This window comes from Pseudomonas sp. GNP012 (assembly GCF_054343835.1).
This window is the reverse complement of the sequence record NZ_JBTGUU010000001.1, coordinates 5607672-5720718: the sequence shown is the minus strand read 5'-3', so window position 1 is coordinate 5720718 and position 113047 is coordinate 5607672. Positions and strand designations below refer to the sequence as shown.

The following is a 113047-nucleotide window of genomic DNA, read 5'->3' as shown; positions in this document are numbered from 1 at the left end:
CGCAGCATGGACGTCGAGCTGATCCGTGATCTGCCCGCCGCCACCCTGTGGGTCGAGGCCGGGGAAACCCGCCTGCGCCAGGTGCTCGGCAACCTGCTGGCCAATGCCCTGGATGCCCTGACGGAAAAAGGCCCGCCACGCAAACTCTGGTTGAGTGCCCAATCCACGGCCGAAGGCGTCAACCTGTACATTCGCGACAACGGCCCGGGCTTTTGCATGGAGGCCCTTGGACGCGCCAGCGAGCCGTTCTACACCACCAAGACCCGAACCCAGGGCCTGGGCTTGGGGCTGGCGATTTGCGAAACGCTGATGCGCGCCTTCGGGGGTGAACTGTCGTTCGCCAACCACAAGGAAGGCGGCGCCCTGATTACCCTGAAGCTGCGCGCAGGCGCACCAGGCGTGAGCCTGCAACCGTCCGAGGACCGAAGTGCATGACCATCGACAACCGCATTCAGGTCGTGTTGATCGACGACGATCCCCACTTGCGCCAGGCCTTGAGCCAGACGCTGGATCTGGCCGGACTGAAGATCCTGCCGCTGGCCGAAGCCAAGGGCCTGGCCGGGCAACTGGAGCGCGACTGGCCGGGTGTGGTGGTCAGCGACATCCGCATGCCCGGCATGGACGGTCTGGAACTGCTGACCGAACTGCACGCCCAGGACCCTGAATTGCCGGTGCTGCTGATCACTGGCCACGGCGATGTGCCACTGGCGGTGCAGGCCATGCGCGCCGGGGCCTATGACTTTCTCGAGAAGCCGTTCGCCAGCGACGCCTTGCTCGACAGCGTGCGCCGCGCGCTGGCCCTGCGCCGGCTGGTGCTGGACAACCGCAGCCTGCGGTTGGCCTTGAGCGACCGCAACGAGCTGAGCGCCCGCCTGGTTGGCCATTCACCTTCGATGCTGCGCCTGCGCGAGCAGATCGGCGCCTTGGCGGCGACCAAGGCCGACGTGCTGATCCTCGGCGAAACCGGCGCCGGCAAAGAAGTCGTGGCCCGGGCGTTGCACGATCTATCAGGCCGGCGTAACGGTCCGTTCGTGGCGATCAATGCCGGTGCCCTGGCCGAATCAGTGGTCGAAAGCGAGCTGTTCGGCCACGAGCCCGGCGCCTTCACCGGCGCGCAGAAACGCCGCATCGGCAAGTTCGAATTCGCCAATGGCGGCACCTTGTTCCTCGATGAAATCGAAAGCATGAGCCTGGATGTGCAGGTCAAATTGCTGCGCTTGCTGCAGGAGCGCGTGGTCGAACGCCTGGGCGGCAATCAACAGATCCCCCTGGACATCCGCATCATCGCCGCGACCAAGGAAGACCTGCGCCAGGCAGCGGATCAAGGGCGCTTTCGTGCCGACTTGTATTACCGCCTGAACGTCGCGCCGCTGCGGATTCCCCCCTTGCGCGAACGGGGCGAAGACGCACTGATGCTGTTCCAGCATTTCGCCGACGAAGCCAGTGCCCGCCACGGCTTGCCGCCCCATGAACTGCAACCGGGACAACGTGCCTTGCTGCTGCGCCATACCTGGCCCGGCAACGTGCGCGAATTGCAAAATGCGGCCGAGCGTTTTGCCCTCGGGCTGGAACTGGCCCTCGACAACAGCACGCCGGAAGGCGGCGCTGGCCCTATGGCCGAAGTCGTCAGCGGTGGGTTGAGCGAGCAAGTGGAGAACTTCGAAAAAACCCTCATCGCCGCCGAACTGGCGCGCTCGCACAGCTCCGTGCGCAGCGTCGCCGAAGCCCTCGGCATTCCGCGCAAGACCCTGCACGACAAACTACGCAAGCACGGTTTGAGCTTCTCGGACAGTGGCGCTTCGGCCCACCCTGATGACCTCGACTGAGCTACCGTCCAATCATCCAATTCAAGCAAGAGGCCCCCTGAATGAGCCGCGACAGTCGACAACTGGAATCAGTCCTCCATCACGACATTCCCCTCACCCGGGACATGGGCCTCAGAGTGCTCGACTGGCATGACCAGCAACTGCGCCTGCACTTGCCGCTGGAAGCAAACGTCAACCACAAGAGCACCATGTTCGGCGGCAGCCTGTATTGCGGCGCGGTCCTGGCCGGTTGGGGCTGGCTGCATTTGCGCCTCAAGGAAGAAGGCATCACGGACGGGCACATCGTGATTCAGGAAGGGCAGATCAGCTATCCGCTGCCGGTGACGGGCGATGCCAACGCCATTTGCCAGGCGCCGGATCCGGTGATCTGGAAGAAATTTTTGACCACGTTCCAGCGGTACAGCCGAGCTCGGTTGACGCTGCATACACGGGTCGTCAATGAAGGCCGTGATGAGGATGCGGTGAGGTTTGTCGGGCAGTACGTGTTGCACCGCTAAATCGGGACCACCACAAAACCTGTGGGAGCGAGCTTGCTCGCGATGGGGTCGTCCAGGCCAACATTGTAGTTGCCTGACCCACCGCCATCGCGAGCAAGCTCGCTCCCACAAGGATTTTGCATCAGCGCGTGGGAACGATCTTATGCGCGTGCCAGTTCCAGCAGCTTCTCCCGCCAAGCCGCCTTCGCCGGCAACGCCAGAAAGAACGCATTCAACAGCGATTCCCGCGCCGGATAGCTGAACGGCTCACCGCTCAGCTCCAGCACCTCACCGCCCGCACCTTCCAGTACGCCTTGGGCGGCCGCCGTGTCCCACTGCGAAGTCGGTGCCAGACGCGGATAGCAATCCGCGGCCCCTTCAGCCAGCAAACAGAATTTCAGAGAACTGCCGATGTTGACCAGTTGCAGCTCGCCAAGACTGGCGCTCAACCCGGCCAGCAAACGTTCCTGCTCCGGGCTCGAATGGCGACGGCTGGCCACCACGGTGAACGACTCACCGGGCGCTAATGCATCACGCACCTTGATCGCCACTGGCGTACCACCTTTATCGCCACGCCACGCGCCGAGGCCGGCGCCACCGACATAAAAACGACCATTGGTCGGCATAGACACCACACCGAACACCACCCGACCGTTTTCGATCAGGGCGATGTTGACGGTGAACTCTTCGCTGCCGCTGATGAACTCCTTGGTGCCATCGAGCGGATCGACCAGCCACCAGCGCTGCCATCCGGCCCGCACACTTTGCGCAATGTTTGCGTCCTCTTCGGAGAGCACCGGGATGCCCGGATCCAGCGCCGTCAGCCCCGCCAGAATCAGGTGGTGCGCGGCCAGGTCAGCAGCGGTCACCGGCGAATCATCAGCCTTAGCCGTGACGGCCGTGCCTGTACGCCAGAACGGCAGGATCGCATCACCGGCCTGCAAAGCCAGCTCAATGACCGGAGCCATCAACGGATGCGGAAAATTCATGACTGGAACGCTCCGCGCTGAGTCAACAGGTCTCGGGCCAGGTACAGCGCCGCCAAGGCACGGCCTTCGGTAAATTGCGGGTTTTGCGCCAGCGCCGAGAGTTCACGCAGATTGACCTTGTCCACCCGCATCGGCTCGGGTTCGTCGCCTTCCAGGCGCGCTTCGTAGAGGTCGGTGGCCAGCACCACCTGAATCTTCTGGCTCATGTAACCGGGGGACAGCGACAGCTCGGTCAGGTGCTCCAGCTGTCGCGCGCCGAAGCCGGCCTCTTCCTTGAGCTCACGCTCGGCCGCCGCCAACACGTCTTCGCCCGGCTCGATCAAACCCTTGGGCAAAGACATTTCGTATTCATCGGTGCCGCCGCAATACTCCTCGACCAGCACCGCATGCTCGGCATCGAGCATCGCCACGATCATGACCGCGCCGTACCCGGCCCCTTTGCCAACCAGGCGCTCATACGTACGCTCCACGCCATTGGAAAAGCGCAGCTTCAGCTCCTCCACGCAGAACAATCGACTGGTGGCGACAATTTCGCGGGCGAGTATGGTGGGTTTCTGGCGCATGCAAAGCTCCTTGGCGTGAACGCGCTACTATAACGCGGCTTTCCCGTTTGTTTACGCCAGAAATCTTTCTACTGCCCGAGACGTTGCCATGCCTTCATTACCCTGGTCCGACATCGATACCGTTCTGCTGGACATGGACGGCACGTTGCTTGACCTGCATTTCGACAACCACTTCTGGATGGAGCACCTGCCCCAGCGTTACGCCGAATTGCACGGGGTCAGCCGGGCCATGGCCGAGATGGAATTGCAGCCGTTGTTCGAGCGCAATGCCGGCCAGCTGCAGTGGTACTGCCTGGACTTCTGGAGTGCCGAACTGAAGCTGTCGGTGCGCGACCTGAAACTGGAAACCGCGCATCTGATCGCCCTGCGCCCGGATGCCGACACCTTTCTGACGGCGATCAAACGGGCCGGCAAGCGCGTGGTGCTGATCACCAACGCCCATCGGGATGCGCTGTCGTTGAAGCTGGAAAAAATCGAACTGGCGCCCTACTTCGAGCGCCTGATCAGTTCCCATGACTACGGCTTCCCCAAGGAAAACCCGCAGTTCTGGAATGCGCTGCAAGCCGATATCGATTTCGAACCGGCGCGCAGCCTGTTCATCGACGACACCTTGCCGATCCTGCGCAGTGCGCGGGATTTTGGTGTGGCGCATTTGCTGGCCGTGCGTGAACCGGATAGTCGCAAGGGGCCGAAGGACACGGCGGAGTTTGCGGCGGTCGGGGATTATCGGGATTTGATTGCAGGACTTTGATACCGAGGCGCCTGCTTCGCGGGCAAGCCACGCTCCCACAGAATCTGAGCCGTTTCACAAAGAATGCGAACGACGCAGATCCTGTGGGAGCGTGGCTTGCCCGCGATGGCCATCACGCGGTTTGACGACTTACTCAGGAATCCGCAACGATTGCCCCGGGTAGATTTTGTCCGGGTGCGACAGCATCGGTTTGTTGGCTTCGAAAATCTTGTTGTACTTGTTGGCATCGCCGTACACGCGCTTGGAAATCGCGCTGAGGGTGTCGCCCTTCACGACGGTGACAAACACCGCGGCCTTCACCACCGGCCCGGTCACAGTGATCTGATCATCCACGCTGCCAACCCCGGCAATATTGCCCACGGCCAACAGAATTTTTTCCTTCTCTTCCTGGCTTGCCACTTCGCCGGTCACGGTCACTTTGTCACCATCGACCGTCGCCTGCACATTCGGGTTGCCCAGCCCGACCTTTTTGATGTGTTCCTTCAATTGCTCACTGGCATTGGCGTTGCCTGGCGTCAGCAAATCCAGCAGTTTTTCGCCTGCCTCCTTCACAAAGCTCAAAAGACTCATGGTGCACTCTCCTTGGGTTTGGGGTTCCAGACGCAAAAGCCTAGACCACGGCCGCCACTTGCGAATCCAACCCGACCAATGACCCCGCTTGCGATAGAATCCGCCCCTTCCCGCGCCCAGGAGCGAAGATGGACATCAAGCAGCTGAAATTCCTCATCGCGCTCGACGAAACCCGCCATTTCGGCCAGGCCGCCGCACGCTGCCACATCACCCAGCCGACCCTGTCCATGCGCCTGCGCAGCCTCGAAGAAGAACTCGACCTGCCGCTGGTCAATCGCGGCCAGCGCTTCGAAGGCTTCACCGCGCCGGGCGAGCGGGTGCTGGCTTGGGCGCGCACGGTGTTGGCGGCCTATGACGGCTTGTATGCCGAGGCCGCCGCCTGTCGCGGCAATCTGGTCGGCACGTTGCGCCTGGGCATGGTGCCGTTGTCGAGCTTCGATCCGCTGCCGCTGCTGCAACGCCTGCACGCCGAACACCCGAACCTGCGCTTCGAGCTTTCAGCCTTGAGTTCGGAGCAGATCCTCGAACAACTGGCGAACAATCGCCTGGATCTCGGTGTTTCCTATCTGGAACGCCTGGACGCCGAACATTTCGACTCACTGGCCTTCAGCGAAACCCGCATGGGCCTGCTCTACGACCAACGCTTCTTCACCTTTGGCGAGGCGCCGCTGAGCTGGGAATCGTTGATTGAGCTGCCACTGGGCATGCTCACCAGCGGCATGCACTTTCGCCAGTCCATCGACCATAACTTCCATAGCCGCGGCCTCACCCCACAACCCTTGCTGCAGACCGACGCCGTCCATCAACTGCTTCAAGCCGTGCACGGCGGCCTGTGTTGCGCCGTGATGCCCTTGGACGGTGGCCTCGAAGGGTTGACCGACCACTTGCGCCTGCAACCGATCGAGAACGCCCAGACCCTTGGCCGCCTGGGGCTGATCATGCGTCGCAGCGCGCCACGCTCGGCCCTGGCGGAAGCCTGTTTCGCGATTTATCAGCAATCACTGACGAGCGCTTGATCGACGGCATCTATCGGTAGATCAGTATTAGCGATTAGACGCGACAGTTTGCCGCGCCTAGTCTTAAAGCTGATCAATCCGTGGGTGATGCCATGAACACCAAGCGCCCTGCCTGCGCGGCGCCTGCCCTCGAAACGCCCGCGCCCGCCGCCAGCCAGACGTACAGCTACAGCAATTTCCGCCCCACCGAAACGGAAAGCGTCGAATCGGACAGCACCGCGCTGGCCGAGGAAGTCGCGTTGGCGATTGCCTATAACGGCATCAGCCAAGCGGTCATGCTGGTAACGCCAACGGATCTGGAGGACTTCATTGTCGGCTTCAGCCTGGGCAGCGGCATCATCCAGGACGCCTCGGACATCTACGACCTGCAACTGACTGGCTCGGGCTCGGCGCAATACGCGCAAGTGACCATCGCCAATCGCGCCTTCTGGAACCTCAAGCAGCAGCGTCGGCAACTGGCCGGCACCAGCGGTTGCGGGTTGTGCGGCGTGGAAGCGGTCGAGCAGGCGTTGCCTGACCTTCAGGTATTGCCCGGCGCCCCGCTGCCACCCGTTGAATGGCTCGATGGCCTGCGCCAGCGCATCGGCGCCTTCCAGCCTTTGGGCCAGCATTGCGGTGCGGTGCACGCAGCGGTGTTCATGAACGATCAGGGCCAGTTGCTGATGGGCCGCGAAGACATAGGCCGACACAACGCCCTCGACAAGCTGATCGGTGGCCTTGTCCGCCAGAACATCCCGACCGCCGGCGGGCTGGCGATTGTCACCAGCCGCTGCAGTCTCGAATTGATCCAGAAAGTCCTGCGCGCCGGCATCCAGACCCTGGTCAGCCTGTCGTCGCCCACGGGCCTTGCCGTGCAATGGGCTCGGCGCCACAACCTCAACCTCATCCATTTGCCACAGAAGAATGCGCCGCGGGTCTACAGCCCAACGTTGGAGAATCAAGCGTGAGTCAACACCGTCAAGCCGACCAGACCCCCGTCCCTCGCTACAAGCCCTACAAAGGTCCTGCCGGTGGCTGGGGCGCTCTGATCAGCGTGGCCCAGGCCTGGTTGACCAGCGACAACGCACTGAAAAACCTGCGCATCATGCTCAAGACCAACCAGAACGGTGGCTTCGACTGCCCGGGTTGCGCCTGGGGCGATTCTCCGGAAAAGGGCATGGTGATGTTCTGCGAGAACGGCGCCAAGGCGGTGAACTGGGAAGCGACCAAACGCCGTGTCGACGCCAAATTCTTCGCCAGACACAGCGTCACTTCATTGCTGGAGCAGAGCGACTACTGGCTCGAATACCAGGGTCGCCTGACCGAGCCGATGAGCTACGACGCCGAAACGGACCGCTATAAACCGATCAGTTGGGACGACGCCTTCGCGCTGATCGCCAAACACCTGAACGGTTTGTCGAGTCCGGACCAGGCCGAGTTCTACACCTCGGGCCGTGCCAGCAACGAAGCAGCTTATTTGTACCAGCTGTTCGTGCGCGCCTTCGGTACCAACAATTTCCCTGACTGCTCGAACATGTGCCACGAGGCCAGCGGTGTGGCACTGTCGCAAAGTGTCGGCGTCGGCAAAGGCACCGTGACGTTCGACGACTTCGAACACGCCGATGCGATTTTCGTCTGGGGCCAGAACCCCGGCACCAACCACCCACGCATGCTCGAACCGCTGCGTGAAGCGGTGAAACGCGGTGCGCAAGTGGTGTGCATCAACCCGCTCAAGGAACGCGGCCTGGAACGTTTCCAGCACCCGCAGCACGCGATCGAAATGCTCACCAACGGCGACAAGCCGACCAACACCGCGTTCTTCCGCCCGGCCCTCGGTGGCGACATGGCGATCATGCGCGGCATGGCGAAATTTCTCTTGCTGTGGGAGCGCGACGCACAGAAAACCGGCGCACCCGCGGTGTTCGACCATGACTTCCTCAATGAGCACAGCGCCAATGTGCTGGAGTACCTCGCGGCCATCGACGACACCCCGTGGGAGCAGATCGTCGAGCAGTCCGGCCTGACCCTGGTCGAGATCGAGCAAGCGGCGCGCATGTACGCCAAGGGCAAGAACGTCATCATGTGCTGGGCCATGGGTATCACCCAGCATCGCCATTCGGTGGCGACCATCCAGGAGATCGCCAACCTGATGCTGCTGCGCGGCAACGTTGGCCGCCCCGGTGCCGGCCTGTGCCCGGTGCGGGGTCACAGCAACGTGCAGGGCGACCGGACCATGGGCATCAACGAACGTCCGCCGGCAGCCTTTCTCGATGCCCTGGAGCGCCGCTTCCAGTTCAAGGTGCCACGCCACAACGGCCACAACGTGGTCGAGGCGATTCATGCCATGGCCGAAGGCCGGGCGAAAGTATTCATCGGCCTGGGCGGCAACTTCGCCCAGGCCACGCCGGACAGCCCGCGCACGTTCCAGGCGTTGCAAAACTGTGACCTGACCGTGCAGATCAGCACCAAGCTCAACCGCAGCCATTTGACCCACGGCAAGGACGCGTTGATCCTGCCGTGCCTGGGCCGCACCGACATCGATATCCAGAACGAAGGCCCGCAAGCGATAACCGTCGAAGACTCGTTCAGCATGGTCCACGCCTCCAATGGCCAGTTGCAGCCGCTGTCGAACCAGATGCGCTCGGAACCGGCGATCCTGGCCGGCATCGCTGCCGCGACCCTGGGCAGCCACCCGGTGGACTGGAACTGGCTGGTGGCCGACTACAGCCGCATCCGCGACCTGATCGCCGAGACCATTCCCGGTTTCACGGACTTCAACGAGAAGGTCAAGAATCCCGGCGGCTTCTACCTGGGCAACAGTGCCGGCGCACGCAAGTGGAATACCGCCTCGGGCCGGGCCAATTTCCGCCCCAACGCACTGCCTGAAGACCTGGTGCACGAACGCACCCGCGCCACCGGTTTACTGCCGGACCTGATCATGCAATCGATGCGCTCCCACGATCAGTACAACACCACGATCTACGGCTTGAATGACCGCTATCGCGGGGTGAAGGGACAACGCGACGTATTGTTCGTCAACGAGGCCGACATCATTCGCCTGGGTTTCAAACCGGGGCAGAAGGCTGACATCGTTTCGCTCTGGGACGATGGTGTCGAACGTCGGGTGAAAGGCTTCACCCTGCTGGCATTCGACATCCCGGCCGGGCAAGCGGCGGCGTACTACCCGGAAGTGAATCCGCTGGTGCCGCTGGAAAGCACCGGCGATGGCAGCCATACCCCGACATCGAAATTCGTGGCGATCCGGTTGGAAGCGGCGAGCGAGACCAGGTTGATCATGGCCAGGTCTGCGTAACGCTTCGCCTGAACCGGCCTCTTCGCGAGCAAGCCCGCTCCCACATTGAATCTCTGCCGTACATAAAATTTGTGTTCGCTGAAGATCCAATGTGGGAGCGGGCTTGCTCGCGAATGCGGTAGATCAAACAACAAACTTTCCGAATTCTGCACTTTCCTTTCGCCCACAAAAAAGGCCGTTTCCTCATGAAAACAGCCTTTGCGAAGTAGTAAAAGACCGGCAAAAAAACGTTAAGTTCCGCCCAAAAAACAGTAACTTGCAATATTGTATACAGGTCGTGTTATTCGTCGGATTTCGATTGTCACGCCCATTCCAGAGCCTCAGGATCGCGCCGTCATCCCCTTGAGGTTCCTCCATGAAGTTCTCCTCGATTCTCTTGTTGTCCCTTGGCCTGGTCAGCGGTATCGCGTCTGCTGGCGGCACCACCGAAGCCGGTGTAGGCGGCGCATTGGGCGGGGTTCTAGGCTCGGTCGTCGGTCAGTCGTTAGGCGGCAATACAGGTTCCACCATCGGCGCGGCCCTGGGTGGCGCAGGTGGTAGTGCCGTCGGCGCAAACAAACACAGCCGTGGCGAAGCAGCCATTGGCGGTGCGTTGGGTGCTGCGGGCGGTAACGTGGTCGGCCGCAGCGTGGGCGGCACCACTGGCAGCCTGATCGGCGCCGCAGCAGGCGGCGGCGCCGGTGGCGCGCTGGGTAACTACATGGGCAAAGAGTACGATAATGATGACGACGACGATCGTCGTTCGTATCGAGGCCATGGTGATCGTCGTTACTACCGTGACGGCCATCCGGGCCGCGGTCATGCCTACGGCCATCGCAAGCATCGCCACAAGCATTACCGCGACTAAGGCCTCGAGCGCCTCGCTGATCAGTACAACAAAAATCGCAGCCCAAGGGCTGCGATTTTTTTTGTCTTACTGAACCACCAGACGCTCCAGCGCCCCGCGTAACCCGGCAGGAATCGCCACGGGTTGATTCGACCCGCGATCGACAAACACATGCACGAAGCGCCCTGCCGCACAGGCTTCATCCTCGCCTTGCCTGAACACGGCCAGTTCGTACTGCACCGAACTGTTGCCCAACTTGCCCACGCGTAGACCGATCTCGATACGGTCCGGGAAAGCAATGGACGCAAAGTAATCACAGGAGGAGCTCACCACGAACCCCACCACCTCGCCGTCATGGATATCCAGGCCGCCGACCTCGATCAGGTAAGTGTTCACCGCCGTATCGAAGAAGCTGTAATAGGTGACGTTGTTGATGTGACCGTAGGCGTCGTTGTCGTGCCAGCGGGTGGTGATGGGCTGAAAATGCGGATAGTCGGTGCGTTGGGGCATCAGCGTTGCATCCTGGAATGGGTTTACCAAGTCTAAGGCGAAAAACGCGTTATCGTTCTTCGCGAGCAAGCCCGCTCCCACATTGGATATCGGTCGTACACACAATCTGTGCTCGCTGAAGATCAAATGTGGGAGCGGGCTTGCTCGCGAAGGCGCCCTTGCAGGCGCCACATCAATCACTGGTCAGCAAACCCCTTGCCTGCCGCCGCCAACTCCCCAATCAATCGAGCCGGCTGCCAGTGACCGCCCTGACGCGTCTCAAGGTCCATCAAGCGCCGATGGATATCCGCCAGCCCTTGCTGATCCGCCCAGGCCATCGGCCCGCCCTTGTCTGCCGGGAAACCGTAACCATTGAGGTAGACCAGATCGATATCCCGAGCCGATCCGGCAATGCCTTCCTGCAGGATCTTCGCGCCTTCGTTGACCAGTGCCAGCAAGCAGCGCTCGAGAATCTCCTCCGGGCCAATCTCGCGACGCTGGAACCCCAGTTCTTCACTGACTTGAAGCACCAGTGCATCGACCTGCGGATCGTGCTCGGCCTGCCGGCTGCCCGGTTCGTAATGGTAAAAACCGTTGCCACTCTTTTGGCCGAAACGTTCCATCTCGCACAGTCGATTGTCCACCTGAACCTCAGGCGCATCCTGCCCGACGCCGGACAGTTGCCGTGCTCGCCACTGCAGGTCGACGCCCACCACGTCGAACATGCGGAACGGCCCCATGGCGAAACCGAACCCTTGCAGCGCTGCATCCACCTGGTAGGGATAAGCCCCTTCCAGCAGCATTTTCCGCGCCTCAAGCACATAGGTATTGAGCATGCGGTTGCCGATGAAACCATCACAATTGCCCGCCACTACACTGACCTTGCCCATGCGCTGGCCGAGCGCCAGCGCCGCGTCGAGGACTGCCGGAGCAGTCTGCGCGCCACGGACGATTTCCAGCAGCTTCATGATGTGTGCCGGGCTGAAGAAATGCAGGCCCAGCACTTGCTGTGGTCGGCGTGTGACTGCCGCGATAGCGTCGATGTCCAGCGCCGAAGTATTGCTCGCCAGAATCGCCTCAGGTTTGAGCAAGCCATCGAGCTCACGGAAGATTTTCTGCTTGAGCTCAAGGTTTTCGTACACCGCTTCGATGACCAGGTCGACATCGCGGATGGCCACATAACCATCGGCCGCCGTTACGCGCGCGATACGGGCGTCGGCTTCTGCCTGATCAATGCGGCCCTGACGCACGCTGTGGGCATAGGTGTCCGCCACGGTTGCCATTGCCTGTTCCAGCATTTGCGGATTGTTGTCGACCCACTGCACGGCCACTCCGGCGTTGGCCAGGCACATGACAATGCCACGGCCCATGGTGCCCGCGCCGATGACGGCGGCGCGCTGAATATTCGACGGTGTCTGGCTCATGTTTTGTTCTCTTGTTGGCGATCCGAAGACAGCCACCACCATAGTCAGCCACTGCACATTTTTGAAATTTATTCCTGTGATGAGCAACATTCAGCGGATGGATATAGCCCTTTGAGTACACCGTAAATCCCTGTGGGAGCGAGCTTGCTCGCGATGGCGATTTGTCAGTCACCATCACTGTTGAATGTGCCGGCCTCATCGCGAGCAAGCTCGCTCCCACAAGGGTTGTGGTTCAGGCTGCCAGATACCGCTGGGCCCACCCGCGTACCTCGGCGTACGGATAATCTTCCAGCGCCGCAAATCCGGGAATCGTCCGTGCCTTGAGTTTTGTGAACAGCGGCACGCTGATCCCGCACAGAAACCGCGTCACGCGTTCAGCCGAAGGCACGTTGCCCGTGTGCTGCTCATGCCTGTGGATAAAGTCGCCACACAACGCCTCGAAATTTTTATCCACAAGCGCCGGCAATTCCGGTGGTGCCGGTAGCCGCGCGACTTGCCCATGACACACCGAGCAATGGCCGCATTGCTGCGGAGCATTGTGGTCGCCGAAATACTCGGCCAGGCGATAGCCCAGGCAACGGTCGGTAGCGAACAGATCCAGCATCGCGTGTATCCGCGCGATCTCGGTGTGTTCATGCCGAGTGAAATAACGGTGCAACTCTTCGCTCAACGCGGCGCTGTCGAACCCGCTTTGCAGCACGCTGTAGACCTCGGTCATCTGCTTGCTTTCGAGCTCCACCCAACCCCTCTCCTGGAAGTAGTCCAGCGCCTTCACTACTCGACTGCGCTCGGCCTGATGCTGCTCGTGCAACGCCTCGAAATTCACCGTGGCCCAGGTCCGGGCGCGACTGGAGGTCTGGATGATCGCAGCGACAAAATCCCTGCGCTCGCCTTCAAAACGCGCCAACAGTGCCTCGGGCTCCTCCAGATACTTGAAACGATACTCGGCGTAGTAGGCGTAACGCGGTGCGATCAACCCGCGCAGTTCGAGTTGCACCAGCAAGGTCTTGAGCGGCAATTGGCGAATATTGCTCTGATCCGCCAACGGCCCCAGCAGAAACTCCCACTGCCCCTCGGGTGCTGCGGCAAGCATCTCGTCCAGCACGCAACGAATGCCATCGAGCTCGGGGGTGTCGCCGTAGACGAAGTTCTCCAGCACGTTGAGGCTGTCGCGGTTGGCCAACACCAGGCAGTCCGACGGCTGCCCGTCACGCCCGGCGCGACCGATTTCCTGGCTGTAGTTTTCGATGGATTTGGGCAGGTCGAAATGCACCACATTGCGGATGTCACTTTTGTCGATGCCCATACCGAAAGCGATGGTGGCGACGATGCAATTGGACTGCCCGCCCATGAAGCGACACTGGATCGCTTCCCGTTGTTCATGAGGCAACCCGGCGTGATAGGCCTCGGCCTGAATGCCGTTGCGGTTCAGGTGTTCGGCGATGTGCTCGGCGGTTTTCTGCAAGGTGACATAGACGATGCTGGGCTGGTCCGCACGCTGGCTCATCCACTCGACGAGGCGTCTGCGCTTGTCCGCTCCACGAACCGGCTCCACCAGCAAATTGAGGTTCGGGCGATAAAAACCGGTGGTCACCACATCGTCGGCGGCGATGGCGAATTTCGCCTGCATGTCGGCGATGACCCTGGGCGTCGCCGTTGCGGTCAGCAGCAGCACCTGGGGGATATTGAACTGGCGTTGATAGTCGGGAAGCTTGAGGTAGTCCGGGCGAAAGTTGTGCCCCCATTCGGAGATGCAATGCGCCTCGTCCACCACCAGCAGCGAGATCGGTACTTGCTGCAGAAAATGCCGGAAGCGTTCGTTCTTCAGGCGTTCCACCGAGATCATCAGAATCTTCAGTTCGCCGGATTTTGCCCGAGCCATGACATCGCTGGCGTCATCGCGGCTCTGGGCCGAATCGATACTGCCCGCCGAGATGCCGTGGCGTTGCAGGAACGCCAGTTGATCCTGCATCAACGCCAGCAACGGCGAGACCACCAGCGTCAGGTGCGGCAGCAACAGCGCCGGCAATTGGTAGCAAAGGGATTTGCCGGAACCGGTGGGGAAAATCGCCGCCGCCGAACGCCCGGCCAGCACGGCACTGACGGCCGCCTCCTGACCGGGTCGAAACTGTGGATAACCGAAAACCTGTTCCAGGGTGTTGTGCATAAGCTGTCACTCCGTTGACCGCTGCGGAGTCAAAAGCCTAGCCGGCGATTGCAGCGAGTCGAGAAAAGGTCGGGGGCGAAAACGATACGGGATGATACAGCGTCCCAACCAACCGATCCCTGGCCATAGGTTGAAACACAGGAGGCACTTTGCCCACTGATCTCGGCCTTACATCAGCCGGTATGGTTTACCGCCATCAACTTCCGCCAGGTATCCATCATGCAGGAAGCCTGAGATAGCGGATCTTTATCAAGGAACAACCATGTCCCCACAACACTTTTTTCCGCTTGCCTGCACCCTCGCACTTCCCCTTCTTTTGAACGGATGCCTGACCGTCCCGGAGCAGCCTTCCCTGGACACGGCAGCATTTGAAACGCCGGAGTATCAGGCCCAAAAAGGTCTGGCGATTGTCAACGCATCAAGTCTTTATGCACGCGGCGGCACCGGCCAGGGTGTGGCTGTCGCGCTTATCGATTCGGGTCTGAACAGCAGCCTGTCGGAGTTTCGAGGAAGGCTGCGCGATCCGGGTTTTGACTATGTGGAGAATCAGGTCGGCACTTTTGATCGGGTCGGTCACGGCACCCAGATGGCCGGCATCCTCGCAGCCAACAAGGATGATCAGGGCATGCACGGCGTCGCGTTCAACGCACAGCTGATCCCCTATCGCTTCGGCGACGATAACGAACCCTTTTTCTTCGACGGTGAAATCGCTCAGTCCTGGCAAGCAGGTTTCGACAAGGGCGCGCGCATCCTTAACAACTCGTGGGCCAACGCCATTCCTGCGACCGAAATCAACGAGGCGCGTTACAAGCAAGTCATGCCGCAATCACTGGTGACCGCGCGCAAACTGGTTGAGGACGGCGCCGTATTTGTTTTCCCTACCGGCAATGAACTGAAACGAGAACCCTTGGCTGAACCCGGCTTGCCTGTCGCCATACCCGAACTGGAAAAAGGCTGGATCGCGGTGGTTGCGTTGAAAAACGACGGCAGCGCCATCAATGCCAAATCCAACTATTGTGGCGTGGCGGCAGCCTGGTGCATTGCTGTACCGGGTGGCGACTCCGGTGCAGGGCAAGGCCTGCTGACCACCAACAAGGATGGCACCTACACCCAGACGGCTGGCACCTCGCCTTCTGCCGCGCTGGTCAGCGGAGCATTGGCGGCACTGCAAAGTCGTTACCCCGAGCTCACTGCGCAGCAAGTGCGCGAGCATCTGCTGGCGACGGCGAACCGGACTGGCCTCTATGCCAACAGTGAAGCGTACGGTAGAGGCTTGATGGATCTGGAAGCAGCCTCGCGCCAAGCGCCAAAGGTCATGACCGAGTAAGTCTGTATGGGTCGTTCGGCAGCGTCGAGATAACCTCGCCAGTCTGAACCACCCACATGACTCAGACCCCTTGTGGAAGCGGGCTTGCTTGGGAAGAGGCCAGCACAGCCACTGTAAAACTCGAAACACCCGACATTGTCCGAGGCACCCTCTACCGAGATTTACTGCGAAGCGACTGAGAATGCTGTAGGCATTTTTACCTCTCGCCATTTCACGTTGAAAACCCAGCAACAACCTGTAGTCCCCTTCCTCCAAATATGACAAAACCCTTACAAAGCGTGTCGACCTCAGCCGTCTTGTCCCCCAACGCCATACCCTCCTATAGTTTCCTGCGCGGCTGAAAACAGTGTCTCGGCCTGCCGGGAACACTTGCCGATTTCGCAAAGGACGCACTCAATGAAAAACCGCGACTCACTGACAGCCCGCTACCACCCGCTAAAGACCCGCTACAGCGAAACCCCGGTGCTGGTCATCGATACCGAGGCCGACCCCTACGAGATCCTCGACGCCGCCCGACAACGCATCCGCGCCGCCAGCGACCTGCTCGAAACCCTTTATTGCACCTGCTTCAAACAGGCCGAAGCAAGCGACATCCCCAATATCGTCAGCGCCCTGTACCTGCTGACCCAGGACGGCAACGACCTGCTCGACATCGCCCGCCAGCGCTTGCCGAAACACGTTGCTTGCCCCACCACAACTCCCTGTGGGAGCGGGCTTGCTCGCGAAAAACGATAACGCGGTCCCGTTGAGGCCATATGAATGCAAGAAAATTCGCTGTGGATATCTCCGTCAGCAACGACCTATGAAAGCTTCGGCAAGGTCCTACAAAACAAGGCACCTTGTCGGCTATCGATGACCAGTCACTCAATCCTATAGTCCGGGCTGTCGCTGCCAAATCAGCGACTCGGGCTTGGTCACCCGAATTAGATCTACGTACTCACCCGTTGTATGCTGCCGACGCTTTTTTGTGTCTGCACGCTATATGGTGGCTGTGTTTGGGATGCCTTCGGGCATACCGGTTCTGTGCGTAGATCTCACCGGTTGACCAACCCGAACACAGTCGCCTCCCATCGTTTGGTCACGATGATGGCGGTCCTTTCTGACACATCTGAGATTGCACATCATGAATAAATGGAATCCGTTCACCAACGAACGCTATCTACCGCTCCAAACCAACCTCACCGATTCCCCGCCTCTGATCATCGACACAGAAGCCAACCCCCAAGACATCCTCGAAGCCGCCCTCCAACGCATCCGGGCGTCCAGCGAGCTGCTGCAAACCCTGCACTGCCAATGCTTCAAACACGGCGACCTCGAAGACATCCCGCACATCACCCACGCCCTCTACCTGCTGACCCAGGACGGCTGCGACCTGCTCAAAGTCGCCCAGCAACGAATGCTCAACTGGAAAGCCCCGGTCTGACGTTGCGTGAAGATCAGTCCCCATGTTCTGCATGGGAACGATCAAAACGACAAAATCTGATCCAACGGACAAAAAGCATGGAAAGCCGTCATCGAGCGCAGGAGATAACCATGAGCAAGTTTTTTAATGAGCTAATGGAAAGCGTGCAACAGATGAACGAGATCCTGCGGGATGAACGTCAGCCTTCCCCGCGACCTGAAACATTGAACCCTGGAACGATCAAGTCAGTCGCTCCTTCCTCTCGCGATCGGCAATCAATAAGATCCGCCCAAGCCCAACCGGACACCCCGCAATGAACCTCGCCCCCAACTTCCCGGACGACCACGCCATGCAACTGCTCATGCAGTTGCTGCACGAAGAACTCGGTCTGCCCGAACGCAAAACCATTAGCCTCAACACCTCGATCAACTTTGATTTGGGCTGCGATGGCGCTGATGCTCGGCACCTGATGGAAGTATTGGAAGAACAGTTCGCCATCGACTTCGTCGACTACGATGCCTATCGCTACTTCCAGCCTGAAGGTTTTGATGTGTTTCTCAAGCGACGGGCGAAGGGGCGTGGCGACAAGGTTCCACTGACTATCGAAATGCTTTACCAAGCGGTAAAAGCGCAACGTTGGGATACGCGAAAGCTGGAAGGGATCGGTTGAACGCGTAAGTGTCACTATTCTGGCCGTTTGAAGCCTATTCAGCTGGAATAATGGTAGCTGCGCCTCACATCCTCCGACTCGCACCCACAAAAAAGCCGCCCCGAAGGGCGGCTTTTTCGTTAGCTCAATCCAACACTTACAACTTTGGACCCGCAGCCTTGATCGCGTCGCTCACTTCGAACTTCTTGAAGTTCTCGATGAACAGGCCGGCCAGTGCTTTGGCGGCTTCGTCGTAGGATGGCTTGTCGGCCCAGGTGTTGCGTGGGTTCAGCAGGCCAGTCTCAACGCCCGGTACGGCCACTGGCACGTCGAGGTTGATGGTGTCCAGGTGCTCGGTCTCGGTGCCGATCAGCGCGCCGCTCTGGATCGCTGCGATCACGGCACGGGTGGTCGGGATGTTGAAGCGCTTGCCGACGCCGTAGCCACCACCGGTCCAGCCAGTGTTGACCAGATAGACCTTGGAGCCGAAGCCGCGGATGCGCTTGATCAGCAGCTCAGCGTATTCGCCAGCCGGACGCGGGAAGAACGGTGCGCCGAAGCAGGTGGAGAAGGTCGACTTGATGCCGCTGCCCGAACCCATTTCAGTCGAGCCCACCAGTGCGGTGTAGCCGGACAGGAAGTGGTAGGCCGCTTGCTCTTCATTGAGGATCGACACTGGAGGCAGTACGCCGGTCAGGTCGCAGGTCAGGAAGATCACAGCGTTCGGCTCGCCACCGAGGTTCTTCTCGGAGCGCTTGGCAACGTGCTCCAGCGGGTAGGCGGCGCGGCTGTTCTGGGTCAGGCTGACATCGGCGTAGTCGGCGTGCTTGGCATCGTCGATAACGACGTTTTCCAGTACCGCGCCGTGCTTGATGGCTTTCCAGATAACCGGCTCGTTCTTCTCGGACAGGTCGATGCACTTGGCATAGCAACCGCCTTCGATGTTGAACACCACGCCTTCGCCCCAGCCGTGTTCGTCGTCACCGATCAGGTAACGGCTTTCGTCGGCGGACAGGGTGGTCTTGCCGGTGCCCGACAGACCGAAGAACAGGGTCACATCGCCCTCTTCGCCGATGTTGGCGGCGCAGTGCATTGGCAGTACGTCGGCAGCCGGCAGCAGGAAGTTCTGCACCGAGAACATGGCTTTCTTCATCTCACCGGCGTAACGCATGCCGGCGATCAGCACTTTCTTCTGTGCGAAGTTGATGATCACGCAGCCGTCGGAGTTGGTGCCGTCACGCTCTGGCACGCATTCGAAGTTGGCAACGTTGAGGACCTGCCACTCGTCACGACCCGCCGGGTTGTACTGAGCCGGGTTGATGAACAGGCAACGGCCGAACAGGTTCTGCCAGGCAGTCTGGGTGGTCATTTTCACGGCCAGGTAGTGCTCGGAAGCCGCACCTACATGCACGTGGGAAACGAAATGCTCTTGCGCGTTGTTGAAAGCTTCAACACGGTCCCACAGGGCGTCGAACTTGTCGGCCGGGAACTTGCGGTTGATCGGGCCCCAGGCGATGGCGCCCGTGGTGCTCGGCTCATCAACGATGAAACGATCGACTGGCGAACGGCCGGTACGGTGACCGGTACGAACAACCAGTGCGCCGGTATCGGCAAGCTCGCCTTCACCGCGATTGAGGGCTTCTTTAACCAGATCATCAACACTCAGATCGGTGTACACGGCATTGTTGGCTTGCGTCATGAGGTTCCCCGTCGGCCAGTGGCCGAGTGCTCCAAACGTTTTTGTAGTAGAAAGTCGTGCACTACTACCGCGAAAAAAGTGGGCCGGATTATGCCAGAAAAGCCCAAAAAAAGTAGGCCCCTCCTGTCGTAACGGCGTTAATCCGGCGGTAGCCAGTGAATTTACCTGCGCTGAACCGTTTTAGTGACGGGTATCTGACGGCGTCTCGACACCCGCGCCGGCGAACAATTGGGTGACATCGGCGGCATCGAACAGGTAGCGCTGGTTACAGAATTGGCAATCGATTTCGATGTTGCCACCGTGTTCGACCACCAATTGCTGCGCATCTTCCACACCCAGACTGACCAGCGCATTGGCCGAACGTTCGCGCGAGCAGCTGCAGCGGAAGCGCAACTTCTGTACATCGAACAGGCGCACCTGCTCGTCGTGGTACAAGCGATGCAACACGGTTTCGTTGTCCAGGCCCAGCAGTTCATCGGCAGTCAGCGTGCCGCCCAGGGTGGTGAGGTGCTGCCAGCTGGCGGCGCGCTCGTCTTCGTCCTTCAACCGGTCGGCAGGCAGCTGTTGCAGCAGCAGGCCACGGGCGCGACGGCCGTCGGCGTACAGCCAGAAACGCGTGCCGACTTGCTGGGACATGACGAAATAGTTGGTGAAGCATTCCGACAGGGTGGCGCCATCGAGGTCGACGATGCCCTGGTAACGCTGGCCCTGAGTCGGGTCGATGGTCAATGCCAGCACGCCGTCCGGCATCAGGTCGACCAGGGTCGCGTCAGGTTTGATACGGTCTGCTTCGTAACGGGCCAGGCCACGGATCTCGCGCTCGCTGGAGCACTCGATCATCAGCAGCGGGATCGGGCCTTCGGAGCGGGCTTGCAGAATCAGCAAGCCATCGAACTTCATCGCGCCGACCAGCAACGATGCGGCCGCCATCAGCTCGCCGAGCAGTTGCGCGACCGGCTGCGGGTAGGCGTGTTTGGCCAGGACTTCGGCGTAGCTGAGCTCCAGCGAGACCAGCTCGCCACGGGTGTCGCTGTCATCGAAGATGAAGCGTTGGGTGAAGTCGTTATCCGGTAGGTCAGTCATAAGTCTGGGTATCTGAAGTGGTGACAAAAGTGATTACAGAATTCGAGGTCGCGCCTTGGCCATAGCGCCTTGCTGTCTGGTTATGGCTTACAGGCGGGCGATTGTGTGCGCTTTACGACGAATGGCACTGCCAATGGCTCATTTAGGGTAGGCGAGTTACCCCATATGGCTACGCGCAAGCACAATTACAAGTCTTTGCCTGTTTGAGTGATCGACGGACCCGGTCAATCATTCGTTGCTGCTGCCACGAAACTTGAACAGATCCCGTCGCTGTTTCTTGCTCGGCTTGCCCTCGGTGCTCACGCCCAGAGCGCCTGCCTTGCGCTCGGCGGCGGCGTTTTCGCGCTTGGCGATACTGGCTTCCGTTTCGGTGTACAGCATCTGTGCCTCCGGTGCACCACGGCGAACGATCGACAACGCCTGAACCACCACCGTGCGCTCCTCGAAACCGGTGCGGATCACAAACTCGTCACCGACCCGTGGCTCTTTACCCGGCTTGCAGCGTTCGCCCCGGCAGTGCACCTTGCCGCTTTCAATCGCCGCCTTGGCCAGCGCGCGGGTCTTGTAGAATCGTGCAGCCCACAACCATTTATCGAGGCGGACTTTGTCGTCCTCTTCGCTTTTTTGTGCCATGGAATTTCCTCATTCTGAAATATTGGTGAACTGTACTACCGTTTCTGACGTACCAAGAATTTCACCGGCTCGGATTACAATACCGACATTCCATAACCTCCTTGCGAGGCTGGAAATCCGGGCCGTAGATATCTGTCGCCTTTTAATCATTATTCTGCGTGAATACCGCGAATCCGGCCGCGTGCGGCCCGAGCGGTTTCTACCGGTTGAGCACTTTTGAAGACATTTGACCATTTGACCGTTGTCGGTCTGCGCGAGTGGGTGGCGCTCCCGGATTTGGGAGTCGCCGGCCTTCGGGCAAAAATCGACACCGGTGCCAGCACCTCAAGCCTCCACGCCACCGACATCGAGTTGTTCGAGCGCGATGGTGAGCAGTGGGTGCGATTTACCGCCCACCTGGGTTCCGTCGTACAACTTCGCCACCGACGCTGCGAAGCACCGCTGGTGACGATGAAAACCATTAAAAGCTCAAACGGTCACGCGCAGGTGCGATACGTGATCAGCACCACCCTGGCCCTCGGTGATCGGGTCTGGCGGGTCGAGTTCACGCTCGCCTGCCGCAAATCCATGCGTTATCGCCTGCTGCTCGGCTCCAAAGCCCTGATCCACGGCCAGTTGGTGGTCAATCCGGGCATCAAGTATGTACAAGACAAGCCGGTGTTCCCGGTATCTACCTCCTCCACAGGTGTTGCATGAAGATCGCTGTGCTGTCGCGGAACCCGCGTCTGTATTCCACCCGCCGCCTGGTTGAAGCCGGTACTGAACGCGGCCATGAAATGGTGGTGGTCGACACCCTGCGCGCCTACATGAACATCGCCAGCCACAAGCCGCAGATCCACTACCGCGGCAAGCCGCTGGAAGGTTTCGATGCGGTGATTCCACGGATCGGTGCGTCCGTGACCTTTTATGGCTGCGCCGTGCTGCGCCAGTTCGAAATGATGGGGGTGTTCCCGCTCAACGAATCGGTGGCCATTGCCCGCTCGCGGGACAAGCTGCGTTCGCTGCAATTGCTGTCCCGTCGCGGGATCGGCTTGCCGGTGACCGGCTTTGCCCACTCCCCCGATGACATTCCCGACCTGATCGAAATGGTCAACGGCGCGCCGCTGGTGATCAAGGTGCTGGAAGGCACCCAAGGCATCGGCGTGGTGCTGTGCGAAACCGCGACCGCCGCTGAATCGGTGATCGAGGCGTTCATGGGCCTCAAGCAGAACATCATGGTCCAGGAGTACATCAAGGAAGCCGGTGGTGCAGACATTCGCTGCTTCGTCGTCGGAGACAAGGTGATTGCGGCGATGAAGCGCCAGGCCAAACCCGGCGAGTTTCGCTCCAACCTGCATCGCGGCGGCAGCGCGAGCCTGATCAAGATCACGCCGGAAGAGCGCATGACGGCGTTGCGTGCAGCCAAGGTCATGGGGCTGGCGGTGGCGGGTGTGGACATCCTGCGCTCCAATCACGGGCCGCTGGTGATGGAAGTGAACTCGTCGCCGGGGCTGGAAGGGATCGAGACCACCACTGGCAAGAATGTGGCGGGGATCATCATTGAGCATCTGGAGAAGAATGGCGGGCCGAATATGACGCGGACCAAGGGTAAGGGTTAACCCTGTTTTTTGTGGCGGCTGGGAGGCCGCCTTCGCGGGCAAGTCGGATCGCCGCACCGCCGCTCCCACAGGGTTTTGGGTTGATAGCGATATTTCGGCTAGCCAAAATCACTGTGGGAGCGGCGGTGCGGCGATCCGACTTGCCCGCGAAGGGGCCATCAGCCCCACTGAAAAAATCAGGTTTTAAACCGCATCCCTCGGCAACATCAACCCCAACGGCAAGCGCACCCGCGCTTCCAGCCCACCACCGGTACGGTTGCGCAGTTCAACATTCCCGCCATGCATCGAAGCAATGCGCTTGACGATCGCCAGCCCCAACCCGGTGCCCTTCCCGCCCCGGGCACGATCACCACGGGTGAACGGGTTGAAGATTGCTTCCAGCTCCGACGGATCGATCCCGGCACCGCGGTCCATGACGCTCAGCACCACGTATGGTGCACTCACATCCCCAGACACATACGCCGCCACCTCCACACCGCTGCCGGCATGATGCAACGCATTGCCAATCAAGTTGTTCAGCAGTCGCTTCATCGACACACGACGCAACGGAAACGGCTGAATCGGCTCCAGGCGCAGCCGCACTTTCTCTTCATTCTGGTTATAGGGCGCCGCGACTTCGCGGACCAGGTCGCTCAGGTCAACCTCCTCCACCGACTCATCACGCCCGTCGCGAATGAACGCCAGGAACTGATCGAGAATCGCGTCCATGTCTTCGATATCGCGCACCATGTCGTCAGTCAGGTCGGTGCGATCGCCCATCAACTCCAGGGACAGACGCAAGCGGGTCAAGGGCGTGCGCAAATCATGGGAAACCCCGGCCAGCATCAGCTCACGCTCGCGACCGGCCTGCTCGACGTCTTCGGCCATCTGGTTGAAGGCGCGGTAAACCTCGGTCATCTCACTGGGCGTATCGCTGATTGGCAGGCGCACGCTGCGACCCTGACCGAGTTGCCGCGCGGCATACACCAGACGTTTCAAGGGCTGATTGAGTTGGCTGACGAAGATCCAGGCCGAAGCAGTGGAAAGCAGACCAATAGCAAGGAACCAGCCCAGTACATTCCAGATTTTCTGGCCGCGCAACGGATGGGGATACAGCGGTACTTTCAGCCAACCATCGCCCAGACTTGGCGCCCGAACCCACAGCGCCGGTGGCGAATGCATGCGCAGCCGGACTTCAGTGTCGGCACCCAGCTCCGCCTGCATCTGCCGCTGGTAGATCTCGCTGTAAGGCCAGTGTTGTTCGCCTTGGGGCACACCGGCACCCACCACCCGGATCAGGGTCGCGGCCTCGGCGATCTTGTCGCGGTTTTCTTCATCGGCAGCCCAATAGGCGCGCAACGTCAGGGCGACACCGTGGCTGTACTGGCGGTCCACCAGCACATCTTCGTTCATCAGCAGATAAACCAGGGTCAGCGCCTTGGAGAAGAGAACGACGATGAGCACCAGCCAAAGGGTGCGGGAGAAGAAGCTCTGGGGGAACCAAACGGGGGTTTTCATGGATAACCGTTAAACACTTGCAGGAAAGAGCGATGCTCGCATATTGCGGTTTGCGAGTCTGCGGACAGGATCGATTGATCCGGTGTCCGCATGACCCGCTCCTACACATCGCCAATCACTTGGTGGCGGTACCATCCGGAACAAACACATAACCCACGCCCCAGACAGTCTGGATGTAACGCGGTTTGGACGGATCGGGTTCGATCATCCGGCGCAGACGGGAAATCTGTACATCGATGGAACGCTCCAGGGCATCCCACTCGCGGCCACGGGCCAGGTTCATCAGTTTGTCGCGGGTCAGCGGCTGACGCGCGTTCATCACCAGGGCCTTGAGTACCGCGAACTCACCGGTGGTGAGCATATGCACTTCTTCGCCGCGCTTGAGCTCGCGGGTGGCCAGGGACAACTCGTAGTCACCGAAGGTCACGCTTTCGTCTTCGCTGCCCGGGGCACCTGGCACCGGAGCCGACTGGCGACGCAGTACCGCCTTGACGCGAGCCATCAGCTCATCCGGGTTGAACGGCTTGGCCAGGTAATCGTCGGCGCCCAGTTCCAGGCCCTTGATGCGGCTCAGCTCGTCGCCCTTGGCAGTGAGCATGATGATTGGAATCTGGTTGTTCGCGTTGCGCAGGCGGCGGCAGGCGGTCAGACCGTCTTCGCCGGGCAACATCAGGTCGAGGACGACCAGGTTGAACACTTCGCGTGCCAGCAGGCGATCCATTTGCTCGGTGTTCGGTACGGCGCGGGCGCGGTAGCCCTTGCTGACGAAAAAACGTTCCAGCAGGCTGCTCAGCCCCGGATCGTCGTCAACGATAAGAATTTTCTCGCCTTCAGCAGTTTGTGCAGTGCTGCTCATTGGATGCTCCTTTGATCTCGGCGCGCATTATGGCGTAGCTGCCGTTATACGCACCGTGTGCATTGTTAGCAGATTTTTCCTTTAGCGCCAGAAAACCGGCCATTGCACCGGCAACCCGTGATGCCCCCGAACGACAGAACGCTGGTTATAATGCGCGGCCTTTTGTGTCAGGCAACATCAGACAGGTACTACAGACAGACGCCACTTATTTTCATGGCGTCGGCAGTAATTGTTCGATTTCACGGGTCAACGGGATACCTTTTGATCCAGGTAGCGGCGCAGGCCAGGCCGCTCAACCAGACTCGCCGAGCCCTTATCCTTGAGCCTGCGAGCCTGCTTTCACAATTTGTCAGGTGGTTTTATGGACAGCATCAACAGCCGCATCGCCGAGGAACTCGGTGTACGCCCACAACAGGTCGAAGCGGCCGTCGCGCTACTCGATGAAGGCTCTACCGTTCCCTTCATCGCCCGTTACCGGAAAGAAGTGACCGGCAGCCTCGACGATACGCAATTGCGTCATCTGGAAGAGCGCCTGCGCTACCTGCGAGAACTCGACGAACGGCGCATCAGCATCCTTGCCAGCATCGAAGAGCAAGGCAAGCTGACCCCGCAACTTGAACGCGACATCAAGCTTGCCGACACCAAGACCCGTCTCGAAGACTTGTACCTGCCGTACAAGCAGAAGCGCCGCACCAAGGGCCAGATCGCCCTGGAAGCCGGCCTCGGCGAACTGGCCGACGGTTTGTTCAACGACCCGTCCCTGAGCCCGGAAACCGAAGCCGCACGTTTCATCGACGCTGAAAAAGGCGTGGCCGACGCGAAGGCAGCCCTCGAAGGCGCCAAGTACATCCTCATGGAGCGCTTCGCCGAAGACGCCGGCCTGCTGGACAAGCTGCGCAACTACCTCAAGCAGGAAGCCACCCTCAGTGCCCGCGTGATTGCCGGCAAGGAGGAGGAAGGCGCCAAGTTCCGCGACTACTTCGAGCACGACGAACCACTGAAAAGCATGCCGTCGCACCGCGCGTTGGCGATTTTCCGTGGCCGCAACGAAGGCATCCTCAGCTCCGCGCTGAAAGTCGGCGACGAACTGCCGGGCACCATGCACCCGTGCGAAGGCATGATCGGCCAGCATGTCGGCATCCAGAACCAGAACCGCGCCGCCGACAAATGGCTGGGCGAAGTGGTGCGCTGGACCTGGAAGGTCAAGCTCTACACCCATCTGGAAACCGACCTGCTGGGCGAGCTGCGCGATGGCGCGGAAACCGAAGCGATCAACGTCTTCGCCCACAACCTGCACGACCTGCTGCTGTCGGCCCCGGCCGGCCCGCGCGCCACTTTGGGCCTCGACCCTGGCCTGCGCACCGGCTGCAAGGTGGCGGTGGTTGATTCCACCGGCAAGCTGCTGGATCACGCCACGGTTTACCCGCACGTGCCGCACAACAAGTGGGACCAGACCATCGCGATCCTTGCCGCCCTGTGCGCCAAGCATTCGGTGGACCTGATCGCCATCGGCAACGGCACCGCCAGCCGTGAAACCGACAAGCTCGCCGCCGAGCTGATCAAAAAATATCCAGCGATGAAGATGACCAAGGTCATGGTGTCCGAGGCCGGTGCATCGGTTTACTCGGCATCTGAGCTGGCCTCCAAGGAATTCCCGGACCTCGACGTGTCGATCCGTGGTGCAGTGTCGATTGCCCGTCGCCTGCAGGATCCGCTGGCTGAGCTGGTGAAGATCGATCCGAAATCCATCGGCGTCGGCCAGTACCAGCACGACGTGTCGCAGCTGAAACTGGCCCGAGGCCTGGATGCAGTGGTCGAGGACTGCGTGAACGCCGTCGGCGTCGACGTGAACACCGCTTCCGTGGCGTTGCTGGCACGGATTTCCGGACTCAACGCGACCCTGGCGCAGAACATCGTCAGCCACCGCGACGAGCACGGTGCGTTCAAGACCCGCGCTGCGCTGAAGAAAGTCGCGCGCCTGGGTGAAAAAACCTTCGAACAGGCCGCCGGATTCCTGCGCGTGATGAACGGAGACAATCCCCTGGACGCCTCCGCGGTACACCCGGAAGCCTATCCACTCGTGCAGCGTATCGCCGCCGAGACCGATCGCGATATTCGTTCGTTGATTGGCGACAGTGGCTTCCTCAAGCGCCTGGACCCGAAAAAATTCACCGACGAAACTTTCGGTCTGCCAACTGTCACCGACATCCTTCAGGAACTGGATAAGCCCGGCCGCGACCCGCGCCCCGAGTTCAAGACCGCCGAGTTCCAGGAAGGCGTCGAAGACCTCAAGGACCTGCAACTGGGCATGATCCTCGAAGGCGTGGTGACCAACGTGACCAACTTCGGTGCCTTCGTCGATATCGGCGTGCATCAGGACGGTTTGGTGCATATCTCCGCGCTTTCGGAGAAGTTCATCAAGGATCCGCGCGAAGCGGTGAAGGCCGGTGACGTGGTGAAAGTGAAGGTCATGGAAGTCGACATCCCGCGCAAACGCGTTGGCCTGTCGATGCGCATGAGCGATACCCCGGGCGAGAAAATCGACGGCGCTCGCGGTGCGCGTCCGGGGTCGGCGCCCCGCCAATCCCAGAACACTGCACCGCGCAAGGAAACCACGGCGGCAGCACCGAGCAACAACGCCATGGCTTCGCTGTTCGCCAATGCCAAGCAGTTGAAGAAACGCTGATGGACATTCCCGCCGGGCTGACCGAAAGCGCGTTTTTCAAGCTGCTCGGCTGCCGCTTGCACAGTCTGGAAACCGGGGTGGCGCAAGTCGCCCTGGCGCTGGAGCCCGAGCTGCGCAATCGCGGCGGCAAGCTCCACGGCGGGGCCTTGTTCAGCCTGGTGGACATTGCCATGGGGCTGGCCTGTTCCAGCACCCACGGCTTTGACCAGCAGAGCGCGACCATCGAGTGCAAGATCAACTACATCCGCGCCGTATCCGAAGGCGAGGTGATGTGCACGGCGCGGGTGATCCACCCGGGTCGCCGCACATTGGTGGTCGAAGCCGATGTGATTCAGGGCGACAAACTGGTCGCAAAAGCACAAGGCACGTTCGCTGTCCTGTAGCTAGATCTCATCGATTTGAGTTAATTTCAGCGCAACGCAAACTGTGGGAGCGGGCTTGCTCGCGAATGCAGTCTGTCAGTTGACATCTCTATCGACTGACACGACCCCTTCGCGAGCAAGCCCGCTCCCACAATGATTGCGGCGAGTTCCAAAACCAGGCGAAAACGCCAGTTTTAACTTCACCCTTGTAGACCGTCTTGCCCACCCCCATATTGGGGCGACTGACGCGTGAAGGAATCCAACTTGAGCGAACTTCTCAACCGCCGCCTGGCCCTGCTCGGCGAGCGCGCTAACCTCTCTCTGCTCGAACAGTGCCTTCACGGCATCGAACGTGAATGCCTGCGCGTGACCGGCGAAGGTCGCCTGGCGCAAACGCCGCACCCGGAAGAATTGGGTTCCGCGCTGACCAACGAACAGATCACCACCGACTACTCCGAGTCGCTGCTGGAGTTCATCACTCCGGCCCTGCCCGACCCGGCGGACACCTTGGCGAGCCTGGACAGCATTCACCGTTTTGCCTACAGCAAGCTCGGCAACGAGTACCTGTGGAGCCCATCGATGCCGTGCCCCTTGCCGGCCGAGGAAGACATCCCGATCGCCTATTACGGCACGTCCAATATCGGGCAGCTCAAGTACGTGTATCGCAAGGGCCTGGCCCTGCGTTACGGCAAGACCATGCAATGCATTGCCGGCATCCACTACAACTTCTCCCTGCCGGAAAAACTCTGGCCGCTGCTCAGGCAGGCCGAAGGCTTTGTCGGCAGCGACCGTGATTTCCAGTCGTCGTCCTACATCGCGCTGATCCGCAACTTCCGCCGCTACAGCTGGTTGCTGATGTACCTGTTCGGTGCGTCGCCAGCGCTGGATGCCGGCTTCCTGCGCGGCCGTTCGCACCAGTTGGAACAACTGGACCCGCACACTTTGTACCTGCCGTACGCCACCAGCCTGCGCATGAGCGACCTGGGTTACCAGAGCAACGCCCAGGCCGGCCTGACGCCGTGCTACAACGATCTGAACAGCTACACCGACAGCCTGCGCAAAGCGGTGGCCACGCCGTATGCGCCGTACGTCGAAGTCGGCACCCACCAGGATGGCGAGTGGGTGCAGCTCAACACCAACATCCTGCAGATCGAAAACGAGTACTACTCCAACATCCGCCCGAAACGCGTGACCTACACCGGCGAGCGGCCGATCCAGGCGCTGATGGCCCGGGGCATCCAGTACGTCGAAGTACGCTGCCTGGACATCAACCCCTTCCTGCCGATGGGCATCGACCTTACCGAGTCGCGCTTCCTCGATGCGTTCCTGCTGTACTGCGCGCTCAACGACAGCCCGCTGCTGACCAACACCAGCTGCGGCAACGCGACCTCGAACTTCCTCAGCGTGGTCAAGGAGGGTCGTCGTCCTGGCCTGCAACTGCAACGCGACGGTCAGCCGGTTGATCTGAAGGAATGGGCCGGTGAGCTGCTGGAAAAAATCGCTCCGCTGGCGGCGATGCTCGACCAGAGCCATGGCGGCGATGCCCACAGCAAGGCGCTGGACGCCCAGATGGCCAAGGTCCGGGACCCGTCCCTGACGCCGTCGGCACAAGTGTTGGCGGCGATGGCCGAACACAAGGAGAGCTTTGCCCAGTTCTCGCTGCGCCAAAGCCAGGCGCATGCCGAGTTCTTCCGCAGCGAGCCGTTGGCGGCTGAAGAACAAGCGCAGTTTGAAGAGCGGGCGCGTTCATCGCTGGCTCAACAGGCTGAGCTGGAGCAGAACGAGGTCGGTGATTTCGATGTGTTTGTCGGGGCGTACCAGGCGAGCATTCTGGCAATCAGCAACTGAAGGTCCTTCGGACCTTATCGCGAGCAAGCTCGCTCCCACAGGGTTCAGTGGTGTTTGCACGATTGTGCTCACACCGAAGATCCACTGTGGGAGCGAGCTTGCTCGCGATGACCGCGTAGCGGTCGCTCCTCAAGTTTTCCTCACATAAGCTCATTCGAAAAAGTTATTTATTTTTTAATTCTTAGATCATTTAGTCTCTTTTTCACGCCGACATTCGGTCGCCTGACAAGGAGCTTTCTGATGAAACTGACTTTCCCTCTACGCTTGCTGGCGGCCGCAACTCTGGCTACCGCGACTTTCTTTGCCCAGGCGGCCGACGTCACCATCGCCTACCAGACCACCGTTGACCCGGCGAAAGTCGCCCAGGCCGATGGCGCTTACGAAAAAGCCACCAAGGCCGATATCAGCTGGCGCAAATTCGACAACGGTGCCGATATCATCGCCGCCATCGCCTCCGGCGACGTGCAGATCGGCTACCTCGGCTCCAGCCCGCTGACCGCTGCAATCACTCGCAAAGTCCCGGTGGAAACCTTCCTCATCGCCACCCAGATCGGCGCTGCCGAAGCCTTGGTCGCCCGCGACGGCTCCGGGATCAAGACCCCGCAAGACCTGATCGGCAAGAAAATCGCCGTGCCGTTTGTATCCACCGGCCACTACAGCCTGCTCGCTGCACTGAAGCACTGGAACATCGATCCCTCGAAAGTCACCGTTCTCAACCTGGCGCCACCGGCGATCATCGCCGCCTGGAAGCGCGGTGACATCGACGCCACTTACGTCTGGGACCCGGCCCTCGGCGTGGCCAAGGAAAACGGCAAGGTACTGATCACCTCCGGTGAACTGGCCAAGTTCGGTGCTCCGACTTTCGATGCCTGGATCGTGCGCAAGGATTTCGCCGAGAAGCATCCGCAGATCGTCTCCGCGTTCGCCAAAGTCACCCTCGACGCCTACGCCGACTACCGCAAAGACCCAAAAGCCTGGCTCGCCAACCAGGGCAACGTCGACAAGCTTGTAAAACTGTCCGGCGCCAAGGCCAACGATATTCCGCTGCTGCTGCAAGGCAACGTCTACCCGCTGGCGGCTGACCAGGTGCTCACCCTCGGCGCGCCGACCACCAAAGCCATCACCGACACCGCGGCGTTCCTCAAGGAGCAAGGCAAGGTCGAGGCGGTGCTGCCGGACTACGCGCCGTACGTCAGCGCCAAGTTCATCACCAATTGATCGGGAGTTGACTGCGATGGCTTTGCTACAGCTGGAGCGTATCAGCGCACAGTACCCCGGCAACCCGGAACCGGTGTTGGCGGATATCTCCCTGAGCCTGGGCCCCCGGCAACTGCTGGTCGCCCTCGGCCCGTCCGGCAGTGGCAAGACTTCGCTGTTGAACCTGATTGCCGGTTTCGTCGAACCCAGCGCCGGGCGCATCACCCTCGACGGCGTGCCCGTCAGAGGCCCGAGCGCCGAGCGCGGCGTGGTGTTTCAGGACGACGCGCTGCTGCCCTGGCAAGACGTGCTGGCCAACGTCGGTTTCGGCCTGGAGCTGGCCGGTATCGCCCGGGACAAACGCGAAGCTCGCGCCCGGGAAATGCTCGCCCTGGTCGATCTTTCCGGCTTTGAACAACGCCGCATCTGGCAGCTTTCGGGCGGCCAGAAACAGCGTGTCGGCCTGGCCCGCGCGCTCGCCGCCGACCCGCGCATGTTGCTGATGGACGAACCTTTCGGCGCCCTGGATGCCTTCACCCGCGAGCAGATGCAGGAGCTGTTGCTGCAAGTCTGGCAACGCACCGCCAAGCCGGTGTTCCTGATTACCCACGACATCGAAGAAGCCGTATTCCTCGCCACCGACCTGATTCTGTTGGCGCCGAACCCGGGGCAAATCGTCGAGCGCCTGAGCCTCGACTTCGGTCAGCGTTACGCCGCCGGTGAGTCGGCCCGCTCAATCAAATCCGACCCGCGTTTTATCGAAACCCGCGAACACGTACTCGCCAAAGTGTTCTCCCAACGCAGCACCGCCCAGCGGCAGGAGCGCGCATGAGCAGTTACGAAATTCCCGTCGCCGCGATAAAGCCAGGCACTCCCGTGCCTGCGGCACGACGCAGCTTGAGCACTCGCTGGATCAGCGTGCTGACACTGGCCGCGCTCATTGTCATTTGGTGGGCCGTGACGGCGACCGGTTTGATCGAGCCGCTGTTCCTGCCGCCACCTTCCGCCGTGCTGCAAAAAGGCTGGCTGCTGGCGACCTCGGGTTACATGGACTCAACCCTGTGGCAGCACCTCGGCGCGAGTCTGAGCCGCATCGGCCTGGGCCTCGGCTTTGCGATTCTCACCGCCGTGCCGGTGGGCATCGCTATCGGCGCCAATCGTATCGCCCGTGGCGTGCTGGACCCGCTGATCGAGTTCTACCGGCCCATTCCACCGCTGGCCTACCTGCCGCTGATTGTGATCTGGTGCGGTATCGGCGAACTGTCGAAAGTGCTGCTGATCTACCTGGCGATCTTCGCCCCGATTGCCATCGCCACCGCCACCGGCGTGCGCACGGTCGACCCGGCCAAATTGCGTGCCGCGCAGTCGTTGGGTGCCACTCGCGCACAGTTGATCCGCCACGTGATTTTGCCGAGTGCCTTGCCGGACATTCTGACCGGGGTACGCATTGGCCTTGGTGTCGGCTGGTCAACCCTGGTCGCCGCCGAATTGATCGCCGCCACCAGCGGTCTTGGCTTTATGGTGCAGTCCGCCGCGCAGTTCCTGGTCACCGATGTGGTGGTGCTGGGGATCTTGGTGATTGCGCTGATCGCCTTCACGATGGAGCTGGGCCTGCGCGCCCTGCAACGCAAACTGGTGCCGTGGCACGGCCAGGCCCACTGAAATCATAAATGTGGGAGCGGGCTGGCTCGCGAATGCAGAGTGTCAGGCAACATTATTAAGACTGACACACCGCTTTCGCGAGCAAGCCCGCTCCCACAAAAAGCGCACCCGAATTCAAGAGAAACACCATGAGCGAGTTGACCATCACCCCTTTAAGCTTGGCCCTCGGCGCACAAATCAGCGGCGTCGACATCAGCCAGCCGCTGAGCGCGGAACAACGCGACGCCATCGAGCAGGCCCTGCTCAAACATCAAGTCCTGTTCTTTCGCGACCAGCCGATCACGCCACAGCAACAGGCGCGATTCGCCGCGAATTTCGGCGATCTGCACATTCACCCGATCTACCCCAATGTGCCGGAACAACCGGAAGTGCTGGTCCTCGACACCGCCGTCACCGACGTGCGCGATAACGCGATCTGGCACACCGACGTGACCTTCCTGCCGACCCCAGCCATGGGCGCTGTGCTCAGCGCCAAGCTGCTGCCGGAGTTTGGCGGCGACACCTTGTGGGCCAGCGGAATTGCCGCGTATGAAGCCCTGTCGGCACCGGTAAAAACCTTGCTCGAAGGCCTGACTGCCACCCACGATTTCACCCGTTCGTTCCCGCTGGAGCGCTATGGCAACACGCCCGAAGCGTTGGCCCAGTGGGAGGAAGCACGGCGCAAGAATCCGCCGCTGTCACACCCGGTGATCCGCACGCACCCGGTGAGCGGGCGGCGTTCGCTGTTCGTCAACGAAGGCTTCACCTCGAAGATCAACGAATTGTCGGAAACCGAAAGCGAGGCGATTCTGAAGTTTCTGTTTGCCCACGCCACGCGGCCTGAATTCACCATTCGCTGGCGCTGGCAGCAGGACGACATTGCGTTCTGGGACAACCGCGTGACCCAGCATTACGCGGTGGATGATTACCGGCCGGCGCGGCGGGTGATGCAGCGGGCGACGGTGTTGGGGGATGTGCCGTTTTTTCGGTAAATACCTGATTTCTTTATTGACTGGTCTGCCCCCTTCGCGAGCAGGCTCGCTCCCACATTGGATCTGTGTCAAGCACATACCCCGTGGGAGCGAGCCTGCTCGCGAAGAGGCCGGAACAGACACCAGAAAACCCGGGATTCGACTAAGTGCTGAAACGTTTCACAGAAATTTAATCTGCCTGGAGAATTCAACAAAAAAGCGACAGACTTGCGTGATCCGGGCCGACAGGAACACAGTCGCCAAAGCAACGAAGACGCGATAACGATCGCAAGGATGGAAGAAGCCATGCACACCACCATCATCATCACCTTCGGCCTGGTCCTGCTCGCGATGATGCTGTTCATCGGCGAGAAAATCGGCTTCAGCCGCCAGACACTCACCTACAGTTTCGTGATCCTGTGGCTGGCGCTGACGGTGATCAACGGCGCCATCGGCGTGGTGACCGCCGGCCAGTCGTTGAGTACGGAACTGGGGATCGGCACGATGGTGTTCAGCATCCCCGTGGCGGCGCTGGTCTTGTTCATGGTGCTGAGCGCCGAGAGCTAAAAGCCCCGGCGCCCTGCCCGTAATCAACGCACCAGATGCAGGAACTGCATGTGCCGCTCGTACTGGTCGAGGATGTCGTTGATGATCTGCTCCTTGGTGTAGCCCACCAGGTCGTAGTCCTGGCTGCCCTCGCTCAAATGCACTTCGGCCCGGTAGTAACGGCGATTGTTGAGTTGCTTGGAACCCATGCCGCCACGGGCAAACGAAGGCGTGAAATAGCCGCGCATCTGCACCTGATAAACGAACGGATGCTGATCGCCGTGGCCGATTTCCAGGCTGACGCTGTCATGGGCCGGGTCCGGGTGCATGACCACGTGCAGCCCCTTTTCGCGAAACACCGCCGACACTTCCTCAATGGCCGGGCGCACCGTCGTATCGAGGAAGCGATAAACCTCGTCCCGCGACGGGAAATGCACAGCCTGACTCAGGCGTTGCCGCCAGCCGCCCTTGCCACGCCGAGAACCCGAGACCGGTGCCAACGAATGCATCTGCGCAATCTGCTTCTGCGACTCCAGATAAAACGCCTTGTGCAGCCCCCACATCATCAACAGCAAGATCAGCGAGAACGGCAACGAAGTCAGGACCACCGCCGACTTCAACGCATCGATGCTGCCGGAAAACAGCAGCGCGCTGGTCACCAGTGCGGTCATTGCGCCCCAGAACACCCGCAGCCATTTCGGCCCGTCTTCATCGGGATTGCCACCCTTGGCGGACAGTGTCGACAGCACCACGGTGCCGGAGTCGGCGGAGGTGACGAAGAACACAAAGCTGATGAACACCGTCACCGCGATGACGGTTTTGCTCCACGGGTAGGTTTCCAGCAGCAGGTAGAGCGTCATCGACGGATTGTCGATAGCCGACATGCCAAGCGCGCTCATGCCGTGGTTGAGCACTTGATCGATGGCGCTGTTGCCGAAGATCGACATCCACGCCAGGGTGAAGCCGAGCGGAATCAGCAGCACGCCGAAGACGAATTCGCGGATGGTGCGGCCACGGGAAATCCGCGCGATGAACAAGCCCACGAACGGCGACCATGCGATCCACCAGGCCCAATAGAACACCGTCCAGCCGCCCAGCCAGTCGCTGGGATTGTCGTAGGCGTAGAGGTCGAAACTCTTCATCGGCAAGGCGCCGAGGTAATCGCCGAGGTTCTGGATCAGGGTGTTGAGCAAGTGCTGCGTGGGCCCGGCAAACAACACGAACAGCAACAGCGCACAGGCCAGCAGCATGTTGATGTCGGACATGACCCGCACGCCCTTGTCGACGCCCGACACCGCAACGATGATCGCCGCGCCCATCATCAGGGTGATCAGGCCGACCTGAACCCACTGGGTGTGAGCGATGCCGAACAGGTAGTCCAGGCCCGAATTGAGGTGCAACACACCAAAGCCCATGTCGGCACCAAGGCCGAACACCGTGGCGATGATGCCGAAGCCATCCACCGCGTAGCCGATGGGGCCATTGATGCGCTTGCCGATCAGCGGATACAGCGCCGAGCGCAGGGCCAGCGGCAAGTTGTGGCGATAGGCGAAATAGGCCAGCGCCATACCGACAAAGGCGAACACACCCCAGCCATGCAAACCCCAGTGCAAAAACAGAATCTGCATCGCCTGACGCGCCGCGTCCGCCGTGCCAGCCTCGCCTTGCGGCGGTTGCAGCATGTGGGTCAGCGGTTCGGACACGCAAAAGAAAAACAGGGTGATGCTGATCCCCGCGGCGAACAGCATGCCGGCCCATGACAAATAGCTGAATTCGGGCTCGTCGTGGTCGGCACCGAGCTTGATCTTGCCGTAGCCAGACAAGGCGGTGACCACCACGAAGACCAGATACAGCGTCATCGCCAACAGGTAATACCAGCCGACCGTGTTGGCCGCCCAGTTTTGCGCCGCCAGCAACCAGGCACCGGCCTGCTCGGGCATGGCAATGACAACGACACCAAACAACAGAATGAAACTCGCCGAGAACCAGAACACCGGCGGATTCATGCGGACCAGGCCGCTTGGAGGGATGGACGATGCACTCATGTACGGTGCACCTCGAAGGGGTAAAACGTGGCTGTAGAAATCGGACTCAGCAAAGGCAAGCCTCCTGTTGTGAGCGGGCAGCGAACCGCCGGTTTAACTTGAATGAACGTTCAAGTTAAACATGGATAGGGGGCTAAGGACTAATCGCAGGGCTCGGCGGTAGTGTTAATACGCTAGCTCAAGGGAGGATCTGGTGCGGGATTGGCGACTCGATTCGACTTGAAATCCAATCGCGGGCAAGCCCGCTCCCACAGGGTTCTTGGTCGGCCACAACATTGTGGGCACCAGAGATCCATTGTGGGAGCGAGCCTGCTCGCGAAGAGGCCAGTACAGTCAGCGAAGATTCAGGAGGCTACTTCTGCGCCCCATCTTCATGCTGCAGATTCGCCTGGGTCAGGTTGCTGCCCGCCGGCACGCTGCGGGTCAGCCAGACGTTGCCGCCAATAGTCGAACCCTGGCCGATGGTGATCCGCCCCAAAATCGTCGCCCCGGCATAAATCACCACGTCATCCTCGACAATCGGATGCCGAGGCTGGCCTTTCTGCAACTGACCGTCTTCGTCCGCCGGGAAACGCTTGGCGCCCAGGGTCACGGCCTGATAAATCCGCACGCGCTCGCCGATGATCGCGGTTTCGCCGATCACCACGCCGGTGCCGTGGTCGATGAAGAAACTGCGGCCGATCTGCGCGCCGGGGTGAATGTCGATGCCCGTGGCCGAGTGGGCGATTTCCGCGCTGATACGCGCCAGCAACGGCAGCCCGGCACGGTACAAATGGTGGGCCAGCCGATGGTGAATCACCGCCAGGATCCCCGGGTAGCACAACAGCACTTCATCGACACTGCGCGCCGCCGGGTCGCCGTGATAGGCCGCCAGTACGTCGGTGTCCAGCAGGCTGCGCAAGCCCGGCAGGGCGAGGGCGAAGTCCTGGATGATCTGGATGGTCTTGGCTTCGACTTCGGTATCGGCCTGGGCACCGTGGCGCGCGGCATAGCGCAATTCGAGTCGCGCCTGGGCCAACAACGCATTCAACGCCACATCCAGCGTGTGGCCGACGTAGAAATCTTCACTCTCTTCGCGCAGGTCAACCGGCCCCAGGCGCATCGGGAACAGCGCACCGCACAAGGCTTCGAGAATCTCTGCCATGGCCGCCCGGGAGGGCAACTCGCGACCGCCCTGCTCGGTACTGGCCCGGCCATTTTGCGCTCGCCACTGCTCACGCGCGGTGCGCAGTTGGCTGACGATGGTCTGCAATTGCCAATGGCTGGAACGCTCACTCACGGTAAAAACTCCTCACGGGCGACCGGACTGTCTGGCCGCACTGACGGCGATTACTTTACGGCAAGGGCAGCGGGGCAAATTAAGAACCAATAATGCTGTGCTCATTACGATTAGCTATAAGCAATTGACGGTTGCCCAGCCTTTTTCGCGTGCCTATAGTCCTGAGATCTTCCACGGCCAGTACGGACCCATGATCAAACAACAGCTTGCCCGCTTTAACCGCCTCGACCTGCTCGGTCAACCCACCGCCCTGGAAAAACTCGAACGCCTGTCGACCTGGCTGGGTCGCGACCTGTACGTCAAACGCGATGACCTGACGCCGCTGGCAATGGGCGGCAACAAGCTGCGCAAACTCGAATACCTGGCCGCCGATGCGCTGGCCCAGGGCGCCGACACCTTGATCACCGCCGGCGCGCTGCAATCGAACCACGTGCGCCAGACGGCCGCCATTGCGGCGAAACTGGGTTTGGGCTGCGTAGCTCTTCTGGAAAACCCCCTCGGCACCGATGACAACAATTACACCGGCAACGGCAACCGCCTGCTGCTCGACCTGTTCGATGCCAAGGTCGAACTGGTGGAAAACCTCGATAACGCCGACGAACAACTGCAGGCCCTGGCCGACAGACTGCGCAGCAACGGCAAGAAGCCGTACCTGGTGCCGATCGGAGGCTCCAACGCGCTGGGCGCACTCGGCTACGTACGTGCCGGGCTGGAACTGGCCGAACAGATAAAGAACACCGGCCTGACGTTCGCCGCCGTGGTCCTGGCCTCGGGCAGTGCCGGTACCCACAGCGGTCTGGCACTGGCCTTGAGTGAAGCACTGCCGGAGCTGCCAGTGATCGGCGTGACGGTCTCACGCAGCGATGAAGACCAGCGGCCAAAGGTTCAAGGTTTGGCTGAACGCACTGCCGAACTGCTGGGCGTGGACCTGCCGGACGCGTTCAAGGTTGAGCTGTGGGATGAATACTTCGCCCCACGTTATGGCGAGCCGAATGCCGGAACACTGGCAGCGGTGAAGCTGCTGGCGAGTCAGGAAGGCTTGCTGCTGGACCCGGTCTACACTGGCAAGGCCATGGCGGGCCTGCTGGACGGGATCGGGCGTCAGCGTTTCGACGAAGGTCCGATCATCTTCCTGCACACTGGCGGGGCGCCGGCGTTGTTTGCCTATAAGGATTTTCTGTAACCGATTCGGAAGATCAAGAGATCGCAGCCTGCGGCAGCTCCTACAGGTGAATGCCAATCCATGTAGGAGCTGCCGAAGGCTGCGATCTTTTCTCACAATCACCACATATTCATTTAACGCATAACAAAAAGAATATTTATTATTTTCCTATCTAACGGCGGCGTCTTATATTCACGCCGCAGGCGAATTTGCAGCGAGACGCATAAGCTGCATTAGGGCAGGATATCGCAGTCGTCCGATTCCCGAATTTGCCAACTTTCCTAAAGCGTCTTCCATAAGAAAACACAGGGGCTTGTCATGAATTTTTCCGCACTACGTCGCAATCTGCTGGTGGGCTCGCTGGGCCTGGCACTGAGCGCCGGCCTGATTGGCCAAGCCGTTGCCGGTGAGCAACTGCAAAAAATCAAGGACGCCGGCGTGATCAACGTTGGCCTGGAAGGCACTTACCCACCGTTCAGTTTCGTCGATGCCGACGGCAAACTGACCGGCTTCGAAGTCGAGTTCTCCGAAGCCCTGGCCAAAGAGCTGGGCGTCAAGGTCAAACTGCAACCGACCAAATGGGACGGCATCCTCGCGGCCCTGGAATCCAAGCGTCTGGACGCCGTGATCAACCAGGTGACCATCTCCGAAGAGCGCAAGAAGAAGTACGACTTCTCCGAGCCGTACACTGTTTCCGGTATCCAGGCGCTGGTGCTGACCAAGAAGGCCGCCGAGCTGAACATCAAGACCGCTGCCGACCTGGGTGGCAAGAAAGTCGGCGTAGGCCTGGGCACCAACTATGAACAGTGGGTGAAAGCCAACGTGCCGACTGCCGATGTCCGCACCTATGAAGATGATCCGACCAAGTTCCAGGACCTGCGTGTCGGCCGTATCGACGCCATACTGATCGACCGCCTGGCTGCACTGGAATACGCCAAGAAGGCCAAGGACACCACCGCCGCCGGTGACGCGTTCTCCCGTCAGGAAGCCGGTATTGCCCTGCGCAAAGGCGAGCCTGAACTGCTGGCCGCAGTGAACAAGGCGATCGACAAGCTGCGTGCCGACGGTACGCTGAAAAAGCTTTCGGAAAAATACTTCAGCGCTGACGTCACTCAATAATGGAAGAAGCTTTCCAACTCGCACTGGACTCCGTGCCCTTTCTGCTCAAGGGCGCGTACTACACGGTCATCCTCAGCCTGGGCGGGATGTTCTTCGGCCTGGTGATGGGGTTCGGCCTGGCGCTGATGCGCCTGTCGCGCTTCAAACTGGTGAGCTGGATCGCCCGCATCTACGTGTCGTTCTTTCGCGGCACGCCGTTGCTGGTGCAACTGTTCGTGATCTATTACGGCTTGCCGCAATTGGGTCTGGAACTTGATCCGCTGCCGGCGGCCCTGATCGGCTTCTCGCTTAACATGGCCGCCTACGCCTGCGAAATCCTGCGTGCCGCGATCAGCTCCATCGAGCGCGGCCAGTGGGAAGCCGCTGCCAGTATCGGCATGACCCGCGCGCAAACCCTGCGCCGGGCCATCCTGCCGCAGGCCATGCGCACCGCATTGCCGCCGCTGGGCAACAGCTTCATTTCGCTGGTCAAGGACACGGCGCTGGCCGCTACCATCCAGGTGCCGGAGCTGTTCCGTCAGGCGCAACTGATCACCGCCCGCACCTTCGAAATCTTCACCATGTATCTTGCCGCCGCACTGATCTACTGGGTCCTGGCCACGGTGCTGTCGCACCTGCAGAACCAGTTGGAAGCGCGGGTCAATCGGCACGACCAGGAGTCCTGACCCCATGATTGTCGTGGAAAAACTGACAAAGCAGTTCAAGGGTCAAGTCGTGCTCAATGGCATCGATCTTGAGGTCAAGGAAGGCGAGGTGGTCGCGATCATCGGCCCTAGCGGTTCGGGCAAGACCACCTTTCTGCGCTGCCTGAATTTTCTGGAAGAACCCACCAGCGGCCGGATCAAGGTCGGCGATATCGAGATCGATACCAGCCGGCCCCTGAACCAACAGCAGAGCCTGGTGCGACGTTTGCGCCAGCACGTGGGCTTCGTGTTCCAGAACTTCAACCTGTTCCCCCATCGCACCGCCCTGGAAAACGTCATCGAAGGCCCGATCGTGGTCAAGAAGACCCCGCACGCCGATGCTGTAGCCCTGGGTAAAAAACTCTTGGCCAAGGTCGGTCTGGCGGGCAAGGAGGACGCTTACCCGCGTCGCCTCTCCGGTGGCCAGCAACAGCGCGTGGCGATTGCCCGGGCGCTGGCAATGGAGCCCGAAGTGATCCTGTTCGATGAGCCGACCTCGGCCCTCGACCCGGAACTGGTGGGCGAGGTATTGGCGACCATCCGCGGCCTGGCCGAAGAGAAGCGCACCATGGTGATCGTCACCCACGAAATGGGTTTTGCCCGGGACGTGGCCAACCGTGTGGTGTTTTTCGACAAGGGCGTGATCGTCGAACAAGGCGAAGCGAAGGCGTTGTTTGCCAACCCGAAAGAAGAGCGAACCCGACAGTTCCTGAGCAAGTTCCTGAATAACGCACACAACTAAAAACCCTGCGTAACAACGGTAAACTTCCATGGACGGAAGTGATACCCCTCGAAATACGCTTCATTAATACCAAATCAAACCCATCTATTTAACATGCATATCCTGTACGCGTGCGCGGTACAAATATATGCATCACAACAATTAAACAGTGACAATTAAATCAGATCTTCTATCGCAAGACGGTGCCCACGACTTGCAACAGTCCGCCCTTATTTCCGTGCCTTCAGCAGAAAAACTCGACGAACAGACATGGTTTAATTACTTGGATCCGTAGGAACTTTCTGAATAGCGCCACACAACCACCATAACTAATAAATCTTATTGACACCTGATCTCCCTGACTCTTATCTAGTCTCCAGCCAGCGACACCCTTCACATTTAAATCATTATTTCCGCTCAAAGTAATGAATGGTTTTTCTGTTCGATTATTGGTTTTTGATATTCCAGAAACGGACTTCGTTGCAAGACTTCAAGGAGACTTCATGAATAGCACCTCGAACACATCCAGGCTTGCGGCCCCGACCCTGGCGCGATCGAACAAGGCCGGCATCAACGTCACCTGCGCGGCGCACCTGCTGATCGATGTGGCGCCCTACCCCGCCATGGACTCAGGAGACCTGGTCGAACTGTTCTGGGACAACTGCTACGTGGCCTCCCGCGTGCTGACGGCCAGCGATGTCGGCCGACCGGTGCAGTTGCGGGTGCCTGAGAGTTTTGTCGCCAACGGTACTTCGCGCATTCACTACCGGGTCATGCAGATTGGCCGGGGTCCGGCGGTATCGGCCAGTCAAAACGTACAGATCAAACTCGACTGTCCAGGCGGCCAACCCTCGGCGCTGTGCGGCGATGAAAACCAGTGCCTGGCACCAGTGAGCATTCCCGAAGCGATTTGCCGTCAGGGGGTCAATCCGAGTCAGGTCAAACGCGGTGTTCCCTTGACCATCGAGCCGTACCTGAACATGGCCGTCGACGACGAGATCACCCTGCGCTGGGGCGATGTGCGCATGGATCTGCCACCGCTCAAGTCCGCCGATGTAGGCCAGCCGATCCACGTCTGGATACCGCCGGCCATCATCCTCGAAGCAGGCGAAGATCTGCACCTGGAAGTGACGTACTGCATTCTCGACAGGGTAGGCAACAACTCCCGCTGGGCACCGGCCCGCACGCTGAAGATCGGTTGCGCCAATCCTTATGTGAAAGTCCCGAAGAAACAGCATCTCAAGGCTGCTGAGCCCTGCAGACAGCGGCGGCAGTGACTGCGCCCACCGTGTTTTTGTGGCGAGGGGGCTTGCCCCCCCCAGAACACCTTCTATTCATATTCCTAAAAGTTAGTTTATAAAATATTTATACACGTTTAGGGTATATAAACCGGACCACCGGACATTCTTGTTTTCATGCGCGGCCACAAGCGGCGCTTCCATGAGATGTGAGGTAGGTATGGTCCGGAACACAATCACCCCAGTGCAGATCGCCAGGGCATTGCGAGCAGCCAAGGAGTGGCACTGATGTCCAGTCTGGCAGATGCAATCGTCCAGAGTGACCTGGACATCGCCCCGTTGTTGTTGCCCGCACAAGTCTTGCGCAACGACGCCCAAGCCATCAAGGCGGCCCACGAACTGGCGCACGTTGCGCGCCTGCAAGCGGCCAAGCGTGACCAGTTGCGCATGCTCCCATGGTCTGAAATCGAACTGTTCACCCGCAGCGGCCTGGGCAGCATTTCCATCCCCCGTGAGTACGGTGGCCCGCAGGTTTCGTTCGTCACCCTGGCCGAGGTCTTCGCGATCATTTCCGCCGCCGACCCGGCCCTTGGGCAGATCCCGCAAAACCAGTTCGGCATTCTTAACCTGATCCTCGGCAGCGCCACCGAAGCGCAGAAAAGGCAACTGTTCAAAAGCGTCCTCGATGGCTGGCGCATCGGCAATGCCGGGCCGGAACGCGGCACCAAAAACACCCTGGAGCTGAAGGCTCGCCTCACCGCCGACGGCGTCCTCAATGGCCAGAAGTTCTATTCCACCGGTGCACTTTTCGCCCATTGGGTTGCGGTCAAGGCATTGAACGACGACGGCAAACAAGTGCTGGCGTTCATCCGTCGCGGCACGCCGGGATTGCGCATCGTCGATGACTGGTCCGGCTTTGGTCAGCGCACCACCGCCAGCGGCACGATTTTGCTCAACAACGTGCAGGTCGATCCCGAACTGGTGGTGGATAACTGGCGGATCAACGACACGCCGAACATCCAGGGCGCCGTCTCCCAACTGATTCAGGCGGCTATCGACGCCGGTATCGCCCGGGGCGCCATCGACGACGCCATCGACTTCGTGAAAACCCGCGCCCGGCCGTGGATCGACGCCAAGGTCGAGCGGGCCAGCGATGACCTGTACGTGATCGCCGATATCGGCAAACTGAAAATCGAACTGCACGCCGCCGAAGCGCTGCTGCGAAAGGCCGGGCAGGTGCTCGATGAAGTCAGCACCGCACCGCTCAGCGCCGAATCCGCCGCCCGCGCCTCGATTGCCGTGGCCGAAGCCAAAGTGCTGACCACCGAGATTTCGTTGCTGGCCAGCGAAAAGCTGTTCGAACTGGCCGGCAGCCGCGCCACCCTCGCCGAATTCAACCTCGACCGCCACTGGCGCAATGCCCGGGTGCACACGCTGCACGATCCGGTGCGCTGGAAATACCACGCCATCGGCGCCTATCGCCTCAACGGCACGCTGCCTAATCGTCATTCCTGGATTTAACGACCAGACATCTGGAGAAGCACATGAGCATTTCTCAACACGTCGCGGTCATCACCAGCGATGAGCAAGCCCTGATTGTCGCCAGCGATCTGGCCGAAGATTTCAAACGCGACAGCGCCCTGCGCGACCGCGAGCGCCGCTTGCCACACCCGGAACTGGAAGTGTTTTCCCGCTCGGGCCTGTGGGGCATCAGCATGCCAAAGGAATATGGCGGCGCCGGTGTTTCCAACGTCACCCTGGCCAAGGTCATCGCCCTGATCGCCCAGGCCGACGGCTCGCTGGGGCAAATACCGCAGAACCATTTTTATGCCCTCGAAGTGCTGCGCGTGAACGGCAGCCACGAGCAGAAAAAACGTCTTTATGCCGAAGTGCTGGCCGGCCAGCGCTTCGGCAATGCCCTCGCCGAACTCGGCACCAAAACCGCCCACGATCGCATCACCAGCCTGACCCGCGATGGCAGCGGCTATCGCATCAATGGTCGCAAGTTCTACGCCACGGGCGCGATTTACGCCCAGCGCATTCCCACCTCGGTGGTGGATGAAAACGGTGTGCAGCAACTGGCGTTCGTCCCACGCAACAGTAAAGGCCTGACAGTGATCGACGACTGGAGCGGCTTCGGCCAGCGCACCACCGGCAGCGGTTCGGTGGTGTTCGAAGACGTCTACGTCGCGGCCGAAGATGTCATCCCCTTTCAAAGCGCCTTCGAACGCCCGACCCCGGTCGGCCCGCTGGCGCAAATTCTCCATGCCGCCATCGACACCGGCATCGCCCGCGCCGCGTATGAAGACGCACTGCACTTCGTGCGCAGCAAAACCCGGCCATGGATCGACGCCACCCACGAAAAAGCCACGGACGATCCACTGACCCTCAAGAGCTTCGGCCACCTGAGCATTCGCCTGCACGCCGCCGAGGCACTGCTGGAGCGTGCCGGCGAATACCTCGACAACGCCCAGGCCGACACAAACGCCGAGACCGTCGCAGCCGCGTCGATTGCCGTCGCCGAAGCCCGCGCCCTGAGCACCGAAATCTCCCTGGCAGCCGGCAGCACGCTGTTCGAACTGGCCGGCAGCCAGGCGACCTTGATCGAACACGGTCTCGACCGCCACTGGCGCAACGCCCGGGTGCACACCCTGCACGACCCGGTGCGCTGGAAGTACCACGCCGTGGGCAACTACTACCTCAACGATGAAAACCCGCCACTACGGGGGACCATCTGAATGGCTAAAAAAAAGATCCTGCTCAATGCCTTCAACATGAACTGCATCGGGCACATCAACCACGGTTTGTGGACGCACCCGCGCGACACGTCCACCCGCTACAACACGATCGAATACTGGACCGAACTGGCGCAATTGCTCGAGCGCGGGCTGTTCGACGGCCTGTTCATCGCCGACATCGTCGGGGTCTACGACGTCTACCAGAGTTCGGTGGACGTGCCGTTGAAAGAGTCGATCCAGCTGCCGGTCAACGACCCGCTGTTGCTGGTTTCAGCCATGGCCGCGGTGACGAAAAACCTCGGTTTCGGCCTGACCGCCAACCTCACCTACGAAGCGCCGTACCTGTTCGCCCGACGCCTGTCGACGCTGGATCACCTCAGCCGTGGCCGGGTCGGCTGGAACATTGTCACCGGCTACCTCGACAGTGCCGCCAAGGCCATGGGTCTGAGCGAACAGGTCGAGCATGACCGCCGCTACGACCAGGCCGACGAGTACCTGGAGGTGCTCTACAAACTCCTGGAAGGCAGCTGGGAAAACGGTGCGGTGCTGAACGATCCACAGCAGCGGATCTATGCGCAGCCCGAGAAAGTGCACAAGGTCGAACACAAGGGCGAGTTCTATCAGGTCGAGGGCTATCACCTCTGCGAACCCTCGCCCCAGCGCACGCCGGTGCTGTTCCAGGCCGGCAGTTCGGATCGCGGTTTGCTGTTCGCCGGGAGGCATGCCGAGTGCGTGTTCATCAGTGGCCAGACCAAGGCATCGACCAAGGTGCAGGTGGACAAAGTGCGCGCCAGCGCCGTCGAAGCCGGGCGCAATCCCGAGGACATCAAGGTGTTCATGGGCCTGAATGTGATCGTCGGCGCCACCGAAGAGCTGGCCTGGGCCAAGCACGCCGAGTACCTGAGCTACGCCAGTGCCGAGGCCGGCGTGGCGCACTTTTCGGCGTCCACCGGGATCGATTTTTCCCACTATGAAATCGACGAACCGATCCAGTACGTGAAGAGCAACGCGATCCAGTCCGCCACCAAACACCTGCAAAACAACGACTGGACCCGGCGCAAATTGCTCGAACAACACGCCCTCGGCGGTCGCTACATCACCGTGGTCGGCTCACCGCAGCAAGTGGCGGATGAGCTGGAATCGTGGATCGCCGAAACCGGGCTGGATGGCTTCAACCTGACCCGCATCGTCACCCCGGAAAGCTATGAGGATTTCATTGAGCTGGTGATTCCCGAGTTGCAACGGCGGGGGTCGTACAAGACTGCGTACGACAGCGGCACCTTGCGCGAAAAGCTGTTTCAGCGGGAGGCGCATCTGCCTGAGCAACATACGGGTTCGGCTTACCGCCGCTAAAAGCTTCGCGAGCAAGCCCGCTCCCACAGGGGAATGCATTCCAAATGTGGGAACGGGCTTGCTCGCGAAGAGGCCCGACCAAACAACACAAACCTTATGCACTGACTGGACAACTCATCATGAAAAAGAACTACCTCTCTCACCCAGTCAAAGCACTGGCCCTGGCCCTCGGCCTGTTCAGCTCTGCGGTTTTCGCCGCCGACGCGCCGCTGAAAATCGGCACCACCGCCGCTTTCGCCATTCCCCTTGAAGCAGCCGTCGAAGAGGCCTCCAAACAAGGCCTGAAAGTCGAGCTGGTGGAGTTCACAGACTGGATCGCGCCGAACGTCAGCCTCGCCGCCGGCGATATCGACGTGAACTATTTCCAGCACATCCCGTTCCTGGAAAACGCCAAGGCCGCCTCGGGTTTCGACCTGGTGCCGTTCGCGCCGGGGATCATCAACAACGTCGGCCTCTACTCGAAGAAATACAAAAGCTTCGACGAACTGCCGCAAGGCGCCAGCGTGGCCATCGCCAACGACCCGATCAACAGCGGTCGAGGCTTGCAACTGCTGGCCAAGGCAGGCCTGATCACCCTCAAGCCCGGTGTCGGCTACAAAGCCACCGAAGAAGACATCATCGCCAACCCGAAAAAAATCAAGATCCTCCAGGTCGAAGCCGTGCAACTGGTACGCGCCTATGACGATGCCGATCTGGTGCAGGGCTACCCGGCCTACATTCGCTTGTCGAAAACCTTCGACGCGGGCTCCGCGCTGCTGTTCGACGGCCTCGATCACAAGGAATACGTGATTCAGTTCGTGATCCAGCCGAAGAGCAAAGCCGACCCGCGCCTGATCAGGTTCGTCGACATCTACCAGCACTCACCCGCGGTGCGCGCCGCACTGGATAAAGCTCACGGCAAGCTCTATCAAGCCGGTTGGGAAAGCTGAGCATGACCGCTGCCATCCAACGGCGACTGGAGATTCCAGAGCCGCAAAGCGCCGAGCGCACCGAGCTGCATCCCGAACTCAACCATGCCCACGTGCGCTTCATCGGCCTGGGCAAAACCTACAACGGCCAGCAAGGCCCGGTGGCCGCGTTGCACGGTATCGACCTGGCGATCCAGCGCGGCGAAGTGTTCGGCATCATCGGCCGCAGCGGCGCCGGCAAGTCGTCACTGATTCGCACCATCAATCGCCTGGAGCAACCGAGTAGCGGTCGGGTGCTGATCGATCAGGTCGACATCGGCGAATTCGACGAAGACCGCCTGGTGGCACTGCGTCGGCGTATCGGCATGATCTTCCAGCACTTCAATCTGATGTCGGCCAAGACCGTTTGGCAGAACGTCGAGTTGCCGCTGAAAGTCGCCGGTGTGCCCAAGGAACAACGCGAGCAGAAAGTCCGTGAATTGCTCGAGCTGGTCGGCTTGCAGGCCAAACACAAGACTTACCCGGCGCAATTGTCCGGTGGGCAGAAACAGCGCGTGGGCATCGCCCGGGCGCTGGTGCATGACCCGCAAATCCTGCTGTGCGACGAAGCCACCTCGGCACTGGACCCGGAGACCACGCAATCGATCCTCGGCCTGCTGCGCGAGATCAATCAACGCCTGGGGCTGACCATCGTTTTGATCACCCACGAGATGGCGGTGATCCGCGAGATCTGTGATCGCGTAGTCGTCCTCGAACACGGGCGCATCGTCGAGCAGGGGCCGGTGTGGGAAGTGTTCGGCAATCCACAACATGAGGTCAGCAAGACGTTGCTGGCGCCGTTGCAACACGCATTGCCGAAAGAACTGCAAAGCCGTCTGCAGCCGCAGCCTAAGTCCTCGGACGCCGCCGTGGTCCTGCGCTTGCAGTTCACCGGCAACCAACGCAACGAGCCTGACCTGGCGGCACTGTTCAGCGCCCTGGGTGGCCGCGTGCGATTGCTGCAAGGCGGCGTGGAACGGATTCAGGGGCATGCGCTCGGGCAACTGCTGCTGGCAGTGACGGGTTCATCCCTCGGTGCCGAAGAATTGCGTCAACGCGCCGGCCAATGGGCGCAACAGGTGGAGGTGCTGGGTTATGTGGTTTGATCGCTTGCTGCAGGGTTTTATCGACACGTTTTTGATGGTCGGCGTGTCGTCGCTGATCGCGCTGTTGGCGGGTATTCCGCTGGCGGTGATCCTGGTCACCAGCTCCAAGGGCGGCATCTACGAAGCCCCGGCGCTGAACCGCGTGTTGGGTGCGTTTGTGAACCTGTTTCGCTCGGTTCCTTTCCTGATTTTGATGGTGGCATTGATTCCGTTCACCCGGCTCATCGTCGGCACCACGTATGGCGTTTGGGCGGCCGTGGTGCCGTTGACCATCGCGGCCACGCCGTTCTTTGCGCGCATTGCCGAAGTCAGTTTGCGCGAGGTCGATCATGGATTGATCGAAGCGGCGCAAGCCATGGGTTGCCGGCGCTGGCACATTGTTTGGCATGTGTTGTTACCTGAAGCGCTGCCTGGGATTGTCGGCGGGTTCACGATTACCCTGGTGACGATGATCAACTCATCGGCCATGGCCGGGGCGATTGGTGCCGGTGGACTGGGAGATATTGCCTATCGGTATGGGTATCAGCGGTTTGATAGCCAGATCATGTTGACGGTGATTGTGTTGCTGGTGGCGTTGGTGGCGGTGATTCAGTTGGGTGGGGATCGGTTGGCTCGGGGGTTGAATAAAAGATGATCAATCGAAACAAGATAAAGGCTATAATTAACCATTAGCCTCGAACATATAAAGGCCAGATAGAATCCATGCCACCAAAGGTGGTAATAGTGTTCCTGAGTCAGCACGCCCGCCTCTTCGTCCAACTCCAGCGTGCCCGAGCCGAAATGATCGCCGAGGCTGTAGCACCATAGATAGTCGTGATAACCTTCGGGCCAATACAATAGGCACACGCGGCTACGTCCGGCTTCGAGGCTGCTGGCATGATGCTCTTTACCGTCGACCTGGCGGTGGGTTTCCAGACCCGGTAGATTACGAGCTTCCGGGCGTAGAGTTCGGTCGCAGCTGTGGGCAAATCTCACTTTGCGCAAACGATGGGTATCTCAGAGGCCTGAGTGAGCGCCTCTGCAGTGTGCAGTTCTAAACAACTATTTATACGACCTTACAATCAACGCAAAGTTATTATCTAACGTGCAATACCGGCGCCTGTGAATATATTTTTCACAGAACCCTTCTTACTTTTTATTTCCTTCAATACGACACCAGTTCTCGCCAAGCCCCCTTTTGAGTTGCCCTCTGCATCTTTAACTCGCGTTACTCGTACTATTTCCGTGACCAGAAAGTCTCTATTTGGCGAGAACAACCACTCACCTTCATTTCGTGAGGGAGAAGCTATATTCCATACCAATGGGCTGGCTGTTTGTGAGTCAATTAAATAGTGGGCAAGCTCAGTAGTATCCTTTAGGGCTGGCTTGCTAGTCAGAAACCCAGCGTAATTGTTAGACTCCGACGCGGCCATGAGTAAAGGACCGTTGGATACTACATCCCCAATATTTATATTTGTCCCCCAAGGCGAGAGACGAAGAGGGCCATGTTCAACTGTACGTAGCAGGGTAGCTGGATACTTTGGGAGTCGAGATATTCCTGTTTGCACATGTTCATATACAGCCTGAACTCTTGAAGGCAAAGGGAGTGATTTTGCCAAACGAATATTTATCTCGTAGTTAACAGGGTCGCCATAACCCGCATCACTTGCAGCGTCATGATAAACGTGATTAGTTGGAACGCCAGCCCAAAGCCTAATAGATATTTTTTCGAAATCGGTCAATGCATCAAAACTCTTGACGTATTCGGTCATATCTATTTCCGGAACATTTGTGAGCAATGTCATATCAGAAAAAGCGGCCCCTATCGCCCGCCACTCTTGATCACTACCCCATCTTTGTATTTTGAATTTCCCCCCCGCACTAGAAGTTGGGTATGCAGTATCCAGAGTGGATTCAGCGTATTGCAATCCATCGATATCGATACCAGAGGTGGGATTTCCTTTCGTAAATCTGAATATATTCAATCCATCAATATCCCCCGCAGGGTCCGGATTAACCCAGCGCTGCAACCAAGGCGCGTAATACCGATACCCATAGTAATAAAACCCCGTCGCATCCCGCTCTTTTCCTGAATAGCGAATGGTTTTGTATTTCGCCACCAACGCACTTTTCCCTGCCCAACAGGCTGTGCCACCAAAGGGGTAATAGTGTTCCTGAGTCAGCACGCCGGCTTCTTCGTCCAGTTCCAAGGTGCTGGCACCGAGGTGATCGCTGAGGCTGTAACGTAGTTGGTCATCGTGCGCGCCTTCGGGCCAGTGCAGCGCCCGCACGTTGCTGCGCCCGGCTTCGACGCTGATGACGTGATGTTCTTCTCCATCGGCCTGGTGGTGGATTTCCAGACCGGGGAGGTAACGGACCTCGGTGCGCAGGGTACGGCCGCTGCTTTGGGCGAATCCCACTTTGCGCAAGCGATGGCCGGGGCGGTCGTAGCGGTAGCATTCGTAGTCGTCAGGCTCGGTTTCGCGTTTGACCAACGTGACGCGGCTCAACTGATTACGGATATCCCAGTCCATGGCTTGGCCGCGTTGCAATTCCCATTGATTGCCACAGGCGTCGAAACCCAAAGCGATTTCAGGCTCGCCTGGCAGCGAGCCGTCTTCACGTTGCGCGAGACTTCGATTATTCAACGCCGAAGTGAACATCGAGAAACCGGGGGCACCGCTGTGCTGGCGGGTGATCAAATTCCCGCCCCGGTCATACTCGAAGCTTTGGGTGTAATTGCGCCGTTGGTTGGGGTCCAGCGGTGTGGGCAGCAGTATTGGCAGGGCCGGGCCATGGCTCGGCTGGCTGACCTCCCAACCCCGGGCTTCGACCAGTTGATACTGGCTGTCGTAGCGGTAGCGGTTAATCGGGTCGATGCGCTGATTGTTGAAATGGGTCACTGGTTGGGCCAGGTCTTGCAACTCGACGATGTTGCCGACCGCGTCGTAGACGTAATTCAGGTCCTGCAAGGGGGGCTGGTTGCCGACCGCCGCCGTCAGCCGGATCAACCGGCCGTCATCGGCAGCGTACTCAGCGTGGGTCAGCACACCATTGCCGGCGGTTTCGCTTTCGACCTGATCGAGGGCGTTGTAGCGGATGGCGCTGACCAGGCGTTGCGGCGGTTTTCCGGAGTCAGCCATTTGCAGCCAGGCTCCACTCAATTTGCCGGCCACGTCGTAGCCAAAGGTGCGAACGTTACCCATCGCATCGATTAGTCGCTGAAGCTCTCCGCCGGGATTGTAGGTGTGATGGGTGATGAACGATTGAGCTTCCAGCCACGTCTCGCGCTCATCGATGTCCAAGGGCCAATCGGGTGTTTCCAGCTCTGCGAGGAAGCGTCGATCTTCCACCAGCACGGCGCCGGCAAGCCCATAGACGGGGAGGGTTTGAACACCGGCCGGATCGTCATGACGGATCAACTGCCCGCATTGGTTGTGCTCGGCGAAAGCAGGACCGGAATCTCCGTAGGTCAAGCGCTCCACCACGCGTGGCAGCTCTCCCGCAGCCTGTTCGGTGACGGTGATCGGCCGCTGCTGTTCGTCGAACTCGGTGTGGCGCTGGCTCCCGCGCGCATCCCAGAACGAACAGGGCGAACCCGCCTGATCTGGCAAACTCAATTGCCATCCGGCGTCGACGCTGTCCGTCAGCAACGGTTGGCCGCTCAAGCCGTAGATCGTGGTCAGGTTCGGCTGCGGCGCCGTGCCCCACAACCGTGGGTCCCAGGACTCGACCAAATGCCCAGTCATGTCAAAGCGTTGCCGGGTGATGCGTGGATCAATCACCGAGCTGTCCGGGTGGCGGCAATAACCGACGCTGCGCACCGCCAGAGTGCGCGGGTCAATGACCGACAACGTCGGTGTCGCGGTGTGGTGATGAGCGTTCACGGAATTGGCGGTCCTTCGCTTTGACTGAGGACAGACTGGGCCTTTTTGGGCCAGACCGAAACTGTAAGAAGTTACAGGTGACGCACCTCATTGAATGGTTTTAGGGCCGCTTCGCGACCCAGCGGGGGCAAGCCCCCTCGCCACAAAAGCTCACTTGCCACAGGTCATCATTGGTCTTTGGAGGGAAGTTTTCGTACAGGAAAATCAGCGGTTTTGCAGGCTCGTTCCCTTTCCTTTGCAGGACATTTCCTAGATCATTTCGCTCGCTTGCGCCTGCCAATTCCCGTGGCTAGTCTCGGTCCGTCACTGCTCATCAGTGATCGGGTTTAGTCGCCCGGATCTTTCTAGGCGCACAGCGCCACCTCATTCCAGGTGTTTTCATTGCCTGAACGTTATGGTGGCTGTGCGCAGGGCACCCTCGGGTGCGCCGGGTTGCCTAGAGACCGGTCGACTAACCTGCGTGCAGCCGCCACCCCTGCTCGTTTAGTCGCGACATCGGTTGGCTCCAATTAGCTCTAGGAGTTTTACCAATGAAAAAATCCGTTCCCGATCCGCCCCCCGAAACCCCAACCGAAGACCCGCTCAGGGACCGCTCAGCGCTCTACCGCGCCATCGATTTCTACCTCACCGGCAAACAACCCGCACCACCCGATGAAATGCGCTTCTACAACGTCAGCAAGGACGTGAGCTTCGAAGACACCCAGCTCTATGTCGCCGACCTGCTGCGTTGTGCTTCGGTCACGGCGTATCAGTGTGGCGATCAGCTCAAGGGTGCCGACCGGGCGATGGTGTACTCGATCTGGCATTTGCTGGAGATTGCCAAGGCGATGGTGGATCACTCCATTGAGTGTTTGGGGATGAAAAAGGGCTGAGTCTGACTTTAATCATCGGTTGTCTGTGCCACCGCCATCGCGAGCAAGCTCGCTCCCACAGTTGACCGTGGATATCTGTGGGAGCGAGCCTGCTCGCGATGGGCTGCGCAGCAGCCCCCGGCGCCATGGCGTATATTCGGTGAATCCAAATTGCCTGCGCAGCCGACCATGAAACAAACACCCATCGACCTCGAACAGATCACCACCACGACCCTGGGCCACTACAACGCGGTGGCCGAAAGTTTCCGTGAAGGGACGCGCGATCACGACGTCAGCCAGAACATCGATGCCCTGTTGCGGCACATCCAGGCTGAGGCGCCTTTCGACATTCTCGATTTTGGCTGCGGACCGGGTCGTGATTTGCAGACGTTCACCCGCATGGGCCACACAGCCGTCGGTCTCGACGGTTCGGAAAAATTCGCGCAGATGGCCCGGGACGACAGTGGTTGCGAGGTATGGCAGCAGGACTTTCTGAAGCTCGATCTACCGGCCGAGCGTTTCGACGGGATCTTTGCCAATGCAGTGTTGTTTCATGTTCCGCGTCAGGAACTACCACGGGTGTTGAAGCAGTTGTGGGGAACGCTGAAACCGGGTGGGGTGTTGTTCAGTTCCAATCCCCGTGGCGAGAATCAGGAAGGCTGGAACGGGCCGCGTTATGGGTCGTATCACGACCTGGCAGCCTGGCAGCAGTTGCTGATCGAGGCGGGTTTTGTGGAGTTGGAGCATTACTACCGGCCGGCCGGGCTGCCGCGGGAGCAACAGCCTTGGTTGGCGAGTGTGTGGCGTAAAGCTGTGTAGTCAGTCCCGACGCCATCGCGAGCAAGCTCGCTCCCACAGTTGACCGCGTACACCTGTGGGAGCGAGCTTGCTCGCGATGAGCGCGAAGCGCTCGCTTTTTAAACAGCCTCTTTCTTCGGCTCGCGAATCTTGTACCAGGCCACATACAGCGCCGGCAAAAACAGCAGCGTCAGCAAGGTGGCGATGACGATCCCGCCGATCATCGCGTAGGCCATCGGCCCCCAGAACACTTCCCGGGCAATCGGGATCATCCCCAGGCTCGCCGCCGCCGCGGTCAGCAGGATCGGACGACGCCGATGCTCGGTGGCCTGCACCACTGCATCCCACGGCGCATAACCCTTCTGCTCGTACTCCTCGATCTGGGTCACCAGGATCACCGAGTTACGGATGATGATACCGATCAACGCGAGGATCCCGAGGATCGCCACGAAGCCCATGGGCGTCCCCGTAGGCACCAGCGCGATCACCACGCCGATCAGCCCCAGCGGCGCGACGCTGGCCACCAGGAACAGCTTCTGCACGCTGTGCAACTGGATCATCAGGAAGGTCGCCATCAGGAACAGCATAAGCGGCACAACCTTGGCAATCGGGCCCTGGGCCTTGCCGCTTTCCTCCACCGTACCACCGGTGGCGACCTTGTAGCCCGCCGGCAGTTTGGCTGCGAACGCGTCGATGGACGGCTTGAGGATTTTCACCAGGTCCGTCGGCTGGATCTCGTCGCGTATCGCCGCCTTGATGGTGATGGTCGGCAGGCGATCGCGACGCCACACCAGCGGCTGCTCCAGTTCGTAGCGCACCGTGGCGAACGCCAGCAGCGGAATCGACGTGCCGTTCGGCGTGACGATTTGCAGGTTCTGCAGGGTTTCCGGCGTTCCACGCTCGGAATCCACCGCACGACCGACCACGTTGATCAGGTAAATGTCGTCATCGACCTGAGTCACCGACTGGCCGCTGACGATGCCGTTCATCAGGTTGGCCACATCCTCGGAAGACAACCCCAACTGCCGCGCCTTGTCCTGGGCGATGTCGATGCGCAGCACTTTGCCCGGTTCGTTCCAGTCGTAGATGATCTCGCCAACGTGCGGGTTCTTGTCCAGCTCAGTGGCCAGGTCGATGGCATGTCGGCGCACCTGATCGATGTCCTTGCCGCTGATCCGGTACTGGATCGGACGCCCTACCGGCGGACCCATTTCCAGTGCCTGGACATAACTGCCGATGCCGACGAAGTCGTTGCGCAAGCGCTCGCGAAGCTTGTGCATCATGGCCTCACGGGTGTGGCCTTTGCTGACGATCACCAACTGCGCGTAGAAGGGGTTCTGCAGTTGCTGGTCCAGTGGCAGATAAAAACGGATGGCGCCCTGCCCGATGTAAGTGCTCCAGCGCTCGATGTCCGGGTCGTCCTTGAGCGTGGCTTCGAGGCGATCGACAGCCCGGCGGGTTTCGTCGATCGAGGCGTTTTGCGGCAGGTTCAGGTCCACCAGGATTTCCGGTCGGTCCGACGACGGGAAGAACTGGTTCTGCACGAAGCGCATGCAAAACAGCGCCAGCACAAAACACAGCACCGTAATGCCGATGGCCCACCAGCGATTGCGCATGCACCACAGCAGCCCGCCGTTGAATGCCTTGCCGATGCGACCGGGTTCGCCTTCATGGGGTTTCACCTTGGTGCTGAGAATGTGCACGCCGATCACCGGCGCAAACAGAACCGCCACCACCCACGACACCAGCATCGCACAGGCAATCACCGCAAACAGGGTGTAGGTATATTCACCGGCCGAGCTGGCGTTCAAGCCGATCGGCACGAAGCCCGCCACCGTCACCAGCGTACCGGTGAGCATCGGGAACGCCGTAGAGGTGTAGGCGAATGTCGCCGCCTGCTCCTTGGTCTCGCCCAACTCCAGGCGCGTGACCATCATTTCCACGGTGATCATCGCATCGTCCACCAGCAGGCCAAGGGCGATGATCAGTGCACCGAGGGAAATCCGCTGCATGGTGATGCCGCTGTACTCCATGAACACGAACACCATCGCCAGCACCAGCGGGATCGAGCAGGCCACCACCAGCCCGGCGCGCACGCCAAGGCTGACGAAGCTGACCAGCAGCACGATCACCACCGCCTCGAACAGCGCGCTGGTAAAACCGCCGACGGCCTCTTCGACCACCACGGCCTGGTCGGACACGTTGTAAATGCCGACGCCCACCGGCAGGTCGGCGGTCAACTCGTCAATACGGGCGTGCAAGGCCTTGCCGAACGCCTGGACGTTGCCCCCTTTCTGCATGGCAATCGCCAGGCCGATGGCCGGTTTGCCGTTGAAGCGGAATTCCGGCGAGGCTGGATCGACGTAGCCCCGGCTGATTTCGGCAACGTCGGCCAGGCGATAGTAGCGGTCGTTGAGCTTGAGGTTGACCTCGGCCAGGTCTTTCTCCGAAGCGAACTTCCCTGACGTGCGCACCGAAATCCGCTCCGGCCCGGCCTCGATCACACCTGCCGGGGTCACCGCGTTCTGAGATTGCAGGCTCTGCACCACCTGACGCTCATCGATGCCGAGCGCTGCGAGTTTGCGCGTGGAGAAGTTCAGGTACAGCACTTCGTCCTGCTGGCCGACCATTTCGATCTTGCCCAGGCCCGGCACACCGCGAATTTCCATGCGGGCCTGTTCCACGTAGTCACGCAACTGACGCTGGGTCAGGCCGTCGGCGGTGAAGGCGTAGATCGACCCGAAGACGTCACCGAACTCGTCGTTGAACGACGGCCCCTGTATGCCTTGCGGGAACTGGTATTTGATGTCGTTGATCTTCTTGCGCACCTGGTACCAGATTTCCGGGATGTCCTTGGCACCGGTGGTGTCGCGCAGGTACACGTACACCGTCGATTCGCCGGGGCGCGTGTAGCTTTTCACGTAGTCGAGGGAGTCGAGCTCTTCGAGCTTTTTCTCGATCCTGTCGGTGATCTGCTTGAGGGTTTCCTCCTGGGTCGCCCCCGGCCATTTGCTCTGGATCACCATGGTTTTGATGGTGAACGACGGGTCTTCTTCGCGCCCCAGGTTGAAATACGAGAACACACCCATCAGCAACGCGACGAACATCAGATACCAGATGAACGACTGATGCTTGAGGGCCCATTCCGAGAGGTTGAAAGGCCCTTTCATTGACTGTCCTCGTCGATTTTCACTTGCTGCCCCGGTTTGAGGCTGTTGACACCGGCACTGACCACCCGCTCGCCGTTCTTCACGCCGTCTGACAGCACCACGGTGCTGTCGGTGCGGCTGATCACGGTGACGTCACGGGGGGAGACGGTTTTACTCTGCGCGTCGATCACCCAGATGCGCGGCTTGCCATCGACCTCCTGCAGCGCGGTGGCAGGCAACTCGATGCGCGGCTTGACCGCCGTGCTCAGGGTGACGCTGATGGCCGTGCCCAAACGGAAGCCCTGTGGCGTTTCGGCCAGGGTCAGGCGGGCACGACGGGTGCGTGTCGCGCTTTGAGCCTGGGGTTCGATTTCACGGATGACAGCGGTGGTGTTGATGCTCGGATCCAGTTGCGCAGCAACCTGAAACACCACATCGCTGGGCAACTGATCAACGAGGGTATCGGGCAGGTCGATCACCGCTTCCTTGATGTCCGGTTGCGCCAGGGTCACCACTTGCTGACCCGCCGTCACCACTTGCCCGGCCTCGGCGCTCCACGCGGTGACCACGGCTTTATGGTCGGCACGCAGTTCGGTGTAGCCCAATTGGTCTTTGCTCTGGCTGACGGCCGCCCGGGCCTGATCGAGGGAGGCCTGGGTGGTTTTCAGGTCCGTGTTGGCCGCGTCGAGTTGCGCTTGCGCGCCGACCCCGCGATCGAACAGGGCTTGTTGACGCTGGGCACTGGCCTTGGCATTGATCAGTTGCGCCTGGATTTTCGCCAGGTCGCCCTGGGCCGAACGCAATTGGTTCTGCTGATCGGAAGGATCGAGGGTGGCGAGCAGTGTCCCCTTTTCCACTTCGGTGCCGACATCGACGTTACGGCTGGCGATCCGCCCGCCCACGCGGAAGCCGGTATTGCTTTCATAACGCGCCTGGATGCTGCCGGCGAAGCGGCCCAGGTCCTCTTCGTTCAAGGTCTGGACCTTGATCGACAACACCGGTCGTACCGGTGCCGGCGGTGGTTCGCTTTCGGAACAGGCGCTCAGCACCAGCCCGATGGACAACGCCCATAAAGGCTTCATGGCTTGGCTCCCCACGTCAGATCCTTGTTAGTGTCTTCGGCAATCTCGACGTCCATGTCAGGGTGCAAGAGTTGGCCGCCCGCGATGATGACTTTGTCGCCGTCTTTCAACCCGCCGCTGATGATGACCTTGCCGGTCAGGTAGCGGCCGACAGTGACCGAATGCAATTGGGCCTTGCCCTTGTCGTCGACAATCCAGACAGCGGGTTCACTGATGTTTTTGGTCAGCGCCGACCACGGCAACTCGATGACCGACTTGCCCGACCCCTTGGCCGTGGCACTCACCACCGAGCCCAATTGCATGCCGTCGGGCAGACTGTTGAGGCCGATCTTGACCTGCACGGTACCGGATTGCGCCGACACCGCCGGGGTGATTTCACGCACAGTGCCGGTGGTTTTGATCGCCGGGTTGTCGAGCAGGCTCAGGACAATGGTGTCATCGCTCGGTTTCTCGGCCAGCAGGGATTCATAAACGTTGAACACCGCATCGCGGTCGCCGTCACGGGCCAGGCTGAAGATCGGCATCGTCGCCTGAACCACCTGGCCGACCTCCGCCTGGCGCTCGGTAATGATCCCCGGCGCATCGGCGATCAGCGCCGTATAGCTCAACTGATCCTTGGCATTGGCCAGCTGCGCCTGGGCAGCGCTCAGGGCGCTCTGGCTGCTGTTCAAAGCGGCCTGGGCCGAGTCATATTCACTCTGGCTGGTATAACCCTTGGGCAAGAGTTTTTGCTGGCGTACGAATGCCGCCGCGTTCTGCTTCACCCGCGCCTGTTCGGCGGCCACTTGCGCCTGGGCCGAGTCGACGTTGCTCTGCAAGTCCTTGGGGTCGAGCCGGGCCAGCACTTGCTTGGCGGTCACTCGATCGCCGACGTCAACCGAACGCTGGATGATCTTGCCACCCACACGGAAAGACAGCTCCGTCTGTATCCGCGCCTGAATATCACCGGTGAGGGTAACCGGGGCCGCGTAGTCCGTCGGCTTGACGACTTGCACGAACACCCGTGGCAGGTATTCCTGTACGGGTTTTTTCTGGTCGCAAGCCGTCAGCAGGGTGACGACACTCAAGGCCATGACTACTTTGAATCCGGGAACCACCATGCAAACTCCTTGGCCTTTTTCATGTACAGCACGACAGAGAGCTTAGAACAGGACAGCAACCTTGCACGAGCGTCTTATGAAGAAAAAATTCATCCTGCCTTACGTCCAGAACACTTGCCCCAGACACCTGCCCGTAGCGGACAATGGGCGTCGCTCGACCCCGCCACAGGACCCCACATGCTCAACACGCTCGCGGTAGCCAACTACCGCTCGATCAACAAACTGGTGATCCCGCTGGGCCGACTGAATCTGATCACCGGCCCCAACGGCAGCGGCAAGTCCAACCTGTACCGTGCGCTGCGCCTGCTGGCGGAAACCGCCCACGGCGGCGTGGTCAATGCCCTGGCCCGTGAAGGCGGGCTGGATTCGACCTTCTGGGCCGGCCCGGAAACCCTCTCCCGGCGCATGCGCACCGGCGAAGTCGCCATCGAGCCCACTGTGCGCCAAGGCGTCAAGCGCCTGCGCCTGGGGTTTGCGGGAGAGGATTTCGGCTACTCGATCAGCCTCGGCCTTCCCGATTCCAATGGCCATTTCATGCTGCCCGGGCACAGCTCGCCGATCCCGTCCTATTTCAGCCTCGACCCGCAGATCAAACGCGAATGCCTGTGGGCAGGCGCGTTCTACCGCCCGGCCAGTCTGCTGGTCGATCGTGACGGCCCGATGATCCGCGCCCGCGCCGAGCGCAAGTGGGATGTGCTGGCGCAGCACACGCCGACGTTCGACAGCCTGTTCGATCAGGTCGGCAGCCTGCGCGGTTCGCCTGAAGTGCTGGAGATGCGCGAGTTCATCCGCCGCTGGCGCTTTTACGATCATTTTCGCAGCGATGCCGACGCCCCGGCGCGTCAACCGCAACTGGGCACTCGCACGCCGGTGCTGCATCACGACGGACGAGACTTGGCGGCCGCCTTGCAGACGATCATCGAAATCGGCGATCCCGACGCCTTGCGGGCGGCGATCAGCGACGCCTTCCCCGGCGCACGACTGAACATCGCCCCCCTGCCCGGTGGACGCTTCGCCATCGAGTTCTTTCAGGAAGGTTTGTTGCGGCCGCTGTCAGCCGCCGAGCTGTCGGACGGAACCTTGCGTTACCTGCTGCTGGTCGCGGCGCTGCTGACGCCACGGCCACCGACACTGATGGTGCTGAACGAGCCGGAAACCAGCCTGCATCCGGATCTGCTGCCGGCGCTGGCACGCTTGATCATCCGTGCCTCGGCGCAGTGCCAGGTGTGGGTGGTGTCCCATGCCCGGCGCTTGATTTCGGCGTTGCAGGAGGACCCGGACTGCAACTGCATCGTGCTGGAGAAAAATCTTGGCCAGACCGGGATCGTGGGCCAGCGCATGCTGGATGAGCCGGCATGGTATTGGCCGGATTGAACGGCGCGTGATTTGCCGGGATGAGGGAAGACGTCTATTTTCCCTTGCGGCGTAGGAAGGATCTTTTTTTCGAAACACAGCTCCAAGGACGAACCACTTTTGGCCAGACTCCCGGCCAACATCTCACAAGGACGAGAACATGGCAGACGTAAAAACGCCGCAACGGCTGGATCCGCAGGACATTCTGAAATTATTGATGGCGTTGCGCAGGGCGTTGAAGGCCGGGCCGGCCTGATTCATAAAACCAAAAAAGATCGCAGCCTTCGGCAGCTCCTACAAAGGTTTGCGTGGACCCTGTAGGAGCTGCCGCAGGCTGCGATCTTTTGATCTTCAGTCGCAAAAAACGCCGACGCTAAATCAGCCGTCGGCGTTTGAAACCTTGAAGGGGTTTACTTCGCGAATCAGAACGCTGGCAGTACCGCGCCGCTGTACTTCTTCTCGATGAAGTCTTTCACTTCCGGGCTGGTCAGGGCCTTGGCCAGTTTTTGGATGGCAACGCTGTCCTTGTTGTCCGGACGGGCCACCAGGAAGTTCACGTAAGGCGAGTCGGCACCTTCGATCACCAGCGCGTCTTTAGCCGGGTTCAGGCCCGCTTCCAGCGCGTAGTTGGTGTTGATCATGTCCAGGTCGACCTGATCCAGCACACGCGGCAACATTGCGGACTCAAGCTCCTTGAACTTGAAGTTGTGCGGGTTCTTGGCGATGTCTTTTGGCGTGGCCAGGGCGTTTTTCGGGTCTTTCAACTCGATCAGGCCGGCCTTCTGCAGCAGGATCAGGGCACGGCCACTGTTGCTGCCTTCGTTCGGGATGGCAATGGTCGCGCCGTCTTTGAGCTCAGCCAGGGTTTTGACTTTCTTCGAGTAGCCGCCGAAAGGTTCGACGTGCACACCGATCACGGTTTCCAGGTGAGTGCCTTTGCCTTCGTTGAAGCTCTTGAGGTACGGCAGGGTCTGGAAGTAGTTGGCGTCCAGACGCTTCTGGTCGACCTGCACGTTCGGCTGAACGTAGTCGGTGAAGACTTTGATTTCCAGGTCCACGCCTTCTTTGGCGAGGGTTGGCTTGATCAGCTCAAGAATCTCGGCGTGTGGAACCGGGGTCGCGGCAACCACCAGTTTCTCGCCAGCCTGGGCCAGGCCCGCGGTCAGGGCAGCCGCCAGTGCGGTGAACAACAGAACCTTTTTCATGCAGTGTCCTTATCGAAAATCACAGTCGCTTGTGGCGACGGCTTGAAGATGAGAGTGCCAGTGAAGTGCTATCGCTGGCGTGAAGCGGACAATACCGGGATTTTTTATTCCCGAACAATAACGTTTATTCAGCTTCATATTCCATTTTGTTCATACAACCCTGTAGGAGCTGCCGAAGGCTGCGATCTTTTGACTTTGATGGCATTGAGGCCGCCGAAAATCAAAAGATCGCAGCCTTCGGCAGCTCCTACAAAAGCCGGGCGTCGCGCAGGAGGTTTTTCAAGGCTGTTCGTTCGGCGGCTGATCCATTGTCGAGAATCTGCTTAATCTGACTTTCGATCTGCGCCAGCGGATCAGGCAAATTCAAATGCTCCGGCAGAATCTCGTCGCCCGTACTCACCAGCAGCGCAAAGTGAATGACGTTTTCCAGCTCCCGGGTATTGCCCGGCCAACTGTGGCGCTCAAGCACAAGCTGCGCCGCTTCACTGATCAGCGGCACCGGCAGGTCGAGGCGCTGGCTGTAGATGCCGAGGAAGTATTCGGCCAGCGGCAGAATGTCCCCCGTACGCTCGCGCAGCGCCGGCAGTTCTAGCGGGCCTTCGCTGAGGTAGTGATAGAGCCGTTCATGGAATTTTCCGGCGGCCACTGCCTGGGCCAGATCGATGCTGGTGGCCGCCACCAGCCGCACATCCACCGGGCTCGGTTGCTGAGCGCCGACGCGGGTGACTTCGTGGTTCTCCAGGGCGGCGAGCAGCTTGATCTGGATCGGCAGCGGCAGGTCACCAATTTCGTCCAGGTACAGCGTGCCGCCGTTGGCGGAACCGAACCAGCCGGCACGACTGCTCGCCGAACCGCTGTAGCTACCCGCCGCATAGCCGAACAGCTCGGCGTCGGCGTAGGTCGGGCTGATGGCGCCGCAGTTGACCGACACGAACAATCCGCCGCGATCACTGGCGCGGTGGATATGACGGGCCAGCAACTCCTTGCCGGTGCCGGTTTCGCCACGGATCAGCACCGAGACAGAACGCGTGGCCAGTTGCTCAAGGTCTTCACGTAATTGCCGCGAACGCGGATCGACAAATACCAGCGCCTTGGCGCGGATGCTCAGGGGACTTTTTTCGGCGTCGGGAAAGGTCAGCAGCGGCTGACCGAAGGTTTCAAAGCTCATGGCAGACTCCCGCCCAAAACCGCCGGGAGACGGGGGCGTTAAATAAAGAAAGTGTTCAAGCGCGGCGCAGGGCGTGGTGTTCCATGCGGTTTTGCAGGCGATAAAGATAGGCAAAACCCTGCTCCCAACGCTGGTGACCGGACTTCACGTTGATATGCCCCGCCCCCGCCAGGATCCCCGCCTCGGCACCCCAGTTGCGCGCCAGCTCCAGGGCTCGCGGCGCACTGACGGCGCTGTCGTTGTCGGAGCTGACAACCTGGCTGGGGAACGGCAGCAGATCCGTCGGGATCGGCGCGAAGTTGCGCAAGGCCGGCGCACAGGCCGGGCGCTCGACATCCGCCGGTGCGACCAGCAGGGCACCGCGCACCTGACGCAGGAATTGCACAGGCGCGGTGGCCGCCCAATGGGCGACGGTGATGCAACCCAGGCTGTGGGCGATCAGGATGACCGGCGTGCTGTCGGCGGCAATCGCCTCGGCCAGCGCCGCGACCCAGTCTTCACGGCGCGGCGTCAGCCAGTCGGCCTGCTCCACCCGTGCGCTGTTCGGCAGGCTGTTCTGCCAGTGGCTTTGCCAATGATCTTCTGGCGATCCTTGCCAGCCCGGCACAATCAGGTAGCGAATTGATTCGTTGCGCATGGGGGAGCTCTCCTGCTGCGTGTCTGTTCCCGGTCGAGTATAGGGAGGAGAGTTATATTCGTTAAGGAATAAGAAGCTATTTATTAAGATCCATATCGAATATAAAACACATAACCTGTGGGAGCGGACTTGCTCGCGAAGGGGCCATCAAATCCAACATCCTTGTAGACTGACACTCCGCATTCGCGAGCAAGCCCGCTCCCACAGGGATGAAATTCAGTCCAAAAAAAGGGGCCGCACCCTGCCAAGGAGACGGCCCCGGAAAACGAAAATCTGTTAACGCGCAGTGATCACCGACAGCTTGGTAATCCCCGCCCGTTCAATCGATGCCATGGCCCGCGCCACCTCGCCGTAATTCACACCATCATCCGCCTGCAACTGCACGCGCACCTCGGGGTCCTTGGCCTTCGCCGACTTGAGGTTCAATTCCAGCAAGTCCGGCTGTATCTCGTCCTTGTTGATAAACAGCTTGCCGGCACCGTCGATGCTCACCACCAACGGATCCTTCTGCTCCACCGGCGCCACCGCTTCGGTCTTGGGCAGGTTGATCGGAATGGCGTTGGTCAGCAGCGGTGCGGTGACGATGAACACCACCAGCAACACCAGCATCACATCCACCAGCGGCGTCACGTTGATCTCGCTGAGCACCTCGTCAGTGTCTTGCGTGGAGAAGGCCATATCAGGACGCCTCCTTCACTTTCTGCGCGTTGCCCTGGGCCACCACCTTGTGCGCCGTCGGATGGATCAGCACGCGGAACGAACTCTTCTGCGCCAGGCTGTAGAAGTCGTGGGCGAAGTCGTCCAGATCCGCCGCCGTCAGTTTCAAGCGCCGCAAAAAGTAGTTGTAAACCAGCACCGCCGGCACCGCGACGGCGATCCCCACACCCGTGGCGACCAGTGCCGCGCCAATCGGCCCGGCGACTGTTTCAAGGCTTGCCGAGCCCGCCGCGCTGATGCCTTTCAACGCCTCCATGATTCCCCACACCGTGCCGAACAAGCCAATGAACGGCGAGGTGCTGCCAATACTTGCGAGCACTGCCAACCCGGTTTCCAGTGACCGGCGCTCGCGCACAATCTGCTGGCGCAAGGCTCGCTCCAGACGATCCTGATGGTTGATCGCCTGGCTCAAGTCAGCCGCCTGTGGCGTCTCGCCCACCTGGATGGCCGCATAACCGGCCTGCGCCACCCGGGCGGCCGCGCCGGGCCGGGTTTCGCTCAGTTCGGCCGCCGAGTCGAGACTCGAAGCGGCCCAGAACTGCTGATGAAACTTTCGATCCTGTGCCTTCAGCCGACCGAACTGCACGCCCTTGAGCAATGCCAGACCCCAGGTCGCGACGGAAAAAACCACCAGCAGCCAGATCACCGCGCTTTCGATGGATTCAAGTGGAGAGGCCAGTAACGTCATGATGTATTCCTCGTGTAAACGTTTCGCGCGAAATTGGTTTCTGTTTAATGAATCTTGAAATCGATGGGCACGCTGACCCAGCCGTCCCGGGCGACATCACCTTGCTTGGCCGGCACAAAACTCCAGCGTTTCACCGCGTTCAGCGCGGCGTCGTCCAGTGCATCGCGACCGCTGCTTTTCTGGATCTGAATCTCGCCGGGCTTGCCGCTGGCCAACACATGCACGCGCAACAACACGGTGCCTTCCCAGCCGCGACGCTGGGCCAGCGACGGGTATTCCGGCGCCGGGTTTTTCAAATAGCCGGCGGTGGCGGAGGCCGGTGTTACGGGCGCTGGGGCCGGTGGTGCAGGTGGCGCCGGGGCCGCGACAGGTGCTGCCGGCTTCGCTGGCGCGGGTGGCTGCTCAACGGCTTTTGGCGCCGGTTTCGGTAGCGGTTTGGCGACCGGTTTGGGCTTGGGAACCGGCTTTGGTGGAGGCGGCTTCACCGCCAGCTCATCCTCCACAGGCGGTGGCGGCTCAATCACGGGTTGCACAGGTTGTGGAGGCGGCGGCTCGACCACTGGTGGCGCCGGTCGCGAGAATTCGATGGTCATGGGCGGGACTTCTGGCGGCACGATCGGCAGCACCGGGGTCGGTTGCTGATTGACCCAATAGATCACCGCGCCATGCACCAGCAACGCCAGCACGCCCAGCACGATTGCTTCACGCCGGCGAAGGACGCCTTTGGGGGTTCGCTGCAAACGCAACTGCCCCAAGGGCACGCGGTGCGGTCGGCCGAGGTCGACCAATTCGCCACCAGGTGCCTGGCGCCAAAGCACCTCATGTGCACCGGTGGCGATCTGGACATTGCCCATTGTTTAACTCCCTGCGGTCTCTTTGCGGATAACCGGAACGTCGTGCTGAACATCCCCCGACGACGCCCCGGTAGAGCAATCATTGGCTTGAACGCTTAGCTCTTAAAGTAATGTTTAAACTTATATTTAGAACCAATACGAATAAACAAAACCCTCAACCCACCGCCAGAGCCCGCCGTTCAAGGGCTCCGGCACAGTGGAAAAAATCCGATGCTTTTCGGGCATTGAAAGTATTCATTCGAAGCATGCTTTTTCGCCGTCAGAGGTCGTATCGGCCGGTCACACCGAGCGTGCGTGGCGTACCGGGCAGACCTTCATAACCACCATTGGCGGCCGTCCACAGCGTCGTGTAGTAGGTTTTGTCGAAGGCGTTTTTCAGCCACAACGAAACGTCCCACTGCCCCTGGTTGAAGTCGCCGCGCAGGCCGGTGGACAGGTTGACCACCGCATAACTCGGGATCTGCCCGAAGTCGGAGTCTTCCACCGTGCCCACCGCTTTGGAGCGGAACGCATAGCTGGCGGTGACGTACTCCTCGAAGCCGTTACTCAGATTCCACTTGTATTCGCCGTTGGCGTTGCCGATCCATTTCGATGCGCCGACCACTTGATGCCCGGTCAGGTCGCAGGAGGCTGGAGCACCCGGCCTCAGGCTGACTTCCGGCGGGCACGGTGCATCCTTGTAGGAGAGGTAGCTGACGTCGTTGTACGAACCGTTGATGTTCAGCGTCAGGCCGCGCAGCGGGATCAGGGTGCTTTCGAACTCCACGCCACGGGAGCGCACGGAACCGGCGTTGGTCAGGTATTGCACGCGATTGACGTCGTCATAGGCGTTGGTCTGATAGCCGTTGACCTGGGTCCAGAACAGGTTGGCGTTGAGTTGCAGGCGACGGTCCCACAGGGTGCTCTTGAAGCCGAGCTCGGCGTTGTTGGCGCGCTCGGTGCCGATCAGCAACGAGTCGGCACCGGCCACTGGCGCCATACCGACGGCCAGGTTGACCCCACCGGATTTTTCGCCGTGGGACAACGTGGCGTAGGTGAGCAGGTCGTCGGTGAGGTGGTAGCTGAGGTTCAACAGGCCCGAAGGACTGGAGCTGTACTGGTTCAGATCGCCGGAATCGTAGGCCCCTGCACGAGCACGTCGTGCCGCGGCCGCCGCGCCGGTGACTGCGGCACCACCGGCGGGCGCATTGCGGGTCACCCAGGCGTTTTTCTCTTCATAGGTGCCGCGCAGGCCGGCAGTGAAATCCAGGCGTTCGGTCAGGTGCCAGGTGCCCTGTGCGAACAGCGCGAAGCTGTTGGTTTCGATATGACCGTTGCCGACACTGTCGATGTTGTTCAGCGCACCGGTGGGCGTGCCACTCCAGATATCCGCTTGCGGCCCGTAAAAGGTGAAGGATTTGTTGTCCAGGTCGGAGCCGAAGTAATAGGCGCCGAGCACGTAATCGAAGAACCCGCCGGTAGGCGACGCCAGGCGAAACTCCTGGGAGTACTGCTTGTCCTCCACCGAAACCCCGGCGTTGTAGAAGACGGTTGCGTTCAGGCCGTCATCATTGCGCGGGGTGAAATTCCACCAGCGATAGGCGCTGATGGACGTCAGGGTGAAGTCGCTCGGCAGCGTCCAGTTGGCCTCCACCGATGTGCCGCCCTGATGCACGGTGACATGCTGGTCGTTGTTCAGGTTGACCTTGCGGTGGGTGCCGTCGACCAGTGTCGCGCCCGCGGCATTGGCCCGGGTCTGGTATAGGTTGGTGCCATTGATGGTCGGCCCGGTGTTGAACAACACGCGGGTGCCGGCGCTGGAATCTTCTTCGTTGTAGTCGCCGATCCAGCGCAGGTTGAACGATTCGTTCGGCTTGAACAGCAACTGGCCACGGAAGCCATCGCGCGAGCCGCCGTTCAAATCGTGGCCGTCGAATTCGTTCTTGATATCGCCATCGCTGCGCGTGCGATACGCAGAAAAGCGCCCGGCGAGCTGATCATTGAGCGGGCCGGAAATCGTGCCCTTGGTCTGGAAGTAGCCGTCCTCGCCCACCGAAGATTCGATGCTGCGTTCCGGTGTGAACGTCGGCGCGCGAGTGCTGATGTTGATCACGCCAGCGGTGGTGTTCTTGCCGAACAAGGTGCCTTGCGGACCGCGCAGCACTTCGAGCTGCTCGATGTCCATCAGGTCGAATACAGCCATGCCCGGCCGGCCGAGGTAAACGTTATCGAGGTACAGACCGACACTGCCTTCCAGGCCATCGCTGGCCGGATTGTTGCCCAGGCCACGAATCGACACGCTGGACTGGCGCGCATGCATGTAGGCGACGTTGACGCTGGGCACCAGTTGCTGCAGATCCTGGATGCGATAGACCCGCTGGGCTTCCAGGGTCTGGCCGCTGACCACGCTCATCGGCGTTGGTACGTCTTGCGAGCTTTCTTCGCGGCGGCGAGTCGTGACCGTCACGGTTGCCAGTTGGGTATTGTCGGCCGTGGCGGTTTTTGCCGGAGTGGTTTCAGGGGTGGCGCTGTCGGCCGCATAGCCTTGGGTCCAGCTGGCACTGCCTGCCAGTAACAGAGCCAGGGGCAGGCGTTTGAGCCGTTGTGGAGAGTGGGTTGGGGCGAAATGCAACGGACTCATAAGGCGGGGTTCCCGATCAGAAGAAATGCTTTATTGCTTGCCAGGCCGCCATCGCGAGCAAGCTCGCTCCCACACTGATCCTGTGAACACCGAAGACCCCCTGTGGGAGCGAGCTTGCTCGCGATAGCGTCAGTTCAGACGCCGCCGATATCCGTCCCTTTCACGGTCTGGCTGACCTGCCCGTTCACACCCACCGGCACTTCACCCTTGAGCGTCACACGGCGCACGATCCGGTCCTGGGTCCCGTAGTCATCCACCGCATAATGCTGGGTCGAGCGGTTGTCCCAGATCGCCACGTCACCGGCCTTCCAGCGCCAGCGCACGATGTTTTCCTGGCGGATCACATGGCTTTGCAGCAACCCGAACAGGTGCGCCGAATCGGCCTGGGAATAGCCCTTGATGCGTTTGACGAAATGCCCCAGCAACAGGCTCTTCTCGCCGCTGATCGGGTGCACGCGCACCACCGGGTGTTCGGTTTCGTAGACAGTCGAGGTGAAGACCTTGCGATAGCGCTCCAGCTTCTCCGCCGAGACGTCCGGCCGGGTGCCGGCGTAGTCGTATTCGTTGCTGTGCACGGCGACCAGTTTGTCGGCCAGCTCACGCAGCTCCTCCGACAACCCGGCGTAGGCGGTGGCGGTGTTGGCCCACAGGGTGTCGCCGCCGAAAGCCGGGGCTACCACCGAGCGCAGGATCGAGGCTTTTGGGTAGGCCTCGACAAAGGTCACGTCGGTGTGCCAGGAGCTCGCACGCTGGCCCTCGGCACCATCCAGTTCCAGCAGAAAACGCGTGCCTTCACGCACCGGCACGGTCGGGTGCGCCACCGGTTCGCCGAGCAGGTGGGCGAACGCCTCCTGGCGCTGATCGTCGAGTTGGGTCTGGTCGCGGAAGAAGATCACTTTGTATTGCAGCAGCGCCTGTTGAATGGCTTCAACGGTGGCGGCATCCAGCTCGCCGGAAAGCTGTACGCCACGGATTTCGGCACCGATGCGACCGGCCACCGGATGGATTTCAAGCGCGTGAACAGCGGGTTGTACTGCGAAAGCGGCATTGCTCATGGGTAGACCCTCATCAGACTGCTTGCGGTTGAACCGGCCGCGAAACACTGCTCTATCTATATTCTATTTAGATCTAATAGATATCTACATGCTTCGTTGACGGAATAAGAGGTTGCATTTAAAACCTCAGTCAACCCTCGTCGCAAATGCCTTCGAGCTATTTTTAGGATGCCGGGAAAGCATATGGATCTTCGCCAGTTGCGTTACTTCATCGCCCTCGACGAACACCGCAGTTTCGTGCGCGCGGCCGAGGCCATGGGCATTACCCAACCGGCCTTCAGCCGCAGCATCCAGGGGCTGGAGCAAGAGTTCGGCTGCGTGTTGGTGGACCGTGGCAACAAGGATTTGCGCCCCACCCCAGAGGGCCTGGTGGTGCTGCAACATGCCCGCAGCCTGGTGCAGGGTGCGGCGCTGCTCAGCGCCGAAGTGACACAGATGACCAAGCTCGATGCCGGTGAACTGCGCTTCGGTTGCGGCCCGGCGCCGGCGGTAAAACTGGTACCGGATGCGGTGGCGCAATTCATCAATGCACACCCGAAAGTGCGCACCTGCTTCGAAGTGGATAACTGGGAAAAACTCAGCCGCGCCCTGAGCCGCGAGGAGATCGAATTCTTCATCGCCGACATTCGCCATTTCGAGTCCGACCCGAACTTCCAGACCCAGGCGCTGACGCCCAAACGCGGTGTGTTTTTCTGCCGTCCGGGGCATCCGCTGCTGGCCAAGGAGAGCCTGTCGACCAACGACATGTTCGATTACCCGCTGGCGACCACGAAGATCCCGCCAGGCATTCGCAAACTGCTGGCGAACCTCAGTGGGCGGGTGGATTTTTCGCCGACTATCGAGACCGAACATTTTCCGGCGCTGGTGAAAGTTGTGCTGCAATCCAACGCCATCGGCGTGGGCACGCAAGAGGCGTTCATCGAGGACATTGCCCAGGGTTCGCTGGTGCTGCTGCACTGGCGCAATTTGCCGCAGAACATCGAGAGCATGAATGCGCGGTGCGGGATTGTCAGTCGCACCGGGTTCCGGTTGTCGCCAGCGGCGCGGGCGATGATCGAGACGTTGGTGGCGGTGGACAGACAGCAAGTCAGCGTCGCGGTTTAGGGCCTCTTCGCGAGCAAGCTCGCTCCCACAGGAGATCGTTGTCGGACACAAGTTTGTGTACGACTCAAATCTAATGTGGGAGCGAGCTTGCTCGCGATGGGGCCAGTGAGCTCACTGAAGATTCAGAGCTTGGCCGCAGCCAACTCCGGCGCCACCCAATCGCTTACCTTGAACGACTTGCGAATCAGCTTCTGCTGCGAAGCCAGGTCCACCGCATCCTGCAATTTGCCAAGGAACACTGGATCGAGCGTCGACGGGAACACCTCGCTCAGTTTCTGATCCTTCAGATCCTGGCTGAGAATCACCGGCGGGTAACTCGCCAAGCCCGACACCAACTGAACGTAAGCGTCCTTGTTGCTATCCTGGGTCAGCCACGCCACGGCTTGCTGTTGAGCCTTTAGCAGTGTGGCGACCGCCTCGGGGTGCTCGTCGACGAACTTTCCGGTCCCCACCAACACGGCCTGCACACTGCCGGCGCCGCCCAGGTCCTTGGTGGTCAGAGGCAACTCGGCCAGTCCTTTGGCCTGTAATGCGGTAAGCCCGGAACCACCCCACGAGGCATCGATCTGTTTCGCCGCCAGCGCCGCCACCGCCGCGTTGAAGTCGAGGTTGATGACTTTCACATCCTTCTCGCTCAACCCCTGACTGGCCAGCGCCGCATCGAAGGACAACTGGCTGGCCGTGCCACGGAAGATCGCTACGCGTTTGCCCTTGAGGTCTTGCAGGGTCTTGATCCCCGAACCCGGGACCACGCCGAGGTAGTGCTTGACCCCGCGCGCCGAGGCGCTGAGCAATCGCGTATCCAGACCATTGGACTTGCCGATGATGGCTGCCAGGTCGCCGAGGTAGGCCAGGTCCACCTGACCGTTGGCGAACGCCTCGTTGATCACCGGGCCTGCGCCCTTGAAAAAGCTCCACTGAATCTTGATGCCTTGATCGGCAAAGGCCTTTTCGAAGATCTGTTGATCGCGCAACACATCCACTACACCGCCACCGCTGTGCTGGGTACCGGCACTCAGGTCCGGCACGGCGATGCGGATTTCCTTGAGTTCACCGGCGTTGGCCGTGAAGGCCAGCAGACCCGCCAGGGCCGGTGCGGCGAACAGGCTGATGACACGTTTGAAGGGAAGGTTCATGGGTACGGCTCCTTGGGGCAACGGGCGTTGATGAGCCGAAAGTAGGCCGAATCAGAACCAACACTTAAATACTATAAATTCACATTTTTATAGCTTTTGGATCTATATCAACTCCTACGGGCCTTCCGATCGCGTATGCAAAAACAGCATCAAAAATATTCTTCGAAGGCATTGGATGCGCGCGCGCTCCCAAGCCTTAAATGGCCTTGCTTATCCCTAAATAGAATTGATTTTTATCTTTATAGATCAATTTTGCATACACATTAAACCCTGTGGGAGCGAGCTTGCTCGCGATAGCGGTGTGTCATCCAGCACGTAAGTCGCCTGACACACCCTCATCGCGAGCATGCTCGCTCCCACAAAAAACAGGCTTGCATTGCAACCCGACAACGGAGGTCACCCATGGCCCGTGTTTCCCTTCTGAGCCTGCCGCTGGCCGCACCTCGGCTTGATGGTCGACGACATTGGCCGACGCTGAGCCAGCGGCTCTTGCCCTGGCTGCTGCCCTTCAGCCTGTTTGCCCTCTGGTGGCTCGCCAGCCGCAACCACTGGATGAGCGAGCAGATCCTGCCGGCGCCGACCCTGGTCTGGAGCAGCGCCGTTGAGTTGTCCCAAGGCGAGTTGTGGAGCCATTTGTGGATCAGCCTGCAACGCTTGTTCTGGGGGCTACTGGCCGGGATCAGCGCTGGTGCAGTTTTGGGTGCTGCGCTGGGTTTCAGTCGTCGACTGGAGCGCCTGGTATTTCCCACCTTCGCCGGGTTGGCGCAAGTCCCGACCCTGGCCTGGATTCCCTTGTTCATGGTGTTTTTCGGCATCGGTGAAGTGCTGAAACTGGTGGTGCTGATCAAGGCCATCGTGGTGCCGGTGACCCTGCACACACTGGTCGGCGTGCGCGATGCGCAACCCAGGCTGCGCGAAGCCGCCGCCGTGTTGCGCCTGCCCGGACTACTGTTGATCCGCCGCCTGGTGCTGCCCGCCGCGCTGCCGGCCTTCATGGCCGGTGTACGCCTTGCGCTGGCCGCCGGATGGACCTCGCTGCTCGCTGTCGAACTGCTCGCGTCCAGCGAAGGCATCGGCTACCTGATGGTCTGGGCACGCCAGTTGTTCATGCTCGACATCGTCTTCGTGTGCATTGTGGTGATCGGCTTGATCGGCGTGGCGATGGATCGCGGTATCGGCCTGCTGGACAGGAAGCTGGTGCACTGGCCGCACCCGGCCACCGCCGAAATCCGTCGCGGGCCGCGTTATCAAGGCTGGCAACGTCTGCAACCGTGGCTGCTGCCACTGGCGCTGCTGGCGTTGTGGCAACTGAGCTCGGATCAGCAGTGGATTGACCCGAACATTCTGGTCAGCCCGCTGGTCGTCCTGCACACCACCTGGAATGGCCTGCTCGACGGCACGCTGGTTGGCGGCATGGCCCTGAGTCTGGGCCGAACCCTTGGCGGGTTACTGCTCGGTGGCGGGCTCGGCTTTGCCCTGGGCCTGCTGCTGGGACTGTCGCGCACCAGTGAACGCGTGCTCGGCCCGACCCTCGCCGCCCTCCGCCAGATCGCCATTTTCGCCTGGGTGCCGCTGCTCACCGCGTGGTTCGGCCTGGGGGAATTGGCCAAGTGGGTGTTCGTCGCCCTCGCCGCGTTTTTTCCGCTGTTCATCGCCACCCAACGCAGCGTCGCCAATCTCTCGCCACAACTCAACGAGGCTGCGCAGGTGTTGCGCCTGAACCTGCCCCAGCGCCTGCGCCGGCTGGTGTTGCCGGATGCGGCGCCAGGGATTTTCGCAGGGCTCAGGCTGAGCCTGATCTACGCCTGGCTCGGCACCATCGGCGCCGAATATTTCATGCCGTCCAACGGCGGCATCGGCAGCCAGATGATCGGCGCCCAGCAACTGCTGCGCATGGACCTGATCATGGCCGGCATGCTGCTGGTGGGCCTGACCGGCGCCCTGCTCAACCTCATTGGCCAACGCCTGGAAATCCGCGCCACTCGCTGGAGACACGCATGAACGTACCGATTGTCAGTTTCAATCACGTGGGCAAGACCTTCGAGGTCGACGGCTTCGAACTGGAGGCCATTCGAGAATTCAACCTGGACATCGCCGAGGGCGAATTCGTCGCCATCGTCGGCTCCAGCGGTTGCGGCAAATCCACTTTGCTGCGGCTGCTGGTGGGCCTCGACAGGCAATTTCGCGGGCAGATAAGCGTCGACGGTAAAGCCGTCACCGGCATCGGTGGCGAGCGCGGCATCGTCTTTCAGGAACACCGTTTGTTCCCGTGGTTGAGCGTGGCCGACAACATCGGCCTGGGCCTGGTCAACGAGCCATTGAGCGCCGCGCAAAAGCACCAGCGTATCCATGACTTCATCGAACTGGTGGGCCTGGGCGACTTCGCCCGTGCCTATCCGCACCAGCTCTCCGGCGGCATGGCGCAGCGCGTGGCCATCGCCCGAGGCCTGGTGGCCAGCCCACGGATTCTGCTGCTGGACGAGCCCTTCGGCGCCCTCGATGCGCTGACCCGCCAGCAGATGCAGGACGAACTGCTGGCGATCCGCGCGCGGGCAAAAATCACCACCATCCTAGTCACCCACGATGTCGAGGAAGCGATCTTCCTCGCCGACCGCGTGGTGGTGATGGAGCCGCGTCCGGGGCGGATCAAGCAAGTGGTCGACATTGCCCTGCCCCATCCGCGCCATCGCAGCAGTTTCGACTTCCACCAATTGCGCGAAGAACTGCTTCACGAACTCACCAGCGACGGTCACTACCAGCCTCCCGTGCCGGTGCAGGTCCGCGATCTGCCGCTGTCCTTCATTGCCTACTGAAAAAGGAAATTTTTGATGCCGCAACGTCCCAATTTTTTAGTGATCCTGGCCGATGACCTGGGCTTTTCCGACCTCGGCGCCTTCGGCGGCGAAATCAATACGCCGAACCTCGATGCCCTGGCCAACAATGGCCTGCGCCTGACCGACTTTCACACCGCACCAACTTGCTCGCCGACCCGTTCGATGCTGCTCACCGGCACCGATCACCACATCGCCGGCATCGGCACCATGGCCGAAGCCCTGACCCCGGACCTGATCGGTAAGCCAGGCTACGAAGGGCACTTGAACGACCGCGTGGTCGCCCTGCCCGAGCTGCTGCGCGAGGCGGGTTACCAGACGTTGATGAGCGGCAAATGGCACCTGGGCCTGACCGCCGAATTGGCGCCCCATGCCCGGGGTTTCGAGCGTTCGTTTTCGCTGTTGCCCGGTGCGGCCAACCATTACGGCTTCGAGCCGACCTACGATGAAACGACTCCACGGCTGCTGAAATCCACACCGGCGCTGTATATCGAAGACGACCAGTTCATCGACGAACTGCCGAAGGATTTTTATTCCTCCGACGCCTTCGGCGACAAGCTGCTGCAATACCTCAAGGAGCGCGACCAGACCCGGCCGTTCTTCGCCTACCTGCCGTTTTCCGCACCGCACTGGCCGCTGCAGGCTCCGGCCGAGGTGGTGGAAAAATACCGCGGGCGCTATGACGCCGGCCCTGAAGTGCTGCGGCTGGAGCGTCTGGAAAAACTCAAGAAGCTGGGATTGATCGAGGCCGATGTCGAGCCGCATCCCCTGATCCAGCTGAGCGCACAGTGGGATGCGTTGAGTGATGAACAGCGGCAGATTTCTGCGCGAGCCATGGAAGTTTATGCGGCAATGGTCGAACGCATGGACTGGAACATCGGGCGTGTCGTCGATTACTTGCGCCAGCAGGGACAACTGGACAATACCTTCATCCTGTTCATGTCCGATAACGGCGCCGAAGGGGCATTGCTGGAGGCTTTCCCGAAATTCGGGCCGCAGCTGCTGACCTACCTCAATCAGCACTACGACAACAGCTTGGACAACATCGGCCGGGCCAACTCCTACGTCTGGTACGGGCCGAACTGGGCGCAAGTGGCGACCGCACCGTCGCGACTGTTCAAGGCCTTCACCACCGAAGGCGGGATTCGCGTGCCGGCGCTGGTGCATTACCCGCAGCTGCCGCTCAAGGGCCAGATCAGCCACGGGTTTGGCACAGTGATGGACATCACGCCGACCATTCTGGATCTTGCAGGTGTGCGCCATCCGGGCAAGCAATGGCACGGCAAACCCGTGGCGGACGTTCGCGGGAAGTCGTGGCTGGGGTTTCTGTCGGGCGAGACGGCGCACGTGCATGACGAGCACACCGTGACCGGGTGGGAATTGTTCGGTCGGCGGGCAATCCGCCAGGGGCAATGGAAGGCGGTGTACATCCCGGGACCGGTGGGGCCGGCGACCTGGCAGCTGTATGACCTGGGCAGTGATCCGGGGGAGATTCATGACCTGGCGTCGAGCCAGCCGCAGCGGCTCAGTGCCTTGATCGAGCATTGGCAGCGGTATGTGGATGAGACTGGGGTGATACTGAGTGAGTCGCCGTTTCAGCCGGATTGATATTGTCTGATACAACGCTTTCGCGAGCAGGCTCGCGATGAGGCCCTTGATGACAACCCATCAAGCCCTGGCGGCACGCACTTCTTCTACCGCCGCTTCGTCCCTGCGCTCAAACCGGTTAGCCCGCGCAAACGTACCAAAATCATTGAACCGCACACCCATCTTGCGCATCACCTTGTGCCCCACCGGTACGGTCAACTGGCGGATGTAGAACGGTTCCTTCACCACAAAGTGATGGATCCCGTGGCTGCTGCCGAAGTTGAAGCAGAACGCCTGCAGCGGCCACAGCCACGGGGCATTCAGCACCTGGCACTGCTGCATCACATTGCCCGGCTCCACATCTCCGTAGTAGTGCATGTTCGAGCTGATGAAGTGCAGGCAGAAGGTGCGCAACACGTTCGGGCCGATGATCACGACGGCTGCGATGTCGATCACCTGCATCACCGACAACGTCGTCGCCGACCACTCGATCGGTGCGCCCATCAGGTTCGCAACGCCGTTCGCTGCATGAAAACCGAGAAACACGTACCACGCGCCCCAATGCATCAGCGCCAGCGGTGCATAGACCTTCAGCGTGCGTTTAATGATGCTGAACTTCATTGCCCAGGTCTTGGCCCGCAACATGCGGATGACCGAGGACATGATGTTGTCGCCGATCATCAACAGCCGCGCAAAACCCCAGGGTTCGCCATTGGTGATGGCGCGCTCTTCCGTGTCTGTCTCAGAGCCCGACACCTTGTGGTGATTGAGGTGCAGATGGCGGCGAATCCATGGGTTGATGGTGCTTGGCCGCGCCAGCCACACCAACCCCATCATCAGGTTGTGCGGCACTTTCTGCTTGCGGAAGTACATGCTGTGGATCAGGTCGTGTTCCAGCTCATGGGTCAGCGAGGCGAAAAAAGCATTGAGCAACAGGCACGCCCACCAGGCCATGTGCCCACTCATGTAGAGCGCCGCCGAACCGACCATACCGGCGATGGCGAAGGTCAGAATGCCTGCGCCGAGGGCGTCCTGGTGCTTGAGAACCGGGTATTTCTCCCGCAATTCGACGCCTCTGGCCAGCACCACTTCACGGATATGGGCTGATCGTTGGGCTGCATTCAGTCGTTGGGGGCTTGCAGAAGTACGGTCCATGCTTCCATCCTCTGGTTATTGATGGTTGCATCCTGCCTTGCGGAACCTCGCAATGCGGTAGCCGTGAACGCCAACCTGTTGACCGGAAGCGCCAATCAGCATGACTGAACCGACCTCCCTCGCCAGCTGGACCCGCGCCCTGCGCAAGCAACTCGATGCCCTTGGCATTGACAGCACCGCCCTGTGCCAGCAATCGGGACTCGACCCACAACTGATGGACGACCCGAACGCGCGTTATCCGCTGTCGGGCACCACGCATCTGTGGAATCTGGCGGTGCAGGCCAGCGGCGATCCGGCAATCGGTTTGCGGGTTTCGCGTTTCGTCAGCCCGACCACCTTCCATGCGCTGGGTTATGCCCTGGTCGCCAGCGGCAGCCTGCGGGAAGTGTTCGAGCGCATCGTGCGCTATCACCAGGTGGTCAGCGATGCCCTCGAACTGGAACTGACCCGCGCCGAGGATCGCTACCGTTTCCGTCTGAAAATCCCCGCTGGCAATCCCGCCCCGGCCTTCGAAGCCATCGATGCGTTCATGGCGATTTACGTGCGCACCTGCCGCAATCGCCTGGGCCGTGAATACGCACCGCTGGAGACTTACCTGCGCCGCCCGGAGCCGGCAGACGCGCACCAATGGCATAAAGTCTTTCGCTCGCCGGTGCACTTCGGTGCCGACGAGGATCGGCTTGAGTTCGCCCTCATCGACTTCGACAGCCACCTGGACGACGCCAACCCGGAACTGGCCGAACACAACGAAACCGTGCTCAAGCGCACCCTGGCGCAACTCAAGCCGCTGACGTGGGAGCGCAAGGTCCGCGACGCCATTGAAGAGCAACTGCCCGAAGGCGAACCCAGCGCCGAGCACATCGCCAAGGCCCTGCACCTGAGCCTGCGCAGCCTGCAGCGGCACCTGGCGGATGAGGGCTGCCGGTTCGATACGCTGCTCAACGAAAGCCGCGAAAACCTCGCGCTGCTGCACCTGCGGGACCCGCAAGTGTCGCTGAGCGAAATCAGTTATCTGCTCGGGTTTGCCGATACCAGCAGCTTCAGTCGCGCGTTCAAGCGCTGGACCGGGATGACGCCGGGGCAGTTTCGGGATGGGTTGCGCTGATTGATCCGGAAGGTGAGTTGGCTGGTCTGGCCCCATCGCGAGCAAGCCCGCTCCCACAGTTTTTTTATCGGTGACCACAATCTTGTGATTTACACAGATCCACTGTGGGAGCGGGCTTGCTCGCGAAAGCGGTGTGTCTGTTGAAATTGATATACCTGACCTGACGCCTTCGCGAGCAAGCCCGCTCCCACAATGGTTCGGTGTTCGCCGTCAGATCGTGGCCAGTGTCCGCAACCGCTCGGCATCGAGAATTTCAATTTCGCCGTAACTCAGCCCGATAACCCCCTGCCCCTGCAACTCCTTGAGAATCTGGTTGGTGGTCTGGCGCGACAGCGACAACATGGCGGCAAGCTGCTCCTGGGGCAGTTGCAGGACGCGCCGCGGCGGGGCGGTCTCGCCATAGCCTTCGGCAATCATCAACAAGCGGTGCGCCAGCCTCGCCGGGGCCGGTAACAGGCTCAATTGTTCAAGGTTGATGAAGGTCATGCGCAGCTTCTGGCTCATCAACAACGCCAGTTGGCGCCAGTGTTGTGGATGCTCGTCGAGCAACGCCAGCAAGGTGTTCTGGGGAATGTGCAGCAGTGTGCACTGGCCCACGCCGTAGGCATCGTGGGTGCGTGGCTGGCCATCGAACAGGCAGATCTCGCCGAACCAGTGCGGCGGTTCCACCAGGCTCAGCAACGCTTCCTTGCCCTGCTCGCTTACGGCACCGACGCGTACCGCGCCTTCAAGCACCGCGTACAGGCCGCAGGGCGGATCGCCGCGCTTGAACAGCCGCTGGCCCGGCGACAGGCGCCGCAGCCTGGCCGCCGACAGCAGGCTATCCTGTAGGGAAACAGGCAAATGGCTGAACCACTGACCGCTCATCAGGCGTGGGCGCCAGACCTGCATATCCATGAAAACTCCTAGAGATTGTCGCCTGGCTGACAGAGCGGGAAGTGGCCCCGGGGCATGATCAATCACCCCACAGGAGAACAACAATGAAAAGCCTCGTCGACCACCTCAGTCAATACGCCGCCTACCACCGAGACCCGCGCAATATTGCATCGCACTTTATCGGCATTCCGCTGATCGTGGTCGCCGTGGCGGTGTTGCTGTCCCGGCCGCAGTGGTCGCCGGGTGGCGTGTGGCTGTCACCGGCGGTGCTCGTTTCGCTGGCATCGGCGTGGTTTTACCTGCGCCTGGAATTGCGCCTGGGCGTTTTGATGACCGTGTTGCTCGGGCTGTGCGTGTGGGCTGGTCATGCGCTGGCACAGCAAAGCACGCTGGTCTGGCTGGGCAGCGGCGTGGCGATGTTCGTGATCGGTTGGGCGATCCAGTTTGTCGGCCATCACTACGAAGGGCGCAAACCGGCCTTTGTCGATGACGTGACCGGGTTGATTGTCGGGCCGTTGTTCGTGGTGGCGGAACTGGCGTTCATGCTGGGGATGCGGCATGAGCTCAAAGAGCAGATCGAGGCGCGGGCGGGTGGGGTGCGCCTCAATCCGAAGCGTGCAGCTGTCTAGATCGCATTCGCGGGCAAGCCCGCTCCCACACTGATTTGCGTCGTTCACAAATCCAATGTGGGAGCGGGCTTGCTCGCAAAGCTTTTGCCTTAGATGTTGGCGACTTTCTGCCAGACCTTCGGCTTGAAGAACAGTGTCTCCCCCTTCGCCAACCCGATCAGGCTGTCGTGATCCTTGACCACTTCGGCCTCGATCAGATCGCTCTGCCCTTCGACCTTCAGCGTCACCCGTGTCGTTGCGCCCAATGGACGAATATCGCGCACTTCGGCCGCGTGGTGATCTTCCAGTTCATGGCGCGACAGCGACACTTCGTGCGGACGGAACAGCACGTGGTTGTCTTCGCCCAGATGCAGTCGGTTCGAATCACCGAGGAAGTGATAGACGAAATCGCTGGCCGGGTTTTCGTAGACGTCACCCGGTGAGCCGATCTGCTCGATCACACCCTTGTTCATCACCACGATACGGTCGGCGACTTCCATCGCTTCTTCCTGGTCGTGGGTCACGAACACCGAGGTCAGGTTGATGTCTTCGTGCAGACGCGCCAGCCAGCGGCGCAGCTCCTTGCGAACCTTGGCGTCGAGGGCGCCGAAAGGTTCGTCGAGCAGCAGCACTTTCGGCTCCACCGCCAGCGCCCGGGCCAAGGCAATGCGCTGACGCTGGCCGCCGGAGAGTTGCTCCGGGTAGCGATCCGACAACCAGTCCAGTTGCACCATGTTCAACAGTTCGTGAACCTTGGTTGCGATCTGGCTTTCGCTCGGGCGCTGGTTTTTCGGCTTCATGCGCAGGCCGAACGCGACGTTGTCGAACACCGTCATGTGGCGGAACAGAGCGTAGTGCTGGAACACGAAGCCGACGTTGCGATCGCGCACGTCGTGGCCGGAAACGTCTTCACCGTGGAACACGATGTTGCCCTTGTCCGGGGTTTCCAGGCCGGCAATGATCCGCAGCAGCGTAGTCTTGCCGCAGCCCGACGGGCCGAGCAACGCGACGAGTTCGCCGCTCTGGATGTCCAGGCTGATGTTGTCCAGCGCCTTGAACGCGTTGAAATTCTTGCTGACGTTACGCACTTCGATCGACATGAATTATTCCTCCGCGGCGCTGGCGCGCAGGCGGTTAATACGGTTTTCGCTCCACTGCTTGAGCAGCAGGATGAAGAGCGCCAGGATCAGCAACAGGCTCGCCACGGCGAACGCGGCCACGTGGTTGTATTCGTTGTAGAGGATCTCGACGTGCAACGGCAGGGTGTTGGTCACCCCGCGAATGTGCCCGGAAACCACCGACACTGCACCGAACTCACCCATGGCCCGGGCGGTGCACAACACCACGCCATAAATCAGGCCCCATTTAATGTTGGGTACGGTGACGTGCCAGAACATCTGCCAGCCGTTGGCGCCGAGCAGACGTGCGGCCTCCTCTTCCTGAGTACCTTGTTCCTGCATCAGCGGGATCAGTTCACGGGCCACGAACGGCACGGTGACGAAAATCGTCGCCAACACGATGCCCGGCAGGGCGAAGACGATCTGGATGTCGTGGTCCTGCAGCCATGGGCCAAACAGACCCTGGGCGCCGAACATCAGCACATAGACCAGACCGGCGATCACCGGCGACACCGAAAACGGCAGGTCGATCAGCGTCACCAGCATGCTCTTGCCACGGAACGAGTACTTGCTCACGCACCACGCGGCGCTGACGCCGAACACCAGGTTCAACGGCACCGAAATCAGTACGGCGATGACCGTGAGTTTCAGTGCCGACAACGCGTCCGGCTCAAAGATCGCGGTGAAGAACGCACCGAGGCCGAGCTTCAGGCCCTGGGACACCACGATGAACAGCGGCAGCAACAGGAACAGCGCAAAAATCAGCCAGCCAAGGCCGATCAGGATTCGCCGCGAAGTCGCGCTGCCACGGCGGGCAGCGTTCGAGGAAGCGGCAGCAATAGACGATTGGGACATGGGTGCGCCTCCTTATGGGGTTTCGATGCGTCGCTGCAACAAGTTGATCAGCAGCAACAGGACGAAGGAAACCACCAGCATCAGTACACCAATGGAGGTAGCGCCGGTGTAATCGTATTGGTCGAGTTTGACCATGATCAGCAGCGGCAGAATCTCGGTTTTCATCGGCATGTTGCCGGCGATGAAAATCACCGAACCATACTCGCCGACCCCGCGGGCAAAGGCCAGCGCGAAACCGGTCAGCCATGCCGGAAGCAGTGCCGGCAGCAGGATATGGCGGAAAACCTGCAATGGTTTCGCCCCCAGGCACGCCGCCGCTTCTTCGACTTCACGAGGTATGTCTGCCAATACTGGCTGTACGGTACGTACTACGAATGGAAGTGTCACAAAAGTGAGGGCAAGGGTGATGCCCAGGGGGGTGTAGGCGATCTTGAAACCCAGATCCGCTGCAAACTGACCAACCAGGCCGGTAGGGGTGTACAACGCCGTCAGCGCAATACCGGCCACTGCCGTGGGCAATGCGAACGGCAGGTCGATCATTGCATCGATCACTTTTCGTCCAGGGAAGGTATAGCGCACTAATACCCAAGCCAGCAGCGTGCCGATGATGCCGTTGATGATTGCGGCACACAGGGCGGTGCCGAAGCTGAGCTTCAGCGCCGCCAGCACCCGTGGCGCCGAGATGATTGCCCAGAACTGATCCCAGGTGAGTTGAGCGGCATGCACGAACATCGCCGCCAGTGGTATGAGCACAATCAGGCTGAGGTACACCAAGGTGTAGCCCAGCGTCAGCCCGAAGCCGGGTATGACGGGGGAGATACGACGCGACATAAAAGTCCTTGGTTAAAAAGCGTTCCGCTAAAACCATCCCTGTGGGAGCGGGCTTGCTCGCGAAAGCAGTGTGTCAGTCAACGTTAATGCCGCCTGATACACCGCCTTCGCGAGCAAGCCCGCTCCCACATGTTATGTAGCTTAAGCGAGGTTATTGCGCCTGGTAGATCTGGTCGAAAACCCCGCCGTCATTGAAGAATTTCGGTTGTGCGGTTTTCCAGCCGCCGAAGTCCTTATCGATGCTCACCAGCTCCAGTTTCGGGAACTGCTGGGCGTACTTGGTGGCCACATCCTTATCACGGGGGCGATAGAAATTCTTCGCCGCGATTTCCTGGCCGGCCGGGCTGTACAGGTGCTTGAGGTAGGCTTCGGCGATCTGCTCGTTACCCTTTTTCTCGGCATTCTTGTCGACCACCGCCACCGGTGGCTCGGCGAGAATCGACAGCGAAGGCACGACGATGTCGAACTTGTCGGCGCCGCCCTCTTCTTTCAGGGCCAGGAAGGCTTCGTTTTCCCAGGCCAGCAACACGTCGCCCTGGCCGTTGTTGACGAAGGTAATGGTCGAGCCGCGGGCGCCGGTGTCCAGCACTGGCACGTGCTTGAACAGGGTTTGCACGTATTCCTTGGCCTTGGCTTCGTCGCCGCCATTGGCTTTGAGGCCATAGGCCCAGGCCGCGAGGAAGTTCCAGCGCGCACCGCCGGAGGTTTTCGGGTTCGGCGTGATCACCGAGACGTCATTCTTGATCAGGTCACCCCAGTCCTTGATGCCTTTAGGGTTGCCCTTGCGCACCAGGAACACGATGGTCGAGGTATATGGCGTGCTTGCGTCCGGCAGGCGCTTTTGCCAGTCAGCCGGCAGGGACTTGCCGAGCTTGGCGATTTCGTCGATGTCACCGGCCAGGGCCAGGGTCACGACGTCGGCACGCAGACCATCGATCACCGCTCGGCCTTGCTTGCCCGAGCCACCATGGGATTGCTGGATTTTCACGGTGTCGCCGGCATGTTCCTTTTGCCAGAACTTCACGAATTCGGCGTTGTAGTCCTGATACAGCTCGCGGGTCGGGTCGTACGACACGTTGAGCAGTTCGTAGTCCTTGGCAACTGCGGAACCGGCAAAAAGGGCGCTGGCCAGGGCGGCCAAAGCGAAATGACGAATCGACGACATGGTGAAAGCTCCTGGAATTCTTGGTTTGTTGGCTTTTTTTTATGGACTTCTGGAATCGCGTTGCCGGTTCAAAGATCGCAGCCTTCGGCTGCGCCTACAGGGGCTGCGATCCCCTTCAGCCGGGCTTGTTGCCTGGCTGCTGCAAACGGAATTTTTCTTTGCGTTCGATCTGCACCACCTGCGCGTTGTGCACAGTGATTTCCACGGCACCAAAACGCAGGTCGCGCAGGGCACTCTGGATTTCACGCAGGATGGTGGCTTCGTCTTGACCGTCGACGCTACGCAGGGATGCGCTCATATTGCTGCTCCTTCAACTGAGAGTTTGCCTCGCAGTGTCGGCACTGCTTGCGGCTTGGGAGCAATACTAGTGAGGTCTTGATATTCTTAAAAAGACTATTTAAGAATGTTTATATAACCAGAAGACATTAATTGAAGGGACAAGGGCTTGAGGCGATTCACCCTCTTTCAAGCGCACCAAAAACCTGTGGGAGCGGGCTTGCTCGCGAAGAGGCCGGCACATTCAACATCCCTGTTGCCAGACAGTCCGCCTTCGCGAGCAAGTCGGATCGCCGCACCGCCGCTCCCACAGGTTTTGTGTATCAGCAAGGCGGCAAGGTAATTGCTCCGATCACCGGCGCATGAGCCCAGTTCAATTGCCCTGCCGGCACCGGCCGCCCGAACCAGTAGCCCTGGCCCAGATCACAGCCCTGCTCAAGGAGGAACGCCGCCTGTTCGACCTGCTCAATCCCCTCGGCATGAACCTGCATGCCCATGCTTTGGGCCAGGGCGACGATCACCCGCGAGATCGCCGCATCATCCTCGTCCCACGGCAATCCGGCGACGAAGCCTTGGTCGATCTTCAGTTTTTGCACCGGCAGGCGCTTGAGCCGCAACAGCGATGAGTAACCCGTGCCGAAGTCGTCGATGGCCAGGCGCACCCCCAACTCGCGCAGGCGATGCATCTGCTCCAGCGCGACTTCCGGATCATCCATCACCGCGCTTTCGGTCACTTCCAGTTCCAGACAGGCCGGCTCCAGCCCGGTTTCATGCAACACCTGCGCCACCTGCTGATACAACTCGCGACGGGCAAACAGGCGCGAAGAAATGTTGACCGCCACAAAAGACAGCACCACCCCGTCCTGCTGCCACTGACACATCTGCCGGCACGCCTGCGCCATGACCCAGGCATCGATTTCGGCGATCAGACCGGTTCGTTCGGCGACGGGAATGAATTCCGCCGGTGACACCAGCCCCCGCTGCGGGTGCTGCCAACGCACCAACGCCTCGACACCCACCAGGCGGCTGGTCTTGAGGTCGTGAACCGGCTGGTAATAAACCTGCAATTCCTGCTGGTCCAGGGCGCGGCGCAACTCGAAGGCGATCTCGACGCGTTGTTGGGCATGGGCGGTCAATTCTTCGGTGTATAGCGCGTAGTCATTGCGACCGGTGCTTTTGGCCTTGAACAATGCCGAATCGGCGTTGCGCAACAATTGTTCAACGCTCAAGGCATCGCTGGGGAACAGGCTGATGCCAATGCTGGTGTTGATGAACAGCTGATGTCCATCGATAGCAAACGGCTCTTTCAGCCCGTTGATGATCCGTTGTGCCAGCGCAGCCGCCTGGATCAACTGCGGACAGCATTCGGCCAGCACGGCAAACTCGTCGCCGCCCAGCCGAGCCAGGGTAATGCCGGGATCGAACATACCTTTCAGGCGCCCGGCTACAGCCTTGAGCAACTGATCGCCGATGGTATGCCCGAGGCTATCGTTGATCATCTTGAAGTGATCAAGATCGATCATCAGCAGCGCGCAACCACGCTTGTGCACCTGTGCCGAAGCCAGGGCCTGTTCGGCGCGGTCGCTGAACAGCAGACGGTTCGGCAGGTCGGTCAGCGGGTCGTGGTGCGCCAGGTGCATCAACTCGTGTTCGGAGTTCTTGATTGCACTGATATCGGAAAACACCGCCACATACTGGCTCGGCTGGCCGTCGTCGTCATGAATCAGGCGGATTGTCTGCCATTGCGGATAAATTTCGCCGCTTTTGCGCCGGTTCCAGATTTCCCCGCTCCACTCCCCGGCGCTTGCAAGCGCGGCGAACATCGCTTGATAGAATTGCGCTGGATGGCGCCCCGACTTGAACATATTGGGCCGCTGCCCCAGCACCTCCTCACCGTCATAACCGGTGATCTCCATAAAGGCCCGGTTCACATGGACGATCACGCCTTCCCGATTGGTGACCAGCACCCCTTCGAGGGTGCAGTCGAACACTGCCGCCGCCTGTCGCAAGCGCAGGCGGTCGGCATCGCGATCACGCAGTTTGGCGCCGATACCCAGACACCGCAGCAGCCGCGCCCGGGCAATGAAGATCAATCCGGCGCTGAACAGCACCCAAACGTAACCGTTGATCAGTTGCCATCGCAGTCGCTCGGCGGAGCTATCGAAGAAGCTGTTTAATAAATAGCCACTGATCTGCAGCCAAACCACGGAAAGCAACAGATAGAGCAGCGCTGCACGCAAGGCATCGCGATAGGTGGCAGGCATCAGGCAATCCATGTCCATACGAAAAGGTTGGAATTATAGTTTAAAGACACATCCAGCCACTCTTATCTGAAAGGGCGACTGGTTTTCTGTGTGGGCTTAGTGATAATGCAACGGCTGTTTTTCTTTATCGAGGGCCCTACAGCCTATGTGGTACGAAGGTTTACTCGGCTTGTCAGCCTGGTCACTGGTAGCAGTCACCCTGCTGATGACCCACGTCACGATCATCGCCGTCACGGTCTATCTGCATCGTTACTCGGCCCACCGCTCCCTGGAGCTGAATGGGGGCCTCAAGCATTTCTTCCGTTTCTGGCTGTGGCTGACCACGGCGCAGAACACCCGCGAGTGGACGGCCATCCACCGCAAGCATCACGCCAAATGCGAAACCGTCGATGATCCGCACAGCCCGGTCATCAAGGGGCTGTCCACGGTGCTGCGCAAAGGCGCCGAGCTGTACCGCGCCGAAGCGGAAAACCCCGAGACGCTGCGCATCTACGGCAAGAACTGCCCCGAAGACTGGATCGAGCGCAACCTCTACAGCCGCTTCCCGCTGCTGGGTGTGGCGATCATGGCCGTTATCGACCTGCTGCTGTTCGGCACCATCGGCATCACCATCTGGGCCATCCAGATGATGTGGATCCCGGTGTGGGCCGCCGGCGTGGTCAATGGCCTGGGCCATGCCATCGGTTACCGCAACTTCGAATGTCGCGATGCGGCGACCAACCTGGTGCCGTGGGGCATCCTGATTGGCGGCGAAGAACTGCATAACAACCATCACACCTACCCTAATTCGGCAAAACTGTCGGTGAAGAAGTGGGAATTCGACCTGGGCTGGGCGTGGATCAAAGTCTTCAGCTTCCTGCGCCTGGCCAAGGTTCAACGGGTTGCGCCGATTGCCCATCGCGTCGAAGGCAAGGGCAACCTGGACATGGACACCGCCATGGCGATCCTCAACAACCGCTTCCAGATCATGGCCCAGTACCGCAAATTGGTGATCGGCCCGCTGGTCAAGCAAGAGCTGGAAAAGGTCGATCACTCGGTACGTCACCAGTTCCACCGGGCCAAACGCCTGCTTTCGCGAGAGACCAGCCTGCTGGATGACAAACACCATGTACGCATCCAGAACATGCTCGAGCACAGTCAGGCATTGAAGGTAATTTACGAGAAACGCCTGGCCCTGCAGCAGATCTGGGTCAAGACCAGCTCAAATGGCCACGACATGCTGGCAGCCATCAAGGACTGGGTACACGAAGCCGAAGCCAGCGGGATTCAATCCCTGCGCGACTTCGCCGATCAGTTGAAAACCTACTCCCTGCGCCCTGCCACCGTTTGAGCCACAAACCCTGTGGGAGCGGGCTTGCTCGCGAAAGCGGAGTGTCAGTCACCTTTTATGTCGACTGACACTCCGCTTTCGCGAGCAAGCCCGCTCCCACATTGATTTATGACCGCAAAAACGCGTCGCCAGTACCGCCCGGCGGGAGCAAGCTCCCTCGCCACAAAAGGCGGGAACTTCATCTTGAAACCCTTATCTCAAAGACACTTCGCCATCCCCGGTGGGCTTGGTGTTGGCCGCATGCCCTTTGAGATTTGTTTCGATGGCCCAAAAGAACCTGCAAGACTCATCTCCGTCACATTGGCCCGAGGCCGCGCAGACCCTGATGGCGTTGATGCACGCCCAAGGCGAAGTCACACGCCTGACCGAACGGGAACAACTGCTCAACACATTGCTGGCAAGCGTCAACGCGGTGCTGTGGGCATTCGATTGGGAAACCCGCCGGGTGCTTTACGTCAGCCCTGCCTATGAACGGATCTTTGGCCGGTCAGCCGATCAGTTGCTGGCCGACTGCAATCAATGGCGCGACAGCATTCACCCTGACGACCTCGACTACGCCGAACGCAGCCTGGCCGAAGTGCTGGACAAAGGCGCCGTCGAAGACCGTGAGTATCGAATCATTGCCGCCGACGGCCAGGTGCGCTGGCTAAGCGACAAATGCTTCATCAATCGCCAGGCCGAGCCGGGGCAACCGGTGATCATCGTCGGCATTGCCGAAGACATCACCAACAAGAAGCAGCTGGAAACCGAACTGCAGCGCCTGGCCACCACCGACGCGCTGACCCAGAGCAGCAATCGCCATCATTTCTTCGAATGCGCTCACCGCGAGTTCACAAACGCCCGGCAACAGGGCGAGCCGCTGTCGTTTCTGATGCTGGATATTGATGACTTCAAAACGATCAACGACACCTACGGTCACCAGGAAGGCGACAACGTGCTGCAACGCATTGCCGAAAGCGGACGCGCAGCGTTGCGCCGTCGCGACCTGTTCGGGCGCATTGGCGGTGAGGAATTTGCTGCGGTGTTTCCCGGGTGCACGCCGCAAATGGCCCTGCAAGTGGCTGAACGCCTGCAACGGCAGATTCAGCAATTGAGTTTCAACCATGAAGGCCGGACTTTCGGCATCACTGTCAGCCAGGGCCTGACCAGCCTGAGCGCCTCGGACGAAACCGTGGAGGACCTGTTTTCCCGGGCGGATGCCGCGATGTATCAGGCCAAGCGCGAGGGCAAGAACAGGATTGTCACGGCCTGACAGGCCACCACAAAACCACTGTGGGAGCGGGCTTGCTCGCGAATGCGGAGTGTCAGTCGATGTCGATGTTGGCTGACACGCCCCTTTCGCGAGCAAGCCCGCTCCCACAAGGAATTGAGTGAAACCTACTTCTTGCGAAGGCGCATCAACTCCGGCAAGCCGATCTTGAGCAACCGCGCCGTCCGGCTCTTGGCCAGTTCCTCAATGCCCTCATGCTCGGTCAGGCGCGCCATCTGCGCCGCCATGTTCATCACCAGCGCTTCGCGGGAGTAAACCCCGCCACCGAGCTGGTAGGCCGCCGCAATCAGCTCCCGCAACTCCAGCGGCAGACGCCAGCGTGTACGCAGGGCCGAGCCATAGGCCGCGCCATATTCAACCAGCGCTTCACCCACTTCTTCCAACTCGTCCAGTTCGCCGCCAGCCTGTTTCCATTCCTGCAGACAGCGCAGCAACGCCAGATCGCCGAGACGATGCAACATGCCGGCGCAATAGCAACGCTCCTGATCCAGATCGAGCAAGCGCGCCAGGGTGCGCGCATACTCGGCAGTGTGCAGCGACAGATCCCAGTAACGCTCGGCATAGTCGGCCAATTGCGGATCGCTGAGCCGGGCACTGCGCTTGAGCGCCAGCCCGAGAATCAGGTTCATGCTCTGCCCGGTACCCAGGCGATGCAGCGCCTGGGACAGGGTTTGCACACCCGCGCCGCGGTGCTGGGCCGCGCTGTTGGCGGCGGCAATCAGCACAGCCGTAACCTGCGGATCGGTGCGGATTTCGTCCTCCAGCACCGTCAGGTCGAGGCCATTGGGATTGAGGCTGCGTTTGACCGCCACTTGCACGTCGGTCATCAGCGGCGCACCGTCGGCCAATTCCCGTCGACGCTCCAGAAACACCGACAACGTCATGCCCGGCGCCAGCGCCGGCACTTCGCACGAGACTTCTTCCCCTGCGTGCAGCAGCAACCCCTGCAATCGATGGGTCAGGCTTTCCATGTTCAGGGGCTTGGTCAGGTACGCGGCCGGCGCCAGCGGCAAGGCCTCGCGCACGCTGGCACTGTCGTTGCGACTGCTCATGAGGATGAAGGGCAACGGCGGGTTGCGTTTGCGCTGGCGGATGTTGCGCAGAACATTCAGGCCATCGACACCCGGCAACTCCCAATCGGCGATGACCAGGTCATAGGGATTGGCAGCCAATAGCTCCAGCGCTTGCTGGCCATCGGCGCACAAATCCAGCCGCGCATCGCAGCGTACGTTCAACAACACTTCCTTGAGCAGATCCCGGGACCAGGGGTCGGCCTCGGCAATCAGCACTCTCGGAACCGCGGGTAAAATGACAGTTGTCATACAGCTCTCCCTGGCAATGCAGGAACATTAGCCAATGCTGGCCATTCGATACAGCGTTAATGCGCGGGATGTGTTTTCAGGGGCATGAAAAAACCCGCCGAAGCGGGTTTTTTGTCGATCAGGTCACATCAGAGGGCGCTCTCAATCAGTTTCCCCGTCGATGTGGAAACTGACTGAAAACACCCCCGAGTGATCACAGCTCGGCGAAGCACTCTTCGATGATCGCCAGGCCTTTGTCCAGTTGCTCATCCGGCGAGGTCAGCGGTACCAGGACGCGCAGAACGTTGCCGTAGGTGCCGCAGGACAACAGGATCAGGCCCTTGTCGCGAGCCTTGGCCACAACCGATGCCACAGCGGCAGCGTTTGGCTTGTGGCTGTCGCCGTTTTCGAACAGCTCGACAGCGATCATCGCACCCAGGGCACGGACTTCGCCGATCACCGGGTACTTGGCCTGGATGGCCTTCAGGCCGGTTACCAGACGCTCGCCAACGGCCTTGCAACGATCCAGCAGGTGCTCTTCTTCGAACACTTCCATCACGGCCAGGGCCGCGGCGCAAGCGATCGGGCTACCGGCGTAGGTGCCGCCCAGGCCGCCTGGAGCGATGGCGTCCATGTACTCGGCCTTGCCGCACACACCGGCCAGCGGGAAGCCGCCAGCGATGGATTTGGCGAAGGTGGTCAGGTCGGCAGCAACGCCCATCTGTTCCATGGCGAAGAAAGTACCGGTACGGCCAGCGCCAGTCTGTACTTCGTCAGCGATCAGCAGGATGCCGTGCTGGTCGCACAGGGCACGCAGACGCTTCATGAATTCTTTCGGAGCGACGTAGAAACCACCTTCGCCCTGCACCGGCTCGATGATGATCGCAGCGATGTCTTTCGGCTCGGCGTCGTTCTTGAAGATGCGTTCGATGGAGGCGATCGAGTCGTCGATGCTCACACCGTGCAGTTCGTTCGGGTACAGCGCGCGGAAGATGCCGCCTGGCATCAGGCCCATGCCGGCCGAGTAAGGCACGACTTTACCGGTCAGGCCCAGGGTCATCATGGTGCGACCGTGGTAAGCGCCGGTGAACGCGATCACGCCGGCACGGCCAGTGGCGGCACGGGCGATCTTGATCGAGTTTTCCACGGCTTCGGAACCGGTGGTCACCAGCAGGGTTTTCTTGGCGAAATCACCTGGCACCTTGGCGTTGATTTTTTCGCACACTTCTACGTACGGCTCGTAGGCCAGCACCTGGAAGCAAGTGTGGGTCAGCTTGTTCAGCTGCTCGGTCACGGCCGCGATGATTTTCGGGTGCACGTGGCCGGTGTTCAGCACGGCGATACCGCCGGCGAAGTCGATGAACTCACGACCTTCAACGTCGGTCACGGTCGCATTCTTCGCGGACTCGGCGAAGATCGGGTGAATCTGGCCAACACCACGTGGAACTGCATTGGTACGGCGGGCCATCAAAGAAGCGTTAGTCTTGCTCATTACATTCCTCATTCGCCGCTCATCGGTCGGCGTGGTTCAAGGATTAAGCGGTGGGGAGGTAACTAAGGCAGCATGCGATGATCGACTGCCACAGCGTTCCCGACCACAGAGAAAATTCCGGTTTGAAGCGGCGCAAAGGGACAGCGCTCTCGTGCCCTTTGCGCTTGAAGCAATACTCTTGCGGGGTTAGATGCCCAGGCAGAGGTATTTGATTTCCAGGTAATCTTCGATGCCGTACTTGGAGCCTTCACGGCCCAGGCCCGAGGCCTTGATGCCGCCGAACGGCGCGACTTCGTTGGAGATCAACCCGGTGTTGACGCCGACCATGCCGTATTCCAGGGCTTCAGCCACACGGAACACACGGCCCAGGTCGCGAGCATAGAAGTACGAGGCCAGACCGAACTCGGTGTCGTTGGACATCGCGATCACATCGGCTTCGTCTTTGAAGCGGAACAGTGGAGCCAATGGACCGAAGGTTTCTTCCTTGGCCACGGCAGCGTTGTTCGGCACGTTGGTCAGGATGGTCGGTTCGAAGAAGTTACCTTCCATCGACTTGCCGCCGGACAGCACGGTGGCGCCTTTGGAAACGGCGTCAGCAATGTGCTCTTGCACCTTGGCCACGGCTTTTTCGTCGATCAGCGGGCCAGTGGTGGTGCCTGCTTCCAGACCGTTACCGATCTTGAGCTTGGCCACAGCCACTTTCAGCTTCTCGGCGAACGCATCGTAGACCGAATCCTGAATGTACAGGCGGTTGGCGCAGACGCAGGTCTGACCATTGTTGCGGTACTTGGAAATGATCGCGCCTTCGACGGCCTTATCCAGGTCCGCGTCGTCGAACACGATGAACGGCGCGTTGCCGCCCAGTTCCAGGGACACTTTCTTGATGTCCTTGGCGCATTCCGACATCAGTTGACGACCGATTTCGGTCGAACCGGTGAAGGACAGCTTGCGCACGATCGGGTTGCTGGTCAGTTCGCTGCCGATGTCGCCGGCGCTGCCGGAAACCACGCTGAACACGCCTGCAGGGATACCGGCACGCTGGGCCAGTTCAGCCAGGGCAAAGGCGGAGAACGGAGTTTGCGAAGCAGGCTTGAGCACCATGGTGCAACCGGCGGCCAGGGCCGGGCCGGCTTTACGGGTGATCATGGCAGCCGGGAAGTTCCACGGGGTGATTGCAGCGGTCACGCCAATTGGCTGCTTGATCACGATCAGGCGCTTGTCTGGCTGGTGGCCCGGAATCACGTCACCGTAGATACGCTTGGCTTCTTCGGCGAACCACTCGATAAATGAAGCAGCGTAAACGATTTCGCCCTTGGCTTCGGCCAACGGCTTGCCTTGTTCCAGGGTCATCAGGCGAGCCAGGTCGTCCTGGTTCTCGATGATCAGCTCGTACCAGCGACGCAGTTTGCCTGCACGCTCTTTGGCGGTCAGGGCACGCCAGGCCGGCAGCGCTTTGTCAGCGGCTTCGATCGCACGGCGGGTTTCGGCAGCGCCCATTTTCGGCACAGTGCCCAGAATTTCGCCCGTTGCCGGGTTGTTGACCTTGATCGTCTGACCATTGTCCGCATCAACCCACGCGCCATCAATGAAGGCTTGCTGGCGGAACAACTGGGTGTCTTTAAGCTGCATGTCGGCTTTCCTTAACAGCACCGCGCACGCGCGGAGCAAATTATGATTGTAGAAAGGCGCCTCGATAGGCTGCCGTCAGGGAAATCATTCACCGGGCTGAAGCACATAAATAGCGCACTGATTCAAATCGTGCGGTTCAGCACCCAGACAAGAGCGTTTGAAATCTCAAACGAATCCTAGGATCAAAGGGGGTAAAGGACAATAGCCTGTTCGAAAAAAAGAACGAAAACGACGCTTTTGCCCGTATTTTCTGATCAACGTAGCAAACGCCCGTTACAGCTTTAAAAAAACGCAGGCGATTCAGCAGCATGGACGCCCGCAATGCATATGAGTATCATGGCGCCCGCTGCACCAGTAGCTCAGCTGGATAGAGTACTGCCCTCCGAAGGCAGGGGTCGTGGGTTCGAATCCCGCCTGGTGCACCATACGTTGTAACGAGAAAGCCTCAGGCCTTATGGGTCTGGGGCTTTTTTGTGGACGTGTGTTCGCCGTCATGGATGCAGTCATCCTTCTAGAGAAACTCCCCCCAAACGTCGCGCATTACAACGTGCTTCCCGGCTCCTGCCTGGTACTCCCGATCCCCCCTCGCTCCAAACTTTTCTTGGCCTTACCTTCTTCAGTTTGATTAGAATGGTGGCACATTGCCTCAAATCACAATGGATTGTCCCGCTCGGGATTTCTTAAGCTCATAGAGATATTGGAAATGATGATGTTAAAACGCTGCCTGGTGCTTTCGATTGCTGCTGTTCTTGCTGGTTGCCAAACGTCCGGTGAGGAGTATCAAGCAGATGTATTCGACGCCAGCCAGGTAAACAGCCAGCAGGAAGCTAAAACCGTCAAAATCCTTACGATTTCGCCGAGCAAGATAAAAGTCAGCAACGAAAAGAACAAAAAAGCCGCCATGATGGCGGGTGGGGTGTTGGGTCTGATCGGTGGTGCCGCACTGGGCAACACGAAGAACACTGACACGGCCATTGTCGGCGGTGTAGCCGGTGGCGCTGCAGGCGCCATGGCAGGTTCGATGGTCAATGACACCACCCTGGTACCGGGTGTGCTGATTGGTTATTCCGAAAGCGGCAAGATCTACACGTCTGCCCAGGTGGGTCGCCCTTGTGAGTTCAAGGTTGGCGAAATCTCCCTGATGGTGATGACGATCTCCAACGAAACACGCATTCAGCCGAATGCGACCTGTCCAGAACCCAAGAAAAGCTAAGGGGTCGGACATGAAACCTATTGTTCTGGGCTCCGTCCTCGCACTGCTGGCCATGCCGGCATTGGCAAACCAGTTCGACAGCCTGTATCAAATCGAACAGCAGACCAAACAGACTGAAGCAGCCGCTCAGGCCGAACGCGTCCGTCAGGCGGCAGCCGAACGGGCACGCGAGGATGCTCGTATCGCTGCTGATCGTCGGCAACGGGCAGCGGCACAGCAAGCGGCGCAGCAAAGGGCTCTTGAGCAGCGCAAGTCACAGGAACTTGAACACAAGCGTGTTCAAACCCGTGAAGAAGGCTACGAAGACGAGCTACGCGCACTGGAGCTGGAAGAGCGCCGCCTGGCACTGCAGGCGAAACGCGCGCGCACCGCACGCGCCAACGACTACATCGATGCGGAGTTGCGTGACAGCGCGGCACGCACCGACGTGATCCAGTCTGAAGCCGACTCGGCACGCAATGTGACCTCCGGCACCAAGTCCCTGCTGGAAGATGCCGGCAAGGCTGAAGTCAATCGCTCCAGCCGCTTGTTCGGCGAGTAATCTTCCTATCGATCTGCCCCGGACCCTGGTCCGGGGCATCCGTTATCAGAGATGAATTCCTATGCTGCGTTTATGTACGCTGATTGCCGCAGGCCTGCTCCTGAGCGCCTGCTCCAAAGAAGATCCCAAAGCCCAGGTTCCAGCAGTCGACCTGCACGGACGCCTGGTGGTGGATCAGGAGATGACTGACAGCCGCCAAGCCCAAGGCATCAATGGTGAATATTACAAGCGCGTCCTCACCGTTAATGGTCAGGACATGATCATTGCCGATTTCATCAAGCAATATTGCTCCGACACCAACACCCGCGACGAAACTTGCCTGAAAGCCTTTCGCATCAAGAAAATCGATGATGTCAGCGGCGCAACCAAGTTTCTCCCCAACGGGCTCTGACACCGGTTAGTACGCCAGACGCAGCACATCAGGGCTTTTGCCTGGCCCTGGCTAACTACCACGCGCACGCCCTCGCCTGGCATTTCACCGAAATGCCAGGCGCCATAATGCGCGAATGAGCACATTGGCTAGCTACGCTCAATCGACACTTTGGCCCTTTCCAGATCGGCCTGAATGCGTAGGCTCAACTCCAGACCGCCTGTCCCCCAGCGCGTCGATACGCATGGAAATCGTTCAACCCCCCAACGATGCGCACCTACTTGCCCTGAGCACCGTATCCCTGCACCATCTGCGCAGACAGCCATCAATTCGCCACTAGCGCTTTATCACCCTCTCATTTCCAGAATCATTTTTTAAAAGGACTTTCCATGCCCAGCGCCAACCAAACCATTGCCGAGGCTTTATCCAGTGCACAGTCCATTCTTGCCCAATGGGTGCCTTCAGAGGGCATCAGTGCCGAGCAGGCCTTGGGCGATCTGGTTGGCGTCCTGGATAACCGCACGCTGTTGGCCGCTCAGCGCGTCCAGGCCGGGGAGTGCAACAAGGGCGTAGACCGTGATCTATTGACTCGGCGCTCGAAAGTCACCTTCGACTTGTTGCGTAAATACGGCGTACTGGTCGATCCGGACTCCTTGAGTGACGAAGTCGTGGAACGTCTGTATCCGCGTATCAACTATCCGCGATTGTCGTACGGACATACCCTCCGGGAGTGGAGCGATACGGTCCTGGGTGAAGGTGAACAGGTTCTGTTCTTTCTTCCTCAGGCGCCCAAGCGCAATACCCACTTGAGTACCGTGCAGTTCCTCAGTCACGAGGCCAAGGCGTTTATTGACGAGCTGGTGACGGTGGCGCAGACAGAGGGCGAGTCAGAGGCGCAGGCCACGAGCGAGACGCAGGAGGAGGCTTTCGTCCTGGATCTCTCGAAAGCGGAGCAGACCGGTTTTGACAAAGAGGCCGAAGCGATCATGTCGGGTGGCCAGCGCGGACTCAATACCTTGCGCGCACTGATGGAGGTGGCCGAGGAAGACAAATGTTGGTCGCCAGCCGTTGTGGAGTGCATCGGCAAGCTGCTGGAGACTCACGACAGTGAAGAGGAAGCGGACACACTGGACGTGATGACTGAACTGGTAGACCGCTTCGACTTGATGGTGCGTAAAGCTCGAGAGGTTCTAGAGAAGGCAAAGGTTCAGCCCGTGTGATGCGCCCCAACGGTACGCCCGTGGGCCTCAGGGCTGTCTCAGGAAGTAACCCTCCGGCTGGCATTCACCAGCCACTGTAATGGTTCAAGGGATGGATGAAATGATCAAAAAATCGGTAACCGAACTGGCGTTCGTCAACAGCAAGAACCCACTCCCGACCGTCGAGGTGGACTCGCAAAGCGTTGAGGCCGCTGGCTGCAGTATTTATCGCACCGTGATGGAGGTCTTATCCAGATTGGCCGCGGACGACTCGACGCTGCGAGCCACTCTTTATTTGTATGGCTCGGTCAGTGTCAATTTCCGCGAACCCTGCTGGTCTGAGTTCCTGTTGGTAGCCGGCCCCCAAAAAGTACTGATGGCACTGGGTGCTGGCTTTGAGCGCTTACCAGGGGTGAAGTCCCGCTACAGCGATTACGTACCGTCCTCAGCAGCTGTGCGGACATTCCACGTCGAGGATGGCTTGGTGTGGGAAAAAGAAGACGCCAGCACCTGGTACTCCCATGTACAGAGAGAGGAAGAAGCAACCAGCGAAGCTGTGGACGCAGACAGCGACCAGGAGGCGTTCGAGGAAGAAGAGGCAGATTGGGAAGCTGAGGAACAGGAAGAGCTGGACGACGAGGTCGTGGCCGTCAGCAGAAAGGCAGCACGTTATCGAGCCGCACGCTCGGACGCCAAGGTCAGTAGCATTCGTTTGCGAATAGAGGAAGTCTTCGGCCTGCCGATTGGGTCGGTTGCGCTATGTGGGCCGGATGGCCGGCCTCTGCGTGGCAATGCCCTGATCAGGACACTGCGCAAGCGCTGGGAAGAGGTCTGAAGGCACAAGCGAATCAGGCTGGGCGAAACGTCTCGTTTCCCCCAGCCTGTGTTGAGCCAGTAAATCGGTCATTTGGCGCTGGATTACCCTGTGCGATCAAACGGCACCAAATGACTACTCCGTCGTCCAGTCGAACTCGTCGTACTCATCATCGTCCTCGTCGTCCTCGAAAAGCTCCTCTTCAAGGTCGTCGTCTTCAACAACATCTTCTTCCGGCTGGTTCAGCAGAAAATCCTTGCGACTCTCGGTAATCGCTCGCCGCAGTTCTTCACCCTTTTGCGGGCAGTTGAGCATTTGGGCGATGCGGTCGATTTTTTTTGCCACGGCATCCTCCAACGCATCGGCTATGACCTGATAGTGCGCGCTTTCGGGGGTGGATGCCAAATCCCCGCCATGCTGCGCACTTCAGTTTGCTGCAAATCAGTCTTTAGCGGTGATAGCGCCGTACCACGCTGCTGTTTCTCAGGACGTGGCCTTTGATTTTTTCCAGCAGCTGCGCACGGGTCAGGCCGGCGGGCAAGGCGTCCGGGGCCAGGTCCAGGGCGTAGATCTGGATGATGTAGTGGTGCGCGCTGTCGCCAACGGGTGGGCAAGGGCCGATGTAGCCGGTGGTGTTTTGGCTGTTGGTACCGCCAACGCCCTCGAGGCCGGGTTTGCTTCCGGCACCGGCCGGGATCTGGTGGGTGCCGGCCTTGATGCCGTAATGCACCCACTGATCGATGCCCTGGCCTTTCTGGCCGTCCGGGTCGTGCATGACGATGGCGTAGCTTTGGGTGGCGGCCGGGCCGGTGTTCCAGTTCAATGCCGGGGAAATGTTGTGTCCGCCACAACCCGCGGAATCGCTCGCAGCGGCCGAGGTGAACAGACGGTCATCGGAAACTCCGGGAATGTTCAGGGTGAAGCGTTCCTGGGCCTGCGCCGGGAACTGCACGCAAAGGGCGACAGCGGCGGCTGCGAGCCAAGCGTTGATTGAGGTCAATCGGGTCATACCGGAGCACCTTGTGCGTATTGGGCCGTCGTCGGCGTGCAAACTATAGCCGGACCGTTCACGCCGTGGCAGCGGGGAATTGGCTGAACCTCGCGATAAGCACCAGACTCATAAGTAAACGTCTGTCTGGAGAGCAATCATGACTCTGCATCGCGTTGCGCGTGTTACCAATGTGCCCGAAGACCGGGGTCTGGAAGTGCAAGTCCAGGGCAGCAAGATTCTACTGTTGCGGGCCGGTGAGCAACTTCGCGCTTATCAGGCCGAATGCCCCCATGCCGTCGCCCCGCTGGCTGACGGTGCGGTATGCAACGGTCGCCTGACCTGTCCGTGGCACAAGGCGCAGTTTCGGATCGAGGATGGCGGGCTGTGTGAACCGCCAGCCCTGGACAGTCTCAAGCGCTATCCCCTCGAAGTCCGTGACGGCGACATCTGGGTCGGCGACCAGCCGTTATCGGACGCCCACACGCCACCGGCCGACGATCCACGAACCTTCATTATTATCGGCGCTGGCGCGGCAGGCACGGCGGCAGCAGCGGCGTTGCGCGAGAAAGGCTTCGGTGGCCGGGTGCTGTTGATCGACCGCGAAGCCGATGCCGGATACGACCGCACTGCGCTGAGCAAATACGTGATCGCCGGGGAAATGCCGCCGCAGGAAGTCCCGCCGCTGCGCGACGAGGCGTTTTACCGCGAGCAGCGGATCGAGCGCCTGCAGGGCGAAGTGGCCAGCCTGGACGCATCAAACCGCACACTGCGGCTGACTGACGGCCAATCACTGACCTACGACGCCGCGCTGGTGGCCACCGGCGGCATACCCAAGCCGTTGACGCTGCCCGGCGCCGACTTGCCGCAGGTGTTCGTTTTACGCTCCAGAGCCCATGCGCAGCAGATTCTGCACAGCGCCAGCGCCGGCCAACGGGTGGTGATCATCGGCGACAGTTTCATTGCCATGGAGTCCGCCTCGTCCCTGCGCCAGCTTGGCCTGCACGTGACTGTGCTGGCCCGCCACTCAGTGCCTTTTGCCAAACAGTTCGGCGAAACGGTCGGCAAGGCCATTCGCGCGCGGCATGAAGCCCATGGCGTGATGTTTCATACCCAGGGCAATGCGGCGCAGATCGAAGGAACGGACAAGGTCGAAGCCGTGCGCCTGGACAACGGCCAACGCCTGGCGGCCGATCTGGTGCTGGTCGGCATTGGCGTCACGCCGGCCACCGCCGCCTTCACCGGGCTGGCGAAAGAACAGGATCAGTCGCTGCGTGTCGACGGCGCAATGCGCGTGGCCGACGGCCTCTGGGCGGCTGGCGATATCGCCACCTTCCCGCTGAACAACCAATACGTGCGCATCGAACACTGGCGACTGGCCCAACAGCAGGCGCGAATCGCAGCGGCCAATATGCTGGGCGGGGACGAGCATTACCTCGACGTGCCGTTTTTCTGGACCTGGCATTTCGGCAAGACCTACGACTACCTCGGGCACGCCGAGGCCTGGGACGAAGTCGAGTTCAAGGGCGACCCTTACGATCCGCCCTTCATAGGCCTGTTCGGAAAAAATGGCGTGGTGTCCGCGGCGCTAGCCTGCGAGATGGACCGGGCCATGGCGATGCTTGCCGAGCGGATGAAGCAACCGTTGCCCTGGGAAGAGGCATGGCGCCTGATCCGTGACGTTCCCTAGGGGGGCGGACAGCAAAACGCCCGGCACCTGCGTGATGCAGAGGCCGGGCGTTACTGTATAAACGGCCGCCGTTATTCGGTGGCGCCGGTTTCCGCAAACTTGCTCATGACAAAACCGGCAAACTCTTCGACGGTCATTTTCTGGCCGTTGAAGTCCACCTGATTGTTGGCGTAATGCAAGTTGGTGACGATATTGTTGCCGTCCAGTTTTGCCAGTTGGCTGCCGACCGCCATGCTGCCGAACATGTCTGCGGTGGCGGTGGCCTGATCGGCAATCAGCTTGGCGTCGGTCTGACCGTCGATTTGCGACTGCACGGTGAGTACATCGACCAGCATGGGTTTGGACACTTTCAGTTTGAAGTCCAGCAACGCGATCAACTGCCTGACCAGTTGATCGGTCGGCAGGTCGATGGTTTGTGGCTTGGTCAGGTTGAGCACCATGTTGGCGCGGCTCTCACCGTTGGCCGTGTTGAACGACAGGTTTTCCAGGGCCACCTGCGGACCGGCCGCCAGCAGTTTTTCCAGGCTGGACTTGAGCAGTGCTTCCTCGGCTTCGGTCAGTTTCAGCTCCGGTGCCGGCAGGCCCGCTTCCACCGCTTCGGCCGCCGCACGCTCATACGGCTGCAGCTTGCTCTGGTAGACCTGCATCAACGACATCGTGGCCGGAATGTCGAGGTTCTTCACGCTCATGGTCAGCGCACCGGAACCGATGGTCTTGCCATTCAGGGACACTTCGCCAACTTTGTAATCGGCACGCCCGGAAGCGTTGCTGCCCTTTTCTTCCGTCAGGTTTTTCATCTCGAATTTCTTGAAGTCCAGCACCGACTGCTTGACGCCAAAAGTCGATTTGCCGCTGGCCAGTTCAAGGACGTTCTCGCCGACATAGAAACCGTAGGTACTTTTGGTAAGGTTGCTGGCCAGGGTCAGGCCGTTCAACTCAACCTGCACCGGTGCCTGGTCTTCAGAAACAGTGGTCACTTTCAGGCTGTCCATGTAGCCGGTGGCCTTGACCTTCTGCGCCTTGGCGCTCGCGTCGACGTCCATGCTCAGGCCGGAGAATTTCATGCTCGACTGGTCATCCAGCGCCATTTCCAGTGGCTGCAACTCGAAGGTGCCATTGGTGGCGTTGTCATAGCCGATGTTGACCACGCCAGTCAGTGGGGACTTGTCCTTGGCGGCGGCAAACCACTTCTCGGTGAGCGGGGTCTTTTCCAGTTCGTAGTGACTGGTCGCCAGGACCGGCAGCCACTTCAGCGACATCAGCCGCGAGAACGGCAACGGGCCGTGTTCGATGTGATCGACAAACAGCAGCTCGACCGGTGCTTCGCCGAACATTTCACCTTCGCCCTTGAGACGATAGTGCGCAGTACTGCTGAATACATGACGCTCCAGCGACACCAGTTCCAGCGAAGCGGTGCCGTTGGAACCGACCATGGCCGCTTGCAGCTCCTTGTTGGCATCGGCAATCGAGGAGTTCAACACACCTTCGAGCCTGGTGCCGGTGAACCAGGCACCGCCTGCGCTGATGGCACCGATTGCGACAACAATTCCCAGTAGCACGCCTGCTGATTTGTTCATGTATGACCCGTTCAATGTCCGTTGTTGAAAGTGTGGTCGTCTTCCCTGAACCCATGACGGGTTGCGGCTCGACTGTGCTGAAAGTGGAAAGCAGATTAGCATCAGGCGCGACGAACGGCCCAATGATTAAAGGTGAAGGAGTGTCTTGGGGGATCTCAGGGTTCGAATTTTTCGCTGTGCATTCAATCGCCTTCGCGAGCAAGCCCGCTCCCACATTGGAATGCGTACTCCTGTGGGAGCGAGCCTGCTCGCGAAAGCGTCAGTCTTGCCAACACAAAATCAGGAATACTGGACTTCGATCTCATCGAGTTGATGATCAAAGCTTTTAAGCCGCGCCGTCCAGGTGTACACCAGCACTTCGAAGTCGCGGTTGATCACCGCTCCGCCCGTCACTTCCGCGCGTGGGTCGCAGACGTCCAGTTGATAACGTTCACGGGCCATGGCCGTGGCGACATCGGCCAGCTCCCGGGCATTGCTGAGCCAGTGCCGATCGTCGTCAGCCACTTGCCGGTCCAGCGCCAGGCATTGTTTTTTCAGGGTTTCGAGGCTTTTTTCCAGCGGCGTGCCGGTCAATTCGCCCATGACCTCCTGAAACGTGCGACCCGGTTGCCAGTAACTGCCCCAGAAATAGCGGTCGAACACTGTTTCGACACGACGCAACGCCACCTTGGTATCCCAGATCAGGACCAGGGTCTTGCCTTGTTCGAGTTGTCTTTTTTTGATGCGCTGATTCTGGACCGACGCCCAGGCCACCACCGCAACGGACATCACGGCTATCAACGCGACGGCACTGTCGAGGAACACCAGAGCCTTGTCGATCTGGTGGGCCAGCATGACGCCGTAGAAATAGGTGGCCGACAGCAGCACCAACGCCACGATGGCGCACCAGAAGCCAAGAGCATAAGGGTTTTTCATTGTTGGTTTCCCCCTGACCTGCGCGAGCCTTGTGCGAAGAAAGGGCGCTTTGCACAAGGCGCCTTTCCAACACTTCAAAGCATAGCAACGGCCTCAGGGTTTGCCGGAGTTCGACGCTTGCGTTCGTCCGCTTTCCCAGCCGCCGCCCAACGCCAGGAACAAATCGATCTGGCTGGCGGCTACCTGGGTGTTGGCAGCGGCCAATTGCGCCGTGACATCCGTGTAGGTGCGGGTCGCTTGCAGGTCAGCCAGGAACGATTCGCGGCCGGCCTGGAAGAAGCGATGGGTCTGTTCGGCCGCCAGTTTTGCCGATTGCTCGGCATCGGCCAGGGCGTCGCGGCGTTGCAGCAAGGCCGTGTATTGGGCAAGGCTGGTCTGGGTTTCACGAATCGCGTTGAGCACCACCCCATCGAAATGCGCCAGCGTCGCCTGGGTCACCGCTTCGGCTTCGCGGATGCGCGCTCGGGCGCCGTTGGTCGGCACCTTCCAGGTCAGCGACGGGCCGAAGCCCCAGCGGTTGGTCGACGGGTCGCCGAGATCGTCGAGGATACCGACGGTACCGATGGTCGCGCCGATGCTGATATTCGGGTACAGCTCACCCGTGGCGACCCCGATACCGGCCGTCGCGGCCGCCAGTCGCCGCTCGGCCTGCCGCACATCCGGGCGACGCTTGAGCAACGCGGCGCCATCACCCACCGGGACCAATTGTGCGATTTTCGGCAGTTCGTCGCAGGTAGCGGTGCCGGCCGGCAGCTGGTCCACCGGCTTGGCCAGCAGCATCGACAGGCGATACAGCCCGGCCTGACGTGAGGCCTCATAGCGCGGCATGTCGGCGCGCAGGGATTTGAATTGGGTTTGCGAGCGGGTGACCTGGGTTTCGTCGCCACGCCCGGCATCGCGCAGGCGCTGGATCAGTGTGGTGCTTTGCGCTTGCAGGTCGAGGGAGTGCTGGGCAATTTCCCGCTCTTCATTGGCCGCGCACACCTGGGTGTAGGCCCGTACCACGTCGGCCACCACGGTGATGCGTGCCGTATCGGCGGCGGCCTGCGTCGCATCGGCATTGGCCTTGGCCGCTTCGATACCGCGTTGCAAGGTCCCGAACAGGTCGAACTGGTAGGACGCGCTGATGCCGATGTCGCCAATGTTGGCCACCGGCACTTTTTCCGGTAGCAGGAACGCCTGGCCTGACTCCTGCAGGCGCTGGGCGCCCATCTGCACGCCGCCGCTCCAGCCGCCCGCCGCTTCAGCCTCATCCACCTGAGCGCGAGACCGCGACAGGCTGGCCGCCGCCACGCGCAAATCGGTGTTGGAGGCCATGGCCTGCTGTACCAGTTGGTCGAGTCGCGGGTCCTTGTACAGGCGCCACCAATCGGCTGGCACCGGTGCGGACACCACCGTTTTGCCATCGACCGCCAGATCGCCCTGGATATCTGGACGATGGACAGCCGCCTCTTCGGGCAAGTGATAATCCGGCCCGACCATCTGGCACGCCGACAGCAGCAAACCCAAACCGGCGACCGCCAAACCCGAGGCCTTGCTCATTGCGCCGGCTCCCGTTGCTGATCGCCGATGATCGATACCGTGGCGGTACGCCCGGCGATCATGCGGAAATCGTCCGGCACGTCATCGAAGGCGATTCGCACCGGAATCCGTTGGGCCAGGCGCACCCAACTGAAGGCCGGGTTGACGTTGGGCAGCAGGTTGTTGCCGCTGGTGCGGTCGCGGTCTTCGATACCGGCGACGATGCTTTCTACGTGCCCGCGCAAGCGCGCATTGTCGCCGATCACCCGGATGTCGACGCTCTGGCCGATATGGATGCCGTTCAGTTTGGTTTCTTCGAAATACCCGTCGATGTGGAACGAATTGCTGTCGACCACTGACAACACCGGACGCCCGGCGCTGACGAACTCCTGGGTCCGTGGCGCACGGTCGTTGACGTAGCCGTCCACCGGGCTGCGGATCACCGAGCGGTCAAGGTTGAGCTGCGCGCTGTCCACCGCCACCTGGGCTTCCATCAAGGCCACCTGGGCGCGGGCCACTTTCGACTGGCTTTCTTCCAGTTGCTCAGCCGGCACCAGATTACCGAGACCTTTGTTTCGCTTGGCCTCGCGCTGGGCCTGGGCCAGGGTTTCTTCGCGGTCGGCGACAGCCGCTGTCGCTTGGCGCAGTGCCAGCTTGAAGCGGTCCGGATCGATGCTGAACAGCACTTGGCCGCGCTTGACCAACTGGTTGTCGCGCACCTCCACTTGCTGGATCAACCCGGAAACATCCGGCGCGATTTGCACGATGTCGGCACGGATGTGCCCATCGCGGGTCCAGGGCGCGAACATGTAATACATCACCATGCGCCAGACCACGACCACGGCGAAGCTCACGATCAGCAGGGTCAGCACCACGCGACCAAGGGTTAGAAAGGGTTTTTTCATGTCATCAGGTATCGACTGAGTGAGTCCACGGCGCCAAGCAGCAGGGCGTAGAGGGCCACGTTGAACAATGCCCGGTGCCAGACCAGACGGTAAAAGTGCAGGCGCGTCAGCACCCCGTGCACCAACAGGTACAACACATAGGTAATGCCCATCAGCACCAGCAGCGTGGGCAGAAACACCCCGCTGACATCCAGGTCACCGATCATAAAGGCGCTCCATCAATGCCATGGGGAAGCGGTTCTTCGGGCTCGGCGGCGCCGACGAATTCGACGCCGGGCAACAATGCCAGGCGCAGGCCGCTCAGGGCGTGCAGCAGATGCCGACGGGTTTCGTCATCGCCGGCACCACTGAGGGCGCGACGTGTGCGGTCGAGGGTCATCAGCAGCGGGCTCGGTGCCGGCAAGCGCTCACCGGCCTTGAGACAGGCCTTGAAGTACTCGCCAACCTCGGCCACCACCTGGCGCAGCAGCTCCTGCGGCACACCGAGGACCCGTGGCGTATGGGCGAGCAGGTCCAGCAGATTCAGCGCCACCCGCACTTCCCGCAGCGCCACGCCGGAGTCCTGGCCGGTCATGGCCAGGCGCGGCAGGTGCTGCATCAGCCGATCGAGCATCTTTATGCCCAACAGCCGATGTTCGGACAACGTGGCCGGCTCGGAGAGGCCGACAATGTCACGCCAGCTGAAACGAGTCAGGCGCTTGGCCGCCAGCTCGGCCCCGAACGGCCGGGCGATCAGGGTCCAGATGAACGCGAACAGCAGCCCCATGGGACCGGCCAGGTTGGAGTTGGCGAAACTGAGGAAGTCGGCGTCGTAGGCACCCTGAATGCTGATGAAGGACGAGGTGTTGACCAGGGTCAGCAGCATGCCCAGGTAAAACTGCGGCTTGACCGTCAGGGTGCCGACACAAATGAACGGCACGGCAAACGCCAGCACCAGCATCGGAAAGTCATGCAGGTTGGGCAGCACCAGAAACAGATAAAGGCTGGCGAACACCACCGACATCGCCGTCCAGAAAAAGAACCGGTAAATCTGCGGCGCCGGGTCGTCCATCGAAGCGAAGAAGCTGCACGCCACCGCCGCCAGGATCACGGCGCTGCCGCCATCGGTCCAGCCGAGCAGAATCCACAACACCGAGGCCACGATAATCGCGGTGACGGTGGAAGCCGCGGAATACAACATCAGGCCGCGATCCAGAAACGGGGACAGCCGCCCCAGCCGCCAGTGCCGATACACCGCGCGCCAGCTGTCCTGGCTTTCGCACTGGATGGCGTATTGCAGGCTGCGGCAGTCCTGCCACAGATCGATCCACTCGCCGAGACGGTAGATGGCATTGGAGAACAGCAGCTGCTTGCGGTCATCCAGCGCTTCGGAGGCGGGTTGCAGGGCTTCCAGTTGATCCTTCAGTGCTTGCCAGCGGTCGAGGTCGGCATCCTTGTGCCCGAGCCATTCGGTGGTGGCCGTCAGCAACGGCGCGAACTTATCCACAAGCTCGGGCGTACGCCGTTCCAGGGCATAAAGCGCGTCGTCGAGGGCGTCCACTACCGGCAACAGGTGAATCATCCGCCCACGCAACTCCTTGGTATTGCGCACCGTCTGCGGACGCGAACCTTCGTGGGGCAACTGACCGATCATCAACTCCAGGGAGTTGAAGGTGGCGACCATCGATGCGCGCAACGCACTGACTTCTTCAGGCTGCACGTTGCGACTGAGGAAGCGCAGGCTGTAGGTCGATGCATCGGTAAACCATTTGCTCACCGAATCATTGAACACCGGCGCCAGGCGCCGCGGCCAGAACATGGCACCGACCACCGCCGCTACGGCGATGCCGAGAAAGATTTCTTCAGTCCGCGCCTCGGCCACGTCCCACACCCCCAGCGGGTTGTTCACCACCGGCAGGGCGATCAACGGCAAGGTGTAGCCGGCGAGCATCAAGGCGTAGTTGTTCGCGGTGCGCAAATGCAGGGACAGAAACAGCAGCGTGCCGGTCCACAGCGCAATCACCACCACCAGCACGTAGGGGCTCTGCACGAACATCGGCACGAACAGAACGGCCGCAGCAGCGCCGATAAAGGTCCCGATTGCCCGGTACAACGCCTTGGAGCTGGTAGGGCCGAGAAACGGGCTGGAAACGATGTACACCGTGGCCATCGCCCAGTACGGACGCGGCATTTGCATGAGCAGGGCGATGTACAGCGCGATCATCGAGGCGGCGAAGGTGCGGACCCCATAGAACCAGTCTCGCGCCGGGGGCATGCCTGCAAAAAAACCGTTCAAGAGTTGGCCACCGATGGCGGCGTGGCCGCTTCAAAAGCTCTCAGTACCCGCAGCGTAGCTTCCAGATCACTCGGGGCAATACCTTCCAGGACTTCCTGGCGCAAGCGCACCAACTCCACTTCGACCGCCTGCACCAGCTCCCGGCCGGCGTCGGTCAGGCTCAGGCATTTGGCGCGGCGGTCCTGCGCGTCTTCGGTCCGGCAGACGTAACCGGAGTGGCACAGTTGATCAAGCAGGCGCACCAGCGATGGACTCTCCATCCCTGCGGCTTGCGCCACCGTCACCTGGCGCACGCCCTCACCCAGGCGCCCGATCATCAACAGCGGAACGGCGCAGGCTTCGGAGATTCCATAGTTGACCAGCGTGGTCTGGCAGATTTTGCGCCAATGCCTGGCGGCCACCACCATGGCGCTGCTGATGTTCATCTGGATAACGTCGAGGTTGTTCGGCACGAGGGAAAATACACACTGTTAGTTTGCTAACTATCAATATTGCATTGGAGAGGATTTTCCGTCAAGTTTTGAAACAATTACGTAACAGCGACCTGCCGAGAGCCCTCAACGTTTACTGGCGCGCTCATACACCTCACTGCGTTCGCGCTTTCCTACTGCAACGACAGAAACAACAATGCGCTCATCTATCACCTCGTAGACGAGTCGATATCCCGATGACCTCAGCTTGATCTTGTAGCAGTCAGGCATGCCATGCAGCGCGTCAGACTGGATTCGAGGCACCTCAAGCCGCTCTGACAGCTTCTTTTTGAATTGCTCACGCACTGTGTGCCCCAGCTTGTCCCATTCTTTGCGTGCAGACGGGAGAAATTCGAGCTTATAAGTCATCCAGCGTTACCGGGATCGGCGTTTCATGACGACGAGAACGCACGAGTTCCGCCAACTCCAAATCATCAAGGCGCTCCATCATGGCTTCGAACACATCGGCAGGAACCATGTAGCCCATGACGCGATTGTGATTGAGCACCGCGACGGGCCCTCCATGGGCGCCATTCAAAACGGCAGAGGGGTTTTTCTTTAGTTCAGACACGCTGACAGCCATATCGGCCAAAACATTTTGCATAATTAAGACCTCAAATAAGGTCTTAATTTTGGTCAATTAGTTCGATCAGAGCAACCTCTGTGAACCGCCGCCTATCCGTTATTTACACCCCCCGCCCCTTCCTCAACATCACATCCAGTTGATCCACCACCTCCGCCCAATCTGCGTCATCGAGTATCTCTTCACGCAGAAGCTCCGCCTGGCTCGGGCTCCAGAAAAATGCATCCGCAAGGTGCAGTTCCGGTTTGAGCGGTGAATGGGTGGCGATGAATTTATCGATGCTTTCGGCGTCGTCCGGCAGGCCGAGTTGTTTGAACAGGGATGGCAGGTTGTGGGTCGGGCTTTCCATGTTGAACTCCGGTGAGTTTATAAGGGGACCGCTGCGCGGTCATCGCGAGCAGGCTCGCTCCCACAAGTATCTGTGTCGATCACAAAACCTGTGGGAGCGAGCCTGCTCGCGAAGACGTCAGCATTGACGAAACAAAACTCAATGACTCAACTCCCGCACCTCCGCATGCGGCACCATTTTCAGGAACTCGGGCATGTCCATGCGCACCAGGTTGACGTGGTTGCCGGCCTCCAGATAGATGTCTTTCTGCCGGGTCAGCAGCGGGTCGATGACCACTTCCAATCCATAGGACTCACCCAGCGCCGGTACGGCACCGCGTTCGCAATCGTCGAACAGGTGCGCCAGGTTGCTTTCGCGGGAAACCTGCCACTCACCGCTGCTGCGGACCTTGCTCAGGTCAAGGTGACGGCTGGCGGGCAGCACGGCCATCAGGTAGTGCCCATGGTGATCGTCGAGGATCACCGATTTGGCCACCCGTTCGGCAGGAATACCGGCGACCCGCGCCGTTTCGAGGCTGCTGGCCGAATGGGGGTGGCTGACGATGTCATATTCGCATTGAGCCTTTTCCAGGCTTCGCTGCACAGTTCTTGCCATACGCATGATGCACCTCGGTGTCCGCCGTGATTGCTGGCAGACGATGGTTAAAGCTTTGCTTGCGTAGTAAAAGTCTAGGCCCGCCGGCGTGATCCGGTGGGAAATCCGCCCATCGGCCGACGACAACAATTGAGCAAAATTCATACAGGGCGAGGGTCAACTAAACTGTACTCAGAGCCATTCCACGACTCTCCCGGAGGGTCATGTGAACACGCGTTGTTGTGCAGTTGCGTTGCTGTTGGCGTTGAGCGGATCGGCCTTCGCTGCCGACACGGTTGTGTTGCTGGTACCCAATCCCATCGGGATCTGGCTAATCACCTTCGGCATCGCATTCCTGATCGCCGAGGCAGCCCTGCCCAATTACGGCGTGATCGGCCTGGGCGGCATCGTGATGTTCGTGATCGGCGCGGTAATCCTGTCCAACACCGAAGTGCCCGTGCCGTTGATGATCGGCCTGGCAGTGGTCAGCGCGCTGCTACTGATCTACCTGGTGATTCACGCCCTGAAGACCCGACCGCGCCACATCGTCAGCGGTGATGCCGGGCTGCTCGGTAGCGTGACGGCAGTGACGTCATTGCAGGCCGGCAACGCCTATGGCGGCTGGATTCATTTGCAAGGAGAACAATGGCAAGTGCTCAGCGCGACGCCGCTGCAACCCGGACAACAGGTGCGGGTGGTGGGGCGCAAGGGCTTGCTGCTGCAAGTGGCCGCGGCTGACGCGGCGCCGGGCGGAGAATAGTCATGGGTTTGCAATTGGGTCTTGTCGCGCTGCTGCTGTTGCTCATCGCACTGGCGGGGTCGACGTTCCGCATCCTGCGCGAGTACGAGCGCGGGGTGGTGTTCCAGCTCGGGCGCTTCTGGCAGGTCAAAGGGCCCGGCCTGATCCTGCTGATTCCGGTGGTCCAGCAGATGGTTCGGGTTGACTTGCGCACCGTGGTGCTGGACGTGCCGCCGCAAGACGTGATCACCCGCGACAACGTGTCGGTCAAGGTCAACGCGGTGCTGTATTTCCGCGTGCTCGACCCGCAGAAGGCCATTATCCAGGTCGAGGATTTCCTGGCCGCCACCAGCCAATTGGCGCAAACCACGTTGCGGGCAGTGCTGGGTAAACACGAACTGGACGAACTGCTGGCCGAACGCGAACGGTTGAACCTGGACATCCAGCAAGTGCTCGACGCCCAGACCGACGCCTGGGGCATCAAGGTCGCCAACGTCGAGATCAAGCACGTGGACCTCAACGAATCGATGATCCGCGCCATTGCCAGGCAGGCCGAAGCCGAGCGGGAACGGCGCGCCAAGGTGATCCACGCCGAAGGCGAATTGCAGGCCTCGGAAAAACTCATGCAGGCCGCCGAAATGCTGGGCCGCCAACCGGGGGCCATGCAACTGCGCTACATGCAGACCCTGAGTTCGATTGCCGGCGACAAGAGCTCGACCATCGTCTTTCCGTTGCCGATCGAGTTGCTCAAGGGCATGGCTGACTTGTCGTCGAAACCCTGAACGCCGATCGGTCAGGACCTGGGCAGCACTTCGGATTCAGCGAGCCAGGTCAGCAGTCGATCAAGGCAGGCCTCGACCGTATGTACCCCGGTGTCGAGCACCAGCGCCGCATCGACCGGCGCCTGATACGGCGCAGACACCCCGGTAAAGCCGCTCAACTCACCCCGTCGGGCACGGGCATAGTGACCTTTCGGATCACGTTGCTCGCACACCGCCAGGGCCGCGCTGCACCAGACTTCCCGGTAGTCATCACCGAGTCGCCGGGCGAACACGTCACGCAACTCCACCAAGGGCGCGATCATCGCCAGGATCACGATTTGTCCGTTCTCCACCAGCAACGATGCCAGTTCGCTGGCACGGCGGATGTTCTCCTGACGATCGCTGTCGCCAAAGCCCAGGTCTCGGTTGAGCCCCACCCGCAGCCCGTCACCATCGAGCACCACGCTCTGCAGTCCGCGAGCAAACAACTCGGCGTGCAGCGCTTGCGCAAGGGTCGACTTGCCTGCGGCCGGCAGGCCGGTCAGCAGGATCGCCGCGCCGCGATGACCGTTGCGTCGCTCGCGCTGAGCCCGGCTTACGCTGGCGGTCGGGGCCTTCACGTCAGCGCACCGGGACATGCGCCACCGGCACCGTAATATCACCTGCCGCCCAGGCCGCTTCACGGTTGGCCAGGGCCGTGGCGATGGACTGGACTTGCGTCGATTGCACCTGATCCGGCAGCGGGTCGAGACCGGCGCTGGCGAAAATCTGCCCATAGGCGTTGCGCAGATCCGCGTAGGACAGGTCACGACGCAGATCGGCCTGCAAGGTGTTGAGTTCCCCCTGGATCAGATCAAGCTCTCCGATGCCGTCCGCCTGGTGACGGTTGCGCAACTGACCGACGATTTGCCCGTCGATGTCCGACAATTGCTGATTGGTCTTGAACTGGCGCAGGGCCTCGCGGTAGTTGGCATTGGCCACATACAGCTGCGCCAGCACCGCAATCGACATCGCCTGACGGCGCGCCGTGGCGACTTCTTCACCGGCCTTGGCTACGTCGATCGCCGCCGGAGCCGAGATCACGTTGAACAGGTTCCAGGTGACTTTGACGCCGTAATCAGCCCAGCCTTGCTCCACCAGGAACGAGTTGCTGTCGTAATGTCCGCCGGCGGAGAACTCCAGGCCCGGCAGCAGGCGCAACATGGCCTTGCGAGTTTCGGCTGCGCTGATGCGGGTCTGGTAATCCTGCTCACGCAGTTCCGGACGACTGGTCAGGGCTTCCAGTTCGAGGCTGGCCAGGTCGACCTTGAGCTCGGGAATCTCATAACCGTTATCGGTCGCCAGGGTCAGCTCCGTGCCCATCGGCAGGTTGATCAGGGTTGCCAGCTCGGTCTTGGCCAGTGACAACGCACGGCGCTGCTCTTCCAGTTGCCGTGTCGCCTCGATCAGCGAGCGCTGATAACCGAGGGCCTGCACCGGGTCGCCAATGCGCTGCTGGCTCATGCTCTGGCTGTTGTTGCGCGCGGTTTCAACCCGCGCCATCAGGCTGTCGATCTGTGTGAGCAGGCGTTCGGCGGCCATCGCCCGCCAGTACGCCGAACGCACGTCCTGGACGATGGTGTTGATCACCTTGCGCCGACGCTCCTGAACGATCAGGCGCTGGTCGCCCTGCTGCTTGGCGCTGATGTAGCTGACACCAAAATCGAGCACGTT

General features: G+C 60.4%; 105 protein-coding genes and 1 tRNA gene (2 of these 106 only partly in view). 54 read left to right on the top strand and 52 right to left on the bottom strand.

The window, feature by feature from the left end; genetic code table 11:
- The 3 genes in view from ACXX83_RS25935 to ACXX83_RS25925 are tightly spaced (at most 41 nt apart) and all read left to right on the top strand, a layout consistent with a single transcriptional unit that may run on beyond the window.
- Positions 1-435, top strand: the end of a protein-coding gene (locus tag ACXX83_RS25935; protein WP_015093044.1) for a sensor histidine kinase. Its footprint begins 1374 nt before the window's first position; 435 of the gene's 1809 nt are visible here — the last part of the coding sequence; its start codon lies off the left edge, out of view; its stop codon occupies positions 433-435.
- The gene (locus ACXX83_RS25930; protein ID WP_217836893.1) at positions 432-1826 is read left to right on the top strand and encodes a sigma-54-dependent transcriptional regulator; all 1395 of its coding nucleotides are present in this window, start codon (positions 432-434) and stop codon (positions 1824-1826) included. The genes ACXX83_RS25935 and ACXX83_RS25930 overlap by 4 nt, the downstream gene beginning before the upstream one ends.
- A 41-nt stretch (positions 1827-1867) precedes the next feature.
- A complete protein-coding gene (locus ACXX83_RS25925) occupies positions 1868-2323 on the top strand; it encodes a YiiD C-terminal domain-containing protein (RefSeq protein WP_015093042.1) in 456 nt (151 codons plus the stop codon).
- A gap of 140 nt (positions 2324-2463) precedes the next feature.
- Here the strand turns inward: ACXX83_RS25925 and cysQ are convergent, their stop codons facing one another.
- Together cysQ and nudE are read right to left on the bottom strand one after the other, a co-directional pair.
- Positions 2464-3291: a 3'(2'),5'-bisphosphate nucleotidase CysQ gene (cysQ, locus tag ACXX83_RS25920; RefSeq protein ID WP_217836891.1), complete on the bottom strand. Its 828-nt coding sequence runs from the start codon at positions 3289-3291 to the stop codon at positions 2464-2466.
- A complete protein-coding gene (nudE, locus tag ACXX83_RS25915; RefSeq protein WP_007972833.1) occupies positions 3288-3854 on the bottom strand; it encodes an ADP compounds hydrolase NudE in 567 nt (188 codons plus the stop codon). The genes cysQ and nudE overlap by 4 nt, the downstream gene beginning before the upstream one ends.
- 88 nt (positions 3855-3942) lie before the next feature.
- Between nudE and yrfG the strand changes: the two genes are divergently transcribed.
- The gene (yrfG, locus tag ACXX83_RS25910; RefSeq protein WP_126048645.1) at positions 3943-4605 is read left to right on the top strand and encodes a GMP/IMP nucleotidase; all 663 of its coding nucleotides are present in this window, start codon (positions 3943-3945) and stop codon (positions 4603-4605) included.
- Positions 4606-4734: 129 nt separating this feature from the next.
- On the opposite strand, the gene lysM is transcribed toward yrfG, so the two are convergent.
- The gene (gene lysM / locus ACXX83_RS25905) at positions 4735-5175 is read right to left on the bottom strand and encodes a peptidoglycan-binding protein LysM (RefSeq protein ID WP_102673942.1); all 441 of its coding nucleotides are present in this window, start codon (positions 5173-5175) and stop codon (positions 4735-4737) included.
- 128 nt (positions 5176-5303) lie between these two features.
- Here lysM and ACXX83_RS25900 point away from each other — a divergent pair, with 128 nt between their 5' ends.
- The 4 genes from ACXX83_RS25900 (at position 5304) to ACXX83_RS25885 (ending at position 10330) form a co-directional block, all read left to right on the top strand.
- Positions 5304-6191: a LysR family transcriptional regulator gene (locus ACXX83_RS25900; RefSeq protein ID WP_217836889.1), complete on the top strand. Its 888-nt coding sequence runs from the start codon at positions 5304-5306 to the stop codon at positions 6189-6191.
- A 92-nt stretch (positions 6192-6283) separates the two neighbouring features.
- The gene (fdhD, locus tag ACXX83_RS25895) at positions 6284-7138 is read left to right on the top strand and encodes a formate dehydrogenase accessory sulfurtransferase FdhD (RefSeq protein ID WP_217836888.1); all 855 of its coding nucleotides are present in this window, start codon (positions 6284-6286) and stop codon (positions 7136-7138) included.
- Positions 7135-9483 (top strand): FdhF/YdeP family oxidoreductase, encoded by a 2349-nt coding sequence (locus ACXX83_RS25890; protein ID WP_458549969.1) that lies wholly within the window; start codon positions 7135-7137, stop codon positions 9481-9483. Before fdhD ends, ACXX83_RS25890 begins: the two co-directional genes overlap by 4 nt.
- 355 nt (positions 9484-9838) lie before the next feature.
- On the top strand, positions 9839-10330 hold the full coding sequence (locus ACXX83_RS25885; protein WP_015093033.1) for a glycine zipper domain-containing protein: 492 nt from the start codon (positions 9839-9841) through the stop codon (positions 10328-10330).
- Between the two features lie 66 nt (positions 10331-10396).
- Here the strand turns inward: ACXX83_RS25885 and ACXX83_RS25880 are convergent, their stop codons facing one another.
- The 3 genes from ACXX83_RS25880 to ACXX83_RS25870 form a co-directional block, all read right to left on the bottom strand.
- On the bottom strand, positions 10397-10819 hold the full coding sequence (locus ACXX83_RS25880; RefSeq protein WP_458549968.1) for an acyl-CoA thioesterase: 423 nt from the start codon (positions 10817-10819) through the stop codon (positions 10397-10399).
- Between the two features lie 176 nt (positions 10820-10995).
- The gene (locus ACXX83_RS25875; RefSeq protein WP_458549967.1) at positions 10996-12222 is read right to left on the bottom strand and encodes a 3-hydroxyacyl-CoA dehydrogenase; all 1227 of its coding nucleotides are present in this window, start codon (positions 12220-12222) and stop codon (positions 10996-10998) included.
- 232 nt (positions 12223-12454) lie between these two features.
- Entirely contained in the window at positions 12455-14389 is a 1935-nt protein-coding gene (locus ACXX83_RS25870) for a RecQ family ATP-dependent DNA helicase (protein WP_458549966.1), read from the bottom strand.
- Positions 14390-14651: 262 nt separating this feature from the next.
- On the opposite strand from ACXX83_RS25870, the gene ACXX83_RS25865 reads away from it, so the two are divergent.
- The 5 genes from ACXX83_RS25865 to ACXX83_RS25845 all read left to right on the top strand — a co-directional run bounded on the left by ACXX83_RS25865 (position 14652) and on the right by ACXX83_RS25845 (position 17788).
- On the top strand, positions 14652-15716 hold the full coding sequence (locus tag ACXX83_RS25865; protein ID WP_458549965.1) for a S8 family peptidase: 1065 nt from the start codon (positions 14652-14654) through the stop codon (positions 15714-15716).
- Positions 15717-16112: 396 nt separating this feature from the next.
- A complete protein-coding gene (locus tag ACXX83_RS25860) occupies positions 16113-16451 on the top strand; it encodes a hypothetical protein (RefSeq protein ID WP_126048631.1) in 339 nt (112 codons plus the stop codon).
- A 388-nt stretch (positions 16452-16839) separates the two neighbouring features.
- The gene (locus tag ACXX83_RS25855; RefSeq protein ID WP_217836881.1) at positions 16840-17139 is read left to right on the top strand and encodes a hypothetical protein; all 300 of its coding nucleotides are present in this window, start codon (positions 16840-16842) and stop codon (positions 17137-17139) included.
- 110 nt (positions 17140-17249) lie between these two features.
- Positions 17250-17435, top strand: coding sequence for a hypothetical protein (locus ACXX83_RS25850; RefSeq protein ID WP_217838484.1), 186 nt, complete (start codon positions 17250-17252; stop codon positions 17433-17435).
- Positions 17432-17788, top strand: coding sequence for a DUF1493 family protein (locus ACXX83_RS25845; protein WP_217836880.1), 357 nt, complete (start codon positions 17432-17434; stop codon positions 17786-17788). Before ACXX83_RS25850 ends, ACXX83_RS25845 begins: the two co-directional genes overlap by 4 nt.
- Positions 17789-17924: 136 nt before the next feature.
- Here the strand turns inward: ACXX83_RS25845 and ACXX83_RS25840 are convergent, their stop codons facing one another.
- From ACXX83_RS25840 to ACXX83_RS25830, 3 genes are all read right to left on the bottom strand, one after another.
- The gene (locus ACXX83_RS25840) at positions 17925-19466 is read right to left on the bottom strand and encodes a phosphoenolpyruvate carboxykinase (protein WP_015093023.1); all 1542 of its coding nucleotides are present in this window, start codon (positions 19464-19466) and stop codon (positions 17925-17927) included.
- Between the two features lie 180 nt (positions 19467-19646).
- Positions 19647-20549, bottom strand: coding sequence for an Hsp33 family molecular chaperone HslO (gene hslO, locus ACXX83_RS25835; RefSeq protein WP_458549964.1), 903 nt, complete (start codon positions 20547-20549; stop codon positions 19647-19649).
- Positions 20550-20777: 228 nt separating this feature from the next.
- Positions 20778-21182: an RNA-binding S4 domain-containing protein gene (locus tag ACXX83_RS25830; RefSeq protein WP_217836878.1), complete on the bottom strand. Its 405-nt coding sequence runs from the start codon at positions 21180-21182 to the stop codon at positions 20778-20780.
- Between the two features lie 216 nt (positions 21183-21398).
- Between ACXX83_RS25830 and rimB the strand changes: the two genes are divergently transcribed.
- Positions 21399-21878, top strand: a complete 480-nt coding sequence (gene rimB / locus ACXX83_RS25825; protein WP_007972870.1) for a retropepsin-like aspartic endopeptidase RimB — start codon at positions 21399-21401, stop codon at positions 21876-21878.
- Complete coding sequence (rimK, locus tag ACXX83_RS25820) at positions 21875-22780, top strand: 30S ribosomal protein S6--L-glutamate ligase (protein ID WP_007972871.1); 906 nt, start codon at positions 21875-21877, stop codon at positions 22778-22780. The genes rimB and rimK overlap by 4 nt, the downstream gene beginning before the upstream one ends.
- A 183-nt stretch (positions 22781-22963) precedes the next feature.
- Here rimK and ACXX83_RS25815 read toward each other — a convergent pair whose 3' ends face one another.
- Positions 22964-24277, bottom strand: a complete 1314-nt coding sequence (locus ACXX83_RS25815) for an ATP-binding protein (RefSeq protein WP_015093020.1) — start codon at positions 24275-24277, stop codon at positions 22964-22966.
- A gap of 115 nt (positions 24278-24392) precedes the next feature.
- Positions 24393-25133 (bottom strand): osmolarity response regulator transcription factor OmpR, encoded by a 741-nt coding sequence (gene ompR, locus ACXX83_RS25810; RefSeq protein ID WP_007972873.1) that lies wholly within the window; start codon positions 25131-25133, stop codon positions 24393-24395.
- 361 nt (positions 25134-25494) lie between these two features.
- On the opposite strand from ompR, the gene ACXX83_RS25805 reads away from it, so the two are divergent.
- The 8 genes from ACXX83_RS25805 to ACXX83_RS25770 all read left to right on the top strand — a co-directional run bounded on the left by ACXX83_RS25805 (position 25495) and on the right by ACXX83_RS25770 (position 34405).
- Positions 25495-27819, top strand: coding sequence for a Tex family protein (locus ACXX83_RS25805; RefSeq protein WP_095964510.1), 2325 nt, complete (start codon positions 25495-25497; stop codon positions 27817-27819).
- Complete coding sequence (locus ACXX83_RS25800; RefSeq protein WP_458549963.1) at positions 27819-28202, top strand: PaaI family thioesterase; 384 nt, start codon at positions 27819-27821, stop codon at positions 28200-28202. Before ACXX83_RS25805 ends, ACXX83_RS25800 begins: the two co-directional genes overlap by 1 nt.
- Positions 28203-28445: 243 nt before the next feature.
- A complete protein-coding gene (gene gshA / locus ACXX83_RS25795) occupies positions 28446-30029 on the top strand; it encodes a glutamate--cysteine ligase (RefSeq protein ID WP_217836876.1) in 1584 nt (527 codons plus the stop codon).
- Between the two features lie 240 nt (positions 30030-30269).
- Positions 30270-31247 carry a taurine ABC transporter substrate-binding protein gene (tauA, locus tag ACXX83_RS25790; protein ID WP_458549962.1) on the top strand — a complete coding sequence of 326 codons (978 nt, stop codon included), beginning with the start codon at positions 30270-30272 and terminating at the stop codon, positions 31245-31247.
- A gap of 16 nt (positions 31248-31263) precedes the next feature.
- Positions 31264-32058 carry a taurine ABC transporter ATP-binding subunit gene (tauB, locus tag ACXX83_RS25785; protein WP_458549961.1) on the top strand — a complete coding sequence of 265 codons (795 nt, stop codon included), beginning with the start codon at positions 31264-31266 and terminating at the stop codon, positions 32056-32058.
- On the top strand, positions 32055-32888 hold the full coding sequence (gene tauC, locus ACXX83_RS25780) for a taurine ABC transporter permease TauC (RefSeq protein WP_458549960.1): 834 nt from the start codon (positions 32055-32057) through the stop codon (positions 32886-32888). Before tauB ends, tauC begins: the two co-directional genes overlap by 4 nt.
- Positions 32889-33016: 128 nt before the next feature.
- Positions 33017-33859, top strand: a complete 843-nt coding sequence (gene tauD / locus ACXX83_RS25775; RefSeq protein ID WP_217836873.1) for a taurine dioxygenase — start codon at positions 33017-33019, stop codon at positions 33857-33859.
- A 285-nt stretch (positions 33860-34144) separates the two neighbouring features.
- The gene (locus tag ACXX83_RS25770; RefSeq protein WP_218475651.1) at positions 34145-34405 is read left to right on the top strand and encodes a hypothetical protein; all 261 of its coding nucleotides are present in this window, start codon (positions 34145-34147) and stop codon (positions 34403-34405) included.
- 23 nt (positions 34406-34428) lie between these two features.
- On the opposite strand, the gene betT is transcribed toward ACXX83_RS25770, so the two are convergent.
- Complete coding sequence (gene betT / locus ACXX83_RS25765; RefSeq protein ID WP_458550230.1) at positions 34429-36390, bottom strand: choline transporter BetT; 1962 nt, start codon at positions 36388-36390, stop codon at positions 34429-34431.
- Between the two features lie 391 nt (positions 36391-36781).
- Entirely contained in the window at positions 36782-37708 is a 927-nt protein-coding gene (gene epsC / locus ACXX83_RS25760; protein ID WP_126048604.1) for a serine O-acetyltransferase EpsC, read from the bottom strand.
- A gap of 190 nt (positions 37709-37898) precedes the next feature.
- Here epsC and ACXX83_RS25755 point away from each other — a divergent pair, with 190 nt between their 5' ends.
- The 11 genes from ACXX83_RS25755 to ACXX83_RS25705 all read left to right on the top strand — a co-directional run bounded on the left by ACXX83_RS25755 (position 37899) and on the right by ACXX83_RS25705 (position 49409).
- Positions 37899-38891 carry a D-cysteine desulfhydrase gene (locus tag ACXX83_RS25755; RefSeq protein ID WP_458549959.1) on the top strand — a complete coding sequence of 331 codons (993 nt, stop codon included), beginning with the start codon at positions 37899-37901 and terminating at the stop codon, positions 38889-38891.
- 297 nt (positions 38892-39188) lie between these two features.
- A complete protein-coding gene (gene tcyJ / locus ACXX83_RS25750) occupies positions 39189-39989 on the top strand; it encodes a cystine ABC transporter substrate-binding protein (RefSeq protein WP_126048600.1) in 801 nt (266 codons plus the stop codon).
- The gene (gene tcyL / locus ACXX83_RS25745) at positions 39989-40654 is read left to right on the top strand and encodes a cystine ABC transporter permease (protein WP_007972897.1); all 666 of its coding nucleotides are present in this window, start codon (positions 39989-39991) and stop codon (positions 40652-40654) included. Before tcyJ ends, tcyL begins: the two co-directional genes overlap by 1 nt.
- A 4-nt stretch (positions 40655-40658) precedes the next feature.
- Positions 40659-41414 (top strand): L-cystine ABC transporter ATP-binding protein TcyN, encoded by a 756-nt coding sequence (gene tcyN, locus ACXX83_RS25740; RefSeq protein WP_007972898.1) that lies wholly within the window; start codon positions 40659-40661, stop codon positions 41412-41414.
- 482 nt (positions 41415-41896) lie between these two features.
- Entirely contained in the window at positions 41897-42670 is a 774-nt protein-coding gene (locus tag ACXX83_RS25735) for a hypothetical protein (RefSeq protein ID WP_126048598.1), read from the top strand.
- A gap of 249 nt (positions 42671-42919) precedes the next feature.
- The gene (locus ACXX83_RS25730; protein WP_458549958.1) at positions 42920-44152 is read left to right on the top strand and encodes an SfnB family sulfur acquisition oxidoreductase; all 1233 of its coding nucleotides are present in this window, start codon (positions 42920-42922) and stop codon (positions 44150-44152) included.
- 23 nt (positions 44153-44175) lie between these two features.
- The gene (locus ACXX83_RS25725; protein WP_458549957.1) at positions 44176-45369 is read left to right on the top strand and encodes an SfnB family sulfur acquisition oxidoreductase; all 1194 of its coding nucleotides are present in this window, start codon (positions 44176-44178) and stop codon (positions 45367-45369) included.
- Positions 45370-46722: an LLM class flavin-dependent oxidoreductase gene (locus ACXX83_RS25720; RefSeq protein WP_458549956.1), complete on the top strand. Its 1353-nt coding sequence runs from the start codon at positions 45370-45372 to the stop codon at positions 46720-46722.
- A gap of 119 nt (positions 46723-46841) precedes the next feature.
- Positions 46842-47651, top strand: a complete 810-nt coding sequence (locus tag ACXX83_RS25715; protein WP_458549955.1) for a MetQ/NlpA family ABC transporter substrate-binding protein — start codon at positions 46842-46844, stop codon at positions 47649-47651.
- A 2-nt stretch (positions 47652-47653) separates the two neighbouring features.
- Positions 47654-48775, top strand: a complete 1122-nt coding sequence (locus ACXX83_RS25710; protein WP_458549954.1) for a methionine ABC transporter ATP-binding protein — start codon at positions 47654-47656, stop codon at positions 48773-48775.
- Positions 48765-49409 carry a methionine ABC transporter permease gene (locus ACXX83_RS25705; protein WP_102701880.1) on the top strand — a complete coding sequence of 215 codons (645 nt, stop codon included), beginning with the start codon at positions 48765-48767 and terminating at the stop codon, positions 49407-49409. The genes ACXX83_RS25710 and ACXX83_RS25705 overlap by 11 nt, the downstream gene beginning before the upstream one ends.
- A 445-nt stretch (positions 49410-49854) precedes the next feature.
- Here the strand turns inward: ACXX83_RS25705 and ACXX83_RS25700 are convergent, their stop codons facing one another.
- The gene (locus ACXX83_RS25700) at positions 49855-52641 is read right to left on the bottom strand and encodes an RHS repeat domain-containing protein (RefSeq protein WP_458549953.1); all 2787 of its coding nucleotides are present in this window, start codon (positions 52639-52641) and stop codon (positions 49855-49857) included.
- 530 nt (positions 52642-53171) lie between these two features.
- On the opposite strand from ACXX83_RS25700, the gene ACXX83_RS25695 reads away from it, so the two are divergent.
- Both ACXX83_RS25695 and ACXX83_RS25690 read left to right on the top strand, forming a co-directional pair.
- Positions 53172-53513 (top strand): DUF6124 family protein, encoded by a 342-nt coding sequence (locus ACXX83_RS25695; protein ID WP_458549952.1) that lies wholly within the window; start codon positions 53172-53174, stop codon positions 53511-53513.
- A gap of 168 nt (positions 53514-53681) precedes the next feature.
- Positions 53682-54311 carry a class I SAM-dependent methyltransferase gene (locus ACXX83_RS25690; RefSeq protein WP_126048582.1) on the top strand — a complete coding sequence of 210 codons (630 nt, stop codon included), beginning with the start codon at positions 53682-53684 and terminating at the stop codon, positions 54309-54311.
- A 98-nt stretch (positions 54312-54409) separates the two neighbouring features.
- Here ACXX83_RS25690 and ACXX83_RS25685 read toward each other — a convergent pair whose 3' ends face one another.
- Genes ACXX83_RS25685 through ACXX83_RS25675 form a run of 3 tightly spaced genes read right to left on the bottom strand, consistent with a single transcriptional unit; the run spans position 54410 to position 59621 of the window.
- Entirely contained in the window at positions 54410-57460 is a 3051-nt protein-coding gene (locus ACXX83_RS25685) for an efflux RND transporter permease subunit (RefSeq protein WP_126048580.1), read from the bottom strand.
- Positions 57457-58521: an efflux RND transporter periplasmic adaptor subunit gene (locus tag ACXX83_RS25680; protein ID WP_126048578.1), complete on the bottom strand. Its 1065-nt coding sequence runs from the start codon at positions 58519-58521 to the stop codon at positions 57457-57459. The genes ACXX83_RS25685 and ACXX83_RS25680 overlap by 4 nt, the downstream gene beginning before the upstream one ends.
- On the bottom strand, positions 58518-59621 hold the full coding sequence (locus ACXX83_RS25675; protein ID WP_015092997.1) for an efflux RND transporter periplasmic adaptor subunit: 1104 nt from the start codon (positions 59619-59621) through the stop codon (positions 58518-58520). The genes ACXX83_RS25680 and ACXX83_RS25675 overlap by 4 nt, the downstream gene beginning before the upstream one ends.
- A 177-nt stretch (positions 59622-59798) precedes the next feature.
- Here ACXX83_RS25675 and ACXX83_RS25670 point away from each other — a divergent pair, with 177 nt between their 5' ends.
- Positions 59799-60995: an AAA family ATPase gene (locus ACXX83_RS25670; RefSeq protein WP_458549951.1), complete on the top strand. Its 1197-nt coding sequence runs from the start codon at positions 59799-59801 to the stop codon at positions 60993-60995.
- Positions 60996-61396: 401 nt separating this feature from the next.
- Here ACXX83_RS25670 and ACXX83_RS25665 read toward each other — a convergent pair whose 3' ends face one another.
- The 8 genes from ACXX83_RS25665 to ACXX83_RS25630 all read right to left on the bottom strand — a co-directional run bounded on the left by ACXX83_RS25665 (position 61397) and on the right by ACXX83_RS25630 (position 69918).
- Positions 61397-62179: a MetQ/NlpA family ABC transporter substrate-binding protein gene (locus ACXX83_RS25665; RefSeq protein WP_458549950.1), complete on the bottom strand. Its 783-nt coding sequence runs from the start codon at positions 62177-62179 to the stop codon at positions 61397-61399.
- 247 nt (positions 62180-62426) lie between these two features.
- Complete coding sequence (locus ACXX83_RS25660) at positions 62427-63347, bottom strand: sigma 54-interacting transcriptional regulator (protein WP_217836861.1); 921 nt, start codon at positions 63345-63347, stop codon at positions 62427-62429.
- Between the two features lie 55 nt (positions 63348-63402).
- On the bottom strand, positions 63403-63984 hold the full coding sequence (locus tag ACXX83_RS25655; protein ID WP_007972928.1) for an alpha/beta hydrolase: 582 nt from the start codon (positions 63982-63984) through the stop codon (positions 63403-63405).
- A gap of 276 nt (positions 63985-64260) precedes the next feature.
- Positions 64261-64662, bottom strand: coding sequence for an ExbD/TolR family protein (locus ACXX83_RS25650; protein WP_015092994.1), 402 nt, complete (start codon positions 64660-64662; stop codon positions 64261-64263).
- Position 64663: 1 nt separating this feature from the next.
- Positions 64664-65389, bottom strand: a complete 726-nt coding sequence (locus ACXX83_RS25645) for a MotA/TolQ/ExbB proton channel family protein (RefSeq protein WP_217836859.1) — start codon at positions 65387-65389, stop codon at positions 64664-64666.
- Positions 65390-65433: 44 nt separating this feature from the next.
- Positions 65434-66243 carry an energy transducer TonB gene (locus ACXX83_RS25640; RefSeq protein ID WP_458549949.1) on the bottom strand — a complete coding sequence of 270 codons (810 nt, stop codon included), beginning with the start codon at positions 66241-66243 and terminating at the stop codon, positions 65434-65436.
- A 259-nt stretch (positions 66244-66502) separates the two neighbouring features.
- Entirely contained in the window at positions 66503-68863 is a 2361-nt protein-coding gene (locus tag ACXX83_RS25635) for a TonB-dependent receptor (RefSeq protein WP_458549948.1), read from the bottom strand.
- Positions 68864-68997: 134 nt separating this feature from the next.
- On the bottom strand, positions 68998-69918 hold the full coding sequence (locus ACXX83_RS25630) for a TauD/TfdA dioxygenase family protein (protein ID WP_458549947.1): 921 nt from the start codon (positions 69916-69918) through the stop codon (positions 68998-69000).
- A gap of 183 nt (positions 69919-70101) precedes the next feature.
- On the opposite strand from ACXX83_RS25630, the gene ACXX83_RS25625 reads away from it, so the two are divergent.
- Positions 70102-71022 (top strand): LysR family transcriptional regulator, encoded by a 921-nt coding sequence (locus tag ACXX83_RS25625; protein WP_041474762.1) that lies wholly within the window; start codon positions 70102-70104, stop codon positions 71020-71022.
- A gap of 122 nt (positions 71023-71144) precedes the next feature.
- Here the strand turns inward: ACXX83_RS25625 and ACXX83_RS25620 are convergent, their stop codons facing one another.
- Entirely contained in the window at positions 71145-72158 is a 1014-nt protein-coding gene (locus ACXX83_RS25620; protein ID WP_095964484.1) for an ABC transporter substrate-binding protein, read from the bottom strand.
- A 402-nt stretch (positions 72159-72560) separates the two neighbouring features.
- Here ACXX83_RS25620 and ACXX83_RS25615 point away from each other — a divergent pair, with 402 nt between their 5' ends.
- From ACXX83_RS25615 to ACXX83_RS25605, 3 genes are read left to right on the top strand one after another with little or no spacing between them, the layout of a single operon-like run.
- The gene (locus ACXX83_RS25615; RefSeq protein ID WP_458549946.1) at positions 72561-74159 is read left to right on the top strand and encodes an ABC transporter permease; all 1599 of its coding nucleotides are present in this window, start codon (positions 72561-72563) and stop codon (positions 74157-74159) included.
- On the top strand, positions 74156-74971 hold the full coding sequence (locus tag ACXX83_RS25610; protein ID WP_458549945.1) for an ABC transporter ATP-binding protein: 816 nt from the start codon (positions 74156-74158) through the stop codon (positions 74969-74971). The genes ACXX83_RS25615 and ACXX83_RS25610 overlap by 4 nt, the downstream gene beginning before the upstream one ends.
- A 15-nt stretch (positions 74972-74986) precedes the next feature.
- Complete coding sequence (locus ACXX83_RS25605) at positions 74987-76597, top strand: arylsulfatase (protein ID WP_126048562.1); 1611 nt, start codon at positions 74987-74989, stop codon at positions 76595-76597.
- A gap of 60 nt (positions 76598-76657) precedes the next feature.
- On the opposite strand, the gene ACXX83_RS25600 is transcribed toward ACXX83_RS25605, so the two are convergent.
- A complete protein-coding gene (locus tag ACXX83_RS25600; RefSeq protein ID WP_458549944.1) occupies positions 76658-77731 on the bottom strand; it encodes a fatty acid desaturase in 1074 nt (357 codons plus the stop codon).
- 100 nt (positions 77732-77831) lie between these two features.
- Here ACXX83_RS25600 and ACXX83_RS25595 point away from each other — a divergent pair, with 100 nt between their 5' ends.
- Positions 77832-78836 (top strand): AraC family transcriptional regulator, encoded by a 1005-nt coding sequence (locus ACXX83_RS25595; protein ID WP_015092983.1) that lies wholly within the window; start codon positions 77832-77834, stop codon positions 78834-78836.
- A 210-nt stretch (positions 78837-79046) separates the two neighbouring features.
- Here the strand turns inward: ACXX83_RS25595 and ACXX83_RS25590 are convergent, their stop codons facing one another.
- A complete protein-coding gene (locus tag ACXX83_RS25590; RefSeq protein WP_218475584.1) occupies positions 79047-79733 on the bottom strand; it encodes a Crp/Fnr family transcriptional regulator in 687 nt (228 codons plus the stop codon).
- Between the two features lie 83 nt (positions 79734-79816).
- Here ACXX83_RS25590 and ACXX83_RS25585 point away from each other — a divergent pair, with 83 nt between their 5' ends.
- Positions 79817-80341: an Mpo1 family 2-hydroxy fatty acid dioxygenase gene (locus ACXX83_RS25585; RefSeq protein ID WP_126048558.1), complete on the top strand. Its 525-nt coding sequence runs from the start codon at positions 79817-79819 to the stop codon at positions 80339-80341.
- An 89-nt stretch (positions 80342-80430) separates the two neighbouring features.
- Here the strand turns inward: ACXX83_RS25585 and ACXX83_RS25580 are convergent, their stop codons facing one another.
- From ACXX83_RS25580 to dibA, 6 genes are all read right to left on the bottom strand, one after another.
- Positions 80431-81420 carry a sulfate/molybdate ABC transporter ATP-binding protein gene (locus tag ACXX83_RS25580; RefSeq protein ID WP_015092978.1) on the bottom strand — a complete coding sequence of 330 codons (990 nt, stop codon included), beginning with the start codon at positions 81418-81420 and terminating at the stop codon, positions 80431-80433.
- 3 nt (positions 81421-81423) lie between these two features.
- Positions 81424-82293 (bottom strand): sulfate ABC transporter permease subunit CysW, encoded by an 870-nt coding sequence (gene cysW, locus ACXX83_RS25575; protein WP_007972954.1) that lies wholly within the window; start codon positions 82291-82293, stop codon positions 81424-81426.
- Between the two features lie 12 nt (positions 82294-82305).
- The gene (gene cysT, locus ACXX83_RS25570) at positions 82306-83124 is read right to left on the bottom strand and encodes a sulfate ABC transporter permease subunit CysT (RefSeq protein WP_007972956.1); all 819 of its coding nucleotides are present in this window, start codon (positions 83122-83124) and stop codon (positions 82306-82308) included.
- 151 nt (positions 83125-83275) lie between these two features.
- The gene (locus ACXX83_RS25565; RefSeq protein WP_458549943.1) at positions 83276-84289 is read right to left on the bottom strand and encodes a sulfate ABC transporter substrate-binding protein; all 1014 of its coding nucleotides are present in this window, start codon (positions 84287-84289) and stop codon (positions 83276-83278) included.
- 115 nt (positions 84290-84404) lie between these two features.
- Entirely contained in the window at positions 84405-84587 is a 183-nt protein-coding gene (gene oscA / locus ACXX83_RS25560) for a sulfur starvation response protein OscA (RefSeq protein ID WP_007975618.1), read from the bottom strand.
- 301 nt (positions 84588-84888) lie between these two features.
- The gene (gene dibA, locus ACXX83_RS25555; RefSeq protein WP_458549942.1) at positions 84889-86829 is read right to left on the bottom strand and encodes a phosphodiesterase DibA; all 1941 of its coding nucleotides are present in this window, start codon (positions 86827-86829) and stop codon (positions 84889-84891) included.
- 145 nt (positions 86830-86974) lie between these two features.
- On the opposite strand from dibA, the gene desA reads away from it, so the two are divergent.
- Together desA and ACXX83_RS25545 are read left to right on the top strand one after the other, a co-directional pair.
- On the top strand, positions 86975-88159 hold the full coding sequence (gene desA / locus ACXX83_RS25550) for a delta-9 fatty acid desaturase DesA (protein WP_015092975.1): 1185 nt from the start codon (positions 86975-86977) through the stop codon (positions 88157-88159).
- A gap of 262 nt (positions 88160-88421) precedes the next feature.
- Positions 88422-89411, top strand: a complete 990-nt coding sequence (locus ACXX83_RS25545) for a sensor domain-containing diguanylate cyclase (RefSeq protein ID WP_458549941.1) — start codon at positions 88422-88424, stop codon at positions 89409-89411.
- A 125-nt stretch (positions 89412-89536) separates the two neighbouring features.
- Here ACXX83_RS25545 and ACXX83_RS25540 read toward each other — a convergent pair whose 3' ends face one another.
- The 3 genes from ACXX83_RS25540 to gabD all read right to left on the bottom strand — a co-directional run bounded on the left by ACXX83_RS25540 (position 89537) and on the right by gabD (position 93851).
- Positions 89537-90751: an HDOD domain-containing protein gene (locus ACXX83_RS25540; RefSeq protein WP_458549940.1), complete on the bottom strand. Its 1215-nt coding sequence runs from the start codon at positions 90749-90751 to the stop codon at positions 89537-89539.
- A 193-nt stretch (positions 90752-90944) separates the two neighbouring features.
- Positions 90945-92222 carry a 4-aminobutyrate--2-oxoglutarate transaminase gene (gene gabT, locus ACXX83_RS25535; RefSeq protein WP_007975624.1) on the bottom strand — a complete coding sequence of 426 codons (1278 nt, stop codon included), beginning with the start codon at positions 92220-92222 and terminating at the stop codon, positions 90945-90947.
- A 186-nt stretch (positions 92223-92408) separates the two neighbouring features.
- Positions 92409-93851: an NADP-dependent succinate-semialdehyde dehydrogenase gene (gabD, locus tag ACXX83_RS25530; protein ID WP_102700143.1), complete on the bottom strand. Its 1443-nt coding sequence runs from the start codon at positions 93849-93851 to the stop codon at positions 92409-92411.
- A gap of 348 nt (positions 93852-94199) precedes the next feature.
- Between gabD and ACXX83_RS25525 the strand changes: the two genes are divergently transcribed.
- The 6 genes from ACXX83_RS25525 to ACXX83_RS25500 all read left to right on the top strand — a co-directional run bounded on the left by ACXX83_RS25525 (position 94200) and on the right by ACXX83_RS25500 (position 98009).
- A tRNA-Arg gene (locus ACXX83_RS25525) sits at positions 94200-94276 on the top strand.
- Between the two features lie 278 nt (positions 94277-94554).
- A complete protein-coding gene (locus tag ACXX83_RS25520) occupies positions 94555-95064 on the top strand; it encodes a hypothetical protein (protein WP_217836846.1) in 510 nt (169 codons plus the stop codon).
- 10 nt (positions 95065-95074) lie between these two features.
- Positions 95075-95605 (top strand): DUF5384 family protein, encoded by a 531-nt coding sequence (locus ACXX83_RS25515; RefSeq protein ID WP_217836845.1) that lies wholly within the window; start codon positions 95075-95077, stop codon positions 95603-95605.
- A 61-nt stretch (positions 95606-95666) separates the two neighbouring features.
- Positions 95667-95996: a hypothetical protein gene (locus ACXX83_RS25510; RefSeq protein WP_458549939.1), complete on the top strand. Its 330-nt coding sequence runs from the start codon at positions 95667-95669 to the stop codon at positions 95994-95996.
- Positions 95997-96364: 368 nt separating this feature from the next.
- Entirely contained in the window at positions 96365-97195 is an 831-nt protein-coding gene (locus ACXX83_RS25505) for a hypothetical protein (RefSeq protein WP_458549938.1), read from the top strand.
- Between the two features lie 91 nt (positions 97196-97286).
- Positions 97287-98009 (top strand): hypothetical protein, encoded by a 723-nt coding sequence (locus ACXX83_RS25500; protein ID WP_458549937.1) that lies wholly within the window; start codon positions 97287-97289, stop codon positions 98007-98009.
- Between the two features lie 114 nt (positions 98010-98123).
- Here ACXX83_RS25500 and ACXX83_RS25495 read toward each other — a convergent pair whose 3' ends face one another.
- On the bottom strand, positions 98124-98393 hold the full coding sequence (locus tag ACXX83_RS25495) for a hypothetical protein (RefSeq protein ID WP_217836843.1): 270 nt from the start codon (positions 98391-98393) through the stop codon (positions 98124-98126).
- A gap of 43 nt (positions 98394-98436) precedes the next feature.
- The gene (locus tag ACXX83_RS25490) at positions 98437-98997 is read right to left on the bottom strand and encodes a YbhB/YbcL family Raf kinase inhibitor-like protein (protein WP_102700138.1); all 561 of its coding nucleotides are present in this window, start codon (positions 98995-98997) and stop codon (positions 98437-98439) included.
- Positions 98998-99136: 139 nt separating this feature from the next.
- Between ACXX83_RS25490 and ACXX83_RS25485 the strand changes: the two genes are divergently transcribed.
- Complete coding sequence (locus tag ACXX83_RS25485) at positions 99137-100666, top strand: FAD-dependent oxidoreductase (protein ID WP_458549936.1); 1530 nt, start codon at positions 99137-99139, stop codon at positions 100664-100666.
- Positions 100667-100737: 71 nt separating this feature from the next.
- Here the strand turns inward: ACXX83_RS25485 and ACXX83_RS25480 are convergent, their stop codons facing one another.
- From ACXX83_RS25480 to ACXX83_RS25430, 11 genes are all read right to left on the bottom strand, one after another.
- Positions 100738-102243, bottom strand: a complete 1506-nt coding sequence (locus ACXX83_RS25480) for a YdgA family protein (RefSeq protein WP_217836840.1) — start codon at positions 102241-102243, stop codon at positions 100738-100740.
- A 279-nt stretch (positions 102244-102522) separates the two neighbouring features.
- Positions 102523-103158, bottom strand: coding sequence for a hypothetical protein (locus ACXX83_RS25475; protein ID WP_015092963.1), 636 nt, complete (start codon positions 103156-103158; stop codon positions 102523-102525).
- A gap of 93 nt (positions 103159-103251) precedes the next feature.
- Positions 103252-104700 carry an efflux transporter outer membrane subunit gene (locus ACXX83_RS25470; protein ID WP_102675672.1) on the bottom strand — a complete coding sequence of 483 codons (1449 nt, stop codon included), beginning with the start codon at positions 104698-104700 and terminating at the stop codon, positions 103252-103254.
- Complete coding sequence (locus ACXX83_RS25465; RefSeq protein WP_458549935.1) at positions 104697-105584, bottom strand: efflux RND transporter periplasmic adaptor subunit; 888 nt, start codon at positions 105582-105584, stop codon at positions 104697-104699. Before ACXX83_RS25465 ends, ACXX83_RS25470 begins: the two co-directional genes overlap by 4 nt.
- On the bottom strand, positions 105581-105790 hold the full coding sequence (locus ACXX83_RS25460) for a DUF1656 domain-containing protein (RefSeq protein ID WP_007975639.1): 210 nt from the start codon (positions 105788-105790) through the stop codon (positions 105581-105583). Before ACXX83_RS25460 ends, ACXX83_RS25465 begins: the two co-directional genes overlap by 4 nt.
- Positions 105787-107859 (bottom strand): FUSC family protein, encoded by a 2073-nt coding sequence (locus ACXX83_RS25455; protein WP_458549934.1) that lies wholly within the window; start codon positions 107857-107859, stop codon positions 105787-105789. Before ACXX83_RS25455 ends, ACXX83_RS25460 begins: the two co-directional genes overlap by 4 nt.
- Positions 107856-108284, bottom strand: a complete 429-nt coding sequence (locus tag ACXX83_RS25450) for a MarR family winged helix-turn-helix transcriptional regulator (protein WP_102675668.1) — start codon at positions 108282-108284, stop codon at positions 107856-107858. The genes ACXX83_RS25455 and ACXX83_RS25450 overlap by 4 nt, the downstream gene beginning before the upstream one ends.
- A gap of 132 nt (positions 108285-108416) precedes the next feature.
- Complete coding sequence (locus tag ACXX83_RS25445) at positions 108417-108698, bottom strand: type II toxin-antitoxin system RelE family toxin (protein WP_217836836.1); 282 nt, start codon at positions 108696-108698, stop codon at positions 108417-108419.
- Positions 108688-108933, bottom strand: coding sequence for a type II toxin-antitoxin system prevent-host-death family antitoxin (locus ACXX83_RS25440; protein ID WP_007975643.1), 246 nt, complete (start codon positions 108931-108933; stop codon positions 108688-108690). Before ACXX83_RS25440 ends, ACXX83_RS25445 begins: the two co-directional genes overlap by 11 nt.
- Before the next feature lie 82 nt (positions 108934-109015).
- On the bottom strand, positions 109016-109261 hold the full coding sequence (locus tag ACXX83_RS25435) for a DUF2789 domain-containing protein (protein WP_015092958.1): 246 nt from the start codon (positions 109259-109261) through the stop codon (positions 109016-109018).
- Positions 109262-109399: 138 nt separating this feature from the next.
- The gene (locus ACXX83_RS25430; RefSeq protein WP_007975646.1) at positions 109400-109861 is read right to left on the bottom strand and encodes an aminoacyl-tRNA deacylase; all 462 of its coding nucleotides are present in this window, start codon (positions 109859-109861) and stop codon (positions 109400-109402) included.
- Between the two features lie 199 nt (positions 109862-110060).
- Here ACXX83_RS25430 and ACXX83_RS25425 point away from each other — a divergent pair, with 199 nt between their 5' ends.
- Both ACXX83_RS25425 and ACXX83_RS25420 read left to right on the top strand, forming a co-directional pair.
- Positions 110061-110594: an NfeD family protein gene (locus ACXX83_RS25425; RefSeq protein ID WP_458549933.1), complete on the top strand. Its 534-nt coding sequence runs from the start codon at positions 110061-110063 to the stop codon at positions 110592-110594.
- Positions 110595-110596: 2 nt separating this feature from the next.
- Positions 110597-111355 (top strand): slipin family protein, encoded by a 759-nt coding sequence (locus ACXX83_RS25420; RefSeq protein ID WP_015092956.1) that lies wholly within the window; start codon positions 110597-110599, stop codon positions 111353-111355.
- Between the two features lie 11 nt (positions 111356-111366).
- Here ACXX83_RS25420 and cysC read toward each other — a convergent pair whose 3' ends face one another.
- A complete protein-coding gene (cysC, locus tag ACXX83_RS25415; protein ID WP_458549932.1) occupies positions 111367-111972 on the bottom strand; it encodes an adenylyl-sulfate kinase in 606 nt (201 codons plus the stop codon).
- Positions 111956-113047: the 3' portion of a TolC family protein gene (locus tag ACXX83_RS25410; protein ID WP_458549931.1), read on the bottom strand. 423 nt of this gene lie beyond the right edge of the window; only the last 1092 of its 1515 coding nucleotides appear in the window; its start codon lies beyond the right edge, outside the window; the stop codon is at positions 111956-111958. Before ACXX83_RS25410 ends, cysC begins: the two co-directional genes overlap by 17 nt.

What these genes read in the sequence shown, in the direction of transcription:
- yrfG (WP_126048645.1), top strand. Translation starts at nt 3,943, where the DNA reads ATGCCTTCATTACCCTGGTCCGACATCGATACCGTTCTGCTGGACATG.
- ACXX83_RS25815 (WP_015093020.1), bottom strand. Translation starts at nt 24,277, where the DNA reads ATGAAAACCCCCGTTTGGTTCCCCCAGAGCTTCTTCTCCCGCACCCTT.
- ACXX83_RS25625 (WP_041474762.1), top strand. Translation starts at nt 70,102, where the DNA reads ATGGATCTTCGCCAGTTGCGTTACTTCATCGCCCTCGACGAACACCGC.
- ACXX83_RS25590 (WP_218475584.1), bottom strand. Translation starts at nt 79,733, where the DNA reads ATGGATATGCAGGTCTGGCGCCCACGCCTGATGAGCGGTCAGTGGTTC.
- ACXX83_RS25450 (WP_102675668.1), bottom strand. Translation starts at nt 108,284, where the DNA reads ATGAACATCAGCAGCGCCATGGTGGTGGCCGCCAGGCATTGGCGCAAA.
- ACXX83_RS25480 (WP_217836840.1), bottom strand. Translation starts at nt 102,243, where the DNA reads ATGAACAAATCAGCAGGCGTGCTACTGGGAATTGTTGTCGCAATCGGT.
- cysQ (WP_217836891.1), bottom strand. Translation starts at nt 3,291, where the DNA reads ATGAATTTTCCGCATCCGTTGATGGCTCCGGTCATTGAGCTGGCTTTG.
- cysT (WP_007972956.1), bottom strand. Translation starts at nt 83,124, where the DNA reads ATGTCGCGTCGTATCTCCCCCGTCATACCCGGCTTCGGGCTGACGCTG.
- oscA (WP_007975618.1), bottom strand. Translation starts at nt 84,587, where the DNA reads ATGAGCGCATCCCTGCGTAGCGTCGACGGTCAAGACGAAGCCACCATC.
- ACXX83_RS25730 (WP_458549958.1), top strand. Translation starts at nt 42,920, where the DNA reads ATGTCCAGTCTGGCAGATGCAATCGTCCAGAGTGACCTGGACATCGCC.
- tauD (WP_217836873.1), top strand. Translation starts at nt 33,017, where the DNA reads ATGAGCGAGTTGACCATCACCCCTTTAAGCTTGGCCCTCGGCGCACAA.
- tauC (WP_458549960.1), top strand. Translation starts at nt 32,055, where the DNA reads ATGAGCAGTTACGAAATTCCCGTCGCCGCGATAAAGCCAGGCACTCCC.
- ACXX83_RS25705 (WP_102701880.1), top strand. Translation starts at nt 48,765, where the DNA reads ATGTGGTTTGATCGCTTGCTGCAGGGTTTTATCGACACGTTTTTGATG.
- ACXX83_RS25695 (WP_458549952.1), top strand. Translation starts at nt 53,172, where the DNA reads ATGAAAAAATCCGTTCCCGATCCGCCCCCCGAAACCCCAACCGAAGAC.
- ACXX83_RS25610 (WP_458549945.1), top strand. Translation starts at nt 74,156, where the DNA reads ATGAACGTACCGATTGTCAGTTTCAATCACGTGGGCAAGACCTTCGAG.
- ACXX83_RS25665 (WP_458549950.1), bottom strand. Translation starts at nt 62,179, where the DNA reads ATGAAAAAGGTTCTGTTGTTCACCGCACTGGCGGCTGCCCTGACCGCG.
- fdhD (WP_217836888.1), top strand. Translation starts at nt 6,284, where the DNA reads ATGAACACCAAGCGCCCTGCCTGCGCGGCGCCTGCCCTCGAAACGCCC.
- ACXX83_RS25545 (WP_458549941.1), top strand. Translation starts at nt 88,422, where the DNA reads ATGGCCCAAAAGAACCTGCAAGACTCATCTCCGTCACATTGGCCCGAG.
- ACXX83_RS25435 (WP_015092958.1), bottom strand. Translation starts at nt 109,261, where the DNA reads ATGGAAAGCCCGACCCACAACCTGCCATCCCTGTTCAAACAACTCGGC.
- ACXX83_RS25735 (WP_126048598.1), top strand. Translation starts at nt 41,897, where the DNA reads ATGAATAGCACCTCGAACACATCCAGGCTTGCGGCCCCGACCCTGGCG.
- tcyL (WP_007972897.1), top strand. Translation starts at nt 39,989, where the DNA reads ATGGAAGAAGCTTTCCAACTCGCACTGGACTCCGTGCCCTTTCTGCTC.
- ACXX83_RS25845 (WP_217836880.1), top strand. Translation starts at nt 17,432, where the DNA reads ATGAACCTCGCCCCCAACTTCCCGGACGACCACGCCATGCAACTGCTC.
- ACXX83_RS25510 (WP_458549939.1), top strand. Translation starts at nt 95,667, where the DNA reads ATGCTGCGTTTATGTACGCTGATTGCCGCAGGCCTGCTCCTGAGCGCC.
- hslO (WP_458549964.1), bottom strand. Translation starts at nt 20,549, where the DNA reads ATGACTGACCTACCGGATAACGACTTCACCCAACGCTTCATCTTCGAT.
- ACXX83_RS25505 (WP_458549938.1), top strand. Translation starts at nt 96,365, where the DNA reads ATGCCCAGCGCCAACCAAACCATTGCCGAGGCTTTATCCAGTGCACAG.
- ACXX83_RS25475 (WP_015092963.1), bottom strand. Translation starts at nt 103,158, where the DNA reads ATGAAAAACCCTTATGCTCTTGGCTTCTGGTGCGCCATCGTGGCGTTG.
- ACXX83_RS25840 (WP_015093023.1), bottom strand. Translation starts at nt 19,466, where the DNA reads ATGACGCAAGCCAACAATGCCGTGTACACCGATCTGAGTGTTGATGAT.
- ACXX83_RS25680 (WP_126048578.1), bottom strand. Translation starts at nt 58,521, where the DNA reads ATGAAGCCTTTATGGGCGTTGTCCATCGGGCTGGTGCTGAGCGCCTGT.
- ACXX83_RS25485 (WP_458549936.1), top strand. Translation starts at nt 99,137, where the DNA reads ATGACTCTGCATCGCGTTGCGCGTGTTACCAATGTGCCCGAAGACCGG.
- ACXX83_RS25770 (WP_218475651.1), top strand. Translation starts at nt 34,145, where the DNA reads ATGCACACCACCATCATCATCACCTTCGGCCTGGTCCTGCTCGCGATG.
- ACXX83_RS25470 (WP_102675672.1), bottom strand. Translation starts at nt 104,700, where the DNA reads ATGAGCAAGGCCTCGGGTTTGGCGGTCGCCGGTTTGGGTTTGCTGCTG.
- ACXX83_RS25440 (WP_007975643.1), bottom strand. Translation starts at nt 108,933, where the DNA reads ATGCAAAATGTTTTGGCCGATATGGCTGTCAGCGTGTCTGAACTAAAG.
- ACXX83_RS25650 (WP_015092994.1), bottom strand. Translation starts at nt 64,662, where the DNA reads ATGGCCTTCTCCACGCAAGACACTGACGAGGTGCTCAGCGAGATCAAC.
- ACXX83_RS25805 (WP_095964510.1), top strand. Translation starts at nt 25,495, where the DNA reads ATGGACAGCATCAACAGCCGCATCGCCGAGGAACTCGGTGTACGCCCA.
- ACXX83_RS25755 (WP_458549959.1), top strand. Translation starts at nt 37,899, where the DNA reads ATGATCAAACAACAGCTTGCCCGCTTTAACCGCCTCGACCTGCTCGGT.
- ACXX83_RS25500 (WP_458549937.1), top strand. Translation starts at nt 97,287, where the DNA reads ATGGATGAAATGATCAAAAAATCGGTAACCGAACTGGCGTTCGTCAAC.
- ACXX83_RS25880 (WP_458549968.1), bottom strand. Translation starts at nt 10,819, where the DNA reads ATGCCCCAACGCACCGACTATCCGCATTTTCAGCCCATCACCACCCGC.
- ACXX83_RS25600 (WP_458549944.1), bottom strand. Translation starts at nt 77,731, where the DNA reads ATGGACCGTACTTCTGCAAGCCCCCAACGACTGAATGCAGCCCAACGA.
- rimK (WP_007972871.1), top strand. Translation starts at nt 21,875, where the DNA reads ATGAAGATCGCTGTGCTGTCGCGGAACCCGCGTCTGTATTCCACCCGC.
- ACXX83_RS25465 (WP_458549935.1), bottom strand. Translation starts at nt 105,584, where the DNA reads ATGAAAAAACCCTTTCTAACCCTTGGTCGCGTGGTGCTGACCCTGCTG.
- ACXX83_RS25715 (WP_458549955.1), top strand. Translation starts at nt 46,842, where the DNA reads ATGAAAAAGAACTACCTCTCTCACCCAGTCAAAGCACTGGCCCTGGCC.
- ACXX83_RS25640 (WP_458549949.1), bottom strand. Translation starts at nt 66,243, where the DNA reads ATGGGCAATGTCCAGATCGCCACCGGTGCACATGAGGTGCTTTGGCGC.
- ACXX83_RS25585 (WP_126048558.1), top strand. Translation starts at nt 79,817, where the DNA reads ATGAAAAGCCTCGTCGACCACCTCAGTCAATACGCCGCCTACCACCGA.
- ACXX83_RS25430 (WP_007975646.1), bottom strand. Translation starts at nt 109,861, where the DNA reads ATGCGTATGGCAAGAACTGTGCAGCGAAGCCTGGAAAAGGCTCAATGC.
- ompR (WP_007972873.1), bottom strand. Translation starts at nt 25,133, where the DNA reads ATGAGCAGCACTGCACAAACTGCTGAAGGCGAGAAAATTCTTATCGTT.
- ACXX83_RS25580 (WP_015092978.1), bottom strand. Translation starts at nt 81,420, where the DNA reads ATGTCGATCGAAGTGCGTAACGTCAGCAAGAATTTCAACGCGTTCAAG.
- ACXX83_RS25865 (WP_458549965.1), top strand. Translation starts at nt 14,652, where the DNA reads ATGTCCCCACAACACTTTTTTCCGCTTGCCTGCACCCTCGCACTTCCC.
- ACXX83_RS25720 (WP_458549956.1), top strand. Translation starts at nt 45,370, where the DNA reads ATGGCTAAAAAAAAGATCCTGCTCAATGCCTTCAACATGAACTGCATC.
- ACXX83_RS25800 (WP_458549963.1), top strand. Translation starts at nt 27,819, where the DNA reads ATGGACATTCCCGCCGGGCTGACCGAAAGCGCGTTTTTCAAGCTGCTC.
- lysM (WP_102673942.1), bottom strand. Translation starts at nt 5,175, where the DNA reads ATGAGTCTTTTGAGCTTTGTGAAGGAGGCAGGCGAAAAACTGCTGGAT.
- desA (WP_015092975.1), top strand. Translation starts at nt 86,975, where the DNA reads ATGTGGTACGAAGGTTTACTCGGCTTGTCAGCCTGGTCACTGGTAGCA.
- tcyJ (WP_126048600.1), top strand. Translation starts at nt 39,189, where the DNA reads ATGAATTTTTCCGCACTACGTCGCAATCTGCTGGTGGGCTCGCTGGGC.
- ACXX83_RS25420 (WP_015092956.1), top strand. Translation starts at nt 110,597, where the DNA reads ATGGGTTTGCAATTGGGTCTTGTCGCGCTGCTGCTGTTGCTCATCGCA.
- ACXX83_RS25685 (WP_126048580.1), bottom strand. Translation starts at nt 57,460, where the DNA reads ATGAAAGGGCCTTTCAACCTCTCGGAATGGGCCCTCAAGCATCAGTCG.
- ACXX83_RS25675 (WP_015092997.1), bottom strand. Translation starts at nt 59,621, where the DNA reads ATGGTGGTTCCCGGATTCAAAGTAGTCATGGCCTTGAGTGTCGTCACC.
- cysC (WP_458549932.1), bottom strand. Translation starts at nt 111,972, where the DNA reads ATGTCCCGGTGCGCTGACGTGAAGGCCCCGACCGCCAGCGTAAGCCGG.
- gabD (WP_102700143.1), bottom strand. Translation starts at nt 93,851, where the DNA reads ATGCAGCTTAAAGACACCCAGTTGTTCCGCCAGCAAGCCTTCATTGAT.
- ACXX83_RS25860 (WP_126048631.1), top strand. Translation starts at nt 16,113, where the DNA reads ATGAAAAACCGCGACTCACTGACAGCCCGCTACCACCCGCTAAAGACC.
- gabT (WP_007975624.1), bottom strand. Translation starts at nt 92,222, where the DNA reads ATGAGCAAGACTAACGCTTCTTTGATGGCCCGCCGTACCAATGCAGTT.
- ACXX83_RS25655 (WP_007972928.1), bottom strand. Translation starts at nt 63,984, where the DNA reads ATGCGCAACGAATCAATTCGCTACCTGATTGTGCCGGGCTGGCAAGGA.
- ACXX83_RS25875 (WP_458549967.1), bottom strand. Translation starts at nt 12,222, where the DNA reads ATGAGCCAGACACCGTCGAATATTCAGCGCGCCGCCGTCATCGGCGCG.
- ACXX83_RS25900 (WP_217836889.1), top strand. Translation starts at nt 5,304, where the DNA reads ATGGACATCAAGCAGCTGAAATTCCTCATCGCGCTCGACGAAACCCGC.
- ACXX83_RS25850 (WP_217838484.1), top strand. Translation starts at nt 17,250, where the DNA reads ATGAGCAAGTTTTTTAATGAGCTAATGGAAAGCGTGCAACAGATGAAC.
- ACXX83_RS25595 (WP_015092983.1), top strand. Translation starts at nt 77,832, where the DNA reads ATGACTGAACCGACCTCCCTCGCCAGCTGGACCCGCGCCCTGCGCAAG.
- dibA (WP_458549942.1), bottom strand. Translation starts at nt 86,829, where the DNA reads ATGCCTGCCACCTATCGCGATGCCTTGCGTGCAGCGCTGCTCTATCTG.
- ACXX83_RS25930 (WP_217836893.1), top strand. Translation starts at nt 432, where the DNA reads ATGACCATCGACAACCGCATTCAGGTCGTGTTGATCGACGACGATCCC.
- ACXX83_RS25460 (WP_007975639.1), bottom strand. Translation starts at nt 105,790, where the DNA reads ATGATCGGTGACCTGGATGTCAGCGGGGTGTTTCTGCCCACGCTGCTG.
- ACXX83_RS25670 (WP_458549951.1), top strand. Translation starts at nt 59,799, where the DNA reads ATGCTCAACACGCTCGCGGTAGCCAACTACCGCTCGATCAACAAACTG.
- ACXX83_RS25490 (WP_102700138.1), bottom strand. Translation starts at nt 98,997, where the DNA reads ATGACCCGATTGACCTCAATCAACGCTTGGCTCGCAGCCGCCGCTGTC.
- ACXX83_RS25710 (WP_458549954.1), top strand. Translation starts at nt 47,654, where the DNA reads ATGACCGCTGCCATCCAACGGCGACTGGAGATTCCAGAGCCGCAAAGC.
- ACXX83_RS25540 (WP_458549940.1), bottom strand. Translation starts at nt 90,751, where the DNA reads ATGACAACTGTCATTTTACCCGCGGTTCCGAGAGTGCTGATTGCCGAG.
- ACXX83_RS25645 (WP_217836859.1), bottom strand. Translation starts at nt 65,389, where the DNA reads ATGACGTTACTGGCCTCTCCACTTGAATCCATCGAAAGCGCGGTGATC.
- ACXX83_RS25725 (WP_458549957.1), top strand. Translation starts at nt 44,176, where the DNA reads ATGAGCATTTCTCAACACGTCGCGGTCATCACCAGCGATGAGCAAGCC.
- ACXX83_RS25635 (WP_458549948.1), bottom strand. Translation starts at nt 68,863, where the DNA reads ATGAGTCCGTTGCATTTCGCCCCAACCCACTCTCCACAACGGCTCAAA.
- ACXX83_RS25855 (WP_217836881.1), top strand. Translation starts at nt 16,840, where the DNA reads ATGAATAAATGGAATCCGTTCACCAACGAACGCTATCTACCGCTCCAA.
- ACXX83_RS25620 (WP_095964484.1), bottom strand. Translation starts at nt 72,158, where the DNA reads ATGAACCTTCCCTTCAAACGTGTCATCAGCCTGTTCGCCGCACCGGCC.
- tauB (WP_458549961.1), top strand. Translation starts at nt 31,264, where the DNA reads ATGGCTTTGCTACAGCTGGAGCGTATCAGCGCACAGTACCCCGGCAAC.
- tauA (WP_458549962.1), top strand. Translation starts at nt 30,270, where the DNA reads ATGAAACTGACTTTCCCTCTACGCTTGCTGGCGGCCGCAACTCTGGCT.
- ACXX83_RS25925 (WP_015093042.1), top strand. Translation starts at nt 1,868, where the DNA reads ATGAGCCGCGACAGTCGACAACTGGAATCAGTCCTCCATCACGACATT.
- ACXX83_RS25885 (WP_015093033.1), top strand. Translation starts at nt 9,839, where the DNA reads ATGAAGTTCTCCTCGATTCTCTTGTTGTCCCTTGGCCTGGTCAGCGGT.
- ACXX83_RS25605 (WP_126048562.1), top strand. Translation starts at nt 74,987, where the DNA reads ATGCCGCAACGTCCCAATTTTTTAGTGATCCTGGCCGATGACCTGGGC.
- tcyN (WP_007972898.1), top strand. Translation starts at nt 40,659, where the DNA reads ATGATTGTCGTGGAAAAACTGACAAAGCAGTTCAAGGGTCAAGTCGTG.
- cysW (WP_007972954.1), bottom strand. Translation starts at nt 82,293, where the DNA reads ATGTCCCAATCGTCTATTGCTGCCGCTTCCTCGAACGCTGCCCGCCGT.
- nudE (WP_007972833.1), bottom strand. Translation starts at nt 3,854, where the DNA reads ATGCGCCAGAAACCCACCATACTCGCCCGCGAAATTGTCGCCACCAGT.
- ACXX83_RS25565 (WP_458549943.1), bottom strand. Translation starts at nt 84,289, where the DNA reads ATGTCGTCGATTCGTCATTTCGCTTTGGCCGCCCTGGCCAGCGCCCTT.
- betT (WP_458550230.1), bottom strand. Translation starts at nt 36,390, where the DNA reads ATGAATCCGCCGGTGTTCTGGTTCTCGGCGAGTTTCATTCTGTTGTTT.
- ACXX83_RS25445 (WP_217836836.1), bottom strand. Translation starts at nt 108,698, where the DNA reads ATGACTTATAAGCTCGAATTTCTCCCGTCTGCACGCAAAGAATGGGAC.
- ACXX83_RS25870 (WP_458549966.1), bottom strand. Translation starts at nt 14,389, where the DNA reads ATGCACAACACCCTGGAACAGGTTTTCGGTTATCCACAGTTTCGACCC.
- ACXX83_RS25830 (WP_217836878.1), bottom strand. Translation starts at nt 21,182, where the DNA reads ATGGCACAAAAAAGCGAAGAGGACGACAAAGTCCGCCTCGATAAATGG.
- ACXX83_RS25690 (WP_126048582.1), top strand. Translation starts at nt 53,682, where the DNA reads ATGAAACAAACACCCATCGACCTCGAACAGATCACCACCACGACCCTG.
- ACXX83_RS25515 (WP_217836845.1), top strand. Translation starts at nt 95,075, where the DNA reads ATGAAACCTATTGTTCTGGGCTCCGTCCTCGCACTGCTGGCCATGCCG.
- ACXX83_RS25615 (WP_458549946.1), top strand. Translation starts at nt 72,561, where the DNA reads ATGGCCCGTGTTTCCCTTCTGAGCCTGCCGCTGGCCGCACCTCGGCTT.
- ACXX83_RS25630 (WP_458549947.1), bottom strand. Translation starts at nt 69,918, where the DNA reads ATGAGCAATGCCGCTTTCGCAGTACAACCCGCTGTTCACGCGCTTGAA.
- ACXX83_RS25520 (WP_217836846.1), top strand. Translation starts at nt 94,555, where the DNA reads ATGATGATGTTAAAACGCTGCCTGGTGCTTTCGATTGCTGCTGTTCTT.
- ACXX83_RS25660 (WP_217836861.1), bottom strand. Translation starts at nt 63,347, where the DNA reads ATGAGCTTTGAAACCTTCGGTCAGCCGCTGCTGACCTTTCCCGACGCC.